Consider the following 115,343-nt stretch of genomic DNA (forward strand, 5'->3'; position numbering starts at 1 on the left):
ACCTTCGCTGATCGTTGGCCGGGATCGGAAACTTACTGATGGAAACCGGCCGAAACACCGTTAGCGAGACAGACCCGTACGCAGAGACGTTAGCGCGCTTGACGGTGGAGTTCGCGGGAAGGTTCTCGGAGCGTGGGACTGAAATCGTCCTCGACGGCTGTATTGCCGACTTGTCGGGGGGTGTCGTTCGCGTCGATGCCGGAGATGAGTGAACGCCTCGCGCAGGAGCGGATTGCCAGCTACTGCCGCAGCAGAGATCGGGATTTCACCGGATTGTGGTGAATCAATTGAGGCTCGGAACCGGGAAACACAGAGGGCCCGAAATGCGCGCGAGTCCGCGACGTCTCGGTGACGAATAGGGGTGCCTGTTGCACGGGAGTGCTTCTCTTTTCCTGTGTCGCAGTGTTATTCGGTGTAGTGCGATTCCTCTCGGTATTCGTGCGGCGTTCAGTGTGCGGGGGTTGGTGGTGTCGCCAGGGAGTGCGGCCGGCTGGTGGTTCCGGCGGCGTCGGTAGCGGGCGATGGGTGTGGTGAATCAGGTGGGTAGCGACGGAGTTTCGGGAGAGGCGTTCGAAGATCGAAGTGAGTCCTCGGTGCGGTGTTCCGATGACGATCATCATGGCGTCGCAGGCGTTGGCGATAGTGGCCAGTAGTTGTGTGTGGGGTCTTCGCCGGTGAGGTCGTAGGACCAGGACCCGGTGAATGGTGCGAGTGCGGCGCGGGTTCGGTGCACTCGGATTCGAGTGTGTCGGCGAATTCCTGTTCGTGGTGCGGGGAGTCCGGTTCGATCGGGTAGTCGGCGGGGTCGATGCTGTGGACGACGTGCAGTCCGGCGTCGAGTTGTCGGGCGAACGCGATCGCGTACGGCAGTGCGGGATGTATCCCGGGGTGTGCGTCGAGTCCGACGACCAGTTCGCAGCGCGGCGGGTGTGGACTTGCCGGTCCGTCGATGTGGATCGGCTCGAATGTTCTCCATGCGCTGCGACAGCGACCGTTCTCGTGGTCGGTCATGTCATCGGTCGCTGTTGACGATCATGACGGGGCAGTGAGCGGTGTGCAGGACTTCGCAGCAGGTGTTCCCGAGGAGCATGCCGCTGAAGCCGCCGCGGCCTCGACGGCCGAGCACCACCAACTGTGCGCGTCGGGAGTACTCGGTGAGATGTTTTCCAGGTTGATCCTTCGCCAGGACGGGATGCACTGTGACGTCGGGGTATCGGTCGTGGAAGTCCCGGAGACTGTCGGCCAGATGATCACGTTGATCGTCTTGCCGTTCGTTCCAGTCGGAGTTGCGGAAGGCGGAGAAGACGACGGCGAGGGCGATGTCCTACCAAGCGTGCACCGCGACGAGGTCGACCCCGCGCAGGGATGCTTCCTCGAACGCTGCTTCGGTGGCGAGGCGGCTGTGCTCGGTTCCGTCGACTCCGACCAGGATCGGGCGGTGGGTGTGGGTTTGAGAGTTCTCGCCCGACTCCCCGGCGACGATCACCGGGCACTGTGAGTGGACTGCGAGAGCGGAACTCACCGAGCCTTCGATGCTGCCGGTGAATTCTCCGTGCCCGCGGGATCCGAGAACGAGGATCCCCGCCGTCTGTGATGCGCGGCGTAGCACGGGTATCGGGAGGTCGGTGCGTAATTCGTTGTGTTTCTCGAGTGGGCGCCCGTCGACGGCGTCCTCCGCGATCCTTGTCGCCTGCGTCAGTCTTTGATCCGCGATGGCTTCTTGGTCGTCGAAGAAGACGGCTGGCATTCCGAAGGGAATTCCGTAGGTGGTGGGTGTGAAGAATGCAGTGACCAGAAGCAGTGGCGCATCACGTAGGTCGGCTTCGCGTGCAGCCCACCACACGGCGTGATCGGATTGTGGGGTTCCGTCGACGCCGACGGCAACGGGTGGGTTGATCCTCACGATTTTCTCCGATCGTCCACAGGGCGCGGCACGTAGCGGACTTTCAACACCCAGCCTCCCTTCTATCCTGCGGGGAGGGCTGTGCCGGGTGTCAGAGGCGAAAGTCAGCTTCGGAGAATCTGATTCGAGCGTGTACTTGGGTGTCGGTGGTGTGGGTTCGGTGTTTGCCGCGGCTGTTGGTCGCGATTCCCCCAGGTGATGAGTGCGGCGTAGCCCAGTAGTAGACCGGCGCGCCCAGTAGTAGACCGGCGCCGAAGGTCCAGATCAGCAGTATCGAGAGCGTTCCGAGCATCAGTGCGCGGTCGCCGTACCGGCGGCCCGCCTCAGAATCTTCCGGTTCCCGGGAATTCCAGGCACGCGTATCGGGAGTCGTCGGTGTGAGAAGTGAGTATCGTGAACGCGTACCTCGCCCCACCTCCGCCTGCGCGCCACCTGCGGTGCGCTGCCAATCTGCGACGTGTGGAATAGCGTCGTCCTGACAGGGGCAGTTGGTGAGAGAACCGGTAACGGTGGGGATGGTGTGGTCGATTCAGATCAAGGTGCACGTTGTTATGACGGGTGTGGTGTGACGATGTCACGCCATTCCTTTTCCCAGGTGTTCAGATTCCGGTGCGTAATCCACGCCTGCGCAATTCTCACCGTAAGGAAGAGTCCGAATATCGTTGCGCAGCAGAGTAAGACGGCAGCAGCGATGCCGTCGACGGCGGCGAGGGATGTCTCCATCGGCGCTCTGACTTGTTCACCGTCGCTGTTGGTCCATACCGTGATCGTCTCTCCGGGACGGGCGCTGAAGTGATCGATCAGCGGTTCGGTGCGCTCGGTCCCGTTCATGGCCCAGGTGACAACCTTCTGACCAGTCTGGATGTCCTTGGTGGCAGGATTTGCCGGTGATGAGGTCGTGACCGTTGCGTTCCAGCGGTCGTAGGTGTTGTGTTGCTGTTCGCTTCGTTCTCGATCCGAGGCGTAGACCGATGTTCCTACGGTCGCCGCGAGAGGTATCGCCATGAGCGCGGCGACGACGGCCGAGATCGCCAGCGCGGCTAAGAATCGGTCCGAGGTGCGCATCAACGAATTGGTGGACCACGGTGCGCACCGCCATATACGTCTGGGTCGAGATGTCCCGTGAATTCCGCGATCGCGCATGCTGGCGGCCCTCTCCGGCGTTGTGGTTCAGAGCATTTCGGGGGGCGGCCGATGAGAGAACATCCGCGGGGCCGTGTTCGGTGTATGTCGCCTTCTCGATTGCCTACCCGTTCGAGGGCGGTTTATTCACCCCAGGAGTGGGGGCATGTGCGTTCGGCAGCGTCCCATCCATCACCCAGTGCGGGTGCTATGTGACGGGCGACCGTGCTGGAACGTGGTGCCCTCCGCTGGGGTTGGTCCCGACGATTGCGATCACGATGCAGAGGATGGCAGCGAGGAAAGGACGGCAGCGAAGGCAGGCAGGGGCACGACCCGCTGAGTCTGCGTACGTCGCCGGACGCGGATGGTGCGACAGGTGCGTCGGCCGGGCCGCGGTGTAGTGCTGCGCCGATCCTGAAGTGGGCGGAACGAGAACGACAGGTGAGTATCGGTAGATGCACAGTGGCCGCGTTCGACTCCCGCGGTTCGATTCGGACAGACAGCGAATATTGTTCGACAGGATTTCTTGAACTTGATGAGTGGTAGATCTTTACTGACGGAAGGGCTCCGCATAAAATTCGATCAGCTTTGGTCGTTCAACAGCGAAGCCGCCGGAGCCCCGACCCTGCATGATCGAGCCGGGGCGGTCGAACGTCATCGGCGTTGAGCACACAACATCGATGACCCACGGTCCGTGCGAAGCCAATCTTCATGCCTGCCTGCACATCTTCAACCGTAACAGCATGAATGGTATGAATCGGGGGTTGGCGCCGTTCGATACCAAGAAGTAACACCTGCCAGGATGTCCGGCCTTTGGTGGTTATTCTTCGGTGGCATCAATTTCTCGTGAATGCGGTGTCGACCGGCCAGCACACGTCTCGACTGCGATTCACCGACACCGGTGGTGGGTCGGGGTATGACGTTCGACTCTATCCAGCGCGTGCATGTGCGATGAATGTTGCATCATGACGACCATTCGTATTGTCGAGAACTCAGTTCAGCCGACCGCCGGCATCAGAGAACAGGTACCGCTTTCCGAGCTGTCCGAATTCTTTTCGCGAGCATTCGCAGGTACGTTGGCCGCCCTTCATGCTCGGGGTGTGCACCCAAGCGGCCCGCCGTTCGGAAAGTATTTCGGTCGACCGACCGACGTGGTCGACGTGGAGGCTGGCTTCCCCGTTTCAGTCGCAATCACACCAGTCGGCAATGTTGTTCCAGGGGCGTTGCCTGGTGGCAAGGCCGTCGAGGCAGTCCACGTCGGACCGTACGACGCTATGGCGCGAACCTACGCCGAACTGGAGCGCTATTGTGCGGATGCCCGACTCATTCCGAGTGCGGTGATGTGGGAAAGCTACCTGAGTGATCCCGAAGCTGAGCCGGATCCTGAGAAGTGGCGTACCCGGATCTGTTGGCCGATCGACGAGTCCTGACCCACTGCTACCGCAAAGGTGGGCGGCGGGCGCGCCGTATGGGTGGACCATCGAACTCCGGCCTGCGCAGCGTTGCATTCGACCATTCGACTGCAACGCCGGGCGGGATGACACCGCGATCGTCGACTACATCGAAAGTGTTCGCTGCGTTCGACTCCCGCGTACGCGGCTCGCACAGAGGGGCAGACACTGTTTGGACAGATTTCTTGAATTGATGAGCGCTAGATCTCGCAGTGGAAGTCCGTACCCGGTGGTGCCCCCGGGTACGGAGGCTCTGGCCCAGCCCAGCCAGCACGACGACCACGACAGTGCCCACGATCCACGGGCCCACATTGGCCCGGGGAAGCCGGCGTAGTCCAGGGGTCCGGACGAGACAGAGAGCGACGCTCTCGACGATTCCTCTGGTCACCACTACGGTGAGCACCGGCGCGGCATCGTGTCCTTGCGGGGCGTCGTCCGATATCCGTTGTCTGAGCTTCGTGGCGAGATCGGCGGAGGTTATGCCGGTAGGCCTCCTCTGCGGCACACAGATCGGTCCACCGGGTCGACGACAGACCGGGGACGTTGAGGCCGCTATTGAAGGGCGCTGCCTCGCATGCGGTCAGTCGCCGCGTACCTGGGCGCCCCGCTGGTGGATAGTCTTTGCCCACTGGTCGATGTCCGTCCAGTCGCGGGCGTCGCCGTAGTGTCCGCCCATCAGCCGGAAGAGCACCCGGGCCAAGCCTGACCAGTCTCCGGGCCCGATGGCGCCGGCGAAGGAGCGGTGGCCGCGAAAATCCGCAGTCACCCGCAGTAACTGCACGACGCGCGGTTCCGGGGTAACCCGGCGAAGACACGGCGCCACCCGGTCCGACAGGATCGTGCTGGTTACCCCCACCGACGACACGGAGTATGCCCACACGGACCGGCCGGTGAGTTGGGGGCGCAGCCGCGCGATGGCGTCCACAGCTTCGGGAAGCCACTGACCACTGTGGATAGCACTTCCGACAACCAGGGTGTCGTATTCCTGGACCGAGGCGACGGCGTGCAAGGACTGTGCGTCCACGGTCTCACCCAGGGATTCGAGCTGCGCGGCGATGCGCTCGGCTACCCCTCGAGTTGAGCCCTTCGCCGTCGCGTAGCTCACCAAGGTGGTCATCAGGTCGATCCCCGTGGGTGGCCGGCGGCCGGTAGATCGAGATCGTCAGGCGCCCGGTCCCGTGGATCGGTGTGGTCGTAGGGTTCGAGGGGTCCCTGATCAAATCGGAAAGGTGGATACTCGTCGCGCATGAGCGCGGCGTAGGCGATGACGCGGTAGACCCAGCGGTTGATACCCATGACGAAGTCGAAGAGTGGGCGCGGGTAGCGGCCGGTGAACAGGATGACGATCGCCGCGATCAGGATGAGAACGCCGAGCAGTGAGCCGAACAGCCAGGGCACTCCGGAGACTCCGTCGTCGTCACCGGTGACTCCGAATCGCCATCCGCCGAACCATCCGCCAGCGAGAACGGCCAGTATCAAGTAGTGCGGTATGGCCAGCAGCCACCACTTCACCAGAACGAGCCAACGGGAGAGTGTCTCGGGATACTCGACATCGAAGTCAGCTGGGTAATCGGTGCGCGCCAGTGTGAACGGCGGATACCGGTCGGTGCCCAGTGCGGAGTAGGTGTAGAACTGCACACGCCAGAGCCAGCGCAGAACTCCTACATTGAAATCGAATAGCCCCCGCGGATACCGGCCCGTGAACACAATCGCGAATCCTGCCACCACTGTTGTCACCACGAACCCCAGACCGAGGAAGAACAACACAAAGTAGTGCGGAATCGCGAGCAACCATTTGACCAGCCACAACCAACGCGACAGCGGTTGATCAAGGTCGCCTCGTAGGTGCGCGGCATAGGGCGCGGACGGGGCGGGTGCGCGGGCAGTCGACGGTGCGTCGGGGACATAGCCCGCATCGAGTCCACTCGCCGCTGCCGGCCAGTGCGGTTGAGGTGGCCCGTGCCGGCCGAGCCCCAGCGCTCCGACCACCACCAGTGGTATGCCTACTGCGAGCGTCACCACTGCAGCGAGGAGCACTCCGAGTGCTAGTGGTCCGAGGACCTCGAGCCGCACCCCGGCCTGAATATCGACAGCGACGTTGGGGCTACCGTCCGCGTTCATCACGACGGCGGTCCACGATCCGCGCTGAAGGCCCCATTGCACCTCCTGGGTACCGTTTCCGGTGGCCGAGGTGGACCAGAACGTCTGTGCCGAAGGGGATTCCGGCTGCCGGTCACCGGTGATCTGACGGTAGCTAGGCTGGAAAGGATCGAATTCGATTTCCGTCACTTCGGTATGCGCGACCCCGGAGAGATAGCCGTCTACCGCCTCGCGCGGGCCGATTCCGACGAAGATCTCCTTGCTCGGTCGGTCCGAGGTGACGCGCAGCATCACTCGGCCGAGGTCGTCGGTGCTGAAGCCCTCGGGAAGGTCTGCTTCTTGGAAGAGATCGATTCGCTCCGAGACCAGGGCATTCGCCGAGGACTGATACTTCTGGGCGGGCGAGGTGACATGACCCTCGTCGTTCTGTGTGAAGTACGCCCATCCGAGGAACACCGAAGCACTCAGAAGGGCGAACCCGAGCAGCGCGCACAGGCACCCGATGACGAGCGCAACGATTCTTCCCGGTTTCACAGTCAGCCTCCGAATCACGTGCTTCACACCACTGTGGTGGCCCGCGACCCCCGGCGTGAGAGCCATTGGTCACCACAAGTTCGACGAAAACGCAGAGTGGCGCCCCGAATATGTCCTGCGCCCCTACTCTGGACGTCACCGGACAAGCACCCGGACGGCTCCACACTCCGCGAAATGTGCACTTCCATGACCGGCCGCAATGTCGCTCGAAGCGCAACCGGACGGCCTAGCCGCAGAGCATCTGCGTGCCGAGCGCCTTCCCGTCGGCGGACCGGAGCAACGGGCGGGTGCCCGACAGAAACGACCGCTACCTGGACAGGGAGCGGTCACGAGGAGACCATCCACCTTGAGGCCGCCGACAGCGGCAACCTGCACGGATTGCATATGCAACGGTGGGGCAACCTGGACGGCTACGGTTTCGGCCGTCACCGTCGATACCTAGCGCATTGTCGCGGGCATGACCATTCCCCGAAGCTACGGGCAGGATAGGCAACCGGCGAGACACCCGGACGGCGAGTCCTTCCGCGCGGATCGCTGATGCCTTGTTTCGCTGACTAGGTGATCCTCGCAGCGATGGCCTGTGATTCGTCTCAGTGAAGCCGGTAGGTCAGAGACCACGGGTGGTGTCCACGACCACTCTGGCGCCAACCATCGTTCTCGATTCCGTGCCGAAGCGCGGCCAGGCTCGCTGTCATTCCCGGCGCCCACTCTTCTTGCGGCGCAATGGTTCCCCACCCACGCGGGGTCGGAAAGGTGGGGCTGACATAACGCGGCTTCCCATCCACGACACCGACGAACCGCATGTATGCATTCCCTGATTGCGAGGAAAGGGTCGCCAACATCGAAGCCCACCAGTGCCGCGCCCCGACCTCTTCCAGTTCCACCCGCAATGTCTTCGGTTCTTCCGGCATGGGGCCAATTGTGCCGCCCCCGCGAACTGGTCGTGGTCGGAAGAGGGTGGACCGGGGTTCGTTAATGACCTTTGGCCCTCACTGGAATGCCGAGCGTCGGCAGAGACTGGTGTCGAACCAACTCGGGCGAGGACAGCACACCAGTCTGATCGCCGCGCATGCGTGGAGCGACGTCGATCTCACGGCGGTCTTCGCCCCCGATTCGGATGATGATCCAGGTTGGGCCGAGATGGCCACTGTGGAAGAGTCGGTGCTCGCCGAAAGACTGGCTCGATGGCGCGAGACGTACCGTGACGTGGATGTGAACATGGTCGTCGTTCGTGACCGTCCGGTGCACCAACTCGTCGAGTTGTCCCGTCATGCGCGGGTTGTTGTCACCGGCAGCCGCGGGCGCGGAGGATTCACGGCGCTCCTTCTCGGATCGACCATCCGAACTCTGCTTCACGCCTCCCACTGCCCACTGATGATTGTCCGCGGATGATCTGCCCAGGCTGGAGACGCGGAGGCGAGGTGCGGTCGACAAACCGTTTCGCTCGCGCAGTGCAGCGCCGGACATGAAGCATGACCACGAAGTTCACCATCAGTCCACCCCGGGGCGGAGCTGTTCTGCTCTTTCAGGCGGGCACCGCGTGGTGAAGGCGGTGAACGCGAAGTCACTGCTCACGGTAGCGACCAGAACTGAGTAGTCACCAGATAGAAGACGACAACCCAGAACAAGGTCACCGCTGCAACGATTGCCGCCCCTTGCGCGTTGGTTTTTGCGACAGGAATCCCCGGAGGTGGACGCAGCCAACGGTGCAGAAGCCGATTCACGTAGTACGGCATCGTGAAGAAACTCATGATGAAGCTCGACAACAGGTTGCCGATCAACAATCCCAGCCAGAGTGGCAGCTTGAGCGGTGACAGCGCCAAAGTAAGCAAGACGACAGTCGGGTACAGGCCGACCCAGACCGCGATCGAGGTTTTTGTCTCCGAGGGTGGAGGGGCCTCGTTTCCGTTCTCGTCGAAGGCAAACCAACTGCCGAACGAATTGTCCACGGTTCGCAGTTCGAAGTCGTGGAACTTGCGGCCCTCGGCGAGGAGTTGTTGTCGCTCAGGGGAAGTCAGCCATGTATCGAGATGGGCAGCATTGTCGAAGCGATACAGCAGGGTCCACTCGTCCTGCACACCGTCGACTGGGCGAAACAGTTCGGTGCCGCGGAATCCGTCGAAAGCACTCTCCACCTCGCGAAGGCGGTCCTGCCAGGCAAGGAACTCGTCGATGCTGTCGTCACCTACTCGGTGCGTCACTACGACAGTCAGCAGTGGGTCCGGAGGCTTGATCCCGCCGCTCACTACCTGCTGCGTGGCCGGGCCGTCGAAGTACTGACGACCGCTGTCGAGGTAGCCCTGCCTCGTCGCGCTGTTGATCCACGCTTGAACATGAGCGATGGAGTCGAAGCGGTACACGATCACCCAATCGGGTTGGGTGGGTGTCGGAGCCGCGATTTCTGCCCCGAGGAAGCCTGCGTAATCTGCGGCGGCTCGGTTGAGGTCTTTCTGCCAGACCTCGAATTCTTTCTCCAGTCCGGCATGTACTCGCTGGCCGATGATGACCGTCGCGGCGCTGTCCGCCGACGTGTTCGCGGTCATCTGTTCAGGCCTGTGTAGATGCGTTCCGGGGTGAGCGGTAGTGACCGGAATCGTGACCCGGTGGCATCCTGCAGTGCGTTCGCCAATGCAGGGGCAACCGGATTGATGCAGCACTCTGCCATGCCCTTGGAGCGGAGCGGGCCGACGGAGTCTGATGACTCGACGAGGATCACCTCGGTGCGTGGGATATCTGCATATGTCGGGATCCGGTAGTTACGTAGATTCGGATTCATCATCGCGCCGTTCGCATCCACGTAGAAGTTTTCGGTGAGTGCGAACCCGATGCCCTGGGCGACGCCACCTTCGATCTGTCCCCGCACCTGCGCCGGGTTGATGATCACCCCAGCATCGGTAGCTTGGACGCTGTAGAGAATGCGGATCTCGCCGGTGATGCGATGGACGGCAATCCGGAAGCCATGAGTGTTGGACACCACGCTGCGCGGAGACCCATAAGCTTTCCGTGCTTCGGTGAATCGGATCCCGCGCGGGCGTGCGGCCTCGAGTATCTCCTGAAGAGTCACACGGATACTCCCGCAGACGATCTTGTCGTCGTCCATCGAGCACTGGTCAATCGACACGCCGGTGTGGTGCGCGGCGAAGGCCAGTAATCGATCACGGAGCGCGTTCGACGCGCGAAGTACCGCGTTCCCCGCGACAAACAGGCCGGCGCTGGCGAAAGCGCCTGTGTCGAAACCGGTTCGGTCGGTGTCCGACTGAATGATTCGTACGCGTGACGGTGTTGTGCCCAGCTGATTCGAGGCGATCTGCACGTGGGCGGTAGAAGTTCCCTCACCGAATTCGACTGTGCCGATGGCAAGTTCGTATACACAGTCTTCACCGAGGGTGAGCCAGGCCTCGGAAATGTGCTCGGTGGGTGGTGCGGTTTCATGTAGTGAACTGGCGGTACCGGTGCCGATCCGCCAATCGTCTCCGAGCGAGGGAATCGGATGGTGCTTCAACGCCGCGTCGATCAGATCGATGCATTGCCCCAGTCCGTCTTCGGTGAAGATCACGTCGTCTGGGCCGTCTTCGAGTGCGACGAGCGAATCGCCCGGTCGGACGATATTGCGTCGACGCAGTTCGAGCGGATCCATGTTCAGCGCGATGGCCAATTCGGTCATGGCCGATTCCACGGCAAAGGCCGGTTGCGTCATCCCGTACCCACGTAGAGCGCCGCTCGGAACATTATTGGTGTACACGGAATACGCATCGAACTTCTTGTTCTCACAGCGATAGAGAGAGACTGCCGCGCCGCCGGCAAAGAGTGTCTCTCCGCCGTGATTTCCGTATGCACCGGTGTTCGAGACGTTTCGGTAGTGAAGGGCGGTGAGAGTCCCGTCCGACTTTGCTCCGAGCTTGATCGTCAGTTTCATCGGATGACGTGGCGACGCGGTGGTGAATTCTTCTTCTCGGGTGAACTCGAGACAGACGGGACGGCCGGTGTCCAGGGTGGCGAGCGCCACCAGATCTTCGCTGATCACTTCCTGCTTTCCTCCGAACCCGCCACCCACGCGTTTGCAGAACACACGTAGCTGATCCGGGCGGAGGTCGAAGAGATGGGCGAGTTTGACCTTTGCAATGGAGGGGGACTGCGAACTTGTGCGAACGTGAAGGCGTCCGTCTTCCATCCACGAGATCGAACCGTGCGTCTCGAGGTGCGCGTGCTGAACCCGCGGCGAGAAGTAGGTGCCTTCGTGGATGACGTCGGCCTCGGCGAACCCGGCCTCTACGTCGCCCACATGACCGTGAAGTTCGAGCAGGATGTTGTGCTCGGGATCTCGCACAAAGGGATCGTCGGATCCGTGCAGGGCTGGAGCGCCGTCGGCCATGGCCTCTTCCGGATCGAACACGGAAGGCAGGATCTCGTAATCGACCTTCACCTTCCGGCGGCCTTCTTCCGCGGCGACGACGGACTCGGCGAGGACGGCCACCACACGCTGACCCACGAACCGCACGACGTTGTCGAGGATGTACGTGTCGTCCGGATCAACAAGGTGGTCGGTATGAATTGCCGTTGTAAAGAGCTTGCGCGGCACGTCTTTCCAGGTGTAAACGCGATGCACGCCAGGGACAGCGAGAGCGTCGGTGGCGTCGATTGAGGTGATGCGTGCATGGGCGTGAGGCGAGTGCAGCACTTTCAGGTGCAGCATTCCGTCGATCTCGGTGTCCATAGTGTATTCGGCTCGGCCGGTCACGACGTCGGTGGCCGCCGGCGCCCCGACGCTGGTCCCGACCGCCTGTCCGGGGAGGGCAACTTCGACAGCGCCGACACCGTTGACCGCGTCTTCGATGGATCGGTAACCGGTGCAGCGGCACAGGTTTCCCTTGAGCGCTCGCGGCAAGTCTTCTTTCTGCGCGTCGGTGAGCGCCGCGGAGGTCATGATCATTCCGGCGGTGCAGAACCCGCACTGAAAGCCGGGTGCATCCCGGAACTGTTGCTGAATCGGATGGAGATCTTCGGGCGTACCGAGTCCCTCGATCGTGGTCACCGCGCGACCGTCGGCGCGAAAGGCGGGCGTGATGCAGCTGTGTATCGGCGCTCCGTCGAGCCACACCGTGCAGGCCCCGCAGTCCCCGCCGTCGCACCCCTTCTTCACTCCGTGGTGTCCGAGGTGCCGAAGAAACGTCCGAAGACACTGTCCTGGGAACGGTTCCTCGTCGAACTTCCGGTCGTTCACCGTGTAGCTCATGACTGGCTCCTCGTGAGTTCGATTCGGAGCTCGTCGGCGTAGTGACGGGCGAGGTGGAGGCGGTGGTCGGGGGTTCCGTTGGGATCGTCGAACCAACTGTCGGCCGAAATGGAGTCGACAGCTCGTCGCAGAGAGTCTTCGTCCGGCATCGCGTCGAATGTAAGCCGGATCGGATGCGTAGTACCGGCGGTGATGGTGAGGTGAAAGTCGTCGGCTCCAGGAGTCTGCGTCGCGACCATGAAGATCGTCGAACGGCCGAGGTGCGTGAGACTGAAGCGGCGGTGGGCGTGCCGTTTGGTGAGCGCGTGCACCGGGAACTCGATGCTCCGAAGAACTTCGCCCGGCTCCAGGACATTCTGGTGGTCACCGGTCACGAAGTCGCACGCGTCGACGGTCCTCCCTGTTCCGGCGGTTGCCCACAGTGTGAAAGTAGCCTCGAGTGCAACTGCCAGGGTGATCATCGGTCCGGCGGGAAGCGACATACAGATGTTGCCGCCTACGGTGGCCGAATTCCACACCTTGAAAGACGAGAGGAAGTACTCGCAGCTGACGCGAATAAGTGGACTCGCACGCCAATTGTCCGGCGGGACAAACGCATACAGTTCGGCAACGGTGCACGTAGCTCCGACACCGAAATGAGTCGCACTGACCTCCAGTGATGTCCAGTCGAGCCCGGTGAGGTCGACGAGTCGACGTGTGTCGGGTTGTTCCGCTGAGAACAGCCACGTTCCCCCCGCGAGCCAGGCGTCGCCGGGACGCCACACGTCCCCTGGGCGATCCGGTGGTCGGCGTATCACGTCGGTAATGGTGGTGATGTCCATGCGCCTGCTCCCCTCGGGGGATGTGTCGTCTCGGAGTGGGACATTACCGAGGTGACGGGGCACATTCACACTTTTAGTGCATATCGGGCAGGTGAAACATGAGCGATACGTACGTGACATCGACTGGTGGGGCGGTGCATGTGCTGGCTGATTCTGGGTACGACTGCTTGAGAGGCGCGATCAGCCTCTTGCTTTCGCGCTGTTGATTCGGACGCGGCTACGCACCCGGCGGCCGCGGAGATAATGCGGGGCGGGGCGCTGTGAAACCTTTCGAGGTAAGACGGACCGACCCTTCCGATGAGACCCTCTTTCCGCTCTCGGCCGCCCAACGGGCAACCTGGTTCGCTCAGCAATTCGATCCCGAAGTCCCGATTCTGATAGCGCACTACGTGGAGTTGCGCGGCGAACTCGACGTCGAACTGCTGGATCGCGAAACGCGAGCGGTTGCATACGAGTTTCAATCTCCCATGCTCAAAGTGATCGAGGTCGATGGTCAGCCGATGCAGTACGTGGACGAGACATCTGAGATCACCGTCCCTGTTGTCGACCTCCGTGGGTCCCCCGATCCGATCGAGGATGCCCTCGAGTGGATGCGCCGAGATTGCCGGACCCAGCCCGACCTGGCAGTCGACGGAATCGTCGAGACCGCAGTGCTGCACGTGGGCGACGCGCACTATCTGTGGTATAGCCGCATTCATCATGTCGCGCTCGACGGTTTCGGTGCCATGACCATGATGAACCGCATTGCGCATCGGTACTCGGCCTCGGCGGCGAGAAAGGATCCGCAGCCGAGTCGTGCCGCGACACTGCGCACGTTGTACGACATCGACGAGCGGTACAGAATGTCGGATCGATTCGCGGCCGACCGGGAGTACTGGGCAGGGCGCAAAACCGCCGTCGCCGGATCCAGCTTGGCGGAGGCTTCTGGGCCCGCGCAAATCGAGAGCCGACTCGAAAGCACACTGATGTCGGACCGGAGCTGTGCCCTTCTCCACGAATCCGAGAACCACGCTGCAACGGTCCTCGCTGCGCTTGCGTTGTACCTCTCGAGGATGACGGCGAAAGGGACTGTCCAGATTCATGTTCCGATGTCCGGACGGACTACGGCGGTGTTGCGGGACTCGGGCGGCATGATGGTGAACGTCGCGCCGCTGCTCATCCGTGTCGCAGCCGTCGACACTGTCGGTGAACTCTTCGCCCAGGTCCAGCATGAGCTCATGGGTGCATTGCGGCACCAGCGCTGCAGCCTCGACGACATCCGTCGGGACGCAGGCGTGACGAGCGGTCTGCAAGGCGAAGACTCATATGCCGGGCCCATGGTCAACGTCATGCTGTTTCGCCAGGAGGTGCAGTTGGGCGAGGTGGTTGGGGAGTATCACATCGTGACCTCCGGGCCGGTGGAAGACCTTCTGGTCAACGTGTATCCGAGCGGCGACAGGCTGCGTGTCGACTTCCGGGCAAACCCGATCCGCTACGAGGAGGCGGGTTTACGCGAGCACCACCGAAATTTTGTCGGCGTGCTGGAAGGGTTGATCGCGTCTGATCCCGGTGCCGAACTCGCAGAAATTCACGGCCCGACGGCCAGGGAGGGCGAGCGACGACAACGCGAAGTGCGGCACCTCGAATATTGGAGACATGAGCTCACCGGGGCGCCCGAACTGTTGCAACTTCCGTTCGATCGGCCCAGGCCTGCAACGCAATCGCTGGAAAATGGACAGGTTGAGGTCCTGATCTCCGCCGACACCCACGCGCGGCTCAGAGAAATGGCGAGTGATGTCGGGACGGACACACGCGCGGTCCTACACACAGGCTTCGCGCTCGTGGTAAGCCGATTGTCCGGTGCTTCGGACGTGGTGATCGGTACGCCGGCGGGATCCGACGCGAACATCGTTGCCGTCCGGAGTCGCATCGATCTGGAGACGCCGTTCACGGCGCTCTTGGGCAGTGTCGTCGAGGTCCGGCGTAATGCGCTGCTGCACAGTGAGATACGGCTCGAGCAGGTGGTGCAGTCGCTCGCTGTGGAGGTTGCGCCTGCGTATGCGCCGGTTCTACAGGTGACGTTCGAGCCCCTCGCCAGCGCTGACGAGCACCCTCGCGACATCGGCCGCTTCGATCTCGGAGTGTCTGCAGTCGAAATGTTCGACGAGGTGGGTACGCCGTCCGGAATCACGGTGACGCTCGCGTTTGCCACCGATCTGTTCGACGCCGAGACGGTACGCGGCCTCGGTTTGCGGTTAGCGCGCGTCCTGGAATCAGTCACCACAGATCCGGCAATGATGGTCGGCGACATCGACATCTTGTCCGACGACGAGCGATCCGCGATACGGCCTGTCCGCAGTGACTCTCGCGCTTCGCACCGCACCCTGGCCGAGTTGTTCGACGGTGCGGTGCGCACACACCCCGACGGCGTGGCCCTCTCGTATCTCGATGACGAGTTGACGTATCGAGAACTCGACGAGCGTTCGTCGAAGTTGGCCGGAGTATTGATCGACCGCGGCATCGGTCCGGAAAACAGCGTGGCGCTGGGATTGACGCGTTCGATCGAATCGGTTGTCGCGATGTTGGCGGTGACCAAAGCCGGCGCGGCATTCGTGCCGGTGGATCCGACCTATCCGAACGACCGTGTTCGCTTCATGCTGACCGATTCCGGCGCCGTACTGGGGCTCACGGTCGTTGCCGAACTTCATCGTTTGCCGGATTCGATTACCTGGATAGCGATCGACGACGCCGAGTTCCGTGGCCGACTTGCACGGTTGTCCGTGCGCACCATCTCCGATGTCGATCGGGTGCACCCGATCCGGCCCGACAATCCCGCGTACGTGATCTACACTTCGGGTTCCACCGGACTCCCCAAGGGGGTGACTGTCGCGCATCGTGGGCTGGAAGCGCTTGCTGCCGAACAGCGTTCGAGGCTCGGTGCGACCCAGGATGCGCGAACGCTGCATTTCTCGACCCCGAGTTTCGACGCCTCGATTTTCGAGTACCTTCTGGCTTTCGGTGCCGGAGCGACCATGGTGATTGCACCGAGCACGATCTACGGCGGTGACGAGCTGTCTCGCTTCCTCGAATCCCAGCGTGTCACGCATGGTTTTGTCACTACTGCGGCGCTCGGAACAGTTTCGCCCGAGGGCCTTTCGGGCTTCGGCGATGTGGTTGTCGGTGGTGAGGCCTGTCCGCCGGATCTTGTGCAGCGGTGGGCTCCCGGCCGACGGCTGTGCAATGCCTACGGGCCGACCGAGACCACCGTCATGTCGAACATCGGCGAGCCTATGGTGTCGTCGGAGAACATCACTGTGGGCGGTCCGCTCCGCGGATTCGACGAGATCGTGCTCGATCAGCGGCTGCACCCCGTCCCCGACGGTGTTGTGGGAGAGCTGTACATCTCGGGAGACGCGCTCGCACGCGGCTATCACCGGAAGTATGCGTTGACGGCAGGACGATTCGTGGCTGACCCGTTCGGTCTCCCGGGCCGGCGGATGTATCGAACGGGGGACTTGGTGCGCCGGCGCCGCGGACGTGCACTCGAGTACGTCGGTCGTAGCGACTTCCAGGTGAAAGTTCGCGGATTCCGTATCGAGCTCGGGGAAATCGACAGCGTCGTTCAGTCGTGTCCGCAGGTCGAGAATGCAGTCACCGTGGCGCGTGCGGCTTCCTCCGGTACAACGATGATCACCACGTATGTCGTGACTGCCGGCGGAAGTGCTCTCTCGACGGCCGATCTGACGCAGTACGCCGCGAGCCGTGTGCCGTCGTACATGGTTCCTGCGGCCTTTGTTCTTCTCGACGATTTGCCGGTAACTCCATCGGGAAAGGTCGATCGCGCTGCCTTACCGGCACCTCGGTTCGATGCTCGGTCGGACAACTTTCGGCCGCCCGAGGGCGCCGAGGAACTATTGCTGGCCGAGATTTTTGCCGACGTTCTAGGTGCCGAGACGGTGGGTGCGAGTGACGACTTCTTCGAGCTGGGTGGGAACTCACTGATTGCCACGAAGCTGATCGCACGAGTCAATGCCGCTGAAGCAATCGATTTCGGGGTGCGGACTTTGTTCGAAGCACCGACTATCGAATCACTGGCCCATCACGTGCGTGACGCGAAGTCCTCCCGAGTTGATCGCTCGCGTTCGAAGCGTCCAATCCTGCAGGCACATTCGTACAGGGACACGATTCCGGTGTCTCTGGCGCAACAACGCCTGTGGTTTGTCAATCAGTTCGACACGTCGTCCCCGGCCTACAACATCCCGATGGTGGTCCGACTGTCAGGGGTGTTGGATGTGGCTGCGCTGCAGCTCGCGATGGGAGATGTTGTCGATCGACATGAATCGCTTCGCACCGTCTACCCGTCGTCGGTCGACGGTCCACATCAGGTCGTGGTTCCTTCCGAACGTGTGACGTCGAAGATGGCGTGGGAAGTATCCGTTGACGAGGAAGCCTTGGACAGGCGCATCGCAGATCTGGCTCGCGAGGGGTTCGACGTGAGCGCGAACGTGCCCGTGCGCGGCTCCCTTTTTCGAATCACTCCGGACGTTCATGTCCTCGCGTTGGTGGTTCACCATATTTCGGCGGATGGAGCTTCTCTCGAGCCGCTGGCCCGCGACCTGACCCGCGCCTACGCGGCGCGGGCTGCGAATCGGGCACCGGACTGGCCGCCTTTGCCTGTGCAGTACGCCGACTACAGCCAATGGCAGATCGAACTGCTCGGCAGTGACGCCGATCCGGACACGCTCCAGGCGAAGCAGTTGGACTACTGGACGTCCACCCTGTCTGGTCTACCTGACGTGATCGACCTTCCGCTGGATCGACCGAGGCCGGCGGAACGATCCATGCGCGGTGAATCGGTCCGATTCTCGGTGCCCGAAGACGTGCACGGTGACCTCCTCGAACTCGCTCGGAATCACAACGCGACACCGTTCATGGTGGTGCACGCAGTGCTGGCGATTCTGTTGGCACGGCTGAGCGCCTCGCCGGACATAGCGATCGGCACTCCGGTAGAAGGGCGCGCCGAGCAAGTCCTCGACGATCTGGTCGGGATGTTCGTCAACACTGTCGTCCTGCGAACCGCCGTTGATACCGCCGCGACTTTCGAGGAAATCCTTGCACGAACTCGCGACGTTGATCTGGCAGCGTTCGGGCAAACCGAGGTGCCGTTCGAGAGCGTCGTCGACGCGATTGCGCCGGAACGTTCGACGTCTCATTCACCGCTCTTCCAAGTTCTGTTGGAGTTTCAGAACATCGCCCACCCCCATCTCGAACTGCCAGGACTCGTTGTCGATGTGATCCCGGTGGATATCGGTGTCGCAAAATTCGACTTGCAGTTGGCTCTCTCCGAACGGCGCGGCAAGGATGGCATCCCCACCGGCCTCGATGCAGCCTTCACCTATGCCTCGGACATCTTCGAGCGCGGCACGGTTACGGAGTTCGCCGAGCGGTTCGTCCGCCTGCTCACGTCGTTGGTGGCGAATCCTACTGCCCCGGTAGGCGATACGGAAATTCTGGGCGCGGGTGAGCGTGGGTTGGTGGTGGGTGGTTGGGATGGTGTGGGGGTTGCGGTGGGGGGTTTGACGTTGGTGGATGTGTTGGATGGGCGGTTTGCTGGTGTGGGGGGTGGGGGGTTGGTGTGTGGTGGGGTGGTGTTGTCGTGGGGTGAGTTCGATGTTCGGGTGAATCGTTTTGCGCGGTTGTTGATTTCGTTGGGTGTGGGTCCGGAGTCGCGGGTGTGTGTGGCGTTGTCGCGGTCGGTGGAGTTGTTGGTGGCGGTGTTTGCGGTGGTGCGGGCTGGTGGGGTGTTTGTTCCGGTGGATGTGGGTGCGCCGGTGGAGCGGGTGGGGTTTGTGGTGGGGGTGGTGGATCCGGTTGTGGTGTTGTCGCGGGTTGGTGATGGTGGGTGTTTGCCGGTGGGGGTGGGGTTTGTCGATGTGGGTTGTGTTGATGTTTCGGGGTTTTCGGGTGATCCGGTGGGGGTGGGGGAGCGGTTGGGGGTGTTGTTGCCTGAGCATGCGGTGTATGTGATGTTCACGTCGGGGTCGACGGGTCGTCCGAAGGGGGTGGTGGTTTCGCATGCGGGGGTGGTGAATCGGTTGTTGTGGATGCAGGGGGAGTTTCCGTTGGGTGTGGGGGATGTGGTGTTGCAGAAGACGCCGGTGTCGTTCGATGTGTCGGTGTGGGAGTTGTTTTGGCCGTTGATGGTGGGTGCGCGGTTGGTGGTGGCGGATCCGGGTGGGCATCGTGATCCGGTGTATTTGGTGGGTGTGATCGAGCGGTGGGGGGTGTCGGTGGTGCATTTTGTGCCGTCGATGTTGGAGGTGTTCGTGGGGGAGCCTTCGGTGGTGGTGGGGTGTTCGAGTGTGCGTCGGGTGTTTGTCTCTGGTGAGGGGTTGTCGTCGGTGTTGGCGGGGCGGTTTGCGGGGGTGTGTGGTGCGGAGTTGGTGAATTTGTACGGGCCGACGGAGGCGTCGGTGGATGTGACGTTTCATGTGGTGGAGGGTGTTGTGGGGGTGGGTGTTCCGATTGGTCGGGCGGTGTGGAATACGCGGGTGTTGGTGTTGGATTCGCGGTTGCGGCCGGTTCCGGTGGGGGTTGTGGGGGAGTTGTATGTGGGTGGGGTGCAGGTGGCGCGGGGGTATGAGGGTCGTGTGGATTTGACGGCGGGTCGGTTTGTGGCGGATCCGGTGTCTGGGGTGGTGGGTGCTCGGGTGTATCGGACGGGTGATGTGGTGCGGTGGGGGTGTGGTGGTGAGTTGGAGTTTGTGGGGCGCACGGATTTTCAGGTGAAGGTGCGGGGGCAGCGGGTGGAGTTGGGTGAGGTGGAGGCGGTGTTGGTTGCTCAGGCGGGGGTGGCTGGTGCGGTGGTGGTGTTGCGGTCGGGTGTGGGTGGGGATTTTTTGGTGGGGTTTGTGGTGGGTGAGGTGGGGGTGGTGGTTGACGAGGTGGTGGTGTTGGAGGGGGTGCGGAGGTCTCTTCCGGGGTTCATGGTGCCGTCGGTGGTGGTGGTGTTGGATGGGTTGCCGGTGACGGTGCATGGGAAGTTGGACCGTAAAGCTCTACCGGACATCAACTTCGAACCTCAACCGCTGCAGTACGTTGCGCCGCGCACGCCGGTCGAGGAGACGGTTGCCGCAATCTTCGATGATCTGCTGGGAACGTCGACGGTGGGCGTGTACGACGACTTCTTTGCTCTGGGCGGGAACTCTCTCAGTGCGGTCAGGTTGGTTGCGCGAGTGAATTCTGTTCTCGGCGAACGGATCAACATCCGCGACGTCTTCGATGCTTCTACCGTTGCAGCGCTGGCCGAGTTGGCGCAGTTTCGCGGAAGCGATGGCGAAGGGGATATCGGTGGAGGAGCAGGGGCCAAGCCAGCGTTGAAGCCGCGGGGTACGACGACCGATCTCCCACTTTCGCCGGCGCAGGAGCGAATGTGGTTTGCGAATCAGTTCGCCCCCGATTCCGCCGCATACAACGTCGCGTGCGCATTGAGGCTCGACGGTGCAGTGAATGTGGGCGCGCTTCACGCTGCATTTGTCGACGTCGTCGAGCGGCACGAGTCTTTGCGCACTGTTTTTCCTCTCACTGACGACGGCCCGCGTCAGGTGATCATGTCCACCTCACAGGTGGTAGCGGATCTTGCACCGATAGTTGTGCAGGGAGAGCAAGAGCTGCGCGAGCGTTGCCGGCAGATCGCTTCGGTTGGTTTCGACGTCATGCATCAGGTCCCGATGCGCGTCACCTTGTTGCGGCGAGATGACCAAGTCCACTCGCATGTCCTGGTGATCGTGATTCACCACATCGCCGCCGACGGATTCTCGACGGTACCGCTGGCCCGAGATCTCATGAGCGCATACTCCTCCCGCGTTAACGGTGAGGCACCTCGGTGGGCGCCGCTCGAGATCCAGTACGCCGACTACGCGTTGTGGCAACGTGGTTGGTTGGGTTCGGAATCCGACTCTCGGTCTTTGATCTCGAAACAGCTCGCGTATTGGGCCGAGAATCTTGCGGGCACACCGGAGGTTCTCGACATTCCGACCGATCGACCGCGCGGTGATGTGCGTTCGCTTCGACGCGGACGGATTCGGTTCGAGTTCAATCCGGATGTTCATGCCGGTGTGGTTGCCCTGTCGCGCACACACAACGCCACGGTCTTCATGGTTGTGCACGCAGCCTTGGCGGTCCTGCTGGCGAGGCTCAGTGATGAGGACGACGTAGCAGTCGGAACTCCCATCGCCGGGCGTGGGGAGCGCGAACTCGACGACCTGGTGGGCATGTTCGTCAACACGTTGGTCTTGCGCACTGCCGTGGACCGTGGCGCGACTTTCGGGGACTTCCTCGACCAGGTCCGAAACGTAGATCTGAGCGCCTTCATCCATGCGGACGTGCCGTTCGAACGAGTCGTCGAGATAGTGAATCCTTCACGTTCGACGGCATACTCGCCCCTGTTTCAAGTCATGTTGGAGTTCCAAGACATCGAGCGACCTACACTGGAACTCCCCGGCCTGCAGGTGACGGACGTGGGTGTCGAGATCGACACGATCAACTTCGATCTGCAGTTGACGGTGACGCAGAAGGTCGTCGCCACCGGCGAACCGGACGGTATTCGCGCCGAATTCGGTTATGCGACGGATATTTTCGACGAGGAAACGGTAAGGTGCTTCGTCGACCGCCTGCAACGGATTCTCGAGCGCGCTATCACGGATCCGCAATCGCGGATCGGAGATATCGAGATTCTCTCAACCCGTGAGTCAGTCGAACTGGTACCCGTGCGAGGTGTGATCTCCGCCGCTGTTCAGACTCTTCCGGATTTGCTTACTGCAGCAAAAGATATGGCGACCGCCCAGGATCCCGGCGCCGTCGCGCTGGTGTTCGAGGAACGTGAAGTGACCTATCTCGGACTCGACGCACAGTCGAACCGATTGGCCCGCATGCTGATCGAATCCGGAGTGGGTCCCGAATCGGTGGTGGCGTTGTGTCTCCCACGCTCCGTCGAGTCCGTTCTGGCGGTGTGGTCCGTTGCCAAAACAGGTGCGGCATTCCTCCCCGTGGACCCAGGACATCCTGCTGCACGTATCGAGTACATGCTGGGCGACTCCGGTGCAGCGTTGGGGATAACGTCTCGAGCTCACCACGCAGCATTGTCCGGCCTCGTGCCGTGCCTGGTCCTCGACGATGCCGGTTTCGAGGAACGGCTGTGGGCGTACTCGCCGTCGAAAGTCACCGACGCTGATCGGAAGGCACGGATTCGAATCGACAATCCGGTCTATCTGATCTACACCTCGGGGTCAACAGGAACGCCCAAGGGCGTGACGGTCACACATCGCGGGTTGAGCGATTTTGCTCTCCAGGAGCGCGAGACATTCGCCGCCACGACCCGATCCAGAACTCTGCACTTCGCTTCGCCGAGTTTCGACGCGTCGGTTCTCGAACTCATGTTGGCCGTTGGTGCTGGAGCCACGATGGTGATCGTGCCACCGACCGTCTACGGCGGGCCGGAGTTGGCGGCGCTGCTGGAGCGCGAACGCGTCACGCATTGTTTTGTGACTCCGGCAGCGTTGGCGTCCGTCGACCCAGACGGTCTCACCACTGTCGGTTGTGTCGTGACAGGTGGGGAGGCGTGCCCGCCGGAATTGGTGGCCCGCTGGGCGCTGGGCAGAAAGATGTTCAACGCCTACGGCCCTACCGAGGCAACTGTCGTGTCGAGTATCAGCGCGGCACTGGCTCCGAACGACGCGGTCACCATCGGCGGACCGACTCGCGGATTCAGCGAGGTAGTGCTGGACTCGCGTCTGCGCGCAGTACCGGTAGGTGTCGCGGGTGAGCTATATCTTGCCGGGCCGGCTCTCGCTCGCGGCTATCACCGGCGATCCCCGTTGACCGCCGCGCAGTTTGTCGCAGATCCCTTCGGTGCGCCGGGAACGCGGATCTATCGCACGGGCGATCGCGTGCGGTGGACGCCCGATCGACAGCTCGAGTATCTCGGGCGCACCGATGCCCAAGTGAAGGTCCGTGGGTTCCGCATCGAACTCGGGGAAGTCGAGGTGGCGCTGCAGTCGCACCCGTGCGTGGCCCAGGCGGTGACGGGCGTCTGGAACGGAGACGGTAGCGATCGGTTGATCGGCTACGTTGTTCCTGATCGGGGAGCGAGTATCCATACGCGTGACGTCCTCGCGCATGCAGGCAGGCGTCTGCCGTCGTACATGATGCCTGCGGCGGTGGTGATGCTCGACGCCCTTCCTCTGACGGTTCACGGAAAACTGGACCGCGCAGCGCTTCCCGCACCCGATTTCTCGTCCGCCTCCTCACCCGACCGGCCACCACGAACGGAAACCGAGAATCTTCTTGCCGGCCTGTTCGCGCAGGTTCTCGGCCTCGACACCGTAGGAGTGCATGATTCGTTCTTCGAGGTCGGCGGCGACAGCATCATGTCCATCCAATTGGTGGCCCGGGCTCGCGATGCAGGTGTGATCTTCTCGCCTCGAGATGTGTTCGTCCATAAATCTGTTGCCGCGCTTGCCGAGTCGGCGAAATTCGAGCACGACGGAACGGAAGTTCTCGCGGAGCTGCCAGGATCGGGCATCGGTACTGTTCCTTTGACGCCGGTGGCAGAGTGGATGCTCGACCGCAGCGGCGGCTTATTTGGCAGCGAATTGAGCCGGTTCTCCCAGGCACTCTTGCTGACCGCTCCCGGTGATCTCACCCAGGACGTCCTTGTCCGTAGCGTCCAGCTGCTGCTGGACCGGCACGACATGCTCCGAGCGCGCCTGGTCGAGCGTGAGCGGGTCATGGAAGTCTTACCGCCCGGCTCGATCTCGGCCGAAGGACTGATCCGTCGTGTGAGAGTCGACGCGGTGGACGACGACGACTTCACCGCCTTGGCGTCGAGGGAACTCGAGGCTGCGGCCGACAGCTTGGATCCTGCTTCCGCCGACGTGGTTCGCGTTGTCTGGTTCGACGCTGTTGACAATCCCGATTTTTCGAACAAGCGGGGCCGACTACTTGTGCTGATTCATCACCTGGTTGTCGACGGCGTCTCGTGGCGCATTCTGGTCACCGACCTGGCGTCGGTGACAGCACAACTCCAGGCCGGTGTCACGCCCGAATTGCCACAGATCGGAACTTCGTTCCGGCGATGGGCGCACGGGCTTGTCGAGCACGTGGGCGACCGGAGCGTCGAACGGGACATGTGGAAAACGATTCTGAACGGTGATGACCCGCTGATCGGTTCGCGCCCAATAGATCCCACGATCGACGTCGACGACACGGTCGACACCGTCACAGTGGACATCTCGCCCCCGGTGACCAGGAACCTACTCACCACGGTTCCTGCGGCATTCCACGCCGGGGTGAACGACGGACTCCTCACCGCTGTCGCGTTGGCTTCTATCGGGTGGCGACGACGCCGAGGTATGGATACCGCCACCGCCCTGATCACTCTCGAAGGACACGGCCGCGAGGAAGGAGCGGTTCCGGGCGCAGACCTCGCTCGCACCGTTGGTTGGTTCACCACGCTCTACCCGGTGCGCGTGGATCTCGGCGGAATCGACGTCGACGACGCACTGGCAGGTGGTGCCGCCGCCGGTCGGGCCCTCAAAGCTGTCAAAGAGTACTTGCGTGCGATCCCCGATCATGGAATCGGATTCGGGATGTTGCAGTACCTGTCTGGCGAGAGCGGCACACCCGGCCGATTCCGTTCTCCTCAGATCAGTTTCAACTATCTGGGCCGGATCAGCTCCTCTGACGGAACACAGGACTGGCTGCCGGTGGAGGGTAATCGAAAGCTCGGCGGAACCCAGGATAGGTCCATGCCTGTGGCGTCCGTGATCGACATCAACGCGGCCGTCGAGGAGGGCCCCGACGGGCCATGCCTGACAGCGTCGTTTGCATTTCCACACGGGGTGCTCGACGAGTCGGAGGTCGCGGAGTTCGCGGATCTCTGGCGGCGTGCGCTCGATGGTCTGGCCGCTCACGCATCGTTACCCGGTGCGGGTGGTCTGACACCGTCCGACATCCCGCTGGTCTCGGTCGACCAGCAACAGATCGAACGCTGGGAGGGGGATTACCCGGCATTGAACGATGTCTGGTCGGTGTCGCCCCTTCAGGCTGGGTTGATGTTCCATGCTTCACTAGCGGCAACATCCACGGATGTCTACACAGCTCAACTGTGCGTCGAACTCGAAGGAGTGGTTGATTCCGAGCGTGTGCGCGGCGCTGCTGCCGGATTGTTGGTCGACCACCCGAATCTGCGTGCGGCGTTCGTCTACGACAGTAACGGTGTGCCAGCGCAGTTGATTGTCGACGATGCGGAGATTCCATGGAGCGAAGTAGATCTCACGGAACAAGGATCGGTTTCCGAATCAGAGCTACGGCGGCGTCTCGATGAGGATCGCAGAGCTCCCTTCGATCTAGCCTCGCCGCCACTGTTACGGCTGGCGTTGCTGCGAACCACCCCGACGCAGTGCGTGCTGGCGGTGACAAATCATCACATTGTTCTCGACGGTTGGTCGATGCCACTGTTGGTACGAGAACTGCTGATGCGATACGCCGCCGACAGTCTCCCGGTCGACAGAGTCCCGCCCGATCTTCCCGAGTCCCCCTCGTACCGCACCTATCTGGAATGGTTGGCGGACCGCGATCCCGACACCTCGCTCGCGGTATGGGCAGACGCCATGCAGGGCGTCGAGGAGCCGACCCTGTTGGCAGATCCGGCACTGAACGTGGAGCAGGGTGTGCCCGAGGAAGTAATCGTCGATCTGCCTCAACCGGTACTCGACGGACTCGGTGCACTGGTCCAGCGCAGCGGGATCACGATGAACACGGTGGTCCAAGCCGCGTGGGGTGTTCTGTTGTCCCGATTGCTTTCCCGCGAAGACGTAGTCTTCGGCGCCACGGTCTCGGGGCGCTCACCTGAACTACGTGGTGTGGAAAACATGATGGGACTGCTGATCAACACGTTGCCCGTACGTGTGCAACTGGATCCGGACGAGACGTGGGCCCAGTTGCTCGCTCGACTACAGGACGAGCAGGTATCACTCCTCGATCATCACTATGTCGGGCTCGGCTCGATTCAGGCACGGGTAGGGATGGGCAACCTGTTCGACACGCTCTCGGTCTTCGAGTCTTATCCCGTTGACACCTCGGGGATGGATGAGAACGCCGACATCGCCGGGATGCGAGTCACCAATGTGGACGCCCGCGATGCGACGCATTACCCGCTCACCGTGCTCTCGATCGCCGAGCAGGCTTTGCACCTGAGCCTGCGATACCAGCCTGCAGCCTTCGATCGCGCAGCGGTCGACACCATCGCACAGCGTTTGGCGCGGATTCTCACCACCATCGCAGAGGACGCGGACACAACGGTCGGTGAGGTCGACGTGTTTGTTGCGGGTGAGCGTGGGTTGGTGGTGGGTGGTTGGGATGGTGTGGGGGTTGCGGTGGGGGGTTTGACGTTGGTGGATGTGTTGGATGGGCGGTTTGCTGGTGTGGGGGGTGGGGGGTTGGTGTGTGGTGGGGTGGTGTTGTCGTGGGGTGAGTTCGATGTTCGGGTGAATCGTTTTGCGCGGTTGTTGATTTCGTTGGGTGTGGGTCCGGAGTCGCGGGTGTGTGTGGCGTTGTCGCGGTCGGTGGAGTTGTTGGTGGCGGTGTTTGCGGTGGTGCGGGCTGGTGGGGTGTTTGTTCCGGTGGATGTGGGTGCGCCGGTGGAGCGGGTGGGGTTTGTGGTGGGGGTGGTGGATCCGGTTGTGGTGTTGTCGCGGGTTGGTGATGGTGGGTGTTTGCCGGTGGGGGTGGGGTTTGTCGATGTGGGTTGTGTTGATGTTTCGGGGTTTTCGGGTGATCCGGTGGGGGTGGGGGAGCGGTTGGGGGTGTTGTTGCCTGAGCATGCGGTGTATGTGATGTTCACGTCGGGGTCGACGGGTCGTCCGAAGGGGGTGGTGGTTTCGCATGCGGGGGTGGTGAATCGGTTGTTGTGGATGCAGGGGGAGTTTCCGTTGGGTGTGGGGGATGTGGTGTTGCAGAAGACGCCGGTGTCGTTCGATGTGTCGGTGTGGGAGTTGTTTTGGCCGTTGATGGTGGGTGCGCGGTTGGTGGTGGCGGATCCGGGTGGGCATCGTGATCCGGTGTATTTGGTGGGTGTGATCGAGCGGTGGGGGGTGTCGGTGGTGCATTTTGTGCCGTCGATGTTGGAGGTGTTCGTGGGGGAGCCTTCGGTGGTGGTGGGGTGTTCGAGTGTGCGTCGGGTGTTTGTCTCTGGTGAGGGGTTGTCGTCGGTGTTGGCGGGGCGGTTTGCGGGGGTGTGTGGTGCGGAGTTGGTGAATTTGTACGGGCCGACGGAGGCGTCGGTGGATGTGACGTTTCATGTGGTGGAGGGTGTTGTGGGGGTGGGTGTTCCGATTGGTCGGGCGGTGTGGAATACGCGGGTGTTGGTGTTGGATTCGCGGTTGCGGCCGGTTCCGGTGGGGGTTGTGGGGGAGTTGTATGTGGGTGGGGTGCAGGTGGCGCGGGGGTATGAGGGTCGTGTGGATTTGACGGCGGGTCGGTTTGTGGCGGATCCGGTGTCTGGGGTGGTGGGTGCTCGGGTGTATCGGACGGGTGATGTGGTGCGGTGGGGGTGTGGTGGTGAGTTGGAGTTTGTGGGGCGCACGGATTTTCAGGTGAAGGTGCGGGGGCAGCGGGTGGAGTTGGGTGAGGTGGAGGCGGTGTTGGTTGCTCAGGCGGGGGTGGCTGGTGCGGTGGTGGTGTTGCGGTCGGGTGTGGGTGGGGATTTTTTGGTGGGGTTTGTGGTGGGTGAGGTGGGGGTGGTGGTTGACGAGGTGGTGGTGTTGGAGGGGGTGCGGAGGTCTCTTCCGGGGTTCATGGTGCCGTCGGTGGTGGTGGTGTTGGATGGGTTGCCGGTGACGGTGCATGGGAAGTTGGACCGTAAAGCCCTACCGGACATTACTTTCAACGCAGCAGAATATCGCGCGCCGATCACGCGAACCGAAGGTGTGGTCGCTCGAGCGATCTCGGACGTGCTCGATCTCGACCGGGTGGGGGCCGATGACAATTTCTTCGAGCTCGGCGGGGACTCCCTCAGCGCTACCCGCGTCATATCGCGCATCAACACCGCGTCGAACATAAAACTGGGGGTCAAAGCGCTGTTCGACACTCCGGTGGTAGCTGATCTGGCGGCCTCGATCGATCCGGTCGAACCAGTACTTGGTGAATCGGGGCCTGGAGGTTCGGGGCTGGTTGAATTCACGGATAGAAAACGGCCAGAACACATTCCACTGTCCCTGTCGCAGTCGCGTATGTGGTTCCTCAACCAGTTCGACACTTCATCTCCGCTCTACAACATTCCCGTTGCCCTGCAACTCGACGGATTCCTGGATCTCGAAGCGCTCGAAGCTGCGCTCGGCGACGTAGTGGAACGGCATGAATCCCTTCGGACGATCTTCCCGACTTCCGCGGACGGGCCACACCAGGTGATTGTCGAACCAACGCTCGCTGCTCCTCGAATCCACCCCGTACCGATTCCCGGCGAGCAGATATTTACGGCGTTGCATGGGTTCTTCGACGTGGGATTCGATGTGACCGAGGAGTTCCCGCTGCACGTGAGGTTGCTCCGAACCGGACCGGAGCAGCATGTTCTTGCGATCGTTGTCCACCACATCGCGGCCGACGGCTTCTCGATGACGCCACTGGCACGTGACCTGATGCGCGCCTATACATCCCGTGCGCAGGATCAGAGACCGATGTGGGCGCCATTGCCCCTCCACTACGCTGATTACAGCGTGTGGCAGAGGGAGACCATCGACGCAGAAGATGGTCCAGGTACTTCGATCGCGGAACAATTCATCTACTGGACCGAGGCGCTGTCGGGAATCCCTGACGTCTCACCCCTCGCTCTTGATCGACCTCGAACGCCGAAGCGCTCTTCCGAAGGCGCCGTGGTCTCGGTGAGCATCTCACCTGAAGTTCATCGAGCTTTGACCGACCTTGCACACCAGCATGATTCGACTCTCTTCATGGTTCTGCATGCGGCGCTCGCGGTGCTGCTGGCACGGCTCTCGGGGTCAGGTGACGTTGTGATCGGGACGCCGGTCGCGGGACGCGGCGAATCAGTGTTGGACGACGTGGTAGGGATGTTTGTCAATACTCTGGTTCTTCGTACACCGGTCGAATCCGGAGCAACCTTTACCGACACCCTTGCAGCAGTGCGGTCGACAGATCTCGGCGCACTGGACCATGCGGACATTCCCTTCGAAAAGCTGGTGGATTACCTTGCGCCCGATCGCTCCACTGCACATTCACCCCTATTTCAGGTACTACTCGAATTCCAGACCGCCGCGAGCCTGCGCCTCGAACTACCGGAGTTGACGATCCGTTCGCTCGACATCGATCTCGAGGTGGCAAAATTCGATCTGCAACTGAGTGTGATGGAGCAAGTCGACGAGCGCGGCGTTCCGGATGGGATCAGCGCCGGCTTCCGCTATGCCACGGATGTTTTCGATGAAGGATCCGTGGAGCGAATTGCACAGCGCTTCGGGAGGGTGATCGACGCCGTGATCGACGATCCGTCCGCGATCGTCGGTGACATCGACATTCTTCTGACCGGCGAACGTAGCGAGGTGCTGGTTGCGCCGCCTCCCTCGGTTATCGACACGAATGATGATTCGCTGTCGGACCTCTTCGATCGAGCGGTGCGCACTTCGGGTGATGCCGTGGCGGTGCGTTGTGACGGCCAGTCGGTGACCTACCGCGAACTGGACGAACGAGCTAACCGCCTCGCGCGACTGCTGTTGGCGCAGGGGGTCGTGCCAGAGACACTCGTGGCAGTTGCGATGACCCCGTCGTTCGAACTTCTTGTGGCTCTGCTGGCGGTGGTGAAATCGGGCGGTGGATACCTACCGGTGGACCTGACGTCTCCGCCCGAACGGGTGAGCTTCGTGCTGCGTGACGCTGCGCCGGTGTGCGTTCTGACGACCACAGCTGGCAGTGATGACGTCGGCGGCAACGGGGTGCCCGCGATCGTCGTGGACAGTACCGACACTCGTGATGCGCTGCAGAGGTTTTCACCGCTGCCGGTAACCGATGAAGACCGGTCGCTACCGCTGCACCCTGATTCGGTGGCCTACGTGATTTACACCTCGGGATCCACCGGGAGACCGAAGGGGGTGGAGGTACCTCATCGCAGTGTCGTGACGTTGCTGGCAAACACCAGAGCACTCTTCGGATTTGACCGCGGCGATGTGTGGACGATGTTTCATTCGGCGGCATTCGACTTCTCGGTGTGGGAAATGTGGGGTGCACTCGCACATGGTGGCCGACTGGTGCTGATCGACTATTTCACGGCCCGGTCACCCGAGGCATTCCTCGAATTGCTGCGACACGAACGTGTCACGGTGCTCAATCAAACTCCGACTGCTTTCTATCAATTGGCGGAAGCCGACCGGCGTGCCGGGGGTGCGGACCTGTCATTCTTGCGTTACGTGATCTTCGGCGGTGAGGCGCTCGACTTCGGACAGCTGACGCGCTGGTACGCCCGACGCGGGACCTCGCCACCTGATCTGGTCAACATGTACGGCATCACGGAGACAACCGTGCACGTCAGCTACCTACCGCTGGATCGTGGACCGGCACGTGAAGGATCTGCTTCGGTGATCGGGCGGGCACTGCCCGGGTTGCGTGTGTACGTGCTGGATCGGCGGCTGCACCCCGTGCCGCCCGGCGTCGTGGGTGAACTGTACGTCTCCGGCGACCAGGTCTCACGCGGATACCTCGGCCGGTTCGGCCTCACCGCTACACGTTTCGTTCCCGACTTCACAGTCAGCGGTGCGCGCATGTACCGGTCCGGTGACGTGGGGCGCGTGAATGACAACGGACAACTGGAGTACCTCGGTCGTAATGACCTTCAGGTGCAGGTGAAGGGCTATCGAATCGAACTCGGCGAAGTGGAGTCTGCTCTGCTCGCCGGAGTGGGAGTGGCGCAGTCGGCGGTGGCGGTACGCGGAGACCGATTGGTGGGCTACGTGGTGCCGGAGACCGGTGCGACCATCTCTCCGAAGGCGTTGCTCGAGGACCTCTCGGCGAAGTTGGCAGCACACATGGTCCCCGCTGTCGTGACGGTTCTCGAGACCCTGCCACTGACGGTGAACGGGAAACTCGACCGGAAAGCGTTGCCTGAACCTGACTTCGGGCAACAGATAACCGAGAGTCGTTCTCCCGTTTCGGAAACGGAAAGGACCCTTTCGAGCCTTTTTGCCGAGGTTCTGGGACTCGACGAGGTAGGGGTGGACGACTCGTTCTTCACCCTCGGTGGCGATTCGATCATGTCCATCCAGTTGGTGGCCCGCGCCAAGTCTGCCGGAGTTCTGATCACACCGCGCGAGGTGTTCGAGCGCAAAACCGTTGCAGCGCTGTCCGAGACGGCCGGAACGGCTGGCGACCGCGTCATCCTCGAGGAGCTACCTGGCGGCGGCGTCGGTGAGATCGAATTGACGCCGATCGTCAAATGGATGCTTGATCGTGGTGGAGATTTTCGCCGGTACTCCCAATCTGTTCTGCTCTCGGTTCCTGCCACGGTCGACGAGGACACGTTGACACGGGCCGTGCAGGCTGTGGTGGACCATCACGACATCCTCCGAGCAGGTCTTCGGGTCGCACCCGATCCCGAATCCGTTGGGCGGATGAACGTCGAGCCTGCGGGTGCGGTCAGGTCTCAGACAATCGTGCATCGCGTGCACCTCGACGGCGCTGTGGCCGAGACGGTCTCGACGGCACTTGGCGCCGCTCTGGATCGGCTCGATCCGGGGACCGGCGTGATGGTGCAAGCAGTGTTGTTCGAACCTGACGGACGCGGGCGAAAGCGGTTGCTTCTCGTGGCGCACCACCTCGTGACGGACGGGGTCTCCTGGCGAATTCTGATCCCCGATCTTGCGCTCGCGTGTGCGCAGGTGCAGTCAGGCATCGACCCTTCACTGGCGCCGGTCGGGACGTCGATGCGTCGATGGGCGCGTGGCCTCGTCGACGCCGCGCACGAGCCGGATCGGGTGGCTGAACTCGACTACTGGCTGGACACACTGCGAGGTCCGGACCCGATGCTTGGTGCGCGCTCCTTGGCGACGACGGATACCGGCGTGAGTGCAGCAGACGTCGAAATCTGGGTACCCCCGGCCTTGACCGAAACCGCGTTGACCGATGTGCCGCAGGCGATTCACGGGAGCGTCGAGGACGGATTGTTGACGGCGCTGGCTTTGGCTTTGGTTCGCTGGCGGAGCGATCGGGGGATGGACGCTCCGGAGGCGTTGATCAGCCTCGAGGGCCACGGACGCGAGGAACCGGTGGTCCCGGGGGCTGACCTTGCTCGTACCGTCGGATGGTTCACGTCGATCTTCCCGGTGCGCCTCGATTTGAGCGGTGTGGATCCGAGTGATGCCTGCGCCGGCGGTCCGGCTGCAGGCTTCGCTGTCAAGGCTGTCAAGGAACAACTTCGGGCGGTGCCGGAACGCGGCATCGGATACGGCCTACTTCGATACCTGAATGCTGATACAGCACAGTATCTGTCGCAGTTTGCTGCGCCTCAGATCAGTTTCAACTACCTCGGGCGCGTCGGTGGATCCGAGGCCGATGCTTCAGCGGAATGGGTACCGATCCGTGACGAGGGTCTGCGGGCAGTTGCGGTCACCGAGCTACCGCTGGCGGCTGTCCTCGAGGTCAACATCATGGTCGTCGAGGGCAGCGACACTGCAGACCGCGCGGAGCTCGTTGCCGGCTGGACCTATTCGCCGGACATTCTGCGCGAGGACGACGTTCGCCACCTTGCGCAGTTGTGGGTCGACGCACTCGTCGGGCTCGGCGAGTACGCAGCGGACGGTGGCGGATTCACACCCTCGGATTTCGATCTGGTCGAGATTCGACAGGATGCGATCGACGACCTCGAGAGTCGGTGCGACGACCTTCGCGACGTCTGGCCACTCTCACCACTGCAAGCAGGCCTGCTGTTCCATGCCGAACTGGCCGAAGAGTCCGTCGACGCCTACCTCGTGCAGGTGACCCTCGACCTCGTCGGCGACCTCGATGCGGAACGCCTTCGCCGCGCGGCCGACCGGCTGCTCGACAGGCATGACAACTTGCGCAGCGCCTTCCTTCACGACGCGGACGGCCGCGCCGTCCAGGTGGTCCGAAGCAACGTGGCTGCGTCATGGCAGGCGGTCGACCTCGCTGCCAAGTCAACTCGGGATCTCGAGCAAGTACTGGCACAGGACCGAGCGCTCCCGTTCGACATCTCGCGTGCGCCGCTGATCAGGTTCACGCTCATCGCGATTGCCCCGGAAACGTTCAAGCTTGTGCTGACTAACCACCACATCCTTCTGGACGGCTGGTCGATGCCACTTCTGATCAGGGAGTTGGCGACTCTGTACGTTGCAGACGCCGAGGCGTCGGGGTTGCCGCGTGCACGCCCCTACCTCGACTACCTGACCTGGATGAACCGTCGCGACTGGAAAGCCTCCCGCGGGGTGTGGGCGGGGGCGCTGCGCGGAATTGACGGACCGACGCTGCTTGCCCCGCACGATCGGTCGCGTCGACTCTCCACCATGGCGGCCGAGTGGGTGTTCGATCTGGACGAGGATTTCACGACGACACTCCGCGGCGTAGCGCGGAGCCGCGGGCTGACGTTCAATTCGATTGTCCAGGTGTCGTGGGGGATCGTCCTCTCGGCTCTGACCGGGCGAGATGATGTGGTGTTCGGAGCGACTGTGTCGGGTCGACCACCCGAGCTGACCGGGATCGAAACCATGATCGGGCTGTTCATCAACACAATTCCGGTCCGAATCACGGTGCGCCCGGGTGAGAGTGTCGGCGCTCTCCTGCAGCGGATTCAGTCTGAGCAGGCAGAGTTGTCGGATCACCACTATCTTGGACTTTCCGAGATTCAAGACGCCTCCGGGCCGGAGATCGGCTTCGACACGTTGACAGTCTTCGAGTCGTACCCCGTTGACCGTCAAGGACTGTCGACCGACACGGACAACGCGGGGATCCGAATCGCAGGCGTCGAGGCGAAGGATGCTGCCCACTATCCGCTCAGTTTGGTGGCGTCGGTCGATGCCAGGCTTCGGCTGAAGTTCGAGTATCTACCCGAGGTTTTCGACTCAGTCGATATCGGGTCCATCGCCAGCCGACTGCGGCGCGTGCTCGAAGCGTGTGTCCATCCGGATCAATCGTTGGCGGCGGTGTCGGTGCTGACGGAGATCGAACGCGACCAACTGGTGCCCGTCCGTGGTGCGGTCGGTGAGTCGACCCGCATTTTCTCAGAGATTTTCGACGCGGCAGTTCAGCAGGATCCGGATGCACTCGCTGTTGTGTCGTCGAGCGGCAGCATGACCTATGGCGAGCTGGATTTCCTGTCGAATCGTATTGCTCGCGTGCTCGTCTCGCGAGGACTGGGAACCGAGGACTACGTCGCAGTCGGTGTTCCACGTTCTCTCACCTCGGTGTTGTCGATACTCGCCGTGGCCAAAACAGGCGCTGCATTCGTGCCGATCGATCCGAACTACCCCGACGAGCGGATCACCCACATGCTGAGCGATTCCAACGTCGGCGTCGGTTTGACCACCACCGCATGTCGAGATCGACTGCCCGAAGTCGCAGAGTGGCTGATTCTCGACGACCCGGACTTCACCAAGAAGTGCGAAGGATTCTCGGGCCGTCCTCTGACCGACAAAGATCGACTCCGTCCGATCGGCTTGGATTCCGCGGCCTACGTGGTCTACACCTCGGGGTCGACCGGCGTGCCCAAGGGAGTGGTGGTCACCCATCGCGGCATCGACAATTTCGCGCGGGACCAGGTCGAACGCTACGGTGCAACACCACAATCGCGCACACTGCACTTCTCCACTCCGAGTTTCGACGGGTCGCTCTTCGAGTATCTGCAGGCTTTCGGAGCCGGCGCGGCCATGGTGATCGCTCCACCCGAGATGTACGGGGGCGAGGAGCTTGCGGAGCTTCTGGCCGAGCACGTAGTCACGCACGCGTTCATCACCACGGCGGCACTGGCTTCGGTGGATCCGGCTGGACTCGAGCAACTGTCGGAGGTCGTGTTCGGTGGTGAAGCCTGCCCGCCCGACCTCGTCGCTCGCTGGGCGCCCGGCCGCAGGCTGTACAACGCTTACGGACCGACCGAGGCGACGATCATGTCCAACGTCAGCCCGCCGATGGCGGCTGGTGAACGCATAACGATCGGGGGACCCATCAGGGGTGTGAGCGAACTGGTGCTCGATTCGCGGCTGCAAGCCGTTCCCGTCGGGGCGCCTGGCGAACTGTACCTTGCCGGGCCGGGAGTGGCGCGGGGATACCACCGTAGGCCGGGATTGACGGCAGAACGCTTTGTCGCCAACCCGAGTGACCCGGGAACGCGGATGTACCGCACCGGAGACATCGTGCGGTGGACGGCCGAATCGCGAATCGAATACTTGGGCCGCAGCGACTTCCAAGTCAAGATTCGGGGCTTCCGTGTCGAACTGGGTGAGATCGACAGCGCGCTCATGGCGGAGCCGAACGTCGGGTTTGCCGTCACGATTGCTCACCGTGGTCCCACGGGAGACGCCCGGCTCGTGTCGTACGTTGTGCCAGCAGAGGGCCAATTGGACACCGGGGTCCTGGTATACGCCCTGGCCGAGCGATTGCCTTCGCACATGGTGCCCGGCGCAATCGTCGTGCTGGAGAGCATTCCGCTGACAGCCGTCGGCAAACTCGACCGCTCGTCGTTACCCAGCCCCGAGATCCACACGACCGCAAAGGATTTTTGTTCACCTGTCGGTCCGGTCGAGCAGGCGGTGTCGAACGTGTTTGCAGAGGTGCTCGGCCTCGAGCGCGTTGGTGCCGACGGTAATTTCTTCGACCTCGGGGGAAATTCTCTCAGTGCTACATCGGTCGCGGCCAGGCTGAGGACAGTGCTGGAAGCCACTGTCGGCGTGCGGGATCTGTTCGAGGCGCCGACGGTTGCCGCCCTGGCTGCGGTGATCGAACAGTCGGTTGCCGGACAGTCGGGGCGCCCGGTGTCGGAGCCGCGGCCTCGGCCCGAAAACATCCCGTTGTCGTTTGCTCAGCAGCGAATGTGGTTCGTCAATCAACTGGACACCAGTTCGCCCGCGTACAACATCCCGCTCGTGGTGCGACTGACCGGTGAACTCGACAAGCCGGCGTTGAGAGCAGCGGTGTCCGACGTCATCGCCCGCCACGAATCGCTACGAACGATGTTTCCGGTTCGCGGCGACGGGCCGATCCAGCACATAGTGCCCACGGACAGCACGGCGCTGCCGCAGTTGGCCGAATCACTTGTTGCCGACGAACATCACCTTCGCGACGAGCTTGCCAGAATGGTCGCGGCAGGTTTTGACGTCGCAGCGCGAATCCCATTGCGGGCGGCGTTGTTCACCATGGGCGAGCGCGAACACGTACTTGCGGTTGTGGTGCACCACATCTCCGCCGACGGTTTCTCGATGTCCCCGTTGGTGCGGGATGTGATGACGGCGTACGAGGCCCGCGTGCACGGCGAAGAACCGCAATGGGCGCCTCTGGCGATCCAGTACGCCGACTTCACCCTTTGGCAGCGAGAGCTTCTGGGTTCTGGCGAAACCCCGGCATCGGTGATCTCCGAACAGCTGGATTACTGGCGACGCACACTCTCGGGCGCACCCGACCTCCTGGAACTTCCACGCGATCGGGACCGGCCCGCACAGCAGACTTTTCACGGCGCGCGCATCCACTTCTCGATCGGCAGTGACCTCCATCGCCGTATCCGGGAGCGCTCGAGGCAGCATCGGTCCACTGCATTCATGACAGTGCACGCGGCGCTCGCGGTACTGCTGGCACGTCTCGGCAGCACCGACGACGTCGTGATCGGGACACCGATCGCCGGTCGAGGGGACCGCGTCCTCGATGACCTGATCGGGATGTTCGTCGGAACACTTGCCCTGCGTACACAGGTGGACTCGGCGCAGTCGTTCCGGGACTTCGCGGCGCATTGTCGCGAGGTCGACCTCGCGGCGTTCGCGCATTCCGAGGTTCCGTTCGAGCGGGTTGTCGACGCGGTCGGGCCGAAACGGTCGACGGCCTACGCTCCCATCGCCTCGGTGTCGTTGGAATTCCAGAACAACGAACGGCTGAATCTGCAACTGCCAAAGTTGGAAGTCCGCGGCATCGACCCCCAACTCGACGTAGTGAAGGTGGACCTGGAATTCCTCCTGGCCGAGGAATTCGACGAAAGTGGAGCGCCCCGAGGGATGAGCGGCGCGGTCGACTTCGCCACTGATCTCTTCGATCCAGGTACGGTCAGTAGCTTTGCCGACATGTTCGTACGTGTTCTCGAATCCGTGACCGTGCATCCCGAAGCGGCCATCGGTGACATTGCGCTGTTCGGTGATCTCGAAACTCGCGAGTTGGTGCCGGCGTGTGGACAGACGGGAGTACCACCGAAACTGTGGCCCGACTTGTTGACAACCGCTGCTGCGGTTGACCCGGACTCGGTGGCTCTGTCACTGGAGAACCGGCAGATCAGCTACCGCGAACTGGACGAGTGGTCGAACCGTGTGGCCCGGGAACTGTGCGGTCGGGGTGTGGGTCCGGAGACCTTCGTGGCGTTGGGAATGCCCCGATCGATCGAATCGGTGGTGGCAATCTGGTCGGTGGCCAAAGCCGGAGCTGCTTTTGTGCCCGTCGATCCCGACTACCCGCGTGGGCGCGTCGAATACATGCTCGCCGATTGCCGAGCCTCACTCGGATTGACGGTTCGCGGAAGCCGAAGCCATCTACCCGACGTGGTTCCTTGGCTCGAACTCGACGATCCTGACTTCGAGCGGCGGGTGGCGGCGTTGTCGCCGGAACCGATCACCGACGACGACCGAACCGGTGAATTGCGCCTCGACCATCCCGCCTATCTGATCTACACCTCGGGGTCTACCGGAAAGCCCAAGGGAGTGAACATCACTCATCGCGGTCTGGCCAACTTCACGGCAGAGACTCGAGAGAGGTTCGAGGTCACTCACGATGCGCATGTCTCGCAGTTGGCCTCGCCGAGTTTCGACGCGTCCATCTTCGAGCTGACCATGGCGTTCAGCGCGTCCGCACGGGTCGTGATCGTTCCACCGGCGGTGTACGGTGGCGCCGAACTGGCAGACGTTTTCCGGCGCGAGCAGGTCACTCATGCCACCATCACGCCGACTGCGCTGGCGGCGCTCGGTGACAACGGATTCGAGGCGCTTCGTGTCCTCGATCTGGTGGGCGAGGCCTGTCCGCCGGAGGTCGTCGCGCAATGGGCGCCGGGTCGGAGGCTGCACAACGGCTACGGCCCGACTGAAACCACCGTGCAGGCGAGTGTCAGCGATTCGATGAAACCCGGTGCGGGAGTGAACATCGGCTCGCCGGCAGTGGGCTTCGGTTTCCTGGTGCTGGACGAGCGTTTGCAGCCCGTCCCGGTGGGTGTGCCGGGGGAGCTGTACATCATCGGCCCAGGTATGGCACGTGGGTACCATAATCGGGCGTCGCTCACGTCGGAACGATTTGTCGCGTGCTCGTACGGGTCGCCGGGGCGCCGGATGTACCGCACCGGAGATGTCGTGCGCTGGCGTGAGTCCAGCGGCGACAGTGCACGTGATGACGACAGTGCAAGTACTGGGTCACATCACACGCTGGAGTACATCGGGCGCAGCGACTTCCAGGTCAAGATCCGTGGTTTCCGGATCGAACTCGGCGAAATCGATGCAGTTCTCACGCGTCACCCGTCCGTGGACTTCGCTGCCACGATCGGCCAGGTCGGACCGTCGGGTGAAACGGTCCTGGTGTCGTATGTGCGCGCGTCGGATGCCGAAGCCGCGGACAGCGAAGCCGCGGACAGCGACGAGATACGGGTGTACGCGGCCGACCGGCTACCCGCGCACATGGTTCCGTCGGCGGTGGTACTTCTCGAGCGAATACCTATGACGCCGGTGGGCAAGCTCGACCGGAAGGCTCTACCGGCACCCGAATTCAGTTCGGCCGCAGCAAAGTTCCGCGAACCGGTCACCGAGACCGAACACGCAGTGGTCGACGCATTCGCCGAGGTTCTGGGCGTCGACCGGGTGAGCACCGCGGACAGCTTCTTCGATCTGGGCGGGTCGTCGCTGGTTGCCACCCGAATCGTCAGCGCACTGCACTCCCGATTCCAACGCAGGATTCCACTTCAATGGATGTTCCTCGACCCGACACCGGCCGGAATTGCTCGTCGCCTCGACCTGCCGACTGTGAGCGCCGGCATGGAAGAGTTGCTCGCCGTGGTTGTTCCGCTGCGCGCAGAAGGAAGTGGGCGACCACTGTTCTGTGTGCACCCTGGTATGGGCCTGTCCTGGGGATACGCCGGCCTGGTGCGGTACCTGCCCGAGGACCGGCCGGTATACGGCCTTCAACTACCCGCACTCAGCGACGACGGTGACTATCAGTCGATCGAACAGTTGGCGCATCGATACGTCGAAGAGATGGAGGCCGTGTCGTCGGAAGGGCCCTACGACTTGCTCGGGTGGTCGCTCGGTGGCGTCATCGCGCACGCCATGGCCGTCGAATTGCAATCGTCCGGCAGCGAAGTCGCAACACTGACGATGATGGACAGTTACCCCGACAACGGCGATGCCGCGCCGTCAGCCGTCCTCGATGTCCGGGACCTGCTGAGAGGACTCGGCCTAGAGGTCGAGACCGACGAAGATCTGACATTCGACGACGCGGCTGCCGTGTTGACCCAGTCGGTCGGGACCGAGACCGGGGTCGACGGTCGGGACCTCGAGCGGATTGCCCGTGCGTACGAGGCTTCGCAGCGAATCACGCACCAGTTCGTTCCACAGGTCTACGAAGGAGACCTGGTGATTTTCCCGGCAACTGGAGGAGACGACACGATTCCGCGCGAAAGGTCGACCCAGGAATGGGGTCCGCTCGTGACCGGTCGGATCCTGGAGATACCGGTGGGCTGCGGACACAACGAGATGATCGAGCCTGCGGCCATGACGGTCATCGGACCGGAGATGGCTCGGCTCCTCACGATGTTTTCGGGTTACTCCGAACGGGCATGACAACTTCAAGCCACCAAGCCACCAAGCCACCAAGCCGCAAGCCCGCGACGCGAGCGCCACCGAACTGTTGCCGGGCACCGCAATCGAGCACGAGGAGCGGCAATGAGAAGGATCGGACGCACTCGGGCGATACTGGTCGTCGCCCTCGTCGCATGGACAGGATTGTTCGGTGAAGCAGCGCTGGCCTCGGCAGATCAGGCGCGGACATTGCCTTCAGACGGATCAGCTCTCGATCACGTCGAGCAGATCAATGCACGTCAACTAACGATGTACGTCTACTCGGCTGCAATGGACAAAGTGATCCCACTCGAGGTGATTCGGCCGGCAGACACCAGTGCGCCGAGACCGACTCTCTATCTGCTCAACGGCGCCGGCGGCGGCGAGGACACGGCTACGTGGCAGACACGGACAGACGTCGTCGACTTCTTCGGCGACAAGAACGTCAACGTCGTGAATCCCATCGGCGGTGCATACAGCTATTACACGGACTGGGAGAAGCCTGATCCTGTTCTGGGACTGAACAAGTGGACCACGTTCCTCACCCAGGAGTTGCCGCCGATCGTCGACGCCACACTCGGTACGACGGGTGCGAACGCAGTCGCCGGATTGTCGATGGCCGGTACGTCGGTTCTGAGCCTGGCCGAGGCTGCGCCGACGGTTTACCGTGCGGTCGGTGCCTTCAGCGGTTGCGCCGAGACGAGTACTCAACCAGGTCAGGACTACGTGAGATTTGTGGTCGGATTCCGCGGCGGCAACGTCGACAACATGTGGGGTCCCCTCGGTGGTCCGGGGTGGGTGGCCAACGATCCGGTGGTCAACGCCGAGAGATTGCGAGGCATCGATCTCTACATCAGCAACGGAACGGGGCTGCCAGGTCCACACGAGAATCTGGGTGGACCGATGGTTAACGGTGATCCGGGCGTTTTGGCCAACCAGGTGATCGTGGGCGGAGTCATCGAGGCCGGGACGAACCAGTGCACCCATCGTCTGGCCGAGCGACTCGACTCCCTGGGCATCCCCGCCACCTATGATTTCCGGGCAACGGGCACACACTCCTGGGGTTATTGGCAGGACGATCTTCACAACTCGTGGCCGGTGATTGCCGAGTCGATCGGTGCACGTTAGCCGGCGTACCAGTGGGTTGTTGGCTGAGTTGTTTCTCACTTCGGTGCCCAGTCTCCGAACCTGGCCGCCCGAACTGCAGGTCAGCGGCGTTATAGTCGGCAGATGAGTTCAGATACACTCGCGCCTCTCGACACCGATGTACTTGCGCGCAGGTTTGCGTGCCTGGGTGATCCGACGCGGTTGCGAGTGCTTCGACTTGCAGCTGCCGGCCCGGTAGAGGTCGACGAGATTGCACGCGCTGCATCACTCGACCCGTCCGCCCTGAGTGTTCACCTCGAAGCGTTGAGCGAGGTCGGCTTCGTCGAGGTGACGGTGCACGAAGGCATCTCGGTTGTCAGTGTCGCCGGAACCGCGTACTCAGATCTGATGGCAGCGGCCGCCGTCGTGGCTGCGCGCGGTCCGGTCAGAGACACCTTGGGGCTGCTTCCCTCCGATGTAGTTCTGCGCCGCATGGATTCGGGTGACTGGGACGCCGTGCGGTCGATCTACCGCGAGGGAATCGACACCGGAACCGCGACCTTCACCACGTCGGTGCCATCCGCCGAGAAGCTCGACGATCAATGGTTGCCTGATCATCGATGGGTCGCAGAGATCGACGGACGCGTCGAAGGCTGGGCGAGCCTGAGCCCGGTGTCCTCACGTGACTGCTACCGCGGGGTCGCCGAGAACTCCATCTACGTCGGCAGTGGTGCTCGCGGTCGGGGTGTCGGCAAGCTGCTGCTTCGCCAACAGGTGCAGGCCGCCGACGCCAGCGAGATCTGGACCGTGCAGTCGTCGATCTTTCCGGAGAACCGCGCGAGTGTCGCGCTGCACCAGGCCGTCGGGTTCCGAATCGTCGGGACTCGGTCGCGTATCGCTCAACTGGGTGGGCGGTGGCGTGACACGTTGTTCCTCGAACGTCGCAGCGAGGATGCTGTCGCTGGCCTTTGAGAACAGGCGCTCAGCCCTTGGCAGCGCTGATTCCGGCGCGTCGACCGTAGAAGCTGCCGTCACCGAGGGACGTGCCTGAGGCATAACCGCCGGCGCAGACTCCGGCAGTGCAGCGGCCGGCGGCAAAAAGCCCGGGTATCGGCTCGCCCGAGACGTGCAGGACCTCCGAGTTGATCGATGTGCGCAGACCGCCGAGTGTGAATCCGGCGGTGAAGTTGCGAAGGTCGAGCGCCGCGACGGGCGAGCCGATCGGCTTGACCCACTCCTTCTTCTTGCCGAGTACCGGGTCTTCACCACGGGCTGCGTGGCGGTTGTAGACCTCCACGGTCGACTGCAGCGTCCCCGCTGGCAGACTCATGTCGGATTCGAGTTCCTCGACGGTTTCGGCCACCCACTTAGGCTGGAACCTGAAGAACGGTGTGGAACTGTCCGCGGCGCAACCCTCTTCGTAGGAAGCCTCGTCGATGATCAAGTAGGCCTGATTCTCGTTGCGTAGCAATGTTTCCTGCCCGATCCTACCTGGGTACGTGTCCTCGTTGACGTAGCGCTGGCCGCGTCCGTTGACGAGTATGCCGCGAATCATCAACTGGGGGTCGCCGAAGAATGCGACCTCGGTTGCGTCCATGTGCGCGAGGTCGGCGCCCAGAGCCTGCGCCATCTGGATCGCCTTGCCGTCATGCTCCTCGATCGCTGCGCCGGGTCGACCGATCAGTCTCGGCGCGTACGACTGGATCATCGATTTGTTGTAGGCGAAGCTTCCCGTCGCCAGTACGACGCCCGTGCGTGCTCGGACCGCCACTTCTTTGCCGTACTGCTTGGCGATGATGCCGACGACTCGATCGCCGTCGACGACCAGGCGTTGTACCCGCATGTCGTATTCAGCTCGTACGCCCAGGCTTTCCGCTGTCTCGATCAACGGCTTCATCAACATGAAGCCGCCGCCCTTCTCTCCGGTGCGTTTGCCGCTCATCTGCGGAACGTGACCGCGAGGGGCCGGTGTCGCGATCGTGTTGAACGGTGCCGAGTTCTCGCCGCCGGAGTACATGAGCCCGTCGTCGAACGGCGTTTCCCAACCCGGTTGGCCGTAGAAGCTTTCCTTGAACGGCACACCGTTGTCGACGAGCCAGTTGTAGTGTTCGACGCTGCCTTCGCAGTAGTCGGTGATCTTCTCCTCGTCCGCGCCGGGACCGAGCGCGGCCATCATGAACGACTTCATGTTTGCGGGGGAGTCCTCGAACCCGAGCGCCTGCTGCAACGGGGTTCCTCCGCCCAGATAGATGAATCCGCCGGCCAACGCCGCGGCGCCGCCCCATCCACTCGTGCGTTCGAGCACCAGCACTTCGGCGCCCGCGCGGGCCGCTTCGATCGACGCGCTTACTCCGGCGATGCCGTAGCCGGCGACGACAACGTCAGCCTCGAAGTGCCACTGCTCGATGCTTGCTGCGGACTGCGGACGGATTGGGCTGGCCTCGGCCATGGATTCGGATCCTTCGTTCTTCTGGTTGGTTGGTGGGGAATCGGTGGGTGTGATTGATGCCCTGATGGCAGTATCTCGACCGAAAGTCAGTCGGTGTCCGTTTTCGCGGAATCGGCTGCGGCCTTCTCCTCGGCGCGCGCGGCTTTGCGTCGGTCGGCTTTCACGGCGATCAGCGCGTTGTTGAGGCCGGTTGCAAGCGGCCAGCCGACGTAGTGGCACAGGAAGATCGCGGCCTCTTCGAACTGCCGCTCGGTCAACTCTTCGTTGTGGAGAGCAGCGTTGATCTGGATCTTTGCGACGTCGCTCTGCCCCTGGGCGGTGATGGCGCCGATCAGCAGCAGCCGCCGATCACGCACCGACAGCCCCGGTCGTGTCCAGATGTCGGCGAAGAGATGGTCGGCGGTCACCGCGAAGAAATCGCCGGGAACATCAGCGGGGAGTTCCCAGCCGTACACCTCGTTCATCTTCGCGACGCCGCGAGCGCGGGTCTCGGAGATGCGGTTTCCGTCGGTTCCGCTGGTGTCGGTCATGTGGGTGGTGTCGGTCATGCGTGCTCCCGTGTCGTAGATGCCGGTGAAGGTTCGCCGTCCCCGTTTCCATCCCCGTGATCGACGCCGAGTCCGACGCCGAGTCCGGAGAGTGCAAGGTGCGCGAGCGGCAGTTCGAGTTCCAGCCGGTCACCGAGGTCGATGGCCAAGGCCAAGTCCTTCTCCCCGAGATTGCGAACGTGCTGCAGTATCGAGAACCACGGATCATCCTCCGAGACCGGTGCGGTGGTGTCGCGAAGCATGATCGCGCCGGCGCCACCGGTGATGGCATCGGTATGCCTGACGACCTTTCCGAGCGTGCGGAGATTCAGTCCTGCAGCCTCGGCGAGTCGCGCAGCTTCGGTCGTGGCGGTGAACGAGACGAAATGAAGAAGGTTACGTGCGAGCTTCATTCGAGTTCCTGCGCCGACATCACCGGCACGAACCACCAGTTCGGCCCAGTATCCGAATGGCTCACGGACGGCCTCGAACGCCTCCTCCGATCCTCCGATCATCACCGCCAACCTGCCCTGGGTGGCACCGCCCGCACCGCCGCTGATCGGCGCGTCGATCAGCAGAACACCACGAACCTCGCAGATACGAGCGAGTTCCACCGCCGTGGTGTCCGAGATGGTCGAGTGAATCGCGACGACGGTTCCCGGCTGTGCAGTCGTCAGGATCCCGTGCGGCCCGTCGACGACGTCGCGGACCTGCGCGTCGTCGAGCACCGTGACGGAGATGATGCTCGCGCGCGCAGCTACCTCGGCGGGCGTCGATGCTGCGCCTGCACCCGCGGTGGTGAACGGTTCGAGCGCTTCGGGGCGTGCATCACACACCACGAGCCCTCCCGGCCAGTCCAGGAGGCGCGTCGCCATGGGCGCACCCATGTTGCCCAGACCGATGTACCCCAGACGGGGTTTCGAAGAGCTGGATTTCGACGAGCGGGGCTCAGAAGCGGATTCCGTCACGACCGGTACACCTGCCCGCCGTCGACGTTGAAGATCTGCCCGGTGACCCAGCCTGCGTCGTCCGAGAGGAGGAACAGGCACATTCCGACAAGATCATCCGGCGTTCCCATGCGCTGCAACGGTATTCGCTTGATCATGTCCTTGACGATGTTGCCGGGGGTGACGGTTCGAGTCGCCTCAGTGTCGATGGGACCGGGAGCTATGGCGTTGATGCGGATGTTCGACCAGCCGAGTTCGGTCGCGAGCTGTTGCGTCAGGCTGTTGACCCCGGCTTTCGCTAGTCCGTAGTAGTTCGAGTACAGCCAGGCTGCCGTGGAGGACTGGTTGACGATCGAGCCACCCTTCTCCCGCATGTGAGGTACGACGGCGCGGCACACCTGCAATGCACCGTCCATGTTGACGCTCATGAACTTTCGGTAGTACTCCCAGTCGACGGTCAACAGGGAATCGATCTTCATTCCGCCGTAGATGGCAGCGTTGTTCACCAAATGCTCGATGCTGCCGAACTGCTCGATCGTGAACTCGGCAAGTGCCGCAGTCGATTCCCCGTCGGCAACGTCGACGTCCTTGAACACCGCGCGCCCTCCGTCCGCGGTGATCTGTTTTGCGACAGCTTCGCCGAGTTCGCGATTGAGGTCGGCGATCACCACGTTGGCGCCCTCCGTGGCCAACGCGCGAGCGTACGCCTCCCCGATGCCCTGCGCCGCGCCGGTGACTATCGCAGTGCGACCGTCGAAACGTCCCATGTCGACCTACTTTCGTGGTGATGATCTGCGGTGATGGTGGGGGTGTGAATGTCAGGAAGGTGAAGCGACGAGCTTGGTTTCTAAGTATTCCTCGAAACCTGCGAGACCCATTTCGCGGCCGATGCCGGATTGTTTGTATCCACCGAACGGTGCATCGGCCGAGTACCAGACGCCGCCGTTGACGCTCAGCGTTCCGGTTCTGACACCCGCTACGACGTGCGCGATGCGATCGGGATCGGTGCCCCACACCGACCCGGACAGTCCGTAGGGTGAATCGTTGGCGATCCGGATGGCGTCGTCGTCGTTGTCGTAGGGAATGATCACGAGGACGGGTCCGAAGATTTCCTCTTGCGCTACCCGCGACGAGTTGTCCAGCCCGGCAATGAGAGTGGGCTCGACGAAGAAACCGCTTTTGTGACCGGCAGGACGCCCACCACCCGTGACGAACGTACCGCCCTCTTCGGCCGCGAGCGCGAGATAGCTCTCCACCCTCTCGCGCTGGCGCGCCGAGATAACTGGGCCGCACACCGTTCCGCGGGCACTGGGGTCACCTGCCCGAATGCCGGACATCGCTGTGGACGCTGCAGCCAGAGCATCGTCGTACCGACTGCGCGGCACCAGAAGCCTGGTACTGAGCGCGCAGCCCTGACCGGCATGAACACAGACGGAGAACGCTGCAACCGAGCATGCACCCTTGATGTCCGCATCGTCGAGGACGATGAATGCCGACTTGCCCCCGAGCTCGAGGAAGACTTTCTTGAGTGTCTGGGCGGCAGAGCCCATGACCGCGCGTCCGGTGGCGGTGGAACCGGTGAACGACACCAGATCGACCCGCGGGTCGCTGCACAATTGTGCGCCGAGTGAATGATCCGTGGACGTCACTACGTTGACGACTCCGGCGGGGATCTCGGTTTCTTCGGCGATCACCTTGGCGACCAACGCAGCGCACCAGGGCGTGTCTGGCGCGGGCTTGAGAACGATGGTGTTGCCGGCTGCGAGGGCGGGACCGAGTTTGGCGAAATTGATCTGATGCGGGAAGTTCCACGGTGTGATCGCACCTACGACACCGACTGCTTCTTTGAGCAATCGGCGATGGGTGGGTATGCCCATGGGTGACGCGTGGCCGAGATCTTGTTCCCACGCATAGGATTCGATCAGGTCGGCCCAGTAGCGAAGATCTTCGATCGGGCCCTCGAGTTGTGGGCCGGTCGTCAGCATGACGGGCGCGCCCACCTCGGCCACAGTGATCTCACGTAGTTCTTCGATGTGGGACTGGAGTGCGTCGCACAGTTGGCGCAGGCAGCGAGCGCGAAATTCGTGATCGCGTGCCCACTCGGTGCCGTCGAATGCACGGCGTGCAGCGGCGATGGCCGCATCCATGTCCGCGGCGGTGCCTTCGGCAGCGCGGCCGATCAGTTCCTCTGTTGCCGGATTGAAAACTTCGAAGGTTCCGCCGGATCCGGGAATCAGCTTTCCGTCGACGAGAAGTGCAGAACTGTCTGCGGGTCGAAGCGTCATAGCGCGAGCCCTCTCTTTCTGGACATGTGTCTGGACTCTAGTTCACACTTAGGGTTGAGGCAATGGTTTTTGGGGCATAAGAGATTTCGAGCCAAGCTGTTTCGAGTGTCGGCGGATCGGCCTCGACGAAAAGCGCCTCATGTCCGGTGAGGCGCCGCTACGGTTCACCGCACATTCACAACCACGTCTTCACATCCACAGGAGAGAGGTCGAAATGAACAGAGTTGACGGAAAAGTGGTGTTGGTGACCGGCGCTGCTCGAGGTCAGGGGCGCAGTCACGCCGTCCGTCTCGCGCAGGAGGGCGCGCACATCATCGCCTTCGATCTGTGCGCAGACATCGCCAGCAACGAATACCCGCTCGCCAGTCAAGCCGATCTGGAGGAAACGGCTCGCCTGGTGAAAGAGGCCGGGCAGCAGGTGGTGACGGCGCGTGTCGACGTCCGTGATCGCGCCGGACTCGAAACAGCACTTGCCGAGGCGGTAGGGCAGTTGGGCGGATTGCATGTCGTCGTGGCGAACGCCGGTATCTGTCCGCTCGGCAAACACGTGTCGACCGCCGGTTTTGTCGACGCGTTCGATGTGAACTTTCTCGGTGTCGTCAATACAGTGCACGCGTCGATGGAATACCTCGGCGAAGGGGGTTCGATCATCGCGATCGGCTCTGTTGCCGGTCTGGTGCCGCAGACCGGATTCAACGGGCAACAGGCGCTCCAGGGTCCGGGTGGCGACGGATACGGCCTGGCCAAGAAGCTGATTCAGGCCTACACCAGTTCGTTGGCGCTGACCCTCGGGCCAAGCTCCATTCGCGTCAACGCGATTCATCCGACCAATGTGAACACCGACATGTTGCAGAGCATGCCGATGTACCGGACGTTCCGTCCCGACCTCGAGAATCCGACCGCCGAGGATGCGGCTGTGACGTTCCCGTTCATGCAGGCGATGCCGACCCCGTGGGTCGAACCCGCGGACATCTCGCATGCAGTCGTGTACCTGTCCTCGGACGAGTCGCGATTCGTGACTGGTCAGCAACTGCGTGTGGACGCTGGTGCCGGGATGAAGATCGGTCTGTAGTAGAACTTTTCGCGTCGCTGCTGCCTGTTCGTGGTGAATTTCTAAGTTTCCCCATTTCGTTGCCCTGGACAGGACGCTGTAGTAACGTCCAGACACATGTCCAGCAAACGGGGCGATTCAAGTGGCGGGGGATCGATTGTCTACGAATCCACTCGCAGGCGCCTCACGGGCAAACAGGCGGAAACTGTGGCCAGGCTTGCCGAAGCAACAGTGAAAGTTCTACGCAAACAAGAGTTTTCCGGACTGACTGTCCGTTCGGTTGCGGCCGAAGCGGGCGTAGGAACTGCGACCGCCTACACGTATTTCGCGTCCAAGGAGCATCTGGTCGCCGAGGTTTTCTGGCGAAGGCTTCGGAACTCGTCGGCGCCTGATGGCTCAGGGTTGGATCGCACCGCGCACGTGCTGTCTGTACTTCGAAATATCGCGCTGCTTCTCGCGGACGAACCGGAGGTATCGGCGGCCGTGACCAATGCACTGCTCGGATCCGATCCTGAAGTGGAACATCTTCGCGGCCGGATCGGGTTCGAGATCCATCAACGACTCGCCTCGGCGTTGGATCCGAATGGCGAACCCGAAGTGTTGGAAGCGCTCGAAATGCTTTATGCCGGGGCGCTTCTGCGCGCAGGAATCGGCTGCGGAACCTACGCGCAAATCGCTGGCCGCCTCGAGGCCTCAGCTCTACTGATCCTGGAGAAATCATGACAGAAGCTTTGATCGATCCGGTGGTCTTCAATCCGTACGACTACCACTTTCACGACGATCCGTATCCGACGTACAAGCGTCTGCGCGAAGAATCACCCCTGTATCACAATCCGGACGTGGGCTTTTGGGCATTGTCGCGATATGCGGACGTGGTCGACGGATTCAAGGACAACAAGCGTCTGTCGAGCGCAAACGGAGTATCACTCGACCCCGCTGCATACGGTCCACACGCGCATTATGTGATGTCGTTTCTCGCTATGGATGATCCCCGCCATATGCGGTTGCGCCAGTTGGTTTCTCGCGGATTCACACCGCGGCGTGTTGCGGAGCTCGACGGCCGGATACTCGAACTGACGAAGCAACATCTGATACCCGCGCTGGGCGCGGGGGAGTTCGACTGGATTACGGAGGTGGCGGGAAAGCTGCCGATGGACGTCATCTCCGAACTCATGGGTGTCCCCGAACCCGACCGAGCCGAACTGCGGCGCAAGGCGGATCTGGTGGTGCATCGAGAGGCGGGTGTTCTCGACGTGCCGCAACCTGCGGTGGAGGCTTCGATCAGTTTGATGGGCTACTACAAGGAGATGATCGCGCAGCGTCGCCGATCGCGGACGGACGATCTGACCTCGGCCTTGCTCGACGCCGAGATCGACGGAGACAAGCTTTCGGACCAGGAGATCCTCGGATTCATGTTTCTGATGGTCGTGGCCGGAAACGAGACCACGACCAAGCTTCTCGGAAACGCTCTGTACTGGGGTTCGCACCACCGGGAGCAGATCACACCGGTCCTCGACGATCCCGAACGAGCCTCGGAATGGGTGGAAGAGACTCTTCGCTACGACACGTCGAGTCAGATCGTGGCTCGGACTTCGGTTGTCGACCTCGAATACCACGGGCGCACGATTCCGGCGGGGGAGAAGGTCCTGCTCCTGATCGGATCGGCCAACCGAGACGCCGACGTCTTCGACGATGCCGACAGCTTCCAGATCGGCCGGAGTTCGTCGGGCAAACTCGCGAGTTTCGGTGGTGGCGTGCACTTCTGTCTCGGTGCCCACCTTGCCAAGCTCGAAGCCAAGATCGCCCTGGCGGAGTTCGGGCGTCGGGTCAGCGACTACGAAGTCGTCGAGTCCGGAATCGAGCGTGTTCATTCGACAAATGTCCGGGGCTTTGCGGCCCTGCCGGTGAAAGTGCAGGTGCGCTGATGCCTCGTTTCGAACCCAATCCTGTTCGCCGGCCGGCACTGATCAGTGGTGCGTCGTCGGGAATCGGCACAGCCACCGCGTATGCCCTGGCCGAACTCGGGCATCCGGTTGCACTCGGTGCGCGTCGAGTCGCCGAATGCGAAGCCATCGCCGAGAAGATCCGCAGCAACGGTGGTGAAGCGTTCGCCCACTTCCTCGACGTCACGGAGGGTGATTCGGTCGACGGGTTCGTCTCGGCCGCAGAGGCAGTCCACGGTCCCGCGGAAATCGTCGTCTCCGGTGCCGGAGACCTCGAATTCGGGGCTGCGGACGAGATGAATCCTGAGGCGTTTCTACGGCAGATCCAAGTTCACCTCGTCGGTGCGCAGCGATTGGCGCATCGCGTACTCCCCGGTATGAGGCAACGACAGCGCGGTGACTTCGTACTGATCGGCTCGGATTGTGCCGAGCGCCAGCGTCCACTCATGGGTGCGTACGACGCAGCGAAGGCCGGGCTCGAGGCAATGGGGCGTCAGATGCGAATGGAGCTCGAGGGAACAGGCATTCGCGCGTCGATCGTGCGACCCGGGCCGACACTGACCGGCATGGGGATGGACACGACGCCGGAGATCATCGGACCGGTTGGGGAATCGTGGAGCAAGTGGGGGTTCGCCCGCCATGGTTACTTTCTGCGCGCCTCGGACATCGCCAATGCCATCGTCGCCGTTGTGTCGGCGCCGCGAGGAGCACACATCGTGCTCGTCGAAGTTCAGCCCGAGGCGCCACTGGACAAACTTCCCACTGCGAACTCACAGGAGACGACATGACGCACGGAGTGCAAGAGACGTCGCGAACACTGCCAGAGCCGCCGCGGGTGTCCGGCGGGGATCTCCCGCACGGGCATCTCGAGGAACTGCGAACCGACCCGATAGCGCTCATGCGCCGGGTGCGTGAGGAATGTGGTGACGTCGGCGCCTTTCAACTTGCCGACCGCACAGTGATCTTGCTGTCCGGAGCCGAGGCAAACGAGTTCTTCTTCCGCTCCACCGACGAGGATCTCGACCAACAAGCGGCTTACCCCTTCATGAAGCCGATATTCGGTGAAGGCGTCGTCTTCGACGCCAGCCCGGAGCGGCGTAAAGAGATGCTGCACAACTCGGCTCTGCGCGGCGAACAGATGCGCGGGCACGCCGCCACGATCGGCCGCGAGGTCGAGGCGATGGTCGCGCAGTGGGGAGACGAAGGCGAGATCGATCTGCTCGACTTCTTCGCCGAGCTGACCATCTATACCTCGTCGGCGTGCCTGATCGGCAAGAAGTTCCGCGACGAACTGGATGATAGCTTCGCCAAGCTGTATCACGAGCTCGAACAGGGAACGGATGCATTGGCTTTCGTGGATCCGTACGCGCCGATCGAGAGTTTCCGCCGCCGCGACGAGGCCCGGTTGGCGTTGGTCGCTCTGGTACAGGACATCATGAACAGGCGCATCGCGAATCCTCCGCAGGGCAAGGATGACCGCGACATGTTGGACGTGTTGGTCTCGGTCAAGGACGAGAACGGCGACCTCCGGTTCAGTGCCGACGAGATCACCGGCATCTTCATCTCGATGATGTTCGCCGGCCACCACACGACTTCCGGCACGGCAGCGTGGTCGCTGATCGAGATGCTGCGGCATCCCGACACCATGACGGACGTCGTCGACGAACTCGACAATCTGTACTCCGACGGCGCCGACATCAGTTTTCATGCCCTGCGCCAGATTCCGGTTCTCGAGGCTGTGGTCAAGGAAACCCTTCGACTGCATCCGCCGTTGATCATCCTGTTGCGGGTGGCACGTGGAGATTTCGAAGTGGGCGGCTTCGAGATCCGAGAGGGCCATCTTGTCGCCGCGACACCCGCGATCTCCAATCGAATCGCCGAGGACTTTCCCCGGCCGGACACCTTCGATCCCGGGAGGTACATCGACCCGAATCAAGAGGACATCGTCAACCGCTGGACGTGGATTCCGTTCGGAGCCGGCCGGCATCGCTGCGTCGGCGCTGCGTTCGCCCAGATGCAGCTCAAAGCGATCTTCTCGATCCTGCTGCGGGACTTCGAGTTCGAGATGGCGCAGCCGTCGGAATCCTACCGAAACGACCACAGCAAGATGGTCGTCCAGTTGCAGCAGCCGTGCGCGGTGAGGTACCGGCGCAGAACACGTCCCGGGCGTGAGGGGTGATCATGCACGTCGAAGTCGACCTCGACCTGTGCCAAGGCCATGCGGCATGCGAGCTGGAGGCACCGGAGATCTTTGTCGTCCCGAAGCGGGGGAAGGTCAGTCTTCTGGACTCGGACCCACCCGAGTCGCTCCGCGGTGAAGCCGAGATGGCGGTCAGGTACTGCCCGACCGGCGCCCTGAGAATTGTCGATTGATTGCAGCGAATTCATGTGCTCGAGGGAGGAAGTTCAGATGACGGGTTTCGACCGCGCAGAGCTTGACGAGATGGTCCAACGCTGGATCGAGGCGAACAAAAAGGCCGAAGCCGCCGGCGATTGGAAACCGTTGGCGGACATGTATACCGAGGACGCCACGTACGGGTGGAACTACGGGCCCAAGCAGGATTTCATGGCGGTGGGGCGCGAGGAGATTCGCGAAGTCGCGCTCGGTCTCGAGATGAAGGGCCTCGAAGGCTGGGAGTATCCGTATCAAGACTTTGTGATCGACGACCGTAGCGGAAACGTGATCGGCTTGTGGAAGCAGATTTCCGATGCCAAGCGTGAGGACGGTAGCAACTACTCCGTCTACGGTATCGGTGGTAGTTGGTTCCGCTACGGCGGGGATTTCCAATGGTCCTGGCAGCGTGACTTCTTCGACTTCGGGAACGTGTCGGCATTGTTCATGGAGATGATCGGCAACAATGCTCTCTCGAAGGGGATGCAGGGGCGGATCCAGCGATCGATCTCGGGCGACCCGCTGCCGGGCTGGTATCCGGTGGGCACCGCGCCGGTTTCGCTGTGGTGAGTCCGATGTCGGTGCGCGATTCCTTCGAGGCACTCTCGCAGCGCGACCTTGCCGTGCTGGTGCCCGAGTTGCTCCTGTGCGGGCAACTCATCGACCGCTCGGGCATGGCGCATCTGATCGTCGAATTCGGACGCGAGGGTATGGCACAGGTGGCCGTCGAGGAGTGGGAGTCGGCCAGCCCCTGGTACACCCGCCGCATGCAGAAGGCTCTCGGATACGAGGGCGACGACGTCGTGACGATTTTCAAAGGGCTACAACTCGACATCGGCGCGCCGCCACAGTTCATGGATTTTCGATACCGGGTCGACGATCCGCTGCATGGTGAATTCTGGCTCGATCATTGCGGAGCGCTCATGGACGTCGAGCCGTTGGGTGACGAGTTCGTCACTTCGATGTGCCACGACATCGAGGACCCGACTTTTGATGCGACTGCCATCGCGACCAACCCGCACGCCCAGATTCGCCCGATTCACCGACCACCGCGCAGACCCGCGGACCGACATCCGCACTGCGCCTGGACCGTTGCCATCGACCCGTCGCACACGCCGCCCGTGATGACTGCACACACCGAGCAGATCGGACGCACTGAAGCGGTGACGGTCGAGCTGAGCTCGATCGATCACGGAGGGGACGGTAGTTCGGACTATTCGGGGCCGTTGTTGTCTGACCTGAGGTTCTCCGACTTCTCACGTTCGGCCTTGGTTCGTATCGCAGAGGAGATCTGCGTGCAGCATCACTTGTTGGCGTTGGGTTTTCTGGCCGCGGTTCGCCGTCGTGTCGATGAGGACAAGGCGCGCGACATCACTCGGAAGCAACTCACGGGAATCGCAGGAGTGGCCGCACAGCGCATCAGAGATGCGCTCGGCCTTCCTTCGACTCTGGAATCGCTGGCGTTGGTCCTGTCCGTGCACCCCTTGCTGAGTCCGAAGCAGTACGTGGAGAGTGAGATTCGGCGCGACGGCGATGCTCTGGAGCTGTGGATCTCGAGAGAAGGTCTTGTCGACCGCGACGGCGGTTGGCCGACCTTGTTGGACAGTGGGCATCTCGATGCCCTCCAGGCGTTGGTTCGCGGAGTGAATCCGCACTTCACCGTGAGAGTGGTGGCCGAAGATGCCGCGGGGCTTCTTCTGGCCGTCGACATCACCGAAGCTCCCGCTCCGGAATGCGTCGAAGTCGCCATCACGAAGGTCAGTACCGGCGCGGCATTCGTATTCGAAGATCGCGGAATCCCCTTGCCTCTCTTCGTCGTCTGACCGGCCGAACCCGGAGGACTCAACCTATGGCGTACACGTTTGCAGACCTGTTCGAGCATTCCGTCGATGTGATGCCCGATCGCCTCGCGCTGATCGTTTCCGGCGAGGAGGTGACATACCGTGAGCTCGACGAGCGGGCCAACCGATTGGCGCATTACTTCCAGTCAGTCGGGTTGGGTGTCGGTTCGCACATCGGTATTCAGCTGCACAACTCGATCGAGGCGATGGTTGCTGTCCTCGCGGCCTTCAAGATCCGCGGCGTTCCGATCACGGTGAACTACCGCTACACGAGCGACGAATTGGTCTACCTGTACGAGAACGCGGATCTCACGGCGTTGGTTTTCCATCGTGGTTTCGCTGAGCGGGTCGCCGAGGCGTTGGTGGCCACGCCGCGGGTCAAGTACCTGATCGAGGCGGCGGACGAACTCGCTCTCGGGAACGAACCGTCGATTCCTGGGGCAGTGGCATACGCCGACGCGCTCGGCAACCAATCTCCGCTACGCGCAGGTGAACATGCATTTCCCGAGCGTTCCGGCGACGACGTCTATGTTCTCTACACCGGCGGAACAACTGGACGACCGAAAGGCGTCGTCTGGCGGCAGGAAGACATCTGGCGCGTGTTGGCCGGCGGTTACGACTTCTATTCGGGTGAGCCGATCGCCGACGAGTACCAGCAGTCGCGCGGTGGCGCCGCGGCAGCCGAACCCATGCGGTGGTGCATGCTTCCACCGCTGATCCATACGTCCGCGTTGATGCCGACGTTCAATGCGCTGTTCTCGGGCAACACCGTCATCTTCGAACCCAAATTCGATGCCGCACACGTCTGGCAGGTCGTCGCCGAATATCGGCCGCAGGTCATGGTCATCACCGGTGACGCCATGGGTCGTCCCCTGGTCGAAACCCATCGCGAATTGCAACCTGATGCGTCGAGCCTGGCTGTACTCGCATCCGGCGCTGCACTCTTCTCCGGTTCGGTCAAAGACGCGTTCTTCGACGTATTTCCGAATCTGATGATCTCCGATTCGGTTGGTTCCTCCGAAACAGGCTTCGGCGGAATCGGATTCGCAACCAAAGGTCTCGAGCAGCGCGGTGGCCCCAAAGTGGGAGCCAACAGATTCACTGTCGTCGTCGACGACGACAACCGAGTGTTGGAGCCGGGCTCGGGCGCCGAAGGATGGCTGGCGAAACTCGGCAACGTCCCACTCGGCTACTACAAGGATCCCGTGAAGTCGGCCGAGATATTCCGCGAGGTGAACGGCGCACGGGCAGTGGTGACCGGAGACCGGGCTCGGATCGAGGACGACGGCTCGGTCACCCTCCTCGGACGGGGAAACATGGTGGTCAACACCGGCGGCGAGAAAGTCTTCGTGGAAGAAGTCGAAGCAGTGGTGAAAGCCCATCCCGACATCTACGACGCGACAGTGATCGGTGTTTCGGACGAGCGGTGGGGCAATCGGGTGGCGGCTGTGCTTCGCATCCGCGACGGTGTGGAACCGGATTTCGAATCCATCGAGAAGCACGCCCGCAGTCACCTCGCCGGCTACAAGATTCCGCGTTCCTTCTGGATCGCCGACGACGTTGTTCGAGCGCCGAGCGGTAAACCGGACTACCGCTGGGCAAAGGAGTACTCGCACAGCCGAGACCCTGCCCATCGGATCGACTAGCGCTCGCACGCCGCACCCGGCCCAATCCGCAAAGGAGCATCTGCAATGCCTGAGATCGACCTTCCCGACGGGTTCGACGTGACCGACCCCCAGCTGTACGGCGAGCGCGTCCCGCTTGCCGAATTCGCCGAACTACGACGGTGCGCTCCGGTCTGGTGGAACGCGCAGGAACCGGGCACCGGCGGATTCCACGACGGTGGTTGTTGGGTGGTCTCTCGTCACGCAGACGTTCGTGACGTCTCGTTGCGCAGCGAGGAGTTCTCCAGCAATGTCAACGGCTGTATTCCGCGCCACGAGGACAACATCTCCGCTGAGGAGTTGGAGGCAACCAAACACGTCCTGATCAACAAGGACGCCCCCGAGCACACGCAGTTGCGCAAGTTGGTGGCGCGCTTGTTCACTCCGCGGTCGGTGGAAGCGATGCGGGCCGGGCTGGAAGCGCGGGCAGAAGACATAGCGTCGGCTGCCGTGGCGGAAGGTAGCGGTGATTTTGTCAGCCAGGTCGCCAGCGAGTTACCGATGCAGGCGATCTCGGAGCTGATCGGTGTACCGCAGGACGGGCGCCGTCAGCTGTACGAATGGTCGAATCAGATGACGGGATACGACGACGAGTCGCTCGCCGGCGAGTCTCGGATGGCGTCGGCGCAGATCCTGGGCTACGCCTATCAACTGGCCGAAGCGAGACGGGAGGAACCGCTCGACGACATCATCTCGCGCTTGGTGCATGCCGATATCGACGGGCAGAAACTCACCCCGGAACAGTTCGGTTTCTTCGTCATCATGTTGGCTGTCGCGGGCAACGAAACGACGCGCAACGCAACGACACTCGGCATGATGGCGTTTCTCGAGCATCCGGATCAGTGGGAACTGTACAAGCGTGAGCGTCCGCGCACCGCCGCGGACGAGATCATCCGCTGGGCTTCTCCGCTCACGTCGATGCAGCGGACAGCAGTGGTGGACACACAGATTGCCGACACTGCGATTGCGAAGGGGCAGCGTGTCGTACTGCTCTACGGCTCGGCGAACTTCGACGAAACCGTCTTCGAGAACCCCGACGTCTTCGACATCACCCGAGACCCGAACCCGCACCTCGCGTTCGGAGGAACCGGACCGCACTACTGCGTCGGCGCCAACCTGGCCAGAATGGAGGTCGATCTGATCTTCGGCAAGATCGCCGATCACATGCCCGACATCAGCAAGCTCGGCGATCCGAGCAGGCTCTCGTCCGGTTGGCTCAACGGGATCAAGGAATTCAAGGTCGACTACGGCAACTCCACGTCATGTCCTTCGGGGCATTGACGTGTACAGCGGAAGAGTTGCACTTGCGGGCCCGATGCGCGAACTCGGCCAGTTCTACCGGATGGGCGCCGATGTCGCGGTGGGCTTGTTCCGCACCCGCTTTCAGGTGCAGGAGTTTCTCGAGCAGAGTTGGATGATCGCCCGGGTGTCGATCGTGCCGACAGTGTTGGTAGCCGTGCCGTTCACGGTCCTGGTGAGTTTCACACTCAACATCCTTCTCCGCGAAATCGGTGCCGCCGACCTCAGCGGCGCCGGGGCCGCGCTCGGCGCCGTGACTCAGGTCGGTCCGGTGGTGACGGTGCTGATCGTGGCAGGTGCGGGCGCGACAGCCATCGCCGCCGATCTGGGATCGAGAACGATTCGTGAAGAGATCGACGCCATGGAGGTGCTCGGGATCGATCCGATCAATCGGCTGGTGATTCCGCGGGTGGTCGCGTCGACCGTGGTGGCTTTGCTGCTCAACGGACTCGTCTGCGTCATCGGCATCGCCGGCGGTTACGCCTTCTCGGTGTTTCTCCAGGGCGTGAACCCTGGCGCCTTCGTCGAGGGAATCACGTTGCTGACCGGCCTGCCCGAGGTGGCGTTGTCGATGGTCAAAGCTGCACTGTTCGGGATGCTGGCGGGATTGGTGGCCTGCTATCGCGGACTGTCGGTACGGGGTGGGCCGAAAGGCGTGGGAGAGGCCGTCAACGAAACGGTGGTGTACGCATTCATGGCGTTGTTCGTCGTCAACACCATCGTCACCGCGGTCGGCATCCGATTGACGGCGGGGTGATCGAGGTGACGCTGTCGGATTCGCTCGCACAAATCGGCAAGTTCGGACGCACGCGGGCGCGGGTGGCTCGAACGTCACGCTCGATCGACGACGTCGGGCGACAAGCTGTCTTCTTCGCGCGCGCCATCGCTCACATCCCGTGGGCAATTCGCAAACACCCGAAAGAAGTGTTGAGACTGGTAGCCGAGATCAGCATGGGCACCGGAGCTTTGGCAGTGATCGGCGGCACGGTTGCGGTCGTAGGATTTTTGACTCTCGCCTCGGGCGGCACCATTGCGATCCAAGGTTTCAGCTCACTGGGAAATATCGGAGTCGAAGCGCTCACCGGATTCTTCTCCGCCTTCATCAATGTTCGTATCGCTGCGCCGGTCATCGCGGGAATCGGCCTGTCGGCCACGATCGGAGCAGGTTCGACCGCGCAGATCGGTGCCATGCGCATCAGTGAGGAAATCGACGCCCTCGAATCGATGGCGATCAGTTCGGTCCCGTACGTCGTCAGCACCCGCGTCACCGCAGGGATGATCGCGATCTTGCCGCTGTACTCACTGGCGCTCGTAGGATCATTTCTGGCCGGACGATTCACCACGGTCGTGCTGTTCGGTCAGTCCTCCGGTCTTTACGACCACTACTTCACGACGTTCCTCGATCCGGTCGACGTCGCATGGTCCTTCGTTCAAGTGCTCGTGATGGCACTACTGGTGATGCTGATCCACACGTACTACGGATACAACGCGTCCGGGGGACCGTCGGGCGTGGGAACCGCAGTGGGCCGCGGGGTTCGGCTCTCGCTTATCTGCGTCGTTGCGGTGACCCTGCTCGTCTCACTCGCACTCTACGGCGGTTCCGGCAACTTCAATCTGTCCGGTTAGGGGGACTGCGTGCACAGATACGGCTACAAGTTGGCTGCGCTCGGCCTGGCCGCGGCGATCCTCGGGGTCATCGCCCTGGCGGTCGCGTCTTTCAACCAGACGTTTGTCCCCCGCGTGCCGATCACGGTGATTGCGGAGCGCGCGGGACTCGTGATGGATCCCGGCGCACGGGTGAAGATGGCCGGGGTGACGGTCGGCTCGGTGGAGTCCATCGCGCCGAACGACGACGCCACTGCACGACTGTCGTTGTCGATCGATCCCGGAGCGCTCGAGTCGATTCCGGCCAACGTAGAGGTGGCGATCACGTCGAATACAGCCTTCGGCGCGAAGTTCGTGAGTCTGTCCTCGCCGGAGCGGCCCGCGAGCACGCGCCTTGCCTCCGGGGCGACGATCGACGCTTCCCGGGTGACCGTCGAGTTGAACACCGTGTTCGAGAAACTGACCACCGTGCTCAGGACGGTGGATCCGGGCAAGCTCGATTCGACATTGGGCGCACTTTCGACCGCCCTGCAAGGACGCGGCGAGCGCCTCGGTGTCGCACTCGAACAAGCTGATACGTCATTGGCCGAATTCAACACTGCACGTGAGGCGCTCGATCACGTGCTGACCGACCTGCCGACCGTCACGCAGACCTACCGCGACGCTGTTCTCGACTTGATGGGCACCCTCGACTCGCTCACGACGACGGGAACCACTGTTCTCGACGAGCAGCAGAATCTTGATCTCCTCTTGCTCAACGTGATCGGGGTCGCCCGCACCGGAGAAGATGTACTGGGAGCCAACGCCGACGGTATCGACACCGTTCTGTCGTTACTGCGGCCGACCACCGCACTGCTCGAGGAATACTCCCCGGTGATTCCCTGCATGTTCCACGGACTGCAGGAGAGCAAGAAGATCGGCGACGGCGCCTACAACGGACAACCAGGAATCAAGATGTCGATCGGTCTGATCGCCGGAACCGAACCGTACCGATATCCCGACGACCTTCCGAAGGTCGCGGCAACAGGTGGCCCGCAGTGTATGGGCCTTCCACTGCGCGACCCGAACATCAATGCGCCTTACCTGGTGACCGATACCGGGGTAAATCCGTTTGCGCCCGAGCGTCAGCCGAATGGTGGGCAACCGATGAACACGGTCCCGGATCTGATGAGCTACCTGTTCGGGACGGAGATCCGATGAAAGTTCGTGGGTACACCGTCAAGTTCGGAATTTTTGTTCTGTTGATGATCCTCGTCAACGCCGGGCTGATCCTCGTGTTCGGCCAGATGCGAGGTGGCGACGCGAGGTCGTACTCGGCGGAGTTCGTCAACGCCTCCGGGCTCAGAGCCGGCGACAAGGTGCGCATCGCGGGTGTGCCGGTCGGTTCTGTCGGCTCCGTCGAATTCGGTGGGAATCACCGTGCCCACGTGAGTTTCAGTGTGGATACGGGTGACACCGTGACTGTATCGACCAGAGCCGCTGTTCGATATCAGGATCTGGTGGGTAATCGATACCTCGAACTGCTCGACGATCCGGGGATCGCGGAACCGCAGCCACAGGGCGAGAGCATTCCCGTCGATCGCACCGCACCGGCACTCGACCTCGATGCGCTACTCGGTGGTTTCAAGCCGCTGTTTCAAGCCCTGGACCCGGAGCAGGTCAACGCGTTGTCGATGTCCTTGCTCGAGGTGTTTCAAGGACAGTCCGGAACTGTGGCATCGGTGCTGGCGCACACCGGATCGATTACGAACACTCTCGCGGACCGCGACCAACTGATCGGTCGAGTGATCGGCAACCTCGACGGTGTGCTCAGTGAATTGCGCAGCCGCGGTGGTCAGTTCAGTGACACTCTCGATCACCTACAACAGCTGGTCAGCGGGCTCGCGGCGGACCGGGAGATGATCGGGACTGCCGTCGAGAGTGTGAACACCGCATCAGGCACCTTCGCCGATCTCCTCGCCGGAGTTCGCCCGGACATCGCTGGAAACCTGTCGAATCTGGACGCAAGCCTGAATCCGCTGATCGAGCAACAAAGTGAGCTCGATCGGATTCTCGCGTCCATGCCCTCGAACTACAAGCAGCTGATCCGAGTCGGCTCGTACGGGTCGTTCTTCAACTTCTATCTGTGCGGAATCGCACTGAAGGTCGACGGTGCCGACGGTATGCCGCTCACTGTCGACCTGGTGGATCAGACGACCGGAAGGTGCGCACCACGATGAGAGAGATGGCACAGAGCCAGGCCGTACGCGTGGGGGTCGTGGGATTGGTCGTCACGGCCGCCGTCGTATTGGCATCGCTCCAGTATCAGAATCTGCAGTTCCTGAAATCGGGTGTCGGGTACAGCGCGGTGTTCGCCGACGCCAGCGGTCTCGCGCCGGGAGACGAAGTCAACGCCGCCGGAGTGAAGATCGGAACGGTGGATCGGATCGAGGTCGAGCACGGACTCGCGCGCGTGGATTTCACACTGGAAGGCTCGATCGGTTTGGGAGAAAGCACATCGGCGGCCGTCACCACGATGTCGTTGCTCGGCAAGCGAGCGGTATCGCTCGATCTGGACGGTCCGGGAAGGATCGCGGTCGGCGGCGAGATCCCGGTCGAGCGAACAAGATCGGCGTACTCGCTGCCCGACGTGCTCGGTGACCTCACCACGACGGTCGAGGACATCGATCTCGACCAACTCTCCGAATCACTCGACGCAGTGGGGCAGGTGATGTCCGACAGTGCGCCGAACCTGAGGCCGGCGCTGGACGGTGTCGCACGGATCTCCGACAGCGTCAATAGACGCGACGACATGTTGCGCACCTTGCTGTCCGATGCAAACGACGTCGCCGGGACGCTGGCCGAGCGTGGACCACAGGTCAACGCGCTACTCGTCGACGGCAATGCCTTGTTGGGAGAACTGGATCGGCGACAGGCGGCGCTGGGGGAAGTGATCACGAACATCTCGGCGTTGTCGACCCAGCTAAGCGGACTCGTCCACGACAACGAGGCGCAATTGCAACCGGTCCTCGGCAAACTCGACACGGTTGTCGGCATTCTGCAGAACAACAAGGACAACCTTTCTCAGGGAATCGACGGTCTCGGTACGTACGTGGGCACGCTCGGCGACACCGTGGCCAGCGGTCCCTTCTATTACGCCTACGTCCAGAACCTGGTACCGGCGCAATACACCCAACCGTTGATCAACGCGATGTTCGGGCTACCACCTGCGCCGCTACCGATTCCGGAGGTTCGATGATGGGTGCCTTACGAGTTCGCAAACCGGTGAACTGGCGTCGAATCGGCGTCGTCGGTGGAAGCGTCGTCGGCGCGGCGATCGTCGTCGTGTCGGGATACCTTGCGGTGCAACATCTGCGCTACTACAACGTGACGGCGTACTTCACCTCGACGACCGGGCTGTACGTCGGTGACGACGTTCGTGTCGTGGGAGTCGACGTCGGTCACGTCACCGGTATCACCCCGCAAGGAGACCGGATGCGCGTCGAACTGACACTGGCTCGCGAGGTTCCGGTGGCCCGAGACGCAAAGGCGGTGATTGTTGCGCAGTCTCTGGTCTCGGCTCGCTTCGTGCAGTTGACGCCGGCGGTGACGGACGGCGCCGACGCGCTGTCCGACGGTGCGGAGATCGGGCTCGACCGCACGGCTGTCCCGGTGGAATGGGACCAGATCAAGGAACAGTTGGGCCGGGCCGCGGATGCATTGGGCCCGAGCGGAGACGATCGGGGGCCTGCCGCCAACTTCCTGGACGGTGCCGGATCTGCACTCGCGGGCAATGGTGAAGCTCTGGGACGCTCGGTGACCGAACTCTCGGAGGCGATGAGCACGCTCGACGAAGGCGGCGCCGACCTGTTCGGCACGATCCGCGGTCTGCAGACTTTCACCACTGCACTCGCGGCAAGCGATGAACAGATCGTCCAGTTCCAAGGTCGGCTGGCGAATGTCACGAGTGTGCTCGCCGAGAGCCGGACACAATTGGCGCCTGCTCTTGCCGATCTGGACGCCGCCGTCGGCGACGTGCGGCGATTTGTCGAACAGAACCGAGTTGGACTGACGGAGCAGGTCGCGAAGTTGGCCGACGTGTCGCAGGTACTGGTCGACAAGCGTGCGGGCCTGGAGAAGGTTCTGCACCTGGCTCCGACGGCGTTGTCGAACTACTACAACGTCTACCGGCCGGCTCAAGGAGCAATGGTAGGTGTGCCTGCATTTCAGAACGTGGGTAATCCGATCGACTTGATCTGCGGCGGAATCGCCGGTCTGGCCAACGACACCTCGAAGAAGGGTGCGGATTTGTGCATCGAATACCTCGGCCCGTTGCTCAACACGATCAAGGCGAACTACCCGGATCTGAGCCTCAATCCGACACGGGCGCTCGGCGCGTTACCGGATCAGTTGATGTACAGCGAGCCTGATCTGAAACCTGCTGCGTTGGGCTTTCCGACCATGCCCCCGGCGCCTGACCTGGCCGGACTGCTCATGCCGTCGACGGAATCCCGATGACTACCCGGAGGTGGGTGACAGTGTGTCTGGGGGCGAGCACCGTGCTGGTTCTGACGGGTTGCCAATGGAGCGGGCTGAATTCGGTTTCGCTGCCAGGCGCGGCTGGGCGCGGTGAGGGGAGTTTCGCAGTCGTGATCGAGATGCCGGACGTCACGTCGATCAGTCCCAACTCTCCGGTCATGGTCAACGACGTGACAGTCGGAAGTATCAGTGCGATCGAGACCGACAACTGGCACGCACGGGTGACGGTTGCGCTCGACGGTTCGGTGTCGCTGCCCGCCAACGCGACTGCCAAGATCGGCCAAACCAGTCTGCTCGGATCCAAACACGTCGCGCTCGCGCCGCCCACCGAGGTGGCGCCGGAAGGGCGGTTGTCGGAGGGATCCGTGATTCCCCTTGCATCGGCCAGTGTCTATCCCACCACCGAGGAAGCGTTGACGGCACTGTCATTGGTCCTCAACGGCGGTGGGCTGGCCCAGATTCACAGCATCACCACGGAACTGAACACTGCTCTCGGCGGACGGACGGATGCGGCGCGCGACCTGCTGAGCCAGATGGACACCGTGACCGAGACACTCGACCGTCAACGCGAGGCGATAGTCACGACCATGGAGAATCTCGACGTGTTCGCCGGCGAGATCACGGCTCAGCGAGACGTTCTCGGTGAGGCGTTGGAGACCCTTGATCCGGCCTTGGCGGAACTCAGCGCCCAACGCGTCGACCTGACCACCGCCCTCGATGCGGTCGGCAGGTTCGGGGACGTCGGGACCGATCTGGTCGACCGGACCCGCGACGATTTGAAAGCCAATTTGAGCGCCTTGGAATCGACGCTGCAGAAGGTGGTCGAAACAGGACCGGACCTGATCAACAATTTGGGCAACCTGAGTACCTTCCCCTTCCCCCAGACGACCATCGACGACGGAATGCGCGGCGATTACACCAATCTGTGGGCGCTGATCGACCTCACGAGTAATCGTCTCCGGTCGGGGCTCGGCTTCGGCACTCCGTTCGGGGCGCCGCAAACTCCGGTGGAGAACAGAATACTGGTCGATCCCTTGACCGCTCCACTTGGAACAGGGCAGGCCGGCCCACTTGAAACAGGGCGGACCGCCCAGGGCGGTGGGCGATGATTCTCACGAAGTTGGTGCGCAGGCAATTGACGATCTTCGCGATCCTCGCAGTGATAGGCATGAGCGCGGCGGCGATCTCGTATCTGAGAGTTCCGACGATGCTCGGAATCGGGCGTTATACGGTGACTGTCGAGCTGCCCGACGCCGGTGGCCTCTATCGGAACGCGAACGTGACGTATCGCGGCGACACCATCGGTCAGGTCAGGTCGGTGCGTCTCTTTCCGGGAGTTGTGCGAGCCGAATTATCCTTGGAGAGTGCGGTTCCCGTTCCCTCCCGCGAGCTGACGGTAGCGGTGCGAAGTGTGTCGGCCATCGGCGAGCAATACGTCGACATGCAACCGAGTACCGCTGACGGACCCTTTCTGGCCGACGGAGACGTGATCGGCCCTGGGGCTGTCACGATCCCGACCGAGATCGGACCGGTCCTCGATCAGGCACAGGCGATGCTCGCATCCGTACCGCAGGACAAGTTGCGATCGGTGATCGACGAGTCCGCGGCAGCGTTCGGTGGCAGGGGAGAGGACCTGGCACGTTTGCTGGATTCGACCACCTCGTTCGTCGATCAGATGTCTGCCGCCACAACCCCGGCCACGACGCTCGTACAGCAGTTGGATCCGCTCCTTCAGACCCAGGTGGTGACGGGCGACCAGATCCGCCAGTGGGCGTCCAGTGTCGCTCAGCTCAGTGGGCAGTTGGAGGTCGCCGACGGCTCCGTGCGCAATATCCTCGAGACCGGACCGGGCTTCGCGACTGAAGCCGACCTGCTGTTTCAAGGCCTCAAACCCACTTTGCCTGTGCTGCTTGCCAATTTCACCAGCACCGCTCAGGTGGCTTTGACGTACAACGCCGGGTTGGAGCAGGTGCTCGTCATCTTGCCGCCACTGGTCGCGGCACAGGAAACCGTCGTACAACGCGGGCAGGTGGACGGCGCCGCGAACGTCAACTTCCATCTCCAAGCGCAGGACCCTGCGGCCTGCTCGACCGGCTACCTTCCGGCCGATCAGCGACGAGACCCGACCCAGATGAGCGTCCCGGACATCCCGGCCGACTTGTACTGCAAAGTTCCGCAGAACTCGGTCTTCGCCGTTCGTGGATCTCGGAACATTCCCTGCATGGAGGTACCGGGCAAACGAGCACCGAGCCCGGAGATCTGCCGGAGCCCCGAAGCGTACGTGCCGTCGGGGACCAATGCGCCCGGCGAGTTGTACACCGGGCCTGACGGAGTCGACTATCAACACACGGAGTTGGCTCCGGCTGACTCCGGTCCGGGGGAGGGTGAGCCGTGGCAACAGTTGCTGACGCCGACGAATCGCTGAGAGGTGAGGTGCTGGATCCGGTCGGAGGGAAGCGCGGTGTACTCACTGCCCTGGTCTGGATTGCACTCGCGGCTCTGAGCGTCGTTGTGGTCTTCGGTTGTCTGGCTGTTCGATCGGACCGCGCGCGAGAGTCCCAGCGTCAAGAGTTCGTCGACGGTGCTGTCGCAGGAACCCTTGCTCTGATCGACGTTCACTCTGCCACGCTCGACGAGGATCTCGCGGCGCTGAAGTCGCTGACTACGGGGACTTTTGCAGACGAACTGAAGACCGGTGAATCTGCGTTCGTCGCATCGATCCGTGATTTCGCCGTCGATTCCGACGGTCGTGTTGACACCGCAGCCCTGGCATCGGAATCCGGAACCTCGGGGGTGGTACTGATCGCGGCATCGGCTCAGGTCGGCAATTCGGCGGGAGAGTCTTCGGCGCGAACCTACCGTCTTCGCGTCGGTGTCGAAGAGGTCGACGATCGGGTACTGATGTCGAGTGTGGAGTTCGTCCCGTGAAGCGCGCGGTCTTGGCGTTTGCAGCGCTGATCTTGGTGGGAGTCGGCGGGACTCTGCTCTGGAGTCACCACCGTTCGGCAGCCGCTGAAACCGCACGTGTCGAGGTGATCGGTGTGGCGCCGATGCTCGTCGAGAATCTCTTGAGCTACAACAGCGACACGGTGGACGAGGATCTTGCACATGCTGCCGAGGGCGCAAGTGGAACATTTCAGGACCGCTTCGCTGAATTCGGATCGAAAACCGTTGCACCCCAGTCGAAGGAGCAAGGAATCAGCACGAAGGCGCTAGTAGTCGATGTCGGAGTGCTCTCCGCTGCTGCAGACCGAGCGGAATTGCTCCTGTTCGTCGATCAGATCACGACGAGTATCGCGCGGCCGGCACCAGCGTCGACGTCGAGCCGAGTCGAGGTGACACTCGATCGAGTCGACGGCACATGGCTGGTGAGTGCCATGACCCCCATCTAGTGAAGGTTGTCGCGGCCCGCCATGATCAGCCTGGCAGTGACTTCGAGCCGGTCTGCGATCTGCGAATAGGACTCGTAACCCATGCCGGCTCGGACAAGCGCTCCGGACCAGGAGATTTCGAGTGCTTCGAGTACGTCGGGATCGTATGACGGCCCCAGCGCCTCGATGAGCCGCTCGCGGATGTTCTTGCCGATACGTCCCCGAAGGTGTTCGACGTCGGGATCGTTGCCCATCATCGCCGTGGTCACGGCCGCGGCCAGCTCCGGTTCGTCGGAAACGAGGAGTGCGACGCTTCGAAGGACCGAGCAGACCTGCGCTTCTCGTTCCGCCTCGGGGGAGGGCTCGTGCGGTACCGCGTCGAGTCGGCGCCAGAACAGTTCTGCCACAAGGTGACTCTTGGACGAAAAATAGGTGTACGCCGTAGCCGCGGCGACACCGGCTTCCGCTGCCACCATTCGCACAGTCAGATCGGCAAACCCTTTGTCGCGCAGGACCGTGATCGCTGCCGCGGTCAATCGATCGACGGTTTCGGCTTGCTGCTGGGTCAGTCGGCGGCGAGTGGACTCGAACTTGGTCTTACCAGACATGTGTCCAGACACTACGGGATCGGACCCGTGCGAGCAAAGTGTGCGCTATCGCCGCTCGTTTCTCGCTCCCCGCTCGGTGTCATGTCTCGCTCCCGCTCGGTGGGAGAGAATTTCGAACCCCCGCGATCGCTAAGTCCATGTGTTAGAACGATTTCTAGAACATGTTCGGAAATTGTGCCCAGAATCAGAGAGGCTGACGATGACGAAGTGGGACGAGACGTGCGACGTACTCGCTGTGGGATCAGGCGGTGGACTCACCGGCGCGTACACGGCGGCCCGCGAAGGCCTCGACGTCATTGCGATCGAAGCAACCGACAAGTACGGCGGAACAACGGCGTACTCCGGCGGCGGCGGAATGTGGTTCCCGTGCAACGCTGTTCTCCGCCGCGGTGGCGACGACGACACCATCGAGGATGCACTGGAGTACTACCGATCAGTGGTGGGTGATCGTACGCCCGCCGACGTTCAGGAAGCCTACGTTCGAGGTGGCGCCGGGTTGATCGACTACCTCGAAGAGGACTCGAACTTCGAATTTCAGATACTGCCGTGGCCTGACTACTTCGGTGAAGAGCCCAAGGCTCGAGCGAGCGGACGGCACATTGTTCCCAAGCCGATGAACGCGAACAAGCTAAGTGCGCTTCGTGATTCGCTTCGTCCGCCGTTGGCGACGGAACGGCTGGGGGAGGAGTTGCCGAAGTACCTCGTCGGTGGACAGTCGTTGATCGGACGATTCCTGTTGGCGCTTGCGGAACTCCCGAACGCCACCATGCATCTGAAGACCACACTCGAGGAGTTGGTTGTCGAGGAAGGAGTGGTGGTCGGAGCCGTCGTCGACCGAAATGGAAGGCGTCGAACCATCCGGGCACGCAGAGGAGTGATCCTCGCCGCCGGCGGATTCGAGCAGAACGAGACCATGCGTGCCGAATTCGGTGTTCCCGGATCCGCTCTCGACACGATGGGCTGCCCCGGCAACCTCGGGAAGGCGCACCAGGCGGCGGTCGCCGCGGGTGCCGACACCGACCTGATGGGCGAAGCTTGGTGGTCGCCTGGACTCACCCATCCAGATGGGCGCTCCGCGTTTGCGCTGTGGTTCACGGGCGGAATTTTCGTGGACGACAACGGTTGTCGGTTCGTCAACGAATCTGCGCCGTACGACCGCTTGGGCCGCGCCGTAATCGAACACATGCGGGCTGGGAAAGTGACCACTCCGTATTGGATGATTTACGATAGCCGGGAAGGTTCAGTGCCACCGGTGAAGGCACCCAACGTCCCGTTGGCTCCGTCGGAGCAGTACGTGGATGCCGGATTGTGGAAGAGTGCCGAGACACTCGAAGACCTTGCCTCCCAGATCAATGTTCCCGCGGAGAATCTGGTGGAAGCCGTGAAGCGGTTCAACGCATTGGCGGCAACTGGCGTCGACACGGACTTCGGTCGAGGAGATACTGCGTACGACCGAGCCTTCTCGGATGGCGCGTCGCCACTCGTCCCGATAGATCAGGGACCGTTCCACGCCGCTGCTTTCGGTATCTCCGATCTTGGGACGAAAGGTGGTCTACGTACCGACGCGACCGGGCGCGTGCTGAAGGCTGACGGGACGGCTATCGCGGGGTTGTATGCGGCCGGAAACACGATGGCAGCGGCCAGCGGGACGGTGTATCCGGGCGGTGGAAACCCGATCGGTGCGAGCATGCTGTTCAGTCACCTGGCTGCGCTGGACCTGACGAAGCCGCCGTCGTAGGCAACAGTCGCTCGTTTCGGGGCTGGCTGGTCAGGCCTTGCCGAGTCCGGCGGCGATTCCCTTGTCCAGTTGGGTGAGCATTGCCGTACCCAGGGACGAAAGCTGGGCAACTTGGCGATCATCGAGGCCCTCGAAGAGCAGGCCTTGGACAGACGCGACGTGAGGTGGCGCGGCCGCGACAACCTTTGCCATGCCTTCGTCGGTGAGTACCGCGTTGGATCCACGGCTTCCCCGGATGACTTCCCGTTTCATCCAGCCGGCCTTCTCCATTTTCGTGATGACGTGAGAGAGACGGGACAGGGACGCGTTCGCGCGCTGCGCCAGTACCGACAACTGGAGTTTGTGGTCGGGGGCGTCCGAGAGTGCGGCCAGCACGAAGTACTCGAAGTGTGTGAGTGCCGAATCTCGTTGCAGTTGAGTGTCGAGTGCGGCCGGCAACCGAGTCACGAGAGCGATCAGTGTCAGCCAGGCTTCCTGCTGCTCGGCTGTGAGCCACTTCGTCTGAGACTGCGCGTCGGTCTGCGCGGTCGGTTCACTCATCGGTGACTTCTCCTTCGGGTCGAGCATTCTTCGTGCACGGAGCGTGCTGGTGTACAGCGTCTCAGACGCATGTCCAGAAGAATCTTGCGGGGAATAGTTGCGGGACGAAAGTGTTGAGTTCTATATTAGGTTGAACCTTCAACTTGACGACGAATGTCTATCCCGAGGAGTCCGTATGTCCACCACGACAATGCCTGCGCTGTATCTCAGCCACGGTGCTCCACCCCTGGTGGACAGTGCGTTGTGGGTCGAGCAGTTGGGAGCGTGGGCCGGCGATCTTCCGAGACCGACGGCAATTCTCGTCGTCTCGGCGCACTGGGAATCAGCACCGCTGACGATAGGATCGACGACAACGGGGACCCCGCTCATCTACGACTTCGGCGGTTTTCCCGAGAGGTTCTACCGCGCGAAGTACAACTCTCCCGGCGCTCCGGACCTCGCCGCACAGGTTGCCGCATTGATGCCGGACAACGAACGGGTGGTTCAGCAGCCGAATCGGGGCCTCGATCACGGTGCCTATGTGCCGTTGACGGTGATGTACCCGGATGCAGACATCCCGGTTCTGCAGATTTCGCTGCCCACTCTCGACCCCGAGCGTTTGCTCCATCTCGGTGAGCGCCTACGGCCCCTCCGCGAGCAAGGTGTGCTGATCGTGGGATCCGGATTCACCACGCACGGCCTACCGTTCCTGCGCGATCCGTCGCCGGTAGCGCAGGCCCCGGGATGGTCGGCGGAATTCGATGCGTGGGCAGGGGAGAGGTTCGCTGCCGGCGACGTCGATTCGTTGATCGACTTCCGCGCCCAAGCTCCCGGGATGCCGTACGCGCATCCGACCATCGAGCACTTCGCCCCGTTGTTCGTCACGCTCGGTGCGTCGTCCGATCCGGAACAGGTGCCCACCCAGGTGATCGACGGATTTTGGATGGGACTTGCGAAGCGCTCGATTCAGGTCGCCTAGAAATTCAGGTAGCCCAGAGAATCAGGTTGCCCAGGGAAGTCAGTTCCGATTGCGAAGGAACTCGAGTGCCTGGTCGCCGTGTGTGTTGGCGCGCAGCTCGCTCGAGATGACTTTGAGAACGGTGCGGTCGGTGTCGATCACGAAGGTCGAGCGTTTGACGGGAGCCAGCTTGCCCAGAAGCCCGCGCTTGACGCCGAACTGTTCGGCTACGGCGCCGTCGGTGTCGGCAAGCAAGGGGTAGTCGAACGACTGTGCGGTTGCAAAGGTGGACTGCGCTTCGACCGTGTCGGTACTGATGCCGGCCCGCGAAGCGCCCACTGCGGCGAATTCGCCGCCGAGGTCTCGGAAGTGGCACGCCTCGGCGGTGCACACCGGCGTCGAGGCTGCCGGGTAGAAGAAGAGGACCAGGGGTCCGTTCTCGAGCAGGCTCGTCAGCGAGCGCGGAGTTCCGTCCTGGTCGGGCAGCGAGAATTCGGGAGCGAGTTGGCCTGGTTTCATTCGGCCGAGGTTACCCGCGCACGACGCCCGCGTGGGGGAGCCTGGGATGATGGAGCCATGCACGGCGAGCCCACCTCCATGTCCGCACGGTCGTCCGACACCGCGATCGTCGGTGACGCGTCCGATTCCACCACCACTCGGGAGCAGTTCCGTGCTCTCGCAGCCGAGCACCGGGTCGTTCCGGTCACTCGGAAAGTGTTGGCGGACTCCGAAACTCCGCTCTCGGCGTACGAGAAGTTGGCCGGCAATCGTCCCGGCACCTTCCTGCTCGAGTCGGCCGAGAACGGTCGTTCGTGGTCGCGGTGGTCGTTCATCGGCGTCGGAAGCCCGGCAGCACTGACTGTCGTGGACGGAGAAGCCGCTTGGTACGGCAATGTTCCCGCCGGCGCTCCTGCCGGCGGCGACCCGATCGATGCGCTCGGTGCCACCCTTGAACTACTTCGTTCGGAACGGCTGCCCGACCTGCCGCCTCTGACGGGTGGGATGGTCGGATTCCTCGGCTACGACGCGGTTCGGCGACTCGAGAAATTGGGTGACTCGGCGGTCGACGACCTGCAGATACCCGAGATGGTCATGCTGCTGGCTGCCGACATCGCTGCCGTCGATCATCACGAAGGGGCGATCACCCTCATCGCCAATGCCGTCAACTGGGACGGTACCGACGAGCGTGTCGACACGGCGTACGACGACGCGGTCGCCAGGTTGGACGCGATGACTCGCGCTCTCGCGGCGCCGGCGAAATCGACCGTCTCGACCTTCTCGAAAGCGACTCCGAACTACCGCCGTCAGCGCACCACCGAAAGTTTCGGTGTCGACGTCAAGAAGCTGATCGGCGACATCGAAGCGGGCGAGGCATTCCAGGTAGTCCTCTCGCAGCGATTCGAGATCGATTGCACTGCAGCGCCGATCGATGTGTACCGGATGCTGCGTGCGTCGAACCCCAGCCCGTACATGTATCTGCTCAACGTGCCGAACGGTGATGGTGAGACCGCGTTTTCGATCGTCGGTTCGAGCCCCGAGGCACTGGTCACGGTCGCCGAGGGTGTCGCGACCACGCACCCGATCGCGGGAACCAGATGGCGCGGTGCCACCGAGGAGGACGACATTCTGCTCGAGAAGGATCTCCTCGCCGACGAGAAGGAGAACTCCGAGCACCTCATGCTCGTCGATCTCGGGCGAAACGATCTGGGTCGTGTCTGCCGCCCGGGCACGGTGAAGGTGCACGACTATCGGCACATCGAGCGTTACAGCCATGTCATGCATCTCGTCTCGACCGTCACCGGTCATCTGGCCGAGGGAAAGCACGCTCTTGACGCGGTCACCGCATGCTTTCCCGCTGGAACCCTGTCGGGGGCGCCCAAAGTGCGGGCAATGCAGTTGATCGAAGAACTCGAGCCCACCAGGCGGGGTATCTACGGCGGCATCGTCGGCTACCTCGACTTCGCCGGCGACGCCGACACCGCGATCGCTATCCGAACGGCATTGATCAAGGACGGGGTCGGATACGTCCAAGCGGGCGCCGGCGTCGTGGCCGACTCGGATCCCGTGTACGAGGACACCGAGGCCCGCAACAAGGCGATGGCAGTACTGAGCGCCATCGCGTCGGCGCACACCCTGCGCACCATCGGAGGTGACGATCAGTGAGTGAAAACGAGTCGACCGCAGCGCAGCAACCTTCAACCGGACGGCCCACAGGTACTTCGCGTGGAACGGCAGTGCCGAGAACGCTTCTACTCGCATTGGCGGCGGCTGCTCTGTGGGGCAGTTCGCGAATGACGTGGGTTCATCTGACTTCGAGTGACGGCAAGACGCTGGAGCGGACGACGGACCTCGACGGCAGCACGTGGGCGGCGGCGATGACTCCACTCGCGCTTGCGCTGCTGGCGGCGATCGCGGCTTCGTTTGCGGTGCGAGGTTGGGCCCTGCGGGTAGTCGGATTGTTGGTGGCACTCGTCGCAATAGCGGTTGCGGTTCCAGCGGTGCAGTTGTTGGTTTCCGGAGCTTCTGCGGATCGAGCGGTGGAGTTGGCCGAGTTGTCCGGTCACCCTGAAGACCTCTCGACGACTGTTTCGGTACTGCCTGCCCTGCTGGCCTTGGTCGGAGCGGTGGCGGCGCTCGGTGCGGCAGTGCTCCTGATGCGCAAACCTCCAGTGCGAGGCGGGTTGTCGTCGAAGTACGACAACCCCGCTGCGCGTCGGGAGGCGGCCGCAAAACTGGGCAAGGCTGACACCGCCGCATCGGACGAGCCTGTGACGCAACGGATGTTGTGGGACGCGCTCGACGCCGGAGAGGACCCGACTGTCGCCGACGGGGACGACGGAGCCGGGGGCGACAGCGGTGTGAAACCGCGTTCGTCGCACTGAATAAGACTGAAGCCTCACCTGCGTGGGTACCCCGACGGAGTAGCAAAATTTCGTCCCACTAGGCTGAGACCACCCTGATGACGTATCTCACATCGGGCTCTTGCCCAGAAAGGATTCGGGCCACGATGACCGTACTCGACTCGATTCTCGACGGGGTGCGCGCTGATGTCGCCGCCCGCGAAGCCGTACTCGACTTCGCTGCAGTCAAGGCTGCTGCCGCCGCTGCACCGCCTGCACTCGATGCTGCAGCAGCACTTCTGGAATCGAGCATCGGCGTCATCGCCGAGGTCAAGCGAGCGAGCCCGTCAAAGGGTGCGTTGGCCGACATCGCCGATCCCGCAGAGCTTGCCGCGGCCTACCAAGCCGGTGGCGCACGCATCATCAGTGTTCTCACGGAAGAGCGCCGTTTTCACGGCTCGCTCGCCGATCTCGACGCGGTCCGCAAAGCTGTCACCATTCCGGTGCTGCGCAAGGACTTCATCGTGGGGCCGTACCAGATTCACGAGGCTCGCGCTCATGGTGCCGACGTCATCTTGCTGATCGTTGCCGCGCTCGAACAGCAGGCGCTCGCCTCGCTGATCGATCGCACCGAATCCCTCGGAATGACTGCCCTCGTCGAGGTGCACACGGAAGAAGAAGCCAACCGCGCGCTCGAAGCCGGCGCCAAGGTGATCGGTGTGAACGCCCGCAATCTCAAGACTCTCGAGGTGGACAAGAACACCTTCGGTCGCATTGCTCCCGGTCTACCGACCGAGACGATCAAGATCGCCGAGTCGGGTGTTCGCGGAACTGCCGATCTGTTGGCGTACGCCGGTGCGGGTGCCGACGCGGTGCTCGTCGGTGAAGGCCTCGTGACCAGCGGTGACCCTCGCAAGGCAGTCGCAGATCTGGTCAACGCCGGCGCGCACCCGTCCTGCCCGAAACCGTCTCGATAGAGCGCATCACCGGCCCGGCGTGCTTTGACGCACCCGGGCGGTGACCAGCGGCACCCTTGGGGCAGACTGGTGGGGTGACTTCACGTACTCAGGAACCAGGCTCCGATGCAGTATCAGGTGCAGCATTCAAGGGCGGCAATCTGCCGCCCGCCAGCGCGGGACTCACCGAGCGCTCACATGATCCCGATGCCGGAGGCCATTTCGGCGTCTACGGCGGACGGCATGTGCCGGAAGCTCTCATGGCGGTCATCGAAGAGGTCACCGCGGAGTACGAAAAGGCTCGCGCGGACGACACGTTCTTGAACGAACTCGATCGCCTGCAGCGCGATTACACCGGACGTCCGTCGCCGATTTTCGAGGCAACGCGAATGAGCGAGTTCGCCGGTGGTGCGCGCATCATTCTCAAGCGTGAAGATCTGAACCACACCGGTTCTCACAAGATCAACAATGTTCTCGGTCAGGTTCTGCTGGCAAAGCGCATGGGTAAGACCCGCATCATCGCCGAGACCGGAGCAGGCCAGCACGGTGTGGCATCGGCCACCGCCTGTGCACTTCTCGGTCTCGAGTGCGTCATCTATATGGGTGCTGTCGACACCGAACGTCAAGCACTGAACGTCGCCCGCATGCGCCTACTCGGCGCGGAGGTCGTCTCGGTCGAGACCGGTTCGCGCACGCTCAAGGACGCGATCAACGAAGCCTTGCGCGACTGGGTTTCCCACGCGGACAACACCTATTACTGCTTCGGTACCGCGGCAGGCCCGCACCCGTTCCCAACCATCGTTCGCGACTTCCAGCGAGTGGTCGGCCTCGAAACACGTGTCCAGGTTCAGGCACTGACCGGCCGCCTGCCCGACGCAGTCACAGCCTGCGTCGGAGGTGGTTCGAATGCGATCGGAATCTTCCACCCGTTCATCGACGATCTGTCGGTACGGCTGGTGGGCTACGAAGCGGCCGGTGACGGTGTCGAAACTGGTAGGCATGCAGCAACATTCGCCGGTGGTACACCGGGTGCATTCCAGGGCGCCTACTCCTACCTGCTCCAGGACGAAGACGGTCAGACCATCGAATCGCACTCGATTTCTGCCGGTTTGGACTACCCGGGTGTCGGGCCCGAGCACGCCTATCTCAGCGACATCGGGCGCGCTACCTACGAACCCGTCACGGACAGCGAAGCCATGGATGCGCTTCTGCTGCTCTCGCGCCGCGAAGGCATCATCCCGGCCATCGAATCCGCCCACGCCGTCGCCGGCGCACTCCGACTGGGCAAGGAACTCGGCGAGGGAGCGATCATCGTCGTCAATCTCTCCGGACGCGGTGACAAGGACATGGATACCGCCGCAAGCTGGTTCGGACTTTTCGACGGACCTTCGGATCAGGCAACCGCTCCGGATAACGGAGCAGACCAGAACGACAACACGGAAGGCTCGGACAAGTGAGCGAACGACCATCACGCCTCGCACCCACTTTTGCAGCGTGCAAGGCTGACAAGCGCGCCGCCCTCGTCGGATACCTTCCTGCCGGTTACCCGACGGTTCCCGAGTCGATCGACGTGTTCAAGGCGATGGTTGACGGTGGCTGCGACATCATCGAAGTCGGTGTCGCGTACTCCGATCCGGTCATGGACGGTCCGACCATCCAGCGCGCAGCCGAAACCGCACTCACCAACGGCGTTCGCCTTCGCGACATCTTCACCGTGATCGAGCAGATCAGTTCGGTCGGCGGCAAGGCCGTTGTGATGACTTACTGGAACCCGGTGCTGCAGTACGGCGTCGACAAGTTTGCACGAGACCTCGCTTCCGCCGGTGGGCTCGGACTCATCACTCCTAACCTCATTCCGGAAGAAGCAGGCGCCTGGATGGAAGCATCCGAGGAGCACCACCTCGACCGGATCTTCCTTGTCGCTCCATCCTCGACCGAGGAACGGCTCGCGATGACGCTCGACGCGAGCAGCGGATTCATCTACGCGGCCTCGACGATGGGTGTCACCGGCGCGCGAGACGCCGTCTCGTCCATGGCTCCGGAACTGACCGCACGAATCCGCGCGCACTCAGACATCCCCGTCGGCGTCGGATTGGGAGTTCGCTCCGGCGCACAAGCTGCCGAAATCGCGGCATACGCCGATGCCGTCATCGTGGGTTCGGCCCTGGTCTCCGCGGTCGAGAACGGGTTGGGTGCAGTTCGCTCGCTCACCGAAGAACTCGCTGAGGGCGTCCGCTCGGCTACCGTGGCGTCGTGACCTCAACTGTGGAACTGCTGGCCTATATCCCCAGCCCGCCCCAAGGCGTCTGGTACGTCGGACCGGTGGCGCTGCGCGCCTACGCGCTCTTCATCATCCTCGGCATCATCGTCGCGATCGTGTGGGGAGATCGTCGTTGGGTCGCCCGCGGTGGCGAGAAGGGGACCGTTCTCGACATCGCGATCTGGGCTGTTCCTTTCGGTCTGATCGGTGGCAGGCTTTACCACGTATTGACCGACTGGCCCGCCTATTTCGGCGAGAACGGTCAGCCTCTCGACGCACTCAAGGTGTGGCAGGGTGGCCTCGGAATATGGGGAGCTGTCTTCCTCGGCGGCATCGGTGCGTGGATCGGCTGCCGGCGACGCGGCATTCCCGTATCTGCCCTCGGTGACGCGATTGCGCCCGGCATCCTGCTCGCGCAGGCCATCGGCCGTATCGGCAACTACTTCAACCAGGAGTTGTACGGTCGCGAGACCACCGTGCCGTGGGGCCTCGAGATCTTCGAGCGTGTGAACTCGTCCGGCCAACTCGATCAACTGGCAGGTGTCTCCAACGGGGAAGTCATCCGGGTCGTCCACCCGACGTTCCTCTACGAAGCTGTGTGGAACGTCCTGATCGTGATCCTGCTGGTCTTCGTCGACCGCCGATTCAAGATCGGCCATGGACGCCTGTTTGCTTTGTATGTCGCGGGCTACTGCCTGGGCCGGTTCGTCGTCGAGCTGATGCGCGACGATTTTGCCTACGAGATCGCCGGCATTCGAGTCAACACCTTCACTTCGGGGATCGTGTTCTTCGCCGCACTTGCCTACTTCTTCCTGGCGAAGAAGGGTCGTGAGGATCCGGCTGATTTGAAGTCGAAGAACTACGTTGCTGCGGTATCTGCCGGTGAAGCAGGAGCCGCGACGCCCGGTACCGAGAGTGATTCAGCAATAGCCGATACAAAGGCTGGTACAAAGGCTGATGCAAAGGCTACTGAATCTGATTCCCCTCAATCCGACTCCACGGAATCCGATTCCAGTGAGGCAAGCGCCTCCACAGCAGCGACGGATGAGTCGTCGGACGCGGTGAAGCTGTCGAAGAAAGACAAGCCGTGACAGTTCCCTCTTCGCAGGGGGGATTCCCCGAGGATCAGGGGCCGGTGTACGGCGTGCCCAATCCGTACGGCTATCAGCAGTCACCGTCGGCTCCGTCGATGTACGGGTTCGGTGATCCCTACGCGCCGTACGGTCGGCACCCGGTAACCGGGGAACCGTATTCCGACAAGTCGAAGGCCACCGCTGGCCTGTTGCAGATCTTGCTGGGCTTCTTCGGAATCTGTGGAGTCGGGCGCCTCTACATCGGAAGTGTCGGCATCGGACTGTGCCAACTGCTCGGCATGTTCTTCGCGCTGTTCATGTCGGCATTCCTCATCGGAATTCCATTTGCCATCGGAATTTGGATCTGGGCGTTCATCGACGGCATCGTGATACTTTCGGGCAATGCGCGGGACGGTGCTCGCCGGCCATTGCGAGGATGAGTCGCGAGCACGAACTGAGGACAGATGTGTGGGGGACTGGCCACGCGAAGGTCGAACCTTCTCGCGGCCTGATAACAAAAGCTATTACGTACCGTCGTCGAATCGAAGGAAAGTACGTTGCCTAACTTGAACAAGAATCCGGAACCTTCCGAGTCGGGGGACTCGTCTGGATCGCAGCCGCCAGTTCCACCGCAGTTCGGGTCGCCCTTCGACTACGACGCCACTGCGGATGCGTCGTTGACGGAGACCTCGGCGCCCACGGAAAAGACGCCGTCGACGGAGACCACCGGCACCGGTCCAGGCTGGGATACGTATTCGGGAGTCGGAAACGGTCCGGGTTGGGGAAACCACCCCATCTACCCGCCGCCGACCGGAACCGAATCGACTACAGCGTTTCCCACTGCTGATTCCACACCGAATCAGCCCACAGCGCCGTACACGTCGCAGGAAAGCTACGCCGCTCAAAACTATCCGGTGCCTGACTACTCGAGTCCGACCCAAACCCCGACGGACGGTCCCGTCTACGGTGCGCCGGCAGATCAGACTCCGAATCCCTACGCGGCTCCGCCGCAGGGATACCCCCAGCCGGGATACTCACAGCCGGGTTACGGTCAGCCTCAGGGGTACCCACAAGCTCCGGGTTATCCTCAGCCTGGCTACGGCATGGTCGACCCGTCCGCACCATACGGACGTGACCCGATGACCGGTGAACCGTACTCGGACAAGTCGAAGACGACTGCCGGATTGCTGGGCATTCTGCTCGGCGGATTCGGTGCAGGACGTTTTTATCTCAACCAGCCCGGCATGGCTGTCGCACAGATCGCGGTCACTTGGTTGACGTGTGGAATCGGTGGCATCTGGCCGCTCATCGACGGAATCATGATGTTGACCGGCAGTGTGCGCGATCAGTACAACCGCCCTTTGCGTAGCTGATCGAAACGACCGTCGGCAAGTGTGACCCCCTGATGCCTCGGTATCAGGGGGTCACAGTTTTACTCTCGCGACCTGCGGTTATGGGCTGATAAACTAGCGCTCGTCGGCTGCATGTCCGTGTGGAGGTCGCCGAGTGCCGTTTTCTCGAATACCTGATCCTCGAGGCCTGTACGACCCCGATCAGGAAACCGATTCATGTGGTGTAGCCGTGGTAGCAGACACCTCTGGACGGCACATGCATTCCATTGTCGACCAGGCGCTCGCAGTCTTGGGCAATCTCTCCCATCGCGGCGCAGTCGGGCGCGAATCCAACAGTGGTGACGGCGCGGGCATTCTGATTCAGCTGCCGACGGAGTTCTTCGACGCGGTGACCGAGTTCGAGCTTCCACGGCCCAATTCGATGGGTGAGAACACCTACGCGGCCGGAAATTGCTTTCTTCCGGTGGACGAGGAAGCACGTCGCCAAGCGGTTGTTCGGATCGATCAGTGCGCAGCGGCAGAAGGACTGCGGGTTATCGGGTGGCGAGAGGTACCGGTCGACAGTGACTGCGTCGGAGCCGTTGCCGCGCAGTGTGCTCCGTACACCAGCCAGTGTTTTGTGACGTGCGCCGAGCCAAGAGATCACAGTGTGGGCGGAATTGCCTTAGACCGACGAGTGTTTACGCTCAGGAGGCGAGTCGAGCGGATTCATTCGGACGGCACTGCAGTGTATTTCCCTTCGCTGTCCGCGCGAACCATCGTGTACAAGGGCATGCTCACCCCGGCGCAGTTACCCGGTTACTTCACCGACCTACGCGATGGCAGAATGCGAACCGCCTTGGCAGTCGTGCACAGTCGATACTCCACGAACACTTTTCCGTCGTGGCCACTCGCTCAGCCGTATCGCTGCATCGCTCACAACGGCGAGATCAATACGATTGTGGGAAACAGAAATTGGATGCGTGCTCGCGAGCCGATGTTGCGGAGCGAATTTTTCGACGGGGACATCGATCGCCTGTTTCCGATCTGCACCCCGGGCGGATCCGACTCGTCGTCCTTCGACGAAGTACTCGAGCTTTTGACGCTCGGGGGACGCAGTGTGCAGCACGCCATCGCGATGATGGTTCCCGGTGCCTGGGAAAACGATTCTTCGATGCCCGACGAGATAAGGGCCCTTTATCAATTTCACGGTTGCCTGATGGAACCGTGGGACGGTCCGGCGTCGGTAACATTCAGCGACGGCACCGTTGTGGGGGCGGTGTTGGATCGCAACGGACTTCGACCAGGGCGATGGTGGCGGATGAAGAACGGCCGTATCGTGTTGGCCAGTGAGAGCGGTGTGTTCGACGCCCCCACGTCCGAGGTGCTGGAAAAGGGGCGCCTCGAACCGGGGCGCATGTTCCTCGTCGACACTGCTCGCCGTCGCATCGTTCCCGATGCGGAGATCAAGTCGGAACTTGCGAGCACAGCTCCCTACCGGGACTGGCTCGCCGGGGGGTTGGTCGATCTCGCGGACATCCCCGAGTCTGCGCCTGCCCGAGGCGATCCGGCTCCGCTGTTGCAACGTCAGCTGCTCTACGGATACCAGGCCGAGGACCTGCAGGACATTCTTGTCCCGATGGCAAGCTCAGGATCGGAGCCGTTGGGATCGATGGGCGTCGACACGCCGCTTGCTGTTCTCTCTGATCGACCGAAGCTCTTGTACGACTACTTCGTTCAGCTCTTTGCCCAGGTGACCAACCCGCCGTTGGACGCGATTCGCGAGGAAGTCGTCACGACACTCGCAACCACGCTCGGTGCCGAGCAGAACTTGTTCGAAGCATCTGCCCGATCGTGCCGGAGGATCGTTTTGCAGAAACCGGTGATCGGTCCGCTGGAATTGCAGAAGATCGCCGAACTCCGCGGCCCTCGAACTCCGGCAAGCACTGTCCTGCAGGGAATATTCGATGCGCGGGGCGGTCTCGCCGAGGGTCTCGAGAGGCTTCGTGAGACCGCCCGAACTGCCGCCACCGCCGGTGTCGAAATCCTTGTGATCTCCGACCGTGGATCGGACTGCGAGCAGGCTCCCATTCCGTCGTTGCTCGCAGTGTCAAGCGTGCACCACGATCTTGTTCGTCATGGCCTGCGAACCAAGGTCTCACTCGTTGTCGAGTCGGGTGACGCCCGCGAAGTTCATCACATCGCCCTGCTGATCGGCTACGGCGCGGCGGCTGTCCACCCGTATCTTGCTCTCGAATCGGTAGAAGCACTCAGCGAGCGAGACGAACTTCCCGGGATAGATCCGAAGACGGCAACGGACAACTATCTGAGAGCAACAAATTCCGGCGTGCTCAAGGTGATGTCGAAGATGGGAATCGCTACGGTTCACTCCTACACGGGCGCTCAGGTTTTCGAGGCCGTGGGCTTGGGCCGAGAGTTGGTTGACGAGTATTTCTGCGAGACACGAAGCCGGATCGGCGGCATCGGTATAACCGAAGTCGCCCGCGAAGTTCTGATGCGTCACGCGGCCGCGGTCTCGCCGTCAGCGGAGCGGCATCGTCAGTTGAGCAGCAGTGGAGAGTTCCGGTATCGCCGCGGTGGTGAATTGCATCTGTTCACGCCAGAGTCGGTGTTCTTCCTTCAACATGCGACACGGTCGGGACGTAGTGACATGTTTCGTCGCTACCGCGACGAAGTCGATCGACTGAGCGCGCAGGGCGGAACACTGCGGGGATTATTTCGATTCCGACGCGGGATTCGTCCGCCGGTTCCGCTCCGTCATGTCGAACCCGTCGAGATGATTCTCGCTCGATTCAACACCGGTGCGATGAGCTACGGCTCCCTCTCTGCTGAGGCGCACGAGACGATGGCGGTTGCGATGAACGCTCTCGGCGGACGTTCCAACACCGGTGAAGGCGGGGAGGCACCGGAGCGGTTACGTGACAACAAGCGTCGAAGCGCCGTCAAGCAGGTCGCGAGTGGTCGCTTCGGGGTGACCAGCGATTACCTCGTCAATGCCACCGACATTCAGATCAAGATGGCCCAAGGTGCCAAACCAGGTGAAGGAGGGCAGCTTCCGGGGTCCAAGGTGTACCCGTGGATCGCGGAAACCCGGTACTCGACGCCAGGGGTCGGTCTCATATCTCCGCCCCCTCACCACGACATCTATTCGATCGAGGATCTCGCCCAGCTGATCTACGACCTCAGATGCGCAAACGATCGTGCGCGGATACACGTGAAGCTGGTCAGCGCGGCCGGAGTCGGGACAGTTGCGGCAGGTGTGGCCAAAGCGCACGCCGACGTTGTACTGATTTCCGGTCACGACGGCGGGACGGGCGCGGCGGCACTCTCGTCCATCCATCACGCGGGTACGCCGTGGGAGATCGGGCTGGCCGAAACTCAGCAGACTTTAGTGCTCAACGGGTTACGCGATCGGATCGTCGTCCAGTGTGACGGGGGTTTGCGCACGGCGCGGGACGTCGTCGTCGCCGCGTTGCTGGGGGCGCAGGAGTACGGGTTTTCCACGGCGCCACTCATCGCGGCCGGCTGCGTCATGATGCGGGTATGTCACCTCGACACCTGCCCCGTCGGAGTAGCGACGCAGAATCCCGAACTGCGCGAGCGATTCACCGGCCGGCCGGAGTACGTCGAGAACTTCTTCCGCTTCATCGCCGACGACGTACGACGGTTGTTGGCAGAACTGGGGTTTCGAAGTATCGACGATGCTTTGGGGCACGCAGACGTATTGGAAATGTCTCCGGCAGTGGCGCATTGGAAGAGTCGGACGTTGGACCTCTCACCACTCTTCGACGTTCCGGCCGCGGCGGCCGGCGCGACCTACCGGCCGTGTGTACCTGTTTCGAGCGAACTCGAACGCACCCTGATCAAGTTCGCCGCGAACTCACTCGAGGACGCTCGACCCGTGCATATCGAAGTGCCTGTACACAATACGGATCGAGCGGTGGGAACGAGGTTGGGCGCTGAGGTGACCAGACGCTACGGCGCTGTCGGGCTGCCCGAAGGCACCATCGACGTCGTGCTCAGTGGAACGGCAGGCCAGTCACTCGGTGCGTTCCTGCCGTCCGGCATCTCGCTGGTCGTAGTCGGCGATGCAAACGACTACGTGGGGAAGGGTCTCTCCGGTGGACGAATTGTGCTTCGGCCGAGTGAGGATGCACCCTTCGTGGCCGAGGAGCAGGTGATTGCCGGCAATACGCTGCTGTACGGCGCTACGAGCGGTGCACTCTATGCAAGGGGGCGTGTGGGGGAGCGATTCGCTGTTCGTAACTCGGGCGCGGTCGCTGTGGTGGAAGGCGTCGGAGATCACGCGTGTGAGTACATGACCGGTGGGTGCGTCGTGATACTCGGCCCAACTGGTAGGAACCTTGCTGCAGGCATGTCCGGCGGAATTGCCTTCGTACTCGACTTGAACGCCGAGAAGGTCAACTGCGACATGGTCGTTCTCGAGCGGCCTTCGGCGGAAGACTGTAGTCGGCTGGTCGAGATTCTCGGTGATCATCTGGACGCGACCGGCTCGTCGGTCGCTGCAAAACTTCTCGACGACTGGGTCGGCCAGTGTCCGAGATTCACCAAGGTTTTGCCTGTCGACTATCAGAAGGCCGTGGAAGAGAACCAATTGGTGGAGCCGGCTCATGCCTGACCCACGTGGGTTCCTCAGCGTGAAACGATCCGGCGCACCGACCAGGCCGACCGATGTGCGTGTCGGGGACTGGGAATCGGTATACGAGTCGATGGATCCCGTCGTGCGTAATCGAGACGTTTCTGCACAGGCATCGCGATGCATGGACTGTGCTGTGCCGTACTGCCATTCGGCAGGGGTGGGGTGTCCGCTCGGCAATCTCGTCCCGGAATGGAACGATCTGGTTCGGCGTGGACGGTGGTCCGAAGCCTCGGAGAATCTGCATTCCACCAACAATTTCCCCGAGTTCACCGGGCATCTGTGCCCCGCTCCGTGCGAAACGGCGTGCGTTCTCGCACTCGACGACGAGCGCACGTCGGGAGGTGTCACGATCAAGCGCATCGAACAGACGATCGTCGACAACGCCTGGGAGTCTGGTTCGTTAGGGCCACAGGCGCCCGTAGTTCACAGCGGTAACCGTGTTGCGGTAGTCGGTTCGGGACCGGCGGGACTTGCTGCGGCTCAACAACTGACACGTGCCGGACATCGTGTCACGGTGTTCGAGCGGAGTGATCGAATCGGGGGACTGCTTCGCTACGGAATCCCGGAATTCAAGTTACCCAAGGCCTTGATCAACCGACGCCTGGCCCAGTTGACCGCCGAGGGGACCCGATTCGTCACGGACTGCGCCGTCGGAGTCGACGTGAGCGCACAAGACCTCAGGACGAATTTCGAGGCAATAGTCCTGGCGGTCGGGGCGGATCGTGCCCGAGACACCGACGTACCGGGTCGTGGCCTTCGCGGAATCCATTTTGCGATGACGTACCTGCGTGCCGCCAACCGTGAATGCGAGGGTGACGGTGCGTCGAGTATCTCGGCGCGAGGTGAGAACGTCGTGATCATCGGTGGCGGTGACACGGCGGCCGACTGCCTCGGCACGGTGCATCGCCAGGGTGCGCGCTCGGTGACGGAACTGGATTACCACGTCCCACCCCCGGGGCATCGCGATCGAGACCGCGACCCGTGGCCGTTGTGGCCGCGGGTCCTGCGCAGCTCCCAGGCAGACGAGGAGGGCAGTGACAAACGGTTCCGATGGGCGGCGCAGGAATTTCTCGACGACGGTGACGGTGCGGTTTGTGCAATCCGGATGGTTCCGGTCGCCGTGTCGCGGGGAGAGAACGGACAAAGGACCCTGGTGCAGACCGGCGACACGACGGATCTCGTGTGCGAGATGGTCCTGCTCGCTCTCGGTTTCGACGGCGTCGAAACCGCCCCACTGCTTACCGAACTCGATGTCGGCACCGATCCACTCGGCAGAATCGAGTGTGATGTCGGGTGGCAGACACGGACACCCGGCGTGTTCGTCTGTGGTGACGCGCATCGCGGGGCGTCGCTCGTCGTATGGGCGATTGCAGAGGGGCGGTCGGCCGCACGTGCCGTCGACGTGTATTTCACCGGCGGGTCCGACCTTCCGTCGCCGGTTCATCCGAAGGAATTTCCGCTGTTCGTGAGGTGAACAACTGAATCGAGTAAGAACAGAAAGTGCACGTCGCAAATGCCGGATAGAAGTGCGGTGGGGTAGCGACTAGGCTCGAGCCGTGAACCGACGGACAAAAATTGTATGCACACTTGGACCTGCGACAGCTTCTGGCGACCGCATCCGTGAGCTCGTGGAGAGCGGCATGGACGTGGCTCGCCTCAACTTCAGCCACGGCGAGCATGCCGATCACGAAGAAAACTACATTCGCGTCCGCGCCGCGTCGGACGCCACCGGAAAGGCCGTCGGTGTTCTCGCCGACCTCCAGGGGCCCAAGATTCGCCTCGGCCGATTCAAGGACGAGCGGACCACCTGGGCCAACGGTGAAGAGGTTCGTATCACCGTCGACGACGTCGAGGGAACACATGATCGCGTCGGGACCACGTACAAGGAATTGGCGCGCGACGCCAAGGCCGGCGACCGACTGCTGGTCGACGACGGAAAGGTCGGCCTGGTCGTCACTTCCATCGACGGTAACGACGTCGTCTGTCGGGTCACCGAAGGCGGTCCGGTCAGCAACAACAAGGGCCTCTCGCTGCCTGGCATGAACGTCTCCGTTCCTGCCCTGTCGGGCAAGGACATCGCCGACCTCGAGTTCGCCCTCAAGCTGGGCGTCGACTTCATTGCACTCTCCTTCGTTCGCTCACCCGCGGACGTCGAATTGGTTCACGCCATCATGGATCGAGTCGGGCGCCGTGTTCCCGTCATCGCGAAGCTCGAGAAGCCCGAGGCGATCGACAATCTCGAAGCCATCGTGCTTGCATTCGACGCCGTCATGGTCGCCCGCGGTGACCTCGGTGTCGAGTTGCCGCTCGAGCAAGTCCCGCTCGTCCAGAAGCGCGCAATCCAGATTGCTCGTGAGAACGCGAAGCCGGTCATCGTCGCCACACAGATGCTCGAGTCGATGATCGAGAACTCGCGTCCCACCCGTGCAGAGGCGTCCGACGTTGCCAACGCCGTTCTCGACGGCGCGGATGCAGTCATGCTCTCGGGCGAGACATCAGTGGGCAAGTACGTAATGGAAACCGTTCGCACCATGGCCCGCATCGTCGAGGCCGTCGAGAATGAATCGACCCGAGTCCCACCCCTGACTCACGTCCCGCGCACCAAGCGCGGTGTCATCTCGTACGCAGCACGTGACATCGGCGAACGTCTGGACGCCAAGGCATTGGTTGCGTTCACACAGTCCGGTGACACGGTGCGACGACTGGCTCGCCTGCACACCCCGCTGCCGCTGCTCGCCTTCACACCGCTGCCCGCAGTGCGCAGTCAGCTGACGCTGACGTGGGGAACCGAGACGTTCCTGGTCGATGCGGTGGCCACCACCGACGAGATGGTGCGTCAGGTCGACAATGCTTTGCTCTCCCTCGGGCGATACGTCAAGGGCGACCTTGTGGTCATCGTTGCCGGGTCCCCTCCGGGAACCGTCGGCTCCACCAACCTCATTCACGTCCACCGTATCGGCGAAGAGGACCACTGAGTGACCCACGCGAATGCGTCCACCGACCTCGGTACTCTCCTCGGTCTGTTGGATCTGGAGCAGATCGGTGACGACGCGTTCCGTGGACACCACCCCGAGCAAGTAGGTTCGCGCACGTTCGGCGGTCAGTTGGTGTCTCAGGCACTGATGGCCGCCGGACGGACCGTCGACGGTGAGCGCCCGATCCATGCCGTCAACGCCCATTTCATTCGGGGTGGAGATGTCAAGGCGCCCATCGAGTATCAGGTGGAGCGTCATCGTGACGGGCGTGCTTTCGCCAACCGTCAGGTGACGGCCTATCAGGGTGAAAACGAATTGTTCGTGATGCTCGCGGCGTTCCAGGACTCCGGCAAGGGGCTAGACCATGCCGTCGAGATCCCGGATGTTCCACTTCCGGAGTCACTGCCGCCGATCGGCGATCATCTGGTGGGGTACGAGGAAAAACTGCCGCATTTCAGTGCGGCGCTCAAGCCGATCGACATGAGGTACGCCAACGATCCGGCGTGGATACTCAAAGGCACCGGTGAGAAACTCAACCACAATCGGGTGTGGATGCGCCCCGACGGTGATCTCCCGGATGATTCACTCGTACACGCTGCGACGCTTGCATATTCGTCGGACACCACTGTGCTCGATTCGATTCTGACCACTCATGGATTGTCCTGGGGTCATGATCGTATCGTCGCGGCGACGGTCAACCACTCGATCTGGTTCCACCGTCCGTTCCGATTCAGCGATTGGGTTCTGTACGCGACCGAATCGCCCGTCGCTGCAGGTTCGCGTGGTCTGGCGACCGGACGGTATTTCTCGGTGGAAGGACTGCTGTTGGCAACGGTGGTTCAAGAAGGAATGATCAGGCACTTCCCGCGCAAGGGGGAGTGAGAAGCGGGCTCGAGACTGTGCTCGGGCCCAGGTTCAGGCCGACTTGCGGTACTGCGGTGAGAGTTCGTCGGCGCGGTCCCACGGAGACCAGTCGACTTCGCGTCCGTCGAGTTGGGCCGCAACAACTTCCAAGCCCGCGTGCCAGCCGGCGGCGTGGGCGTACGCGGACTCTTCGTCTTCCATCGTGTGGGTGAGGGTCAGCCAACAGCCGCCGGTGCCGTCCGGAGCCAGCTCCCAATGCAGAGTGTCTGCGTCCCAGAGGAATTCGAGAATTCGGTGCGGGTGGACGCTGATGACCGTCCCACGCGTCACGTGATCTGCGGGTAGTCCGAAACGCTCGACTTGTTCCGGTGTCACCTTGAACAGCAGATCCGCGCCGGGAGTGAGATCGAAATCGACGTCCGCCGGGAACCAGGCATCGAGGTACTCCCGTTCCGTTATCACTTTCCAGACCTTGTCCGGTGCGTGCGGAATCGCCAGTTGGAAGCTCAGTGACACCCGACCGTCATAGGTCAGGTTTATCTTGCCGTTGTCCATCGGTGCCTCCAATGCTTGGTGCCCGTGCGGTTGCCCCCATCGTGCCATCTAATTGCACAGGATGGAATAACTGCAGGTCAGATCGTTACCTATTGATAGGTTATGTCGATTTGTTTCGTTTTGAGAGCGGCGTTCTCGATGCGTTTCGTGGCGGTGAAACAACCGCGCTGTACGCTGACCACGCACGACTGGCGCGGGTGGGACCTACCACCGGGGAGTGCACATCGCGAGGCATCGACCGCCTGGGTGCTTCACACATCTTGTGTGAAGGGAGAACCATGGCCGCCAAGAATCTGTCCGCCGAGAATGTGTCCAGCCAGAGCGAGCCCGCTCGAATTATCGACGGTCGCGCCATTGCCGATGCTGCGCTCGCGGACCTGTCAGTGCGCACCAGGCACTTTCGTGAACAGACGGGGCATGTTCCCTGCCTGGCAGCCGTCATCGTGGGATCGGACCCGGCCTCGAAGGCCTATGTGCACATGAAGGCCAAACGGTCCGCCGCTGTCGGAATGACGTCGCGAACAATAGACCTACCGGTTAGTGCGACCACGGGAGAACTCGTCGATGTGCTGAAGGCGTTGTCGGCGGACCCTTTGATCGACGGCATACTGCTTCAACACCCGGTACCAGACCACATCGACGAACGGGCCGCGTTCGATGCCATCTCGGCCGACAAGGACGTCGACGGCGTCACTTCGGCATCATTTGCGGCCATGGCGTTGACCGGAGAGGGATTCGAATCGTGTACGCCGAGTGGCATCCTGCGCCTCCTCCACGCCACAGGCGTCGAACTCGCCGGAAAGCATGCCGTTGTAGTCGGCAGAAGCCCCATCCTCGGACTGCCGATGGGAATGCTCCTCCTGCGTCGAGGCGCAACGGTGACGTACTGCCATTCGCGAACCGTCGACCTGGCCGCTCATGTCGGTACGGCGGACGTCGTCATCGCTGCTGTCGGTGTTCCGGAACTGATCAAAGGGGCGTGGATCAAGCTTGGGGCAGTGGTGATCGATGCGGGGTACAACGCGGGTAACGTCGGCGATGTGGAGTACGGCGCCGCGCTCACTCGCGCCGGTGCAATCACACCGGTGCCGGGTGGTGTCGGCCCCATGACGGTTGCGGTACTGCTGGAACAAACTCTCGCCGTGGCAGTTCGGGCAGCGGAAGTTCGGGCAGCAGCAGTTCGGGCATGAGCATCATGACATTCGTGTTGGACCGGACCCCACAATCGCCCCGGACCGATTGTGAGACCTCGGTTTCGAGATGGAGATTCAGCCGACCCTCGACAACCGGATTACGGCAGTTGACGACTGCTGCGCCGGGATGCCTGCGCTGGAAGCACAATTGGGTAATCAATGTCAGTTGTCGACTGCGGGGATGTCGATCGTCAACTGGGACGGTGAATCGGATGTCGACACCGTGTACGTCGGACGGATGTCGACCGTCCCGACAAACGACTGCAGGATCGTATTGTTCACGGCTGCACTGTCCATACGCGTGATGCTCGCGCCCTCGTGCGATACAGAGTCGTGCACGGAAGCCGATTGGACTCCCATCAGATCGACCTGAAGTATCGATCGACTACCGACGTCCACGACTGTGCTGTCTCCCGCTCGGATTGCTTCACTGACATATTCGGCTTTCCAGAACACCGATCCGTTGCCGTCGAAGCGATAGGTGATGCGAGTGAAACCATCGTGATCGGTCACGTCGATCTCGGTCACCTCGACGCGCGGATTCGGTGAAGGGATCTCCGTGGCGTTCGGCAACGGGGGAAGCATGGAGATCTCGGTGGACGGGGCATTGATCGGGCGAGAGCCGACCTGAAGGGTGCCGGTGCGTGTTGCAGCGTCGAGGACGACCTTGGTGGAAGATCCGCCGGCAGTGTCGGATTCGTCGTCTGTCTGACACCCGGCGAGCAGCGAGAGAAAAGACATGGCTCCGAGCAGAGTAATTACCCGGCGAACGTTCATGGATCGAACCTAGCGGCGGTTGATCCGGGGTACAGCCGAATGCCGAAACCTTGCGGTACGGCCGACTGCGGCAGGTGGTGCCCTCGGTGAGACTCGAACTCACACTGGACGGGTTTTGAATCCGTTTCCTCTGCCAATTGGGATACGAGGGCTTGTTGCGATGACTACATTAGAAGATGCGATTTCAATGTCAAACACCGGTACCCTCTAATCGTTCGCGTCTCGTGTCGGGGCGGTTCGATGGAGGAGGATGGTGGCCATGAATTCGCCGCAGCCGCAAGGCAATCAGCTCGCACCCCGTCGTGTTGTCGTCGCTGAAGACGAGGCGTTGATCCGTATGGATCTGGTCGAGATGCTCCGCGAAGAGGGCTACGACGTCGTCGGCGAGGCCGGTGACGGACAGGTGGCGGTCGAGTTGGCCGAGTCACTCAGGCCTGATCTGGTCATCATGGACGTGAAGATGCCCAGGAGAGACGGCATCGATGCGGCGTCGGAGATTGCCGCCAAGCGCATCGCTCCTGTTGTCATTCTCACAGCGTTCAGTCAGCGCGAGTTGGTCGAGCGCGCACGCGATGCCGGCGCCATGGCCTACTTGGTCAAGCCGTTCTCCATCAGTGACTTGGTGCCTGCCGTCGAATTGGCGGTCAGTCGCTTCCGAGAGGTGACCGCGCTCGAGCGTGAGGTCGCCGATCTGTCCGACCGACTGGAAGCACGCAAGCTGATCGAGCGTGCCAAGAGTGTTCTGATGGTTCGCCAAGCGCTCACCGAACCCGAGGCGTTCAAGTGGATTCAGCGCGCCGCGATGGACCGGCGCTCCACGATGAAGGCCGTCGCACAGGTCGTACTGGAAACTCTGGGCGGCGAACCGGACGCTTGAGCAAAGTGTCCGGGTCATCCGGGTGCTGCGTCGACCGTCGAAACGTCGCGCAGCGCTACAGCCGTGTAAACACTGTGGGCCTTCAGATAACAGTCAGGTCACAGGGCTTTCTTGAAGGATCGCGAAACGGTTCCAAGGTCTAGCGTCTGATCCCACAGCGAGCGCCAGTTCGGGTGGCGCGAGCACCGGCTGATCTTAGGAGCGTGGGATGGCTAGACGAACACTTGTGCGTACTGCTGCAGTTCTCGGCGCGGCATCACTGGCACTTGCAGGCTGTAGCTCGGACAAGTCGGATGACTCGTCTTCGAGTGGCTCTACGTCCGGCGCTTCCGCCGCGACGACATCCGTCACGACCGATTGCACCCCGGAGCAGGCCAAGGCCGGCGCCACCCCGTCCACGGAAGCGCTGCGCATCGGCACGCTTCTTCCCGACACCGGCAGCTTGTCGTTCCTCGGGCCGCCGATGGTTGCGGGCACCCAGCTGGGAGTCAACGACGTCAATGCAGCCGGAGGCGTTCTCGGCCAACCGGTCCAGCTGATTCCCGGCGATTCGGGAGACACCACGACGGACACCGCCAACTCCACCGTCGACCGCGAATTGGCGGCCGGCACTCAGGTGATCGTCGGCGCCGCGTCGTCGTCGGTCTCGCTCAAGGTGATCGACAAGATCGCCAGCGCCGGCGTCGTGATGTTCTCTCCTGCCAACACGTCGGACCAGTTCGTCTGCTACCCCGACAAGGGCATGTACTTCCGCACCGCTCCGACGGACGTACTACAGGCTCAGGCCGTCGCACAGCTCATTTCGGACGATGGTGGTCAGCGCGTAGCCATCATGGCTCTCAACGACCCGTACGGGACGGGTTTGGCCGACAACATCGAAAAGAATCTGATCGATTCGGGTGTCCCCTCGGATCAGATCGAGAAGATCATCTACGACCCGAACGCGCAGTCGTTCAACTCCGAAGTCGATCAGGTCAAGAACTTCAATCCGGATGCTGTTGCTTTGGTGGGCTTCGAGGAGTCGGCGAAGATCATCACGCGAATGCACGAGGTGGGCATCGGCCCGTCGGACGGAATGGCGATGTACGGCGTAGACGGCAACATGGGTAATGCGCTCGGCGAATCCGTGGCAAAGCCGTTGCTCGACACCATGCAGGGAACGACGCCACTGACGGATGTCGGAGCCGCCTTCCAAGATCGCCTGAAGGCAGTCAACCCCTCACTGATCGACTTCAACTACGCCGGAGAGTCGTACGACGCGGTGGTGATCTCGGCACTTGCTGCCGAGCAGGCGAAGTCGACGGCGGGCACGGACATCGCGGCGAACATCAACAGCGTCACCGAAGGCGGCACCAAGTGCACGTCCTACGTGGAGTGCCTGCCGTTGGTGAAGGCGGGAACCGACATCGACTACGACGGCATCACCGGTGAGTTGGACTTCAACGATTCGGGAGAGCCGTCCATCGGTTCGTACGGAAAGCTCAAGTTCGGCCCTGAGAACACGCTGACCACAGAAGGATTCGTGGTGGTGGGCAAGTAAGTCGTGGGCAAGTAAGCAGTCGACGAGAATGGGCCAGGGTCGAGAGACCCTGGCCCGTTCTCATGTCGTGCCTACTTCTCTTTGCTCCCGGCGAGTGTTCCCAGATACAGCTCGATCACCTTGGGGTCGTTCATCAGATTGGCGCCGGTATCGGTGTACGCGTTCTTGCCCTGATCGAGTACGTAGCCGCGATCGCAGATCTGAAGGCAGCGGCGCGCGTTCTGCTCGACCATGATGACCGAGACACCCGCAGCATTTATCTTCTTGCAACGGATGAACACCTCGTCCTGGAACATCGGGGAAAGGCCCGCGGACGGTTCGTCGAGGAGCAGGACCGACGGGTCCATCATCAAAGCCCGGCCCATCGCGACCATCTGACGTTCGCCGCCCGAGAGTGCCCCGGCCTTTACCTTTCGTCGTTCACTCAGGAGTGGAAACAATTCACTCACGAAGGCAAATCGCTCCGCGAATGCCTTGGGACGCAAATAAATTCCCATCTCGAGGTTTTCTTCGATAGTCAGAGTCTGAAAAACGTTCTGTGTCTGAGGGACGTACCCGACTCCCTTCTGCACGAGGACGTGAGCGGGCGCAGACGTGATGTTGTCCTCGCGGAGAGTGACCGATCCTTCGCGAACCGGTATCAAACCGAACAGTGACTTCAGGAGTGTCGACTTGCCTGCGCCGTTCGGTCCGATGATTCCGACGATCTCACCTTCCTTCAGGAAGAAGTTGCACTCACGCAGGATGTTGACGCCGGGAATGTAGCCGGCGACGAGGCTGTCGGCGCGGAGTAGGGCACCGGCCGACAGTCGCTGATGCTCTTCGGCTGTCGCGGCGAACTCTGCGGGTGTGAGTGAACGTGCTTGGTTGTCGCTCATGGCTTCTCGTGCCTTCCGCGCGGTTCCTCGGGACTCGATTCCAGCGTCGCGGCGAGATCGGCCGGGAGGTTGTCGATGTCGGGTTCCGAGAGATCGCCGCCCGCCTCGAGCGTTTCGACCTCGGCTTCTGCCAGGGCGGCGGCCAGAACGGCCGTCTCGCCCACCGGATTTCCGTTGTCGTCGAACTCGAGGGCCTGGTCGTGGTGGCTGCCCAGATATGCGTCGACGACAGCTGTGTTGGACGAGAGTTCATCCGGAGTGGACTCGGCGATGACGCTGCCCTGTGCCATGACTACCACCCAATCGCTGATGTCTCGGATCACGTCCATGTCGTGCTCGACGAAGACGACCGTCATTCCGTCGTCGCGCAATGATTTGATGTGTCCGAGCAGGCTTTGCGTCAGAGCGGGATTGACGCCTGCCATGGGTTCGTCGAGCATCACCACCGAGGGCGAGGTCATGAGTGCGCGAGCCATTTCGAGCAGTTTGCGCTGTCCGCCTGACAGGGAACCGGCGAGGTCATCGGCTTTTGTGTCGAGTTTGAATCGCGCGAGGAGTTCGTTGGCGCGCTCGGTGATCTCGCGTTCCTGACCCTTCCAGATCCACGGGACAAGCGAGGCGAAGATGCGTTCACCTCGTTGACCGGTGGCGCCCAGGCGTACGTTGTCCAGCACCGTGAGTTTGGACAGCGCCTTGGTCAACTGGAACGTGCGTACCACTCCTTTCCTGGCTACCTGGTGGGGATACATGCGACCCAGCGATTGACCGTCCATCGACCACGTACCGGTGTCCGGCCGGTCGAAACCGGTGAGGAGGTTGAAGAGGGTGGTTTTCCCGGCGCCGTTGGGGCCGATCAGACCCGTGATGCACCCGCGTTGAATTTCGAGGTGGTCGACATCGACGGCTTTGAGGCCGCCGAACGTGCGCGAGACGTTGTCCGCGATCAGTACCGGGTCGGGTTTTGCTGATCCCGGAAGATGAGGAACGTCGGCAAAGATCTGTGCTCTGGTATCGGCGTCAAGCATTGAGTTGCACCTCCCGCTTGTTACCCAGTATTCCCTGCGGTCTGAAGACCATCAGAAGAGCGATCATCAATCCGAGCAAGACGTACCGGGTGGCTCCGACCTGTTGTTCGGTCAGCGAGAGCAGCGGATTTTCGCCGGAGATCGCCTGACGCAACAAAGCGTCTGGAATGGCGAGGAGGAACCAGAACAGCATTGCTCCTACCACCGGGCCGAAAACCGTTGCCGCGCCGCCCAGAATCAGTGCGCCGAACGCAAAGAACGTCTGCGCGGTCGAGTAGAAGTCCGGGTTGATGGACTTGGTCTGGAGGGCGTTGAAAACACCGGCCAGACCACCGATCACGCCGCCGAGAACCAGAGCCTGCATCTTGTACACGAAGACGTTCTTGCCCAACGAGCGCGCTGCATCCTCGTCTTCACGAACCGCCTTGAGGACGCGCACCCACGGGCTGTGCGTCAACAGGTAGACAAATCCGCACAAGATCAGGACCAGGGTCCAGCCGACGACCATCGACCAGAGGTCGTCTCCGTAGAACTTCACACCGAGAAACGAGTACTGCTTGGCCGAGTCGAATGGGCTCAGTGCAGTGAACGGATCTGCGAAACCGAACAGGCCGTTGGTGGAACCGGTCACCGAATCCGACGCGGTCGAGCGGAAGATCAGACGCAAGATCTCCGAAGCCGCGATGGTGACGATGGCGAGATAGTCGGCGCGCAGACGCAGTGTCGGGATACCGAGCACGAGCGCGAGGAGGCCGGCTGCGGTAAGTCCGACGAGGATTCCGAGCCACAACGGTTGGTCGTAGGTCACCGTCATGATGCCGACGCCGTAGCCGCCGAGAAGAGCAAAACCGATCTGACCGAAGTTGAGCAGTCCGGCGTAGCCGAAGTGCAGGTTCAGCCCGATCGCGAGCAGTGCGTAGAAGATTGCCGACGGCCCGATCAACTGGGCGAAGGAAACCTGGAAAGCTCCCATGATGTCCATGTTCGTCACCCGATCCTTTGTCTGGATCCGAGGATGCCCTGGGGGCGAACCACGAGGATCACGATCAAGACGAGAAGTCCGCCGATGTATTTGAGGTCGGGGTTGATGATGAGCGTCGAGAGTTGAACCAGAAGTCCGACGATGACGCAGCCGAGTAGCGCCCCGTACGCCGTTCCCAGACCACCGAGGGTGATTCCGGCGAACATCAGCAGCAACAGTTTGAAGCCCATCTCCCACTGGACGCGTCCGCCGAGCTCGGAGATACCGAAGAGCACACCGCCGAGTGCGGCCAATCCGCCGCCGAGGCCCCAGACGAACATGATCACGCGCTCGACGTTGATTCCCGACGAAGCGGCGAGGTCACGATTGTCGGAGACGGCGCGCATGGCCTTTCCGATGCGAGTCCTCTGCAGAAGAAGTGCGACGCCGACCAGGACGACCAGACTGACGATCATGACTATCGCGTTGGCGTCGGTCAGTGCGATCGGGCCCCAGTTCTTCTCGACCTGCCCCTGGTAGTCGTCGAAGGGTTCTGCTCGATCGGAGAAGAAGATGAGGATCAGGTAGCGCAGGGAAATCGCGAGACCGATCGAGACAACCAATTGCGCGATCAACCCGGTCTTGCGCTTACGCAGTGGTTTCCAGACGATCCCGTTGGTCAGCAGGCCGATGCCGATGCCGACGAAGATCGCGAGGATCGTGGCGGGAATCAGCGGAACGCCGAAGGACGTGTTGATCACCCAGGCAGCAACGGCTCCCAACGTCACCATCTCGCCGTGAGCGAAGTTGGTCAGGCCGGTCGTGCCGTAGATCAAACTCAGACCCACACCGGCGATCGCGATCACGAGACCGAACCGCAGACCGTCGACAGTCGTGCGGATGAGCTTCTCGCCGAAGCTGACATTCGAGGCGGTGCGAACCTCGCCGAACGAAAAGATCACGGTGTTCGCGCGGCCGGCCACCACCTCGCGTTCGACAGCGGCTTGCACACTGACCCCGTCGGGGAGTGTGTCGGCAACGATCTCGAAGGTGTAGGTGCCCGGTGCCACGGCCAGTTCCCAACGGCCGTTCGATGCCGACTCGCCGGTGGCGACCTCGGTGCCGGAGGAATCGAGCGCGCGCACCGTGACGCCCTCGAGCCGGGTGCCACCGTTGTTGAGATTGCCGCTGACGGGGACGGCATTGTCGGGAACCGGTTTTGTCGGTTTTGTCGGTCCTGACGAGGTCGGCGGTGCAGAGGAGTTGGTGGGTGCCGGGGAGTTGGTCGGTTCCTGGGCCCCGGCAGTTCCGGCCAGGCTGAGTAATGCGAAGAACGTGAGTAATGCAAAGGCCAGTAGTCGGCTGAGTGTTGCGAGGGTATGCCGTTTCACTACGGGTGGGGCCACGTACGTCCTCCGAGCGGGTCGGGACTAGCGCGTCTGGACAAAGGTGCCACGCAGCGGAGAGCTTGATCCGTTGCTGCGATTTCCGGACTCTAACGGCTCTGTTCGCTTCAGATGGGGTTCTGGGATTTCCGGGATGTTTCGGTTCCGTATCGAAGACCGATGGCTGCATCACTTGTCCGATTCTTGTGCCTGTTCCTGCGTAAACAACGGCGAAGGCGTCGATGTCGGTCGCGATCCCTAGACTGATGAACCGTGAGCCCCGCAACCACAACTCGGTCCAGCACGTCCACCGCTTCAGCCGGCACCACCGGCAAGGCGGACGATCGCCCTCTCTTGATGCTTCTCGACGGGCATTCGTTGGCGTTTCGCGCCTTCTACGCGCTGCCTGCAGAGAACTTCAAGACACACAGTGGGCAGGCCACCAACGCGGTGTACGGCTTCACGTCGATGTTGATCAATCTTCTTCGCGACGAACAGCCGACCCACTTGGCTGCGGCCTTCGACGTGTCGCGTCAGACGTTTCGCGCCGACCTGTTCCCTGAATACAAGGCGCAGCGTGCGAAGGCTCCGGACGAATTCAAGGGCCAGATCGACATCACCAAGGACGTTCTCGGCGCGCTGGGCATCCCGGTCATGGCCGAGGAAGGTTTCGAAGCCGACGACGTGATTGCCACGTTGACCACGCAGGCGGAGGCCCTCGGATACCGAGTTCTCGTCGTGACCGGCGACCGCGACTCGCTGCAGCTGGTGACCGACAACGTCACTGTGCTCTACCCGAAGAAGGGCGTCTCGGAGCTCACCCGATTCACGCCGACGGCCGTCGAGGAGAAGTACAGCCTCACTCCGTCGCAGTATCCGGATTTTGCTGCCCTGCGCGGCGACCCGAGTGACAACCTCCCCGGTATCCCAGGCGTCGGCGAGAAGACCGCCACCAAGTGGATCCGTGAGTACGGTGACCTGCAGGGACTGGTGGACAACGTGGACAAGGTCCGTGGCAAGGTGGGCGACTCACTACGCGAGAACCTTGCAAACGTCCTGCTCAATCGCCAGCTGACCGAAATGGTTCGCGACGTTCCTTTGCCGTACACGCCCGAGCAGTTGGTGTTGGCTCCGTGGGACCGCGAGAAGATTCATGCGTTGTTCGACGATCTCGAGTTCAAGGTTCTCCGCGATCGACTGTTCGCGACCCTGTCGTCGTCCGAACCCGAAGCCGAAGAGGGCTTCGAGGTCAGCGGCGACGCACTCGCCCCGGGTGCGGTTGCGGCATGGCTCGACGCTCACGCGCGAACCGGTGATCGTCACGGCGTGACTGTGCTCGGAACCAGAACTCCGTTTGCCGGTGACGTCACTGCACTCGCGATCGCGGCCTCCGACGGCGAATGCGCATACATCGCGACATCGACGGCGACGCCGGAAGATGAAGCGGCTCTCGGTGATTGGCTTGCGGACGCATCGCAGCCGAAGGCGCTGCACGAAGCCAAGTGGGCGATCCACGCTCTGCGTGGGCGTGGTTGGACGCTCGGCGGACTGACCAGCGACACCGCTCTGGCCGCGTACCTCGTCCGGCCAGGCCAGCGCACCTTCAATCTCGATGATCTGTCCCTGCGCTACCTCAAGCGTGAACTTCGTGCCGAAACCTCCGGCCAGGAACAGCTTTCACTTCTCGACGACACCGAACAGCTTGATGCCGAAGCGGCCGAGACCGCGATGCTCAGCGCTCAGGCCGTTCTCGACTTGGCAGCTGCGTTGGATACCGAGTTGGAGTCGATCGAGTCCAAGTCGCTCCTCTCCGACATGGAACTGCCGTTGACGATCGAGCTCGCGCAGATCGAGGCCACCGGCATCGCCGTCGACAGCGCGCATCTGCACGATCTGCAGAGTCGTTTCGCGTCCCAGGTCGCCGACGCCGCAAACTCCGCGTACGAGGTGATCGACAAGCAGATCAACCTGGGTTCGCCGAAGCAGCTGCAGGTGGTCTTGTTCGAAGAACTCGACATGCCCAAGACCAAGAAGACGAAAACTGGCTACACCACCGACGCCGAGGCGCTGCAGGGTCTGTTCGACAAGACGGGACACCCGTTCCTCGAACACCTTCTCGCGCACCGTGATGCGACGCGTATGAAGGTGACCGTCGACGGTCTTCTCAAGGCCGTGGCCGAAGACGGTCGCATCCACACGACGTTCAACCAGACGGTTGCCGCGACCGGACGGCTGTCGTCGACCGATCCGAACCTGCAGAACATCCCGGTCCGCAATGATGCGGGGCGCGAGATTCGCGACGGATTTGTGGTCGGGCAGGGGTTCGACGTTCTGCTCACTGCCGATTACAGCCAGATCGAAATGCGCATCATGGCGCACGTCTCAGGCGACGAGGGACTGATCGAGGCATTCAACACCGGTGAGGACCTGCACAGCTTTGTCGGCTCACGTGCATTCGGTGTTCCGATCGAAGAGGTCACTCCTGAACTGCGTCGCCGGGTCAAAGCGATGTCCTACGGTCTGGCCTACGGATTGAGCGCTTACGGATTGGCGTCGCAGCTGAAGATTTCGACCGAAGAAGCGAAGCAGCAGATGGATGCGTACTTCGCTCGTTTCGGCGGTGTGCGGGATTACCTCCACGCAGTGGTCGAGCAAGCGCGTAAGGACGGTTACACCTCGACTCTCTACGGGCGACGTCGGTATCTGCCCGATCTCAACAGTGACAACCGTCAGCGTCGTGAGGTGGCCGAACGTGCTGCCTTGAACGCGCCGATCCAGGGCACGGCGGCCGACATCATCAAGGTCGCGATGATCAACGTGCAGAAGGCTCTCGCCGACGCCGGATTGAAGTCGCGCATGCTGTTGCAGGTTCACGACGAATTGGTGCTCGAAGTGGTTGCCTCCGAGTTGGAGGAGGTCACTGCGTTGGTCAGGGACAAGATGGCCACAGCCATCGAGTTGTCGGTACCGCTGGATGTTTCGGTGGGAACTGGTCGAAGCTGGGACAGCGCGGCCCACTGAGTCGGCAACAAATAGGGCTGGCTACGAAAAAGGCTGGGCCGGAATCGAATGCGATTCCGGCCCAGCCTTCTTTCGCTACTCAGCAGAGGCGGTCTGCTCTGCGATCTGCTTGCGGACCTCGTCCATGTCGAGTGCCTTGACCTGAGTCACCAGCTCTTCGAGCTGAGCGGCAGGAAGTGCGCCGGCCTGGTTGAACACGAGAACGCCTTCGCGGAAGGCCATGATCGTGGGGATGGAGCGGATGTTGGCGGCCGCTGCGATTCCCTGCTCGGCTTCGGTGTCCACCTTGGCGTGAACGACGTCGCTGTGCTTCTCGGAGGAGGCTTCGAACGTCGGCGCGAACTGGCGGCACGGGCCGCACCATGAAGCCCAGAAGTCCACGAGGACGACGTCGCTGCCGTTGATCGTTTCGTCGAAGTTCTGCTGGGTGAGTGTCTGGGTGGCCACGGGGGTCCTTTCCATTGTGCGGGCTGTTGGTGTGTGCAACGCCCCGGAACCGCTGATTCTTCCCTGAGTGGATTTCAGCTTGCGTTCTCGGCCGCCCGAAACGTCCGGCGGTACGCCTGGGGCGTGGTGCAACGCAGGCGAATGAAGTGCTGGCGGAGCACGGCACCGCCGCCGAATCCGACACGTTCTGCGATGACGTCGACGGAGAGGTCCGAATTCTCGAGTAGTTGCTGGGCGGCCAGTACTCGCTGATCGCTGAGCCAACGCGCGGGGGTTGTCCCTGTTTCCGCTTGGAAACGGCGCGCAAAGGTGCGAGCGGACATGTTCGCTCGCGCTGCAACCATGCCGACAGTGAGGTCGACGGCGAGATTCTCCGTCATCCAGTCGAGGAGTGGGGCAAGAGTTGCGCTCGGCGTCGAGGTGAGGGGAGTGGCGACGTACTGAGCCTGACCGCCGTCACGATGCGGCGGTACCACCATCCTTCTCGCGATGCCGTTGGCCACGCGAGAGCCCTGTTCCTTGCGGACGATGTGCAAGCAAAGATCGATTCCTGCTGCGGTGCCGGCGCTGGTGAACACCGGATCTTCGTCCACGTACAGCACGTCCGGATCGACCTTGGCTTCCGGATACGTCTGGGCCAGCCTTTCGGCGTGACGCCAATGCGTCGTGCATCGCTTCCCATCCAGCAGTCCCGCCGCCCCGAGGACAAACGCGCCGGTGCACAGGCTTGCCACCTTGGCGCCCCGTGCCACCGCCTCACGGAGTTTGACCAGCAGGGGATCGACACTCGAGTCGGGACTCGGCGAGCACATATACGCGTCGCCTGCGTCGTAGGTGCCGCCGGCAGAAACGACGATGAGATCGGCGTCATCGAGAGAGTCGAGGTTGTACGGAACATCGATGTTGTAGCCGAAGCGTGTTCGGATCGGGCCCGGAACTGCGGCGATCAGAGAGAAGTCGTACGTCGGGAGGCCGTCGTCGGATCGGTCGAAGCCGAATACTTCACATGCCACGCCGAGTTCGAACGCCTCGGTCATCGGCATCAGTGGGACCACCACTTTCGCGAGCATCTTTCGAGTGTGACAGAAAAACGACAAAATGGCAGAAAAACGACCATGTCTGGCTTTTCTGCCACTGTTGAAGGGCGCGGCCTTGCGTCAGGCTGGACACATGGCAATCATCGTCATCAGTCTCCTGGTCCTCCTGGTCCTGAACGTATTAGCTCTTGCCGGCCGTACGCCCGACACCCGTCACGACGTCAGTCCTCATGGAGACTTCACTCTGTGAGGGTGAGTCTGGCTTTTCAATACACCGGAGCTGCGGTGGTGTGGGGAGCCAGTTTCCTCTTCATGAAGATCGGGCTCGAGGGTCTGTCCTTCACTCAGGTAGTTTTGTGGCGCTTGGTCTTCGGCGCTTTCGCGCTGGTTCTCGTGTCAGCGGTGAGTCGGATCGGCATACCGAGGGACTTTCGCGTCTGGAAACACTTGGCGTTTCTCGCAGCGACGCAATGCATCGTGCCGTGGCTGCTGTTCAGTTGGGCCGAGCAGAGCATGTCTTCCGGACTCGCGAGTATCTACAACGCCACCACACCATTGATGACTATGGCTGTCTCGCTTGCCTTTCTGCCGGGTGAGACGCTGACGCGATACAAGTCGCTGGGGTTGCTGCTCGGATTCGCCGGAGTGCTGATCGTATTGGCGCCGTGGAATCTCGGCGTCGGCGGAAGTCCCGGCGCTCAGATGGCCTGCCTGGGAGCGACTGCGTCGTACGGGATTTCGTTTGTCTACCTCAGGCGCTTCGTGCTTCCGCTCGGGATCGACACCCGTACGGTCGCGCTATTGCAGATCAGTATCGGTGCACTCGTGATGGTTCTTGCCTCTCCGGTCATCGCGAACACGCCGATGCACCTGACGCCGGCAGTTGTCCTGTCGATGATCGCGCTAGGCGCACTGGGGACTGGGCTCACGTTCATCTGGAACACCAATGTGGTTCAAGGGTGGGGGCCGACTGCAGCGTCGACTGTCACCTACCTCAGCCCAGTAGTGGGCGTCGCGCTCGGGGCAATAGTGTTGGACGAGAGGGTCGGCTGGAATCAACCGGTTGGGACACTCGCGGTGATCGCGGGGATCCTGGTGACCCGACGAGCAACCCCATCTGTCACAGCCGCGGCGTCAGCAACCATTCCGTCTTCTGTTCGCCGTCCCAGCGCCTGATCGCTCCGCTGCGCCCGTGAATCACGTCGGTGCCGACCAGAGCGATGGCCTCACCCAGACGTGCAGGTTCGACGCGGCGGGCGAGCGTCACATGCGGAGTCCACCCGCCAGGCTCGACATGGGCGGGTAGCGCAGTTGATCCGACTGTTGCTTTGGCTATTTCTCGGTGCAGGTGAAGGAGCGCGCGCGAAGGAATGACCGAGCGAGCCAAGACCATCTGCTTGCCGCCGAATACGACGTAGCCACCCAGTCGGACTTCGAAGTCCGGGGCCGAGAAGCGTCGCTTCAACAGTTCGTCGATCTCGACGGGGATCTCGCGGGCGACGAACAGCGTGATGTGCGGGCGGTTGGACGGGCTGTGATGGGAGGCCTGACTTGGAAATCCGGCGTCGGCGAGAAGCTGCCATTGCGCGCGGACTGCCGACTCACTCACCGGATCGAGGAGCAATTCCACCGACTGGACCATGGTGAGCAATGATTGCCTGATGACAGGTGCGAGCGCAATCGGTACGCCGGCCATGCGGCTGGGACTCATGCACGGCGACGGAATCGGCCACGAAATCGTCCCGGCGACGCGGCAGATCGTGGATGCGGCGTTGTCAGCGGTTCATGCGCCGCCCGTGGAGTGGGTCGAGCTTCCGCTCGGGAGCTCGGCCATCGACAGCCACGGCACACCGATTCCCGACGAGACCATCGATGCGTTGGGACAGCTGCAGGGTTGGATACTCGGACCGCACGACAGTGTGTCCTATCCAGAGAGGTTTAGCGGACAACTCACACCCGGCGGCGTCATCCGGAAGAAGTTCGAGTTGTTCGCGAACATCCGACCGGCGGCAGCGTTCCCCGGCGTGAAGGCGATGGTCCCCGACATGGATCTGGTGATCGTCCGCGAGAACACCGAGGGGTTGTACGCGGACCGGAACATGGCAGTCGGCAGCGGCGAATTCATGCCGACGCCCGACATCGCATTGGCAGTCGGTGTGTTCACCCGCGCCGCGTGTGAACGGATCGCACGCACTGCCTTCGCGTTGGCGTCGCGTCGGCGCAATCACGTCACGATCGTCCACAAGGCCAACGTCCTCACGCTGACCACCGGCCTCTTCCGCGACGCCTGCCGAACCGTCGGCGCAGAGTTCCCACACGTAGTCGTCGACGACGAGCACGTCGACGCGATGGCGGCGCACCTGGTTCGACGCGGCGGCGACTTCGACGTCGTAGTGACCGAAAACATGTTCGGCGACATATTGTCCGATCTGGCGGGTGAGCTGTCTGGTTCACTCGGAACTGCCCCGTCGATCAACGCTTCCGAGAAGCAGGTCATGGCTCAGGCCGCGCACGGTGCAGCACCCGACATCGCCGGCAAGAATCGGGCGAACCCAACGGCACTGTTCCTCTCGAGCGCGATGATGCTCGACTGGCTCGGTGACGCGCGGGGAGATCGGTTGTTGTCTGCGGCGGCACGCCGCATTTCAGACGCGGTTCGCACGACCATCGCGTCGGGTATCGCGACCGCCGACCTCGGCGGTTTGGCATCGACCAGCGAATTTTCCGAAGTCGTGTACGCACACACTCTGCGTCGCTGATTCTTGTACGACAGGCCGGAATCTTGCGAAGTCGGCGACGGTGGAACTCCTGCCGTAACCTACCGTTCGACTGAATTTCGGATGGACGTTGCAAGTGCGGCGATCGACGAGTGGAGAGCAGAGTCGTGGTCGGTGAAAACGCACGGGCACCAAGGCCACGTGGCTGGGGTAGTGCCGCTGGTAGTGGCGGGGGCATACGCGCCAACGTGGTGCGAGTCCTGTTGGTGGGCTTGATCGTCGCTCTGTGCGGTGGGTGCGTCACCAACAACGAGGGTCTCGTTCCAGAAGGACCTCCCCTGAATGTCCAGAAGGTTCCAGAGATCGCTGCTCTCCTGCCGCCCAAGGTAACGGAGTCGGGCAAGCTACAGGTCGGCGTCAACATTCCGTACGCGCCAAACGAATTCAAAGATGAGAATGGCAAAATCGTCGGCTTCGACGTCGACGTCATGAACGCAGTGGCGACTGTGCTCGGGGTCGAAGCTGTCTTCAACCAGGCCGACTTCGACAAGATCATCCCCGCTATCCAGTCGGGAAGCTACGACCTCGGCATGTCTTCGTTCACCGACTCCAAGGAGCGTGAGAAGACGGTCGACTTCGTCACTTACTACAGCGCGGGTATCCAGTGGGCGCAACGGCCGGACAAGCCCGTCGATCCGAACAACGCGTGCGGGCTTCGGGTTGCGGTGCAGACCACGACCACCGAGGACATCGACGAGGTGCCTGCCAAGAGCGAGGCATGCGTGGCCGAGGGCAAGCCCCCGATCGACAAGATCAAGTACGACAGCCAGGACGACGCGGCCAACGCGCTGATTCTCGGTCGAGTGGACGCGCTGTCCGCTGATTCGCCAGTGACCGGCTATGCGATCAAACGGAGTAAGGGGCGGATGGAAGCTGCGGGAGAACCCTTTGATTCGGCGCCCTACGGCTGGCCGATCGTGAAGGGTTCCGCCCTTGGACCCGCCCTGCAACAGGCAATGCAGTACCTGATCGACAACGGCGTCTATCAACAGATCGCGCAGACCTGGAGTGTTGAGGCCGGCGTCATCGAAGTATCCAAGATCAACGGCGCGGAGAGCTGATGAACATGACAACAACTGAGACCGGCGATCCGGTGCCGATCAAGGCGATCCCACTACGTAGACCTGGTCGTTGGATTGCCGCGGTCGTCGTCGTGGTCCTCTTTGGACTGTTCGTTTACGGCGCGGCGACCAACGAAGCCTTTGCATGGGGGACTTACGGTCAGTATCTGTTCGACAAACGGATCTCCGCTGGTGCGTGGACAACGATCCAGCTGACGGTGCTGGCAATGGTGATCGCGATCGTCCTCGGTGTGATCTTGGCAGTCATGCGACTGTCTCCCAACCCGGTGCTTCGCGCCGCGGCCTGGGGCTATCTGTGGATCTTTCGCGGAACCCCCGTCTACGTGCAGTTGGTCTTCTGGGGCCTGTTCCCGTCGATATACAAGAGCATCGATCTCGGTATTCCCTTCGTGCATCAGTTTGCGCACATCAATCTCCAGGACCTGCAAGCAGCGTTTCTGTTTGCGGTGATCGGTTTGGCATTGAACGAGGCTGCATACATGGCCGAGATCGTCCGTGCCGGCGTGAGTTCGGTCAATGAGGGCCAGACCGAAGCATCCGTTGCATTGGGTATGACGTGGAGTCAGACGATGCGCCGAACCGTTCTACCGCAGGCGATGCGCGTCATCATTCCGCCGACCGGTAACGAAGTCATCAGCATGCTCAAGACCACCTCGCTCGTGACGGCGGTCCCTTACAGCTTCGAGTTGTACGGTCGAGCGCGCGATATCTCGGGCGCCAACTTCGAGCCGATTCCCCTGTTGATGGTGGCGGCAACGTGGTACCTCGCAATCACGAGTCTGCTCATGATCGGGCAGTACTACGTCGAGCGTCACTATTCGAAGGGCGCAACCCGGGCGCTGACCACGCGCCAGCTTCAGGCACTGGCCGACGCGCAGGGAAAAGCTACGGTAGTGGAAACGCTTCCGGATACCCCCGGAGGAGAACGCAAATGACACCCATGGTGAAAGCAGACCGAGTTTGTAAGAACTTCGGCGCACTGGAGGTCCTGAAAGGGATTTCGCTCGAAATCGACCCTGGCCAAGTTCTGTGCCTTGTCGGACCGTCCGGGTCGGGCAAGTCGACGTTCTTGCGCTGTATCAATCACCTCGAGCAGGTCAACGCCGGCCGTCTGTACGTCGACGGCGACCTGGTGGGCTACTCGGAGAAGAACGGCAAGCTGTACGAACTCCACCCGCGAGCAGCGGCCAAACAACGCCGCGACATCGGGATGGTGTTTCAGCACTTCAACCTGTTCCCGCACCGCACCGCTCTCGAGAACATCATCGAAGCGCCGACGCAGGTCAAGCGCGTCAGCAAGAAGAAGGCCGTCGAACGAGCGAAGGACCTCCTCGATCAGGTCGGGTTGAGCGCCAAAGCCAACGCGTACCCGGCCCAGTTGTCTGGCGGTCAGCAGCAAAGAGTTGCCATCGCCCGCGCTCTCGCGATGGACCCGAAGCTCATGCTGTTCGACGAGCCGACGTCCGCGCTCGACCCCGAACTTGTCGGTGAAGTTCTCACCGTGATGAAGCAATTGGCCAAAGAAGGCATGACGATGGTGGTCGTCACCCACGAGATGGGTTTCGCCCGCGAGGTCGCAGACCAGTTGGTGTTCATGGACGGGGGAGTTGTGGTCGAGGCAGGCGAGCCGCGGGAACTCCTGGCCAATCCGCAGCACGATCGGACCAAGGCGTTCCTGTCGAAGCTGCTGTAGCCGTCAGGGTTTGACGGCGCTGAAAATTGCAGTGCCCGGAAAGAGTTGGCCGCGGAGGGGACTCCACTGTCCCCATTCGCGGTCCAACCACTCCGGCCATTCGGGCTCGATGATGTCGCGGATCTGAAGTCCGGCCGCGACGATCTCACGAACCCGGTCTCCGATGGTTCGGTGATGCTCGACGTAGGTGGGGACTCCGTTGTCGTCGACCTCGACATACGGGGTGCGGTCGAAGTAGGGGAGGGTCGCGGTCAAGCCCTTCGGCCCGGGATCGTCGGGGAAGATCCATCGGATCGGATGGTTGACGGCAAAGACCCACGATCCGCCGGGACGCAGAACCCGGGCGACCTCGTTCATCACTCGCTGCGAATCGGCAACGAACGGGACGGCGCCGAACGCGGAACAGACGATGTCGAAACTCTCGTCGGCAAACGGCAGGAGTTCCGCACTTGCCTGAATCAACGGGACTGCCGGTCCGCCGACATTCATCGCGTCCTGCCCGCGGGCGAGCATCCCCATAGAGATGTCGAGACCGACGGCCCGAGCACCATGTCCTGCGAGCCATCGGGCACACGGCGCCGAGCCGCAACCCACTTCCAATATGTCTTTGTCGACTATGTCGCCGAGCAAGTGGTGATCGCCCTCGTGCAGCCCTTCGGGGCACCAGACGAATTCACCTTCCGCGCTGTTCACGCCCAGAAACTCGCCGTGGGTTCGGTGGTAATCGTCGGCGTCGGCGTCCCACCACGCACGGCTGGCGCGGTCGCTGGCACTCGAATCGACACGGACCCGGCCGACACCGCTGGTACCGAGAATGGAATTGGCGGCGGCATGGCGCTCGTCAGACATGAACAACACAGTAGAACGGGTGACTCGGCCGCAGGGTACCCGGGTTTGCCCGGCAAGATAGCCGACGCGTAGTCTTACCCACGCGAGTGTCTGTCATCCGACCGATTGTCTATACGAGATCTTTACCAAGGTCTCGGAATCAGTCGGACCGAGGGAGCTCGCGGTGCGCTTCCGCGGTGTGGAATGTGATCCGGTATTCGGTTGTTCGTTATTGATGCAGCTGGGTACTTCGATCTAGTACTTCACAAAAGTACTTCCAACATTTGTACGCCACAGTTGCGCATCTCGTCCGACAAAATCCATCAACCGACCACAACTCGTCCGGAGCAATTCAACATATGCCCTCCACAACCGTCACCTCGCCGCAGGTTGCCATTAACGACATTGGCTCCGCCGAGGACTTCCTCGCCGCCATCGATGCCACGATCAAGTACTTCAACGATGGTGACATCGTCGAAGGAACCATCGTCAAGGTCGACCGCGACGAGGTTCTGCTCGACATCGGTTACAAGACCGAAGGCGTCATCCCTTCTCGTGAGCTCTCCATCAAGCACGACGTCGACCCCAATGAGGTCGTCTCCGTGGGAGATGCGGTCGAGGCTCTCGTCCTCACCAAGGAGGACAAAGAAGGTCGACTGATCCTGTCGAAGAAGCGCGCTCAGTACGAGCGTGCCTGGGGCACCATCGAGGAGCTCAAGGAGAAGGACGAGGCCGTCAAGGGCACCGTCATCGAGGTCGTCAAGGGCGGCCTCATCCTTGACATCGGTCTTCGTGGCTTCCTCCCCGCTTCGCTCGTCGAAATGCGTCGCGTCCGCGACCTCCAGCCGTACGTCGGCAAGGAGATCGAGGCCAAGATCATCGAGCTCGACAAGAACCGCAACAACGTGGTCCTGTCGCGCCGCGCATGGCTCGAGCAGACTCAGTCCGAGGTTCGCAGCGAATTCCTGCACCAGCTCCAGAAGGGCCAGGTCCGCAAGGGCGTCGTGTCCTCCATCGTCAACTTCGGTGCATTCGTGGACCTGGGCGGCGTAGACGGTCTGGTTCACGTTTCCGAGCTGTCTTGGAAGCACATCGATCACCCGTCCGAGGTTGTCGAGGTCGGCACCGAGGTCACCGTCGAGGTTCTCGACGTCGACCTGGACCGCGAGCGCGTCTCCCTGTCGCTCAAGGCAACGCAGGAAGATCCGTGGCGTCAGTTCGCCCGTACGCACGCCATCGGTCAGATCGTGCCCGGCAAGGTCACGAAGCTGGTTCCGTTCGGTGCATTCGTGCGCGTCGAAGAGGGAATCGAAGGCCTCGTTCACATCTCGGAGCTCGCTGAGCGCCACGTCGAGGTTCCGGACCAGGTTGTCGGCGTCGGCGACGATGCACTCGTCAAGGTCATCGACATCGACCTCGAGCGTCGTCGTATCTCGCTGTCGCTGAAGCAGGCCAACGAGGATTACAACGCCGAGTTCGATCCGTCCAAGTACGGCATGGCCGACTCGTACGACGACCAGGGCAACTACATCTTCCCCGAGGGCTTCGATCCCGAGACCAACGAATGGCTCGAGGGCTTCGACAAGCAGCGTGAAGAGTGGGAGAACCGCTACGCCGAGGCTGAGCGTCGCCACAAGATGCACACCACTCAGATGGAGAAGACCGCTGCAGACGAGGCCGCTGAAGCTGCCACCGCTGCTGCCGGCTACTCCTCGGAGACGGCTGCTGCAGACGACACCGAGGCTCCGGCTGCTGCCGGCTCCGCTCCGGCCGAGTCTGCTGGCGGATCGCTTGCCAGCGATGCACAGCTCGCCGCACTTCGCGAGAAGCTGTCGGGCAACGCATAAGGATTACCGCTTGATCTGATCAAGCGAGATCTGTGAAGATCCCCGCCCCTGCACTTGCAGGGGCGGGGTTCTTTCTCTGTCAGGTATCACGTGCCGGCCCAAGATTCAGTGAGTGAACACAAAAAATGACCGGCACCGAATGGTTGCCGGTCATTTTGTATTTGGTGTAGAGAACTCAGTTTGCGGGAGCAGGCACCCAATAGGTGGCGGTCGCTTCGGCTGTGCGCTTTCGCATCGACGCGAAGCTGTGTCGGCCTTGGCTCACGAGCATCGTGAACCACGTACGACGGTGCTCTGCCAGGGCAAAAGCAACTTCGGGAAACTCTATGCAGTGCACGCCATTCGGCATTCCGAGGCGGTGCTGACCGTGATGGTCGCGATCTGCTCGCATGGCGTCCACTTTCTCGAGAAGGTGCAGGTACAGGTGCGTTCGCTAGAACATAACCGCACGGTCACCGAAATTGTGGTATTTGAGCCTCGAAGGTCTCGGCGTGTTCGATCTGTAGGCGTGTCTGAATCTCTCGGGCGCGGAGATGAGAGACTGTCGAGTGTGTTGAGAGTAGGCCTCACTGGAGGCATCGGAGCCGGTAAGTCGACAGTGTCGAAAATCCTCAGCGAACTGGGAGCCGTCATCGTCGATGCCGACCTGATCGCCCGAGAAGTGGTCGAGCCCGGTACTCCTGGACTTGCCGCTCTGGTCGATGCATTCGGCGAGGGGATTCTGTCCGAGGACGGCAGCCTCAACCGCCCCGCGTTGGCGTCGTTGGCGTTTGCCGACGACACGTCACGCGGAACTCTGAACGGCATCCTCCACCCACTGATCGGTGCGCGGACGATGGAGCAGATCTCGTCCGCGCCGTCGGATGCAGTGCTCGTTCAAGACATTCCGCTCTTGGTCGAGGGTTCCATGGCGCCGGCATTCAACCTGGTCGTCATCGTCTACGTCGACGAGGAGGAGCGAGTTCGACGCCTGGTGGGCTCACGCGGTATGCCGGAATCCGACGCGCGTGCGCGCATCGCAGCGCAGGCAAGTGACGATCAGCGTCGTGCTGTTGCCGACGTGTGGCTCGACAACAGCGGCGAGCCGGGTTCACTTGACGGCGTGGTCCACGACCTGTGGGCGAATCGACTTGTTCCCTTCGAGAAGAACCTCCGCGAGGGCACGGTGGTGCGCGCGCTTCCCGAGCTGACTCCAGCTGACCCGTCGTGGCCGGCGCAGGCGGAACGAATCATCGGCCGGTTGTCACTGGTGGCCGGTGACCGCGCGTGCCGTATCGATCACATCGGATCGACCGCAGTGCCTGGTCTCGATGCCAAGGACGTGATCGACATTCAGATCACTGTCGAGCACCTCGGCGTTGCAGACGACCTCGCGCAGGATCTGGCCGCTGCTGGGTTCCCCCGGATCGAGCACATCGTCGCTGACGACCCGAAGCCGTCATACCTCGGTGGCGAGACCGATCCGGCGGTGTGGGCGAAGCGAATTCACGGCAGCGCCGATCCAGGGCGCCGCGCGAACATACACATTCGGGTGGACGGTTGGCCGGGTCAGCAGTTTGCGATCCTCTTTCGTGACTGGCTTCGTGCCGACGCCTCGGCGCGTGCCGAGTACGCCGAACTCAAGGTCAAGGCGGCTGCGAGGGCTGCCGGCATCGACGACTACGCCTCGGCGATCGACGCCTATCTGGGGGTCAAGACCCCGTGGTTCGACGCCGCATTCCACCGGGCGTGGGAATGGGCCGAGAAATCAGGCTGGTCCCTCTAACGGCTCAGCGCCACGTGACCGGCATGCCCAACGAGCCCAGCCATGCGTCGAGGTTGTGACCGTGGGTGGCGATACCGTCGATGGCTCGGGCAGCGTTCAGCATTGCGCGCTCGGACGTCTTCGGGTCCAGGATTCCGGCGGTGTTTGCCTCGAGCAACTCGTCGACGTCGAGCAATTCGATGCTGTGCCCGGTCTGCACGATCAGGTCAAGGTAGTGGTCCTCAGATGTCCAGACCTGCTCGCTGCGAGTGAAGTCACCGATGTCGACATAGTAATCCCAGTCTCGGACGTGTTCCGGGGTGAAGTGCAGGATCGACGCCCGAATTCCGAGTTCGGGAATGATCCACGACTCCAGGTAGTGAAACCGGGGATGGTCGGCGTGGCGCGCCATGTACAGCCCCCATGGTTCCTCGCGGTACTGCTCGACCGGGCGAATGAAACCCTTGGGATCGACGTTGGTGCGAGCTGCGATGTCGAAGGTTTCGACCTTCGGTCGGTGAATGTGGGGACGTTCCTCGCTCATGGTCGATGAACCTACCGCCGAACTGCATTTTCGGCTGAACGCGGACGAGCAGGCATTGTGTCGGTAGGTGCGCTTACCCTGGTTTCATGGCGTTTGCTTCCGAACATCCCGTGGTCGCGCATTCCGAGTTTCGGCCGGTTGGTGACATCGAGCGCTCAGACGCGCGCTTCGAGGTCGTCAGCCCGTACGAACCGGCTGGCGATCAGCCGGCGGCCATCGCCGAACTGGAAAAACGGATCAACGAGGGGGAGAAGGACGTTGTCCTCCTTGGTGCGACCGGTACCGGCAAGTCGGCCACGACTGCGTGGTTGATCGAAAAGCTGCAACGCCCGGCTCTGGTGATGGCCCCGAACAAGACCTTGGCGGCTCAGCTCGCGAACGAGTTGCGGGAAATGCTCCCCAACAATGCGGTCGAGTACTTCGTCTCGTACTACGACTACTACCAACCCGAGGCGTACATCGCCCAGACCGACACCTACATCGAGAAGGATTCGTCGGTCAACGACGACGTGGAGCGGCTGCGCCACTCAGCGACGTCCAGCCTTCTCTCACGACGGGACGTGGTCGTGGTGGCCTCGGTGTCGTGCATCTACGGCCTCGGTACACCGCAGTCGTACCTCGATCGCTCGATTCAGCTCGACGTCGGTGTCGAGGTGCCGCGCGATGCGTTCCTGCGTCTACTCGTCGACGTTCAGTACAACCGCAACGACATGGCGTTCACACGAGGTTCGTTCCGCGTGCGCGGCGACACGGTCGAGATCATTCCGTCCTACGAAGAGTTGGCGGTACGCATCGAATTCTTCGGTGACGAGATCGAAGCGCTGTACTACCTGCATCCACTGACCGGAGACATCGTTCGTCAGGTCGACACGGTCCGTATCTTTCCGGCGACGCACTACGTCGCCGGCCCTGAACGCATGGAGCGTGCGGCCAAGGACATCGAGGCAGAACTCGAAGAGCGGCTCGCCGAACTCGAGGGCAAGGGCAAGCTTCTCGAAGCTCAGCGTCTGCGCATGCGAACGCAGTACGACCTCGAGATGATCAAGCAGGTCGGGTTCTGCTCCGGCATCGAGAACTACTCGCGCCACATCGACGGCCGAGGTCCAGGAACTGCCCCCGCAACCCTGATCGACTATTTCCCCGAAGATTTCCTTCTGGTCATCGACGAGTCGCACGTGACCGTTCCGCAGATCGGCGCCATGTACGAAGGCGATATGTCGCGCAAGCGCAACCTGGTCGAATTCGGATTCCGGCTACCGTCGGCAACCGACAACCGCCCTCTGACTTGGGAAGAATTCAGTAAGCGGATCGGTCAGACCGTCTACCTGTCGGCAACCCCCGGCAAGTACGAGTTGGGTCAGTCCGGCGGTGAGTTCGTCGAGCAGGTGATTCGCCCGACCGGATTGATCGATCCCGAGGTCATCGTCAAACCCACCAAGGGGCAGATCGACGATCTCGTTCACGAGATCCGTGAGCGCGCCGAACGCGACGAGCGTGTGCTGGTCACGACTCTGACCAAGAAGATGTCGGAAGACCTGACCGACTACCTTCTCGAACTCGGTATTCGCGTCCGGTATCTGCACTCGGATATCGATACTCTCCGGCGAGTCGAGCTGCTCCGACAGCTCCGCCTGGGGGAGTACGACGTGCTGGTCGGCATCAACCTGCTGCGTGAGGGACTCGACCTTCCCGAGGTGTCGCTGGTCGCGATCCTCGATGCCGACAAGGAAGGCTTCCTCCGTAGCTCCACCAGCCTCATTCAGACGATTGGTCGAGCGGCTCGAAATGTGTCCGGCCAAGTACACATGTATGCGGACAAGATCACCGCATCCATGGCGCAGGCGATCGAGGAAACCGAGCGGCGGCGCGAGAAGCAGGTCGCCTACAACGAGAAGATGGGTGTCGACCCACAACCGCTACGCAAGAAGATCGCGGACATCCTCGATCAGGTGTACGAGGAGGCAGAGGACACTGCGGCGTCCGTGGACGTCGGTGGTTCGGGTCGCAACGCGACGCGTGGTCGGCGTGCGCAGGGTGAGGCCGGTCGCGCGGTCAGTGCCGGTGTGTACGAGGGGCGCGACACCAAGTCGATGCCTCGCGCCGAATTGGCGGATCTGGTCAAGGAACTCACCGATCAGATGATGAATGCTGCACGCGACCTTCAGTTCGAGTTGGCTGGGCGATTGCGAGACGAAATATCGGATTTGAAGAAGGAGCTTCGAGGGATGGACGCCGCGGGCCTCAAGTAGGTCGCCTCGCGTACGTTCGTGCTCGCGCCCGCTACGGTTTCAGGTATGGATGCACAGAATGCAGGCAAGACCGCGCGGACTCTCGAACTTCTTCACTCGCTGGCGTACTTCGTGCCGGAGACGGAGAAGGAACTTGTCGGCGTCGGGTTGGAGCCTGGCCGAATGGTGTACTTCGCGGGGCGGTCAGCGCCGCTCGGCGCTCCACCCGCGACTGTCGTCACGGCCACCTTCTTCAACTTCAATCCTGAATTGATCGCCAGTGTCATTCCGCGTGCCTGGGAATTGGCAAGGGCCACAGAGGTTGTCGCGGCGCGGTATCGAGCAATCGACGCGGCGTACGTCCGCCTGTTCGGTGCAGACGTGACAGGATCGGCGGACATGGCCGAGGCCGCCGAACTCGTGTCGATCGCTGCCCAGAACATTCCCGGAGTGGACGGCCGTCCGCTGTACGCGGGTTGGGCGTCGCTCGACTGGCCGACTGAACCGCACCTGCGTTTCTGGCATGCGCTCACACTGCTGCGTGAGTATCGCGGCGACGGCCACATTGCGGCCCTTCAGACCGCGGGATTGAACGGACTGGACGCGTTGATCACGCACACAGCCACGGGAATCGGGTTTCAGCGTAAGTTCGCACAGACTCGCCGCGGGTGGTCGCAGGAACAGTGGGACGAGGCAGTGGAGAGCCTGAAGGATCGCGAACTGCTCGACCGTTCGTCCGGTGCGCTGACCGAGGACGGGCAGGAACTGCGCGACGTCGTCGAAGACCTGACGGACGACCTTGCCCTGGCCCCGTGGGATGCGCTCGGAGACGAAGGTGCCAAGCGATTGCTGGAATTGGCGTCGCCATGGCGTGCTGGCCTGGTCGAGCAGGAAGTTTTCCCGGCGGCG

The 115,343-nt window shown here is 62.2% G+C and carries 82 protein-coding genes, 1 tRNA gene and 1 pseudogene (1 of these 84 running past the window's edge); 52 read left to right on the top strand and 32 right to left on the bottom strand.

The annotated features are described in order from the left end of the window. Positions 1-447: 447 nt before the first annotated feature. From R4P65_RS27850 to R4P65_RS27870, 5 genes are all read right to left on the bottom strand, one after another. Positions 448-1,011, bottom strand: coding sequence for a universal stress protein (locus tag R4P65_RS27850; RefSeq protein ID WP_317828914.1), 564 nt, complete (start codon positions 1,009-1,011; stop codon positions 448-450). A 1-nt stretch (position 1,012) separates the two neighbouring features. Further along, on the bottom strand, positions 1,013-1,321 hold the full coding sequence (locus R4P65_RS27855) for a universal stress protein (protein WP_317828988.1): 309 nt from the start codon (positions 1,319-1,321) through the stop codon (positions 1,013-1,015). A 3-nt stretch (positions 1,322-1,324) separates the two neighbouring features. Next, the gene (locus tag R4P65_RS27860) at positions 1,325-1,903 is read right to left on the bottom strand and encodes a universal stress protein (protein ID WP_317828915.1); all 579 of its coding nucleotides are present in this window, start codon (positions 1,901-1,903) and stop codon (positions 1,325-1,327) included. Positions 1,904-1,994: 91 nt separating this feature from the next. Then, positions 1,995-2,195, bottom strand: coding sequence for a hypothetical protein (locus tag R4P65_RS27865; protein ID WP_317828916.1), 201 nt, complete (start codon positions 2,193-2,195; stop codon positions 1,995-1,997). Positions 2,196-2,452: 257 nt separating this feature from the next. Beyond that, entirely contained in the window at positions 2,453-2,968 is a 516-nt protein-coding gene (locus R4P65_RS27870; RefSeq protein ID WP_317828917.1) for a hypothetical protein, read from the bottom strand. 1,022 nt (positions 2,969-3,990) lie between these two features. Here R4P65_RS27870 and R4P65_RS27875 point away from each other — a divergent pair. Then, entirely contained in the window at positions 3,991-4,455 is a 465-nt protein-coding gene (locus R4P65_RS27875; protein ID WP_317828918.1) for a GyrI-like domain-containing protein, read from the top strand. Between the two features lie 601 nt (positions 4,456-5,056). Here the strand turns inward: R4P65_RS27875 and R4P65_RS27880 are convergent. From R4P65_RS27880 to R4P65_RS27890, 3 genes are all read right to left on the bottom strand, one after another. Next, entirely contained in the window at positions 5,057-5,593 is a 537-nt protein-coding gene (locus tag R4P65_RS27880) for a flavodoxin domain-containing protein (protein ID WP_317828919.1), read from the bottom strand. Beyond that, entirely contained in the window at positions 5,593-7,110 is a 1,518-nt protein-coding gene (locus R4P65_RS27885) for a DUF4389 domain-containing protein (RefSeq protein ID WP_317828920.1), read from the bottom strand. The genes R4P65_RS27880 and R4P65_RS27885 overlap by 1 nt, the downstream gene beginning before the upstream one ends. Before the next feature lie 590 nt (positions 7,111-7,700). Continuing rightward, positions 7,701-8,021: a hypothetical protein gene (locus tag R4P65_RS27890; RefSeq protein WP_317828921.1), complete on the bottom strand. Its 321-nt coding sequence runs from the start codon at positions 8,019-8,021 to the stop codon at positions 7,701-7,703. Between the two features lie 64 nt (positions 8,022-8,085). Here R4P65_RS27890 and R4P65_RS27895 point away from each other — a divergent pair, with 64 nt between their 5' ends. Then, the gene (locus R4P65_RS27895; RefSeq protein WP_317828922.1) at positions 8,086-8,502 is read left to right on the top strand and encodes a universal stress protein; all 417 of its coding nucleotides are present in this window, start codon (positions 8,086-8,088) and stop codon (positions 8,500-8,502) included. Positions 8,503-8,681: 179 nt separating this feature from the next. Here the strand turns inward: R4P65_RS27895 and R4P65_RS27900 are convergent, their stop codons facing one another. The 3 genes from R4P65_RS27900 to R4P65_RS27910 are packed head-to-tail and all read right to left on the bottom strand — an operon-like array spanning position 8,682 to position 13,164. Then, complete coding sequence (locus tag R4P65_RS27900; protein ID WP_317828923.1) at positions 8,682-9,653, bottom strand: antibiotic biosynthesis monooxygenase; 972 nt, start codon at positions 9,651-9,653, stop codon at positions 8,682-8,684. Next, entirely contained in the window at positions 9,650-12,343 is a 2,694-nt protein-coding gene (locus R4P65_RS27905) for a molybdopterin-dependent oxidoreductase (RefSeq protein ID WP_317828924.1), read from the bottom strand. Before R4P65_RS27905 ends, R4P65_RS27900 begins: the two co-directional genes overlap by 4 nt. Next, positions 12,340-13,164, bottom strand: a complete 825-nt coding sequence (locus tag R4P65_RS27910) for an FAD binding domain-containing protein (protein WP_317828925.1) — start codon at positions 13,162-13,164, stop codon at positions 12,340-12,342. Before R4P65_RS27910 ends, R4P65_RS27905 begins: the two co-directional genes overlap by 4 nt. 260 nt (positions 13,165-13,424) lie before the next feature. Between R4P65_RS27910 and R4P65_RS27915 the strand changes: the two genes are divergently transcribed. The 3 genes from R4P65_RS27915 (at position 13,425) to R4P65_RS27925 (ending at position 42,272) form a co-directional block, all read left to right on the top strand. Next, complete coding sequence (locus R4P65_RS27915) at positions 13,425-40,217, top strand: non-ribosomal peptide synthase/polyketide synthase (protein WP_317828926.1); 26,793 nt, start codon at positions 13,425-13,427, stop codon at positions 40,215-40,217. 102 nt (positions 40,218-40,319) lie between these two features. Then, complete coding sequence (locus R4P65_RS27920) at positions 40,320-41,342, top strand: alpha/beta hydrolase (protein ID WP_230813312.1); 1,023 nt, start codon at positions 40,320-40,322, stop codon at positions 41,340-41,342. Positions 41,343-41,444: 102 nt separating this feature from the next. Next, complete coding sequence (locus R4P65_RS27925; RefSeq protein WP_317828927.1) at positions 41,445-42,272, top strand: helix-turn-helix domain-containing GNAT family N-acetyltransferase; 828 nt, start codon at positions 41,445-41,447, stop codon at positions 42,270-42,272. Between the two features lie 10 nt (positions 42,273-42,282). Here R4P65_RS27925 and R4P65_RS27930 read toward each other — a convergent pair whose 3' ends face one another. The 5 genes from R4P65_RS27930 to R4P65_RS27950 all read right to left on the bottom strand — a co-directional run bounded on the left by R4P65_RS27930 (position 42,283) and on the right by R4P65_RS27950 (position 47,508). After that, on the bottom strand, positions 42,283-43,749 hold the full coding sequence (locus tag R4P65_RS27930) for an FAD-dependent oxidoreductase (protein WP_317828928.1): 1,467 nt from the start codon (positions 43,747-43,749) through the stop codon (positions 42,283-42,285). An 86-nt stretch (positions 43,750-43,835) separates the two neighbouring features. Further along, positions 43,836-44,297 carry a carboxymuconolactone decarboxylase family protein gene (locus tag R4P65_RS27935; RefSeq protein ID WP_317828929.1) on the bottom strand — a complete coding sequence of 154 codons (462 nt, stop codon included), beginning with the start codon at positions 44,295-44,297 and terminating at the stop codon, positions 43,836-43,838. Continuing rightward, positions 44,294-45,244, bottom strand: a complete 951-nt coding sequence (locus R4P65_RS27940) for an NAD(P)-dependent oxidoreductase (RefSeq protein WP_317828930.1) — start codon at positions 45,242-45,244, stop codon at positions 44,294-44,296. Before R4P65_RS27940 ends, R4P65_RS27935 begins: the two co-directional genes overlap by 4 nt. Next, the gene (locus R4P65_RS27945) at positions 45,241-45,990 is read right to left on the bottom strand and encodes an SDR family oxidoreductase (protein ID WP_317828931.1); all 750 of its coding nucleotides are present in this window, start codon (positions 45,988-45,990) and stop codon (positions 45,241-45,243) included. The genes R4P65_RS27940 and R4P65_RS27945 overlap by 4 nt, the downstream gene beginning before the upstream one ends. Before the next feature lie 51 nt (positions 45,991-46,041). Continuing rightward, on the bottom strand, positions 46,042-47,508 hold the full coding sequence (locus tag R4P65_RS27950; protein WP_317828932.1) for an aldehyde dehydrogenase: 1,467 nt from the start codon (positions 47,506-47,508) through the stop codon (positions 46,042-46,044). A gap of 214 nt (positions 47,509-47,722) precedes the next feature. Here R4P65_RS27950 and R4P65_RS27955 point away from each other — a divergent pair, with 214 nt between their 5' ends. The 20 genes from R4P65_RS27955 (at position 47,723) to R4P65_RS28050 (ending at position 67,213) form a co-directional block, all read left to right on the top strand. Beyond that, positions 47,723-48,580 carry a mycofactocin-coupled SDR family oxidoreductase gene (locus R4P65_RS27955; RefSeq protein WP_317828933.1) on the top strand — a complete coding sequence of 286 codons (858 nt, stop codon included), beginning with the start codon at positions 47,723-47,725 and terminating at the stop codon, positions 48,578-48,580. 135 nt (positions 48,581-48,715) lie between these two features. Then, on the top strand, positions 48,716-49,282 hold the full coding sequence (locus R4P65_RS27960) for a TetR/AcrR family transcriptional regulator (RefSeq protein ID WP_317828989.1): 567 nt from the start codon (positions 48,716-48,718) through the stop codon (positions 49,280-49,282). Continuing rightward, on the top strand, positions 49,279-50,484 hold the full coding sequence (locus tag R4P65_RS27965; protein ID WP_042923050.1) for a cytochrome P450: 1,206 nt from the start codon (positions 49,279-49,281) through the stop codon (positions 50,482-50,484). Before R4P65_RS27960 ends, R4P65_RS27965 begins: the two co-directional genes overlap by 4 nt. After that, a complete protein-coding gene (locus R4P65_RS27970) occupies positions 50,484-51,290 on the top strand; it encodes an SDR family oxidoreductase (protein ID WP_317828934.1) in 807 nt (268 codons plus the stop codon). Before R4P65_RS27965 ends, R4P65_RS27970 begins: the two co-directional genes overlap by 1 nt. Next, the gene (locus R4P65_RS27975) at positions 51,287-52,681 is read left to right on the top strand and encodes a cytochrome P450 (RefSeq protein ID WP_003944094.1); all 1,395 of its coding nucleotides are present in this window, start codon (positions 51,287-51,289) and stop codon (positions 52,679-52,681) included. Before R4P65_RS27970 ends, R4P65_RS27975 begins: the two co-directional genes overlap by 4 nt. Positions 52,682-52,683: 2 nt before the next feature. Then, on the top strand, positions 52,684-52,875 hold the full coding sequence (locus tag R4P65_RS27980) for a ferredoxin (RefSeq protein ID WP_020907945.1): 192 nt from the start codon (positions 52,684-52,686) through the stop codon (positions 52,873-52,875). Between the two features lie 37 nt (positions 52,876-52,912). After that, positions 52,913-53,464 (top strand): hypothetical protein, encoded by a 552-nt coding sequence (locus tag R4P65_RS27985; RefSeq protein ID WP_007728648.1) that lies wholly within the window; start codon positions 52,913-52,915, stop codon positions 53,462-53,464. Positions 53,465-53,469: 5 nt separating this feature from the next. Then, positions 53,470-54,717 (top strand): hypothetical protein, encoded by a 1,248-nt coding sequence (locus tag R4P65_RS27990; RefSeq protein WP_317828935.1) that lies wholly within the window; start codon positions 53,470-53,472, stop codon positions 54,715-54,717. A gap of 26 nt (positions 54,718-54,743) precedes the next feature. Beyond that, positions 54,744-56,381, top strand: coding sequence for an acyl-CoA synthetase (locus tag R4P65_RS27995; RefSeq protein WP_317828936.1), 1,638 nt, complete (start codon positions 54,744-54,746; stop codon positions 56,379-56,381). 45 nt (positions 56,382-56,426) lie between these two features. Then, positions 56,427-57,680, top strand: coding sequence for a cytochrome P450 (locus tag R4P65_RS28000; protein ID WP_317828937.1), 1,254 nt, complete (start codon positions 56,427-56,429; stop codon positions 57,678-57,680). A 34-nt stretch (positions 57,681-57,714) separates the two neighbouring features. Next, the gene (locus R4P65_RS28005) at positions 57,715-58,455 is read left to right on the top strand and encodes an MlaE family ABC transporter permease (protein WP_021344419.1); all 741 of its coding nucleotides are present in this window, start codon (positions 57,715-57,717) and stop codon (positions 58,453-58,455) included. Continuing rightward, entirely contained in the window at positions 58,452-59,324 is an 873-nt protein-coding gene (locus tag R4P65_RS28010) for an MlaE family ABC transporter permease (protein ID WP_003944051.1), read from the top strand. The genes R4P65_RS28005 and R4P65_RS28010 overlap by 4 nt, the downstream gene beginning before the upstream one ends. A gap of 9 nt (positions 59,325-59,333) precedes the next feature. Continuing rightward, positions 59,334-60,503 carry an MCE family protein gene (locus tag R4P65_RS28015; RefSeq protein WP_317828938.1) on the top strand — a complete coding sequence of 390 codons (1,170 nt, stop codon included), beginning with the start codon at positions 59,334-59,336 and terminating at the stop codon, positions 60,501-60,503. Next, entirely contained in the window at positions 60,500-61,522 is a 1,023-nt protein-coding gene (locus R4P65_RS28020; RefSeq protein ID WP_317828939.1) for an MlaD family protein, read from the top strand. Before R4P65_RS28015 ends, R4P65_RS28020 begins: the two co-directional genes overlap by 4 nt. Before the next feature lie 5 nt (positions 61,523-61,527). Then, positions 61,528-62,541 (top strand): MCE family protein, encoded by a 1,014-nt coding sequence (locus R4P65_RS28025; RefSeq protein WP_050794052.1) that lies wholly within the window; start codon positions 61,528-61,530, stop codon positions 62,539-62,541. After that, positions 62,541-63,800 (top strand): MCE family protein, encoded by a 1,260-nt coding sequence (locus tag R4P65_RS28030; protein ID WP_317828940.1) that lies wholly within the window; start codon positions 62,541-62,543, stop codon positions 63,798-63,800. Before R4P65_RS28025 ends, R4P65_RS28030 begins: the two co-directional genes overlap by 1 nt. Beyond that, positions 63,797-64,930: an MCE family protein gene (locus R4P65_RS28035; RefSeq protein WP_317828941.1), complete on the top strand. Its 1,134-nt coding sequence runs from the start codon at positions 63,797-63,799 to the stop codon at positions 64,928-64,930. The genes R4P65_RS28030 and R4P65_RS28035 overlap by 4 nt, the downstream gene beginning before the upstream one ends. Next, positions 64,927-66,246: an MlaD family protein gene (locus R4P65_RS28040; RefSeq protein ID WP_317828942.1), complete on the top strand. Its 1,320-nt coding sequence runs from the start codon at positions 64,927-64,929 to the stop codon at positions 66,244-66,246. The genes R4P65_RS28035 and R4P65_RS28040 overlap by 4 nt, the downstream gene beginning before the upstream one ends. After that, positions 66,213-66,749, top strand: a complete 537-nt coding sequence (locus R4P65_RS28045) for a hypothetical protein (RefSeq protein ID WP_317828943.1) — start codon at positions 66,213-66,215, stop codon at positions 66,747-66,749. The genes R4P65_RS28040 and R4P65_RS28045 overlap by 34 nt, the downstream gene beginning before the upstream one ends. Continuing rightward, positions 66,746-67,213 (top strand): hypothetical protein, encoded by a 468-nt coding sequence (locus R4P65_RS28050; RefSeq protein WP_317828944.1) that lies wholly within the window; start codon positions 66,746-66,748, stop codon positions 67,211-67,213. Before R4P65_RS28045 ends, R4P65_RS28050 begins: the two co-directional genes overlap by 4 nt. Here R4P65_RS28050 and R4P65_RS28055 read toward each other — a convergent pair. Beyond that, the gene (locus R4P65_RS28055) at positions 67,210-67,800 is read right to left on the bottom strand and encodes a TetR/AcrR family transcriptional regulator (RefSeq protein ID WP_003943994.1); all 591 of its coding nucleotides are present in this window, start codon (positions 67,798-67,800) and stop codon (positions 67,210-67,212) included. The genes R4P65_RS28050 and R4P65_RS28055 overlap by 4 nt on opposite strands. 199 nt (positions 67,801-67,999) lie before the next feature. Here R4P65_RS28055 and R4P65_RS28060 point away from each other — a divergent pair, with 199 nt between their 5' ends. Next, the gene (locus R4P65_RS28060; protein ID WP_317828945.1) at positions 68,000-69,538 is read left to right on the top strand and encodes an FAD-binding protein; all 1,539 of its coding nucleotides are present in this window, start codon (positions 68,000-68,002) and stop codon (positions 69,536-69,538) included. Positions 69,539-69,568: 30 nt separating this feature from the next. On the opposite strand, the gene R4P65_RS28065 is transcribed toward R4P65_RS28060, so the two are convergent. After that, positions 69,569-70,078, bottom strand: coding sequence for a MarR family winged helix-turn-helix transcriptional regulator (locus R4P65_RS28065; protein ID WP_317828946.1), 510 nt, complete (start codon positions 70,076-70,078; stop codon positions 69,569-69,571). A 175-nt stretch (positions 70,079-70,253) separates the two neighbouring features. On the opposite strand from R4P65_RS28065, the gene R4P65_RS28070 reads away from it, so the two are divergent. Beyond that, on the top strand, positions 70,254-71,036 hold the full coding sequence (locus R4P65_RS28070; RefSeq protein WP_317828947.1) for a class III extradiol ring-cleavage dioxygenase: 783 nt from the start codon (positions 70,254-70,256) through the stop codon (positions 71,034-71,036). A gap of 39 nt (positions 71,037-71,075) precedes the next feature. Here R4P65_RS28070 and R4P65_RS28075 read toward each other — a convergent pair whose 3' ends face one another. Further along, positions 71,076-71,534, bottom strand: a complete 459-nt coding sequence (locus tag R4P65_RS28075; protein WP_230813286.1) for a peroxiredoxin — start codon at positions 71,532-71,534, stop codon at positions 71,076-71,078. A 57-nt stretch (positions 71,535-71,591) separates the two neighbouring features. On the opposite strand from R4P65_RS28075, the gene R4P65_RS28080 reads away from it, so the two are divergent. The 12 genes from R4P65_RS28080 (at position 71,592) to R4P65_RS28135 (ending at position 88,013) form a co-directional block, all read left to right on the top strand. After that, a complete protein-coding gene (locus R4P65_RS28080; protein ID WP_230813285.1) occupies positions 71,592-73,178 on the top strand; it encodes an anthranilate synthase component I in 1,587 nt (528 codons plus the stop codon). A gap of 71 nt (positions 73,179-73,249) precedes the next feature. After that, a complete protein-coding gene (locus tag R4P65_RS28085; RefSeq protein WP_317828990.1) occupies positions 73,250-73,897 on the top strand; it encodes a TIGR02234 family membrane protein in 648 nt (215 codons plus the stop codon). A gap of 125 nt (positions 73,898-74,022) precedes the next feature. Further along, positions 74,023-74,832: an indole-3-glycerol phosphate synthase TrpC gene (trpC, locus tag R4P65_RS28090; RefSeq protein ID WP_003944016.1), complete on the top strand. Its 810-nt coding sequence runs from the start codon at positions 74,023-74,025 to the stop codon at positions 74,830-74,832. Positions 74,833-74,906: 74 nt separating this feature from the next. Then, entirely contained in the window at positions 74,907-76,268 is a 1,362-nt protein-coding gene (trpB, locus tag R4P65_RS28095) for a tryptophan synthase subunit beta (RefSeq protein WP_317828948.1), read from the top strand. Next, complete coding sequence (gene trpA / locus R4P65_RS28100; protein ID WP_003944010.1) at positions 76,265-77,068, top strand: tryptophan synthase subunit alpha; 804 nt, start codon at positions 76,265-76,267, stop codon at positions 77,066-77,068. The genes trpB and trpA overlap by 4 nt, the downstream gene beginning before the upstream one ends. Further along, complete coding sequence (gene lgt / locus R4P65_RS28105; protein WP_317828949.1) at positions 77,065-78,162, top strand: prolipoprotein diacylglyceryl transferase; 1,098 nt, start codon at positions 77,065-77,067, stop codon at positions 78,160-78,162. The genes trpA and lgt overlap by 4 nt, the downstream gene beginning before the upstream one ends. Continuing rightward, positions 78,159-78,584 (top strand): TM2 domain-containing protein, encoded by a 426-nt coding sequence (locus R4P65_RS28110; RefSeq protein WP_317828950.1) that lies wholly within the window; start codon positions 78,159-78,161, stop codon positions 78,582-78,584. Before lgt ends, R4P65_RS28110 begins: the two co-directional genes overlap by 4 nt. Positions 78,585-78,710: 126 nt before the next feature. Then, positions 78,711-79,517 (top strand): TM2 domain-containing protein, encoded by an 807-nt coding sequence (locus tag R4P65_RS28115; protein WP_317828991.1) that lies wholly within the window; start codon positions 78,711-78,713, stop codon positions 79,515-79,517. Between the two features lie 133 nt (positions 79,518-79,650). Next, on the top strand, positions 79,651-84,135 hold the full coding sequence (gene gltB / locus R4P65_RS28120; RefSeq protein ID WP_317828951.1) for a glutamate synthase large subunit: 4,485 nt from the start codon (positions 79,651-79,653) through the stop codon (positions 84,133-84,135). Next, positions 84,128-85,630, top strand: coding sequence for a glutamate synthase subunit beta (locus R4P65_RS28125; RefSeq protein ID WP_317828952.1), 1,503 nt, complete (start codon positions 84,128-84,130; stop codon positions 85,628-85,630). Before gltB ends, R4P65_RS28125 begins: the two co-directional genes overlap by 8 nt. Before the next feature lie 82 nt (positions 85,631-85,712). Further along, positions 85,713-87,131, top strand: a complete 1,419-nt coding sequence (pyk, locus tag R4P65_RS28130; protein WP_214890328.1) for a pyruvate kinase — start codon at positions 85,713-85,715, stop codon at positions 87,129-87,131. Beyond that, entirely contained in the window at positions 87,132-88,013 is an 882-nt protein-coding gene (locus R4P65_RS28135) for an acyl-CoA thioesterase II (RefSeq protein ID WP_317828953.1), read from the top strand. Between the two features lie 33 nt (positions 88,014-88,046). On the opposite strand, the gene R4P65_RS28140 is transcribed toward R4P65_RS28135, so the two are convergent. Then, the gene (locus R4P65_RS28140) at positions 88,047-88,550 is read right to left on the bottom strand and encodes an SRPBCC domain-containing protein (protein WP_042923025.1); all 504 of its coding nucleotides are present in this window, start codon (positions 88,548-88,550) and stop codon (positions 88,047-88,049) included. 278 nt (positions 88,551-88,828) lie between these two features. Between R4P65_RS28140 and R4P65_RS28145 the strand changes: the two are divergent. Beyond that, positions 88,829-89,795: pseudogene (locus R4P65_RS28145) on the top strand (bifunctional 5,10-methylenetetrahydrofolate dehydrogenase/5,10-methenyltetrahydrofolate cyclohydrolase). Positions 89,796-89,905: 110 nt separating this feature from the next. On the opposite strand, the gene R4P65_RS28150 reads toward R4P65_RS28145, so the two are convergent. Continuing rightward, positions 89,906-90,520 carry a hypothetical protein gene (locus R4P65_RS28150; RefSeq protein WP_317828955.1) on the bottom strand — a complete coding sequence of 205 codons (615 nt, stop codon included), beginning with the start codon at positions 90,518-90,520 and terminating at the stop codon, positions 89,906-89,908. Positions 90,521-90,595: 75 nt separating this feature from the next. Beyond that, positions 90,596-90,672, bottom strand: a tRNA-Leu gene (locus tag R4P65_RS28155). Positions 90,673-90,770: 98 nt separating this feature from the next. Here R4P65_RS28155 and R4P65_RS28160 point away from each other — a divergent pair. Next, the gene (locus tag R4P65_RS28160; protein WP_095973349.1) at positions 90,771-91,397 is read left to right on the top strand and encodes an ANTAR domain-containing response regulator; all 627 of its coding nucleotides are present in this window, start codon (positions 90,771-90,773) and stop codon (positions 91,395-91,397) included. A 208-nt stretch (positions 91,398-91,605) separates the two neighbouring features. Beyond that, on the top strand, positions 91,606-92,937 hold the full coding sequence (locus tag R4P65_RS28165; RefSeq protein ID WP_317828956.1) for an ABC transporter substrate-binding protein: 1,332 nt from the start codon (positions 91,606-91,608) through the stop codon (positions 92,935-92,937). 71 nt (positions 92,938-93,008) lie between these two features. On the opposite strand, the gene R4P65_RS28170 is transcribed toward R4P65_RS28165, so the two are convergent. Genes R4P65_RS28170 through R4P65_RS28185 form a run of 4 tightly spaced genes read right to left on the bottom strand, consistent with a single transcriptional unit; the run spans position 93,009 to position 97,156 of the window. Further along, complete coding sequence (locus R4P65_RS28170; protein ID WP_317828957.1) at positions 93,009-93,815, bottom strand: ABC transporter ATP-binding protein; 807 nt, start codon at positions 93,813-93,815, stop codon at positions 93,009-93,011. Further along, positions 93,812-94,840, bottom strand: a complete 1,029-nt coding sequence (locus tag R4P65_RS28175) for an ABC transporter ATP-binding protein (RefSeq protein ID WP_230813273.1) — start codon at positions 94,838-94,840, stop codon at positions 93,812-93,814. The genes R4P65_RS28170 and R4P65_RS28175 overlap by 4 nt, the downstream gene beginning before the upstream one ends. Continuing rightward, positions 94,833-95,822 (bottom strand): branched-chain amino acid ABC transporter permease, encoded by a 990-nt coding sequence (locus R4P65_RS28180; protein WP_317828992.1) that lies wholly within the window; start codon positions 95,820-95,822, stop codon positions 94,833-94,835. The genes R4P65_RS28175 and R4P65_RS28180 overlap by 8 nt, the downstream gene beginning before the upstream one ends. Before the next feature lie 5 nt (positions 95,823-95,827). Continuing rightward, positions 95,828-97,156 carry a branched-chain amino acid ABC transporter permease gene (locus tag R4P65_RS28185; RefSeq protein WP_317828993.1) on the bottom strand — a complete coding sequence of 443 codons (1,329 nt, stop codon included), beginning with the start codon at positions 97,154-97,156 and terminating at the stop codon, positions 95,828-95,830. 303 nt (positions 97,157-97,459) lie between these two features. Between R4P65_RS28185 and polA the strand changes: the two genes are divergently transcribed. Then, a complete protein-coding gene (polA, locus tag R4P65_RS28190) occupies positions 97,460-100,207 on the top strand; it encodes a DNA polymerase I (protein ID WP_317828958.1) in 2,748 nt (915 codons plus the stop codon). A gap of 75 nt (positions 100,208-100,282) precedes the next feature. On the opposite strand, the gene trxA is transcribed toward polA, so the two are convergent. Next, on the bottom strand, positions 100,283-100,654 hold the full coding sequence (trxA, locus tag R4P65_RS28195; RefSeq protein WP_214890358.1) for a thioredoxin: 372 nt from the start codon (positions 100,652-100,654) through the stop codon (positions 100,283-100,285). A 74-nt stretch (positions 100,655-100,728) separates the two neighbouring features. Next, the gene (locus R4P65_RS28200) at positions 100,729-101,724 is read right to left on the bottom strand and encodes a helix-turn-helix domain-containing protein (protein WP_317828959.1); all 996 of its coding nucleotides are present in this window, start codon (positions 101,722-101,724) and stop codon (positions 100,729-100,731) included. A gap of 213 nt (positions 101,725-101,937) precedes the next feature. Here R4P65_RS28200 and R4P65_RS28205 point away from each other — a divergent pair, with 213 nt between their 5' ends. Next, positions 101,938-102,867, top strand: a complete 930-nt coding sequence (locus R4P65_RS28205; RefSeq protein WP_317828960.1) for a DMT family transporter — start codon at positions 101,938-101,940, stop codon at positions 102,865-102,867. Here the strand turns inward: R4P65_RS28205 and R4P65_RS28210 are convergent. Then, positions 102,812-103,387: a 2'-5' RNA ligase family protein gene (locus R4P65_RS28210; protein ID WP_317828961.1), complete on the bottom strand. Its 576-nt coding sequence runs from the start codon at positions 103,385-103,387 to the stop codon at positions 102,812-102,814. The two genes, R4P65_RS28205 and R4P65_RS28210, sit on opposite strands and share 56 nt — an antisense overlap. Between R4P65_RS28210 and R4P65_RS28215 the strand changes: the two genes are divergently transcribed. The 4 genes from R4P65_RS28215 to R4P65_RS28230 all read left to right on the top strand — a co-directional run bounded on the left by R4P65_RS28215 (position 103,353) and on the right by R4P65_RS28230 (position 107,243). Beyond that, positions 103,353-104,450, top strand: coding sequence for an isocitrate/isopropylmalate dehydrogenase family protein (locus tag R4P65_RS28215; RefSeq protein ID WP_317828962.1), 1,098 nt, complete (start codon positions 103,353-103,355; stop codon positions 104,448-104,450). The two genes, R4P65_RS28210 and R4P65_RS28215, sit on opposite strands and share 35 nt — an antisense overlap. A gap of 206 nt (positions 104,451-104,656) precedes the next feature. Further along, positions 104,657-105,529 carry an ABC transporter substrate-binding protein gene (locus R4P65_RS28220; RefSeq protein WP_317828963.1) on the top strand — a complete coding sequence of 291 codons (873 nt, stop codon included), beginning with the start codon at positions 104,657-104,659 and terminating at the stop codon, positions 105,527-105,529. Next, positions 105,529-106,485 carry an amino acid ABC transporter permease gene (locus tag R4P65_RS28225; protein ID WP_019748635.1) on the top strand — a complete coding sequence of 319 codons (957 nt, stop codon included), beginning with the start codon at positions 105,529-105,531 and terminating at the stop codon, positions 106,483-106,485. Before R4P65_RS28220 ends, R4P65_RS28225 begins: the two co-directional genes overlap by 1 nt. Further along, the gene (locus tag R4P65_RS28230; protein ID WP_019748634.1) at positions 106,482-107,243 is read left to right on the top strand and encodes an amino acid ABC transporter ATP-binding protein; all 762 of its coding nucleotides are present in this window, start codon (positions 106,482-106,484) and stop codon (positions 107,241-107,243) included. Before R4P65_RS28225 ends, R4P65_RS28230 begins: the two co-directional genes overlap by 4 nt. A 3-nt stretch (positions 107,244-107,246) precedes the next feature. Here the strand turns inward: R4P65_RS28230 and R4P65_RS28235 are convergent, their stop codons facing one another. Further along, complete coding sequence (locus R4P65_RS28235) at positions 107,247-108,092, bottom strand: class I SAM-dependent methyltransferase (protein WP_317828964.1); 846 nt, start codon at positions 108,090-108,092, stop codon at positions 107,247-107,249. 338 nt (positions 108,093-108,430) lie between these two features. Between R4P65_RS28235 and rpsA the strand changes: the two genes are divergently transcribed. Next, positions 108,431-109,918 (top strand): 30S ribosomal protein S1, encoded by a 1,488-nt coding sequence (gene rpsA, locus R4P65_RS28240; RefSeq protein WP_230813265.1) that lies wholly within the window; start codon positions 108,431-108,433, stop codon positions 109,916-109,918. A gap of 175 nt (positions 109,919-110,093) precedes the next feature. Here the strand turns inward: rpsA and R4P65_RS28245 are convergent, their stop codons facing one another. Then, complete coding sequence (locus tag R4P65_RS28245) at positions 110,094-110,309, bottom strand: hypothetical protein (RefSeq protein WP_003944056.1); 216 nt, start codon at positions 110,307-110,309, stop codon at positions 110,094-110,096. A gap of 159 nt (positions 110,310-110,468) precedes the next feature. Between R4P65_RS28245 and coaE the strand changes: the two genes are divergently transcribed. Further along, positions 110,469-111,683, top strand: a complete 1,215-nt coding sequence (gene coaE, locus R4P65_RS28250) for a dephospho-CoA kinase (protein ID WP_317828965.1) — start codon at positions 110,469-110,471, stop codon at positions 111,681-111,683. Between the two features lie 4 nt (positions 111,684-111,687). On the opposite strand, the gene R4P65_RS28255 is transcribed toward coaE, so the two are convergent. Further along, positions 111,688-112,206, bottom strand: a complete 519-nt coding sequence (locus R4P65_RS28255; protein WP_317828966.1) for a DUF402 domain-containing protein — start codon at positions 112,204-112,206, stop codon at positions 111,688-111,690. 86 nt (positions 112,207-112,292) lie between these two features. On the opposite strand from R4P65_RS28255, the gene uvrB reads away from it, so the two are divergent. Further along, a complete protein-coding gene (gene uvrB / locus R4P65_RS28260) occupies positions 112,293-114,455 on the top strand; it encodes an excinuclease ABC subunit UvrB (protein ID WP_019748629.1) in 2,163 nt (720 codons plus the stop codon). A gap of 45 nt (positions 114,456-114,500) precedes the next feature. Beyond that, positions 114,501-115,343, top strand: the 5' portion of a protein-coding gene (locus tag R4P65_RS28265) for an SCO6745 family protein (protein ID WP_317828967.1). The gene runs 33 nt beyond the window's last position; the window shows 843 of its 876 coding nt (coding positions 1-843); its start codon is at positions 114,501-114,503; its stop codon lies off the right edge, out of view.

The organism is Rhodococcus sp. IEGM 1318 (genome assembly GCF_033142465.1).
GTDB classification, from domain to species: Bacteria; Actinomycetota; Actinomycetes; order Mycobacteriales; family Mycobacteriaceae; genus Rhodococcus_F; species Rhodococcus_F qingshengii_B.

Coding starts and splice junctions, on each gene's coding strand:
- R4P65_RS27850 (WP_317828914.1), bottom strand. CDS start 1,011: ATGACCGACCACGAGAACGGTCGCTGTCGCAGCGCATGGAGAACATTC.
- R4P65_RS27865 (WP_317828916.1), bottom strand. CDS start 2,195: ATGCTCGGAACGCTCTCGATACTGCTGATCTGGACCTTCGGCGCCGGT.
- R4P65_RS27870 (WP_317828917.1), bottom strand. CDS start 2,968: ATGCGCACCTCGGACCGATTCTTAGCCGCGCTGGCGATCTCGGCCGTC.
- R4P65_RS27875 (WP_317828918.1), top strand. CDS start 3,991: ATGACGACCATTCGTATTGTCGAGAACTCAGTTCAGCCGACCGCCGGC.
- R4P65_RS27880 (WP_317828919.1), bottom strand. CDS start 5,593: ATGACCACCTTGGTGAGCTACGCGACGGCGAAGGGCTCAACTCGAGGG.
- R4P65_RS27890 (WP_317828921.1), bottom strand. CDS start 8,021: ATGCCGGAAGAACCGAAGACATTGCGGGTGGAACTGGAAGAGGTCGGG.
- R4P65_RS27895 (WP_317828922.1), top strand. CDS start 8,086: ATGACCTTTGGCCCTCACTGGAATGCCGAGCGTCGGCAGAGACTGGTG.
- R4P65_RS27900 (WP_317828923.1), bottom strand. CDS start 9,653: ATGACCGCGAACACGTCGGCGGACAGCGCCGCGACGGTCATCATCGGC.
- R4P65_RS27905 (WP_317828924.1), bottom strand. CDS start 12,343: ATGAGCTACACGGTGAACGACCGGAAGTTCGACGAGGAACCGTTCCCA.
- R4P65_RS27910 (WP_317828925.1), bottom strand. CDS start 13,164: ATGGACATCACCACCATTACCGACGTGATACGCCGACCACCGGATCGC.
- R4P65_RS27920 (WP_230813312.1), top strand. CDS start 40,320: ATGAGAAGGATCGGACGCACTCGGGCGATACTGGTCGTCGCCCTCGTC.
- R4P65_RS27925 (WP_317828927.1), top strand. CDS start 41,445: ATGAGTTCAGATACACTCGCGCCTCTCGACACCGATGTACTTGCGCGC.
- R4P65_RS27930 (WP_317828928.1), bottom strand. CDS start 43,749: ATGGCCGAGGCCAGCCCAATCCGTCCGCAGTCCGCAGCAAGCATCGAG.
- R4P65_RS27935 (WP_317828929.1), bottom strand. CDS start 44,297: ATGACCGACACCACCCACATGACCGACACCAGCGGAACCGACGGAAAC.
- R4P65_RS27945 (WP_317828931.1), bottom strand. CDS start 45,990: ATGGGACGTTTCGACGGTCGCACTGCGATAGTCACCGGCGCGGCGCAG.
- R4P65_RS27950 (WP_317828932.1), bottom strand. CDS start 47,508: ATGACGCTTCGACCCGCAGACAGTTCTGCACTTCTCGTCGACGGAAAG.
- R4P65_RS27955 (WP_317828933.1), top strand. CDS start 47,723: ATGAACAGAGTTGACGGAAAAGTGGTGTTGGTGACCGGCGCTGCTCGA.
- R4P65_RS27965 (WP_042923050.1), top strand. CDS start 49,279: ATGACAGAAGCTTTGATCGATCCGGTGGTCTTCAATCCGTACGACTAC.
- R4P65_RS27970 (WP_317828934.1), top strand. CDS start 50,484: ATGCCTCGTTTCGAACCCAATCCTGTTCGCCGGCCGGCACTGATCAGT.
- R4P65_RS27975 (WP_003944094.1), top strand. CDS start 51,287: ATGACGCACGGAGTGCAAGAGACGTCGCGAACACTGCCAGAGCCGCCG.
- R4P65_RS27980 (WP_020907945.1), top strand. CDS start 52,684: ATGCACGTCGAAGTCGACCTCGACCTGTGCCAAGGCCATGCGGCATGC.
- R4P65_RS27985 (WP_007728648.1), top strand. CDS start 52,913: ATGACGGGTTTCGACCGCGCAGAGCTTGACGAGATGGTCCAACGCTGG.
- R4P65_RS27990 (WP_317828935.1), top strand. CDS start 53,470: ATGTCGGTGCGCGATTCCTTCGAGGCACTCTCGCAGCGCGACCTTGCC.
- R4P65_RS27995 (WP_317828936.1), top strand. CDS start 54,744: ATGGCGTACACGTTTGCAGACCTGTTCGAGCATTCCGTCGATGTGATG.
- R4P65_RS28000 (WP_317828937.1), top strand. CDS start 56,427: ATGCCTGAGATCGACCTTCCCGACGGGTTCGACGTGACCGACCCCCAG.
- R4P65_RS28005 (WP_021344419.1), top strand. CDS start 57,715: ATGCGCGAACTCGGCCAGTTCTACCGGATGGGCGCCGATGTCGCGGTG.
- R4P65_RS28020 (WP_317828939.1), top strand. CDS start 60,500: ATGAAAGTTCGTGGGTACACCGTCAAGTTCGGAATTTTTGTTCTGTTG.
- R4P65_RS28025 (WP_050794052.1), top strand. CDS start 61,528: ATGGCACAGAGCCAGGCCGTACGCGTGGGGGTCGTGGGATTGGTCGTC.
- R4P65_RS28030 (WP_317828940.1), top strand. CDS start 62,541: ATGGGTGCCTTACGAGTTCGCAAACCGGTGAACTGGCGTCGAATCGGC.
- R4P65_RS28035 (WP_317828941.1), top strand. CDS start 63,797: ATGACTACCCGGAGGTGGGTGACAGTGTGTCTGGGGGCGAGCACCGTG.
- R4P65_RS28040 (WP_317828942.1), top strand. CDS start 64,927: ATGATTCTCACGAAGTTGGTGCGCAGGCAATTGACGATCTTCGCGATC.
- R4P65_RS28055 (WP_003943994.1), bottom strand. CDS start 67,800: ATGTCTGGTAAGACCAAGTTCGAGTCCACTCGCCGCCGACTGACCCAG.
- R4P65_RS28060 (WP_317828945.1), top strand. CDS start 68,000: ATGACGAAGTGGGACGAGACGTGCGACGTACTCGCTGTGGGATCAGGC.
- R4P65_RS28065 (WP_317828946.1), bottom strand. CDS start 70,078: ATGAGTGAACCGACCGCGCAGACCGACGCGCAGTCTCAGACGAAGTGG.
- R4P65_RS28070 (WP_317828947.1), top strand. CDS start 70,254: ATGTCCACCACGACAATGCCTGCGCTGTATCTCAGCCACGGTGCTCCA.
- R4P65_RS28075 (WP_230813286.1), bottom strand. CDS start 71,534: ATGAAACCAGGCCAACTCGCTCCCGAATTCTCGCTGCCCGACCAGGAC.
- R4P65_RS28080 (WP_230813285.1), top strand. CDS start 71,592: ATGCACGGCGAGCCCACCTCCATGTCCGCACGGTCGTCCGACACCGCG.
- trpC (WP_003944016.1), top strand. CDS start 74,023: ATGACCGTACTCGACTCGATTCTCGACGGGGTGCGCGCTGATGTCGCC.
- R4P65_RS28125 (WP_317828952.1), top strand. CDS start 84,128: ATGCCTGACCCACGTGGGTTCCTCAGCGTGAAACGATCCGGCGCACCG.
- R4P65_RS28140 (WP_042923025.1), bottom strand. CDS start 88,550: ATGGACAACGGCAAGATAAACCTGACCTATGACGGTCGGGTGTCACTG.
- R4P65_RS28150 (WP_317828955.1), bottom strand. CDS start 90,520: ATGAACGTTCGCCGGGTAATTACTCTGCTCGGAGCCATGTCTTTTCTC.
- R4P65_RS28160 (WP_095973349.1), top strand. CDS start 90,771: ATGGTGGCCATGAATTCGCCGCAGCCGCAAGGCAATCAGCTCGCACCC.
- R4P65_RS28165 (WP_317828956.1), top strand. CDS start 91,606: ATGGCTAGACGAACACTTGTGCGTACTGCTGCAGTTCTCGGCGCGGCA.
- R4P65_RS28170 (WP_317828957.1), bottom strand. CDS start 93,815: ATGAGCGACAACCAAGCACGTTCACTCACACCCGCAGAGTTCGCCGCG.
- R4P65_RS28175 (WP_230813273.1), bottom strand. CDS start 94,840: ATGCTTGACGCCGATACCAGAGCACAGATCTTTGCCGACGTTCCTCAT.
- R4P65_RS28180 (WP_317828992.1), bottom strand. CDS start 95,822: ATGGACATCATGGGAGCTTTCCAGGTTTCCTTCGCCCAGTTGATCGGG.
- R4P65_RS28200 (WP_317828959.1), bottom strand. CDS start 101,724: ATGCTCGCGAAAGTGGTGGTCCCACTGATGCCGATGACCGAGGCGTTC.
- R4P65_RS28215 (WP_317828962.1), top strand. CDS start 103,353: ATGACAGGTGCGAGCGCAATCGGTACGCCGGCCATGCGGCTGGGACTC.
- R4P65_RS28210 (WP_317828961.1), bottom strand. CDS start 103,387: ATGGCCGGCGTACCGATTGCGCTCGCACCTGTCATCAGGCAATCATTG.
- R4P65_RS28225 (WP_019748635.1), top strand. CDS start 105,529: ATGAACATGACAACAACTGAGACCGGCGATCCGGTGCCGATCAAGGCG.
- R4P65_RS28230 (WP_019748634.1), top strand. CDS start 106,482: ATGACACCCATGGTGAAAGCAGACCGAGTTTGTAAGAACTTCGGCGCA.
- R4P65_RS28235 (WP_317828964.1), bottom strand. CDS start 108,092: ATGTCTGACGAGCGCCATGCCGCCGCCAATTCCATTCTCGGTACCAGC.
- rpsA (WP_230813265.1), top strand. CDS start 108,431: ATGCCCTCCACAACCGTCACCTCGCCGCAGGTTGCCATTAACGACATT.
- R4P65_RS28245 (WP_003944056.1), bottom strand. CDS start 110,309: ATGCGAGCAGATCGCGACCATCACGGTCAGCACCGCCTCGGAATGCCG.
- R4P65_RS28255 (WP_317828966.1), bottom strand. CDS start 112,206: ATGAGCGAGGAACGTCCCCACATTCACCGACCGAAGGTCGAAACCTTC.
- uvrB (WP_019748629.1), top strand. CDS start 112,293: ATGGCGTTTGCTTCCGAACATCCCGTGGTCGCGCATTCCGAGTTTCGG.